Genomic DNA, 111811 nt, shown 5'->3' on the forward strand with positions numbered 1-111811 from the left:
CTCGGCCGCCGTGGTCACCCGGCGCGACCACTCCGCGATCGCGCCGACCATGGCCGTGGCGTCCTTCGTCTCGTGCAGGGTGCCCACGTCGGCGAACTCCGCGCCGAGCGGCACCCCGGGCGACAGCACGATCAGCGGACGCGACTCGCAGAACGCGGTGCCGATCGCGCTCAGGGCGTTCTGCAGCCCGGGGCCCGACGTGGTGATCACGACGCCGGGGAGCCCGGTCTGCTGCGCCCAGCCGTCGGCGCCGTAGCCGGAGCCCTGCTCGTGCCGGTTGGTGACGGCGCGGATGCCGAGGTCGGCCAGGGGGCGGTACAGCTCCAGGTTGTGGGTGCCGGGGATGCCGAACACCGCCGTCACCCCGTAGCCGCGGATGGTCTCCAGCACCGCGCGGCCCGCCGTGTCGGCGTACGGGGCGGTGGGGTTCGCGTCGGCGCTCATGCTCGTATCCTCGTTCAGACGGCGGCCGTGGTGCGGGCGGCGACGTGGCGGCGCACGCCGTCGACCCAGGTCTCGCGTACCTCGATGGCCGCGATCTCCTCGGCGGGCACGGCCAGCGGGTCGTCCGAGAGCACCGCGAAGTCGGCGAGCTTGCCCACTTCCAGCGAGCCCAGGTCGTCTTCCCGCCCGATCGACACGGCCCCCTCGATCGTGTGGGCGCGCAGTGCGGCGAGCGCGGAGATGCGCAGGTCGTCGGGCCCGAGTCGGTGGCCGCGGCGGGTGACGCGGGTGACCGCCGTCTGGATGGCCTCCAGCGGGATCGGCTCGGCGACCGGGGCGTCGGAGGAGATCGTCATGGGCACGCCCGCCCGCTCGAACTCGCCGAGCGGGTTGAACCGCTCGCCCGGGGTGCCGATGGCCTCCTCCACGCCCTCGCCCCAGTTGAAGTAGTGCTGGGTCTGGTTGACGGGACGGATGCCGGCGGTCGCCATGCGCGCGATCTGCTCGGGCGTGGGCAGGCCGCAGTGCTCGATGCGGTGCCGGGCGTCCGCATCTGGACGTTCGGCGAGCGCGGCCTCGATCGCCGACACGACCATCTCGATCGCGGTGGGCGACTGCGCGTGCGTCGCGGTCTGGAGCCCCGCGGCGTGCGCCTTGCGGATCAGCTCGGCGTAGTCGGCGGGCTCGTGGTACAGCTGGCCCGTGCGGCACGGGTCGCCCACGTAGCCGTCGGGGAAGTACGCGGTCCAGCCGCCGAGGGTGCCGTCGGCGTAGAACTTGATGCCGGCGAAGCTCAGGTGCGCGTTGCCGAACTGTCCGACGAGCCCCATCTCGAGCGCCTCGTCGAGCAGATGCGACAGCAGGTACATCGACACGCGCAGCTCCAGCCGCCCGGCCTCCGCGAGCCGCAGGTACATGTCGAACTCGCGGCGCGTGACCTGGCAGTCGCCGATCGAGGTGACACCGCCCGCAAGGAACCGCTGCGTCGCGGCGTCGAGCTGCCGCAGGTGCTCCTCCGGCTCATCGGCCAGGTGGAAGTTCGGGCCGTGGTGGCCGATCTTCACCCCGTGCACGCCCGTCAGGATGTTGCACGCCGCGTCGGACAGCTCCCCGGTGAGCTCGCCGTCGGCGTCGCGGAAGAACTCCCCGCCGTCCGGGTTCGGGGTGTCGCGGTCCACGCCGTTGATGTCGAGCGTGTACGAGTTCACGACGCCGCCGTGACCCGAGGCGTTCATGAGGTACACCTCCCGATCGGACGCGACCTCGTCGAGCTCGAACCGGGTGGGGTGGCGCTTCTCGGCGAGGTTGCGCTGCTCGTAGCCGTATCCGCGCACCGGGCGACCGGCGGGGAGCCCGGCCGCCGCGGCCTTCAGCAGGGCGACGATCTCGGGGATGCTGCCCGCCTTCTCCGGCCCGCAGTCCACCCACGTCATCATCTGCCCGAACATGAGCGGGTGCGCGTGCGCGTCGACGAACCCGGGCACCACGACCGCGTCGCCGAGCTCGACGCGCTCCGGGGTCAGCCCGGCCCTGGCCGCCACGTCCTCGCACTCCGCGACCGTGCCGAGGGCGACGATGCGCCCCCGGTCGGTGAGCATCGCGGTCGCGGTGGTGTCCGCCGCGTCCGCGGTGTGGATGGCGCGGGCGGTGACGAGGGCGGGGGCGGCCTGGGCCGAGCGGTCGAAGGGGGTGAGCTTGCGCATGAGGAGCCTGTTCGCGGTGGGGTCTTGCGGGTGGGGAGCGGAGCCGATCAGGGCAGGCGGTTCGCCGTGGTATCGGTCCGGGCGGTGAACGAGGCCGTGACCGGTGCCTCGTCGGAGTGCTGCGGCGCGAGGCGCGTGCAGATCCCGGCGATCACGGCCATGCCGACGAACATCGCGATCACCGACCAGACGCTGCCGGTCCAGGCGATCAGCTGCGTCGCGAACCAGGGCGAGAAGCCGGCCCAGATCGCGGCGCCCACGCCGTAGGAGAGGGCGATCGAGGTGTACCGCGCCTGCGGGCGGAACATCTGCGCGAGGATCGCGGCGATCGGGGCGTAGGTCGCGCTCATCGCGATGCGCACCAGCGAGGCGAGCAGGAAGATGAGCGGCTCGACCCGTCCCGGCATCACCAGCAGGAACGGCGCGAACGTCAGCACCGAGGTGATCAGGCCGATGTACATCACGTTCTTGCGGCCCCACTTGTCGCCGAGCCAGGCGACCGGCAGCGTGACCACGAACTCCACGAACGAGGCGATCGTCATGGCGTCGAGGATCACCTGCTCGCTGATCGCGATGGGCTCGCCGGTCGCGTAGGCGGTGGCGAATGTCGTGGCCAGGTAGTAGCCGCCCGTGGAGATGGGCAGGATGCCGATGCCGAGCAGGATCGGCTTCCAGTTGACGCGCAGCGCGAAGGCGAGGGGCATGGACTGCTTGCGGCCCTCGATCTTCTCCTCGAAGACCGGCGACTCCTCCACGCGGTAGCGGACCCACAGGCCGACGGCGATCAGCACGATCGACAGCAGGAACGGGATGCGCCAGCCGCCGTCGATGATGAACGTGTCGCCGCCGCGAGCCATGATCGCGAAGATGCCCGAGGCGAGCAGCGCACCGGCGGGGTTGCCGAGCTGGGTGAAGCCGCCGTAGAACGTCTTCGACTTCTCCGGGGCGTGCTCGACGCTCATGAGCACGGCGCCACCCCACTCGCCACCGACCGCGAGGCCCTGGATGGCGCGCAGCAGGATCAGGAGGATCGGCGCGAGGATGCCGATGTTCTCGTAGGTGGGGAGGCAGCCGACGAGGACGGTCGCGGCGCCCATCAGCAGCAGGGTGATGACGAGCGAGACGCGGCGGCCGAGCTTGTCGCCGATGTGGCCGAAGACGATGCCGCCGAGGGGACGGACGAGGAAGGCGACCGCGAACGTCGCGAACGCCGCGGCGGTCTCGGCGAGGGGGTCGTCGCTCGGGAAGAACAGCGGGCCGAAGACGAGGGCGGCGGCCGTGGCGTAGACGTAGAAGTCGTACCACTCGATCGTGGTGCCGACGAAGGCGGCGATGCCGGCGCGGCGTGCGCGGCTGTGGACGCCGCTTCGGGGGGTGGGGGTGGTGGTCATGGACCCGCTCCTTCGCGGATGGTGTCGGATAGCGAACGATGCTAGGGACGCGACGACCCGGCGGCAAGGGCAGAACTCCAGCGAGAACGGGGATTCACTGGACTTCTGGTCCCTTGGGCACGCAAAGCGGGCCTTCCCGCCGGTCGCACGCGGGGTTACGCTGAGGTTCTGCGCGCGTCGTCGTGCAGACCGGGGAAACTGACGGATCGGGACGCAGCCATGGATTTCGACGCCGAACTCATCCGCGCGCTCCAGGAGGACGGGCGCGCGAGCATCCGCGCCCTGGCCGAGCGCCTCGGGCAGTCCAGGGCCGCGGTGGCCGCACGACTGCGCACGCTGCTGGCCGACCGCACGGTGCGCGTGGTCGCCGCGGTGGACCCGGTCTTCCTCGGCCAGCACGTCCTCGCGCACGTGTCGATCCGCACCGACGGCGCCGTCGAGGTCGTGGCCGAGCACCTGCGCGACATGAGCGAGACCGTGCTCGTGTCGGCCGTCGGCGGCGCGCACGACATCGTGACCGAGGTGCGCGTCGGGTCGATGTCGGAACTGCACGACCTGCTCGCCCGCATCCGCGGCAGCGCAGGCGTGCTCGACATCAACACCATCATCTACTCGACCGTGATCAAGGGGTTCTTCGTGTCGGAGTACCACGGCGGGGTCACGCTCGACGCGATCGACGAAGCCCTCGTGGAGCACCTGCAGGCCGATGGCCGCATGAGCTTCCGCGCGCTCGGCGAAGAGGTGCGCCTCTCCCCCAGCGCCGTCGCGACCCGGGTGCAGCGGCTCATCGACGCGGGCGTCATCAAGATCAGCGCGGTCGAGGCACGCGGCCTCGCGCACCGGCAGCTGTCGATGGGCGTGGGCATGACCCTCGGCGACGACGACGAGGCCGTGATCGAGGAGCTGCGCCGCGGTCGCGGTGTCGACTTCGCCGCCCGCACGCTCGGCCGCTTCGACGCGGTCGCGACACTCGTTGAGCCCTCGGCCGGCGCCCTGTACGCGAGCCTGGAGCGCCTGCGCGCGCTGCCCGGAGTGACCCGGATCGAGGCCTGGCTCCACCTCGCGGTGCTCAAGGAGGACTACGCCCGCACGCTCCGCCCGCTCCGCACGGAGTGAGCGCGAGTCGCCCGGGTCGGGGTCACGCGGCATGCACCGCGTCGAGCCCGCGTCAGGCGGCGGGGCGGACCGCGTCGAGCAGGGCCGACAGCGCGGGCGGCATCCGGTCGAGCGGGAGCAGGCCGACGATGTCCGCGGCGAACCGCGCCTTGCGGCCCGCGGCCGTCCCCGCGAAGCGATGCAGCTGATCCTCCACGACCCTGCCCCGCTGCGCCGGCTGCCCCTGGAACACGCGGAACCGCCCGAGCTCGCCCCGCGCCGCCAGCGCCTGCTCCACCAACGGAACCCCGGCGGCACGGATGACCTCGTCTTCCAGGTCGCGCTCGCAGCCGAAGAACCCCGCATCGGCGGGCACGCCCGTGGCGCCGATCGCGCCGTCGTCGCGCAGGACCCGGGTCACGTACGCGCCCTCCGCCGCGTCGTAGAGGCCGAGCACCCGCACGGCAGGCTCGACCGCGCGGAGGGCCGCGAGCCGGGAACGGAGGTTCGTGATGCCGTCGAGGTCGACCAGGTCGAGGTCGTCGAGCGTCTCGCCGAGGCGCTGCGCCGCGGCGAGGAACGCGAGCCGGTCGCTCGCCCCCTCGAACAGCACGACCGTGCCGCCCCCTCGCCCCGCACTCGCCGCCATCCCTCGACCCTACGCACCCGGTGTCCGTCGCGCTTCGACCGCACCCGACGCGGAGGGCCGCGCGTCAAGGGTCTGCCGTTGGAGGGCCCGCCGCGGCACACTGCCGACATGGAGCAGCCCGACGAGCCGGACGCGGCCACGGCACCGGAGCGCACGCCCGATGGCCACCACATCGTCGTGAACGGACGCCGGTGGCGGGCGACCGACCCGGCGATCCCCGACAAGCTGCGCCAGGAGCTGGTCGACGAGCTGATGGCCGCGCGGCGCGCCGTCAAGGCGGCGGAGCCCGAGGCGCGGCGCCGCGTGCACGATGCGAAGACCGCCCTCGGCGAACGCGGCGCCCCGTGGTGGGAGCAGCCGACGCCCGAGGAGTCCGCGGAGCGCATCGCGGCCGCCATCCGCACCCTCACCCGCAAGAGGGAGGGGTCGTCGATCTGCCCGAGCGACGTCGCCAGAGCCGTCGGCGGGGAGGCCTGGCGCAACCGGATGGACGAGGTGCGCCGCGTGACCGCCGCGCTCGCCGACCGGGACGAGGTCGTGGTGACCCAGAAGGGCGAGCCGGTCGACATCGCCTCCGCGCGCGGCCCGGTACGCATCCGCCGCGGCCCCGCCCTCTGACCCGGGCGGAGTGGGTCGAGCCGGGGTGCCGCGCGGGACACGGCGCGCCGTCACCGGGCGTTCACCGGGCCCCGCCAGACTGCGAGCATGAGCGAACCCGATTCCCGCAGCGGCGCACCGGAGCCCGCAGCGACCGCGAACAGCGGAGCCGTCGCCGTGGTCGGCCTCGACCTGCGCGGCGAGACCCCCGCCCCGAAGAAGCAGGTGTACTCGTGGGCCCTGTGGGACTGGGCGACCCAGCCGTTCAACACGGTGATCCTCACGTTCGTGTTCACGGCGCTCTACCTCGTAAGCCCCTCGTTCCTGCCGCCCGAGGTCGCCGCGCTCGACGAGAACGACCCGGTACGGATCGCCGCGGAGGCCGACCTCGCGTCCGGCCTCGGTCTCGGCCTCACGGTCGCCGCCTTCGGCATCCTCCTGCTCGCCCCGGTGCTCGGTCAGCGGGCGGATGCCGCCGGACGCCAGAAGCTGTGGCTGGGCATCGGCACGGGCGCGCTGATCCTCTGCATGTTCGGGCTGTGGTTCGTCGAGCCGGTCCCCGCCCTGTTCTGGGTGGGCGTGGCGCTGATCTCCGCCGGGTCGGTGTTCGGCGAGATCGCAGCGGTCAACTCCAACGCCATGCTGATCGGCATCGCGAACCCCAAGAACGTCGGACGCATCTCAGGCCTCGGCTGGGGCTTCGGGTACCTCGGCGGCATCATCGCGCTCGTGATCGTGGTGGTGCTCGACACCTTCGACTGGTTCGGGATGCCGACCGACAACGGACTCGCGTACCGCCTGATCGCGGTCGGCTGCGCGGTCTGGGCGATCGTGTTCGCCATCCCGATCTTCCTCAACGTGCCGGAACCGTCGCTCGGCCGCCCGGAGCGGAAGGTCGGCTTCTTCCGGTCGTACGTGCTGCTGGTGCAGGACGTCGTGGGGCTGTACCGCGACCCGGAGACCCGCTCGACCTTCTGGTACCTGCTCGCCAGCGCGGTGTTCCGCGACGGCCTGGGCGGCGTCTTCGCGTTCGGCGCGATCATCGGCACGGCCGTGTTCCGGTTCGGCACGCAGGACATCATCGTGTTCGGCATCGCGGCGAACCTCGTCGCGGGGGTGTCGACGATCCTGGCCGGACGACTCGACGACCGCCTCGGCCCGAAGCGCATCATCCTCGGCTCGATCGCGGCCATGATCGTCGCGGGGCTCGCGGTCTTCCTGCTGCGCGACGCCGGCGCGATCGTGTTCTGGGTGGGCGGACTCATCCTGTGCGCGTTCGTCGGACCGGCGCAGGCCGCCGCGCGGTCCTTCCTGGCCCGCGTCACCCCGGCCGGCCGCGAGGGCGAGATCTTCGGCCTCTACGCGACGACGGGACGGGCGGCGAGCTGGATGGCCTCCGCCGCCTGGACGGTGCTGATCGCCCTGACCGCGCAGACGGCCTTCGGCATCCTCGGCATCGTGATCGTGCTGATCGCCGGGTTCCTCCTGCTGCTGCCGGTGAAGGCTCCGCGCTAGAGCAGCGACCGCCCCGCGGGGCAGGAGTAGCGTGACCGGGGTGACCGTGCTGCTCGCCTTCCTCGCCAACGTGCTCGTCGCGATCGCGAAGACGGTGGCCGCGGTCATCACCTCGTCCGCGTCGATGGTCGCCGAGGCCGCGCACTCCTGGGCGGACGCGGGCAACGAGGTGTTCCTGCTGATCGCCGACCGGCGCGGCGCGAAGACCAAAGACGCGCGGCATCCGCTCGGCTACGGCCGCAACGCCTTCGTGTGGTCGCTGATCGCCGCGTTCGGCATCTTCACCGCGGGCTCGATCGTGTCGATCATGCACGGCCTCCAGGAGCTGTCCGACACCGGCCCGGTGGAGAGCCCGGTCGTCGCCTACGTCGTCCTCGGTATCGCGTTCGTGCTCGAGGGGGCGTCGTTCACGCAGGCGATGATCCGCTCCCGCCGCCTGGCGCGCGAGCGCGGCAGCTCCACGTGGGACTTCGTGCTGGAGACGAGCGACACGACCCTCCGCGCCGTGTTCTTCGAGGACTCGGCAGCCCTCGTCGGCCTGGTCCTCGCGGGCGGCTCGATCCTGCTGCACCAGCTCACCGGCGTGGCCGCCTGGGACGCGATCGGCTCGATCCTGGTGGGCGTGCTGCTCGGGGTGGTCGCGGTGATCCTGATCGGACGCAACATCGCATTCCTCGTCGGCACGAGCGTCTCCCCCACCCTGCGCTCGCGGGTCGGCACGGCTCTGCTGGGGCTGGACGACATCGAACGGGTGACCTACCTGCACATCGAGTACGTGGGGCCGAACCGGCTGTTCCTCGTGGCCGAGGTCGACCTGTCGGGCGACGCGCGCGAGCACGACGTGGCGCGTCGGCTGCGCGAGGTGGAGCGGCGGATCGAGGCGCACGACGCGATCGAGGCGGTCGTGCTGTCCCTCTCGGTGGACGACGAGCCCTCGCTCGACTTCGCGCGCGCCTGAGTCGCGGAGCGAGACCCGCGGAGCGAGACCCGCGGAGCGAGGTCGGAGGCGCGAGGCCGGCGGAGCGAGACCGGCGGAGCAGGAATCGTCGCGGCGTCAGCGCGGCCAGTTGTCGGCGAGCTTGGTGAGCAGACGCGCGAGTTCGGTGCGCTCGTCGTCGGTGAAGGGCGCGAGCGCCTGGGTGAGCAGCTCCCTCCTCTCCCCGCGCAGACCGCGCGCGAGCCGGCGGCCCTCGTCGGTCAGCGCGATCCGGGTGCGGCGCGCGTCGTCCGGGTCGGCCTCACGACGCACGAAGCCGCCCTGCACGCCCTGCTGCACGAGGCGCGACGCGCGGGGCTGATCCACGCCGATCGCCTGGCCGAGCGCGCTCACGCTCAGCGGTTCGGGCGCCGAGGCCAGCGCCTCGAGCATCCGCATGCGGGCGGGGCCGCCGAGGCGTCCGGAGGGGTCGGCCATCCACGGCGGCATCCCGGGGTGCCCGCGGTGATGGCCGAAGTGCTCGTGGGCACCGTCGGCGTGCGGGCCGTCGTGACCTCCGCCGGGCCAGCCGTGGGGTCCACCGCGTCCGCGCGGTCCGTGCTCGCGCTGACCGGGCCGACGCCCGCGGAGACGAGACAGCGCCTGGGCGATCGCCTCGGCGGGGTCGTGCGGTTCGGAGTCGCGGGAACGGGTGGCCATACCTCGATTTTACATGCGACTTGACATGCTTTAGATCTGCATGTCACACTACATGTACATGCCGGATCACATGGATATGTCACCTGACATCCACCGGCCACCACCGCGGCCCACCAGCCGCCCCTGAACAGAGGACAACCCCATGAACACCACCACAGACACCACAGAGACTCCGCAGCCGCCGCGCCCCTTCGGCTACTGGCTCAAGGCCGTCGACCGCCTCATGGCGGCCGAGTTCGCCGCCGCGTTCGACGACGAGGGCATCACCCGGCGCGACTGGCGCCTGCTCAACGTCGTCGACGGCTCGGTCGAGCGCGAACGCCCGCTCCGTGCGCACAAGCTGCGCCGCCTGATCGACCGCGGGTGGGTCGTCACCGACGGCGAGGGCTGGTCCCTCACCGACGACGGCCGCGCCGCGAAGGAGCGCCTCGGCGCCCTGGTCGACGACATCCGCGCCAAGGTCGTCGACGCCGTCCCCACGGACGACCTCGCCACGACGCTCGCATCGCTCGAGGCCATCGCCCGCGCGTTCGGGTGGGAGGAGGGCACGCCCCTCCCCCGCACGCACCGCGGCCCGCGGGGCCACCGGCACGGTCACGGTTTCCGCGCCCCGTTCGGCCACCACGGCTTCGGTCTCCACGGCTTCGGTCCACGGGGCTTCGGTCCCCGTGGGTTCGAGCGCGGCAACGGCTTCGGCGAACGCGAACGCCACGCGTTCGACGACCGTCACGAGGCCGACGGCCGCCACGGCTTCCACAGCCGTGGGCACGGCCACGGCCACGACGGCCACGCGATGCCGGAGGGGCCGTGCGGTCACGGCCACCCGGGCGAGCGCCGCGCACGTCACGCGTTCGAGCGCGGCTACGACGCCGGGTTCCGCCGCGGTCGCGCCGCCTGACCGCCGCACCACAGGGCGCCCTCCCGTCTGGGAAGGCGCCCTGTGGTGCGGCGGGGCTCTACATCTCGAGGTCGAGGAGCGCCACGGCGTCGTCGGGGGCGCCGACAGCACGGAGGCGTCCGCGCATCGCCGCCGCGGCGAGGGCATAGGGCCGTTCGTCGTCGAGGAGCAGCGAGCGCGAGTTGGCTTCCTCGTTCAGCGCGACGAGTTCGAACGCCAGCACGTCCACGTCGTCGACCGCGATCTCTCCGACCGCGATGGCGTGACGCAGCTGGGCCTCGATGTACCCGTGCCAGTCGGTCAGGGCCGCGCGCACGGCGTCGGTCACCGGCCCGGTCTTGGAGTCGACGTCGGCGGAGGTCGCGGCGAAGAAGCAGCCTCCGGTGAACACGCGGTCCTTCGAATAGAGCAGCGAGTGGCGCAGCAGCGCCGCGAGGCGTCGCACGCCGCGGGGCTCGGCACGGGCGGGCTCGACGATCCGTGCGAGGAAGATCTCCCTGGCGGCTTCGATCGTGGCGAGCTGCAACCCCTCTTTGCTGCGGAAGAGCGTGGCGATGCTGCTCTTGCTCGATCCGGACGCCGCAGCGAGCCGACCGATCGTCAGGCCGTCGAGACCCTCGACCGACGCCAGGTTCGTGGCGCTGTGGAGCACGACGCGGCGGGAGGCATCACCCCGTACCCGTCGGCCGTCCAGGATCGGGCTCTCGGACATCCCCCTAGTATACGAACGATCGTTCGCCTAGTATACGTATGATCGTTCGTATTGTTCCGGCGAAGGAGTCACGATGCCGTCCCTGCCCGTCCTGCTCGCCCGTACCGTCCCCCTGCTCGCCCGCGTCTCGCCACGGCTGGCGGGCGCCGTGGCGCTCCGCCTGTTCTTCACCACCGGGCCCCGCATGCGCGTGCGCCCCGCCGATGCGCCGACCCACAGCGACGCCCGCCGCGGCACCGTCACGGTGCGCGGCATCGAGGTCACCACGTACGAGTGGGGTCGCGGGCCGCGCACCGTGCTGCTCCTGCACGGCTGGCGCGGCCGGGCGTCGCAGTTCGCGCCGCTCGTGCGCGAGCTGGTGGCCGAGGGGTTCCGCGTGCTCGCCTTCGACGGGCCGGCACACGGATCGTCCGGCGGCCGCGCGACCGACGTGCGCGACTGGGTGACGGTCGCCGAGCGACTGCAGGCCGAGCACGGCCCGTTCGAGGCGCTGATCAGCCACTCCTTCGGCGCGCTGGGCGCCCTCACCGCCGCCCGCACGACCGTGCCGGTGCCCGCGGTGGCCGTGCTCGCCGGCGCCGCGGCGCCCGAGGCCTTCCTCGCCCAGTTCGCCAGCGACCTGCGCCTCGACGAGCCCACCGCGCAGAACCTCCGCGAGCGGTTCCACCGCCGCCTCGCGATCGACGAGGCCGCGGCGGCCGAGCGCTTCGACGCCGGACGACACCCGTTGCCCGACGGCACCGCACTGCTCGTGGTGCACGACCGCGGCGACCGCCGCCTGCCCGACCGTGACGCCCTGCGCCTGCACGCCGCGCACCCCGGCCGCTCGCGGATGCTGCGCACGGTGGGCCTCGGTCACACGAAGGTGCTCTCGGCCGACCCCACCCTCGACGCGGTCGTGGCTCTCGTCACGGGCGGGCTGCCCGCGGTCGATGCCCTCGGCACCGCCACGGCAGCGACGCCGCCGACGCGGTCGCACGTGGCCGATGACGCAGAGCCCGCGCACGCCCCGGGCCCCACGGCGCAGTCCACGCACGCCGCACATCCCACCCCCGGGTCAGCTCACGCCGCACACCCGACCTCCGAGCCGTCGCACGCCGCACACTCGACCGCGGAGTCCGCCGCCCGCGCCTGAGTCCAGGCCCTCGACCGACACCGCGGGCGACCGCACGCAGACCGGGACACCGATCCGATGGCGCCGGAGTGCGGCGAGCCCGAAGATCCGGCGTCAGACCCGCAGCGGAGTCAGCGCGGCCGCCGCGTCGGCGAGGGTCGGGAACCCGGCATTCACCAGGACCACGAGCGCGACCACGGCGGCGACGAGCAGCAGGAACAGGAACACGAAGATGAGGCCGGCGAGCACGCGGTAGCTGCCGCCCTCCGGCACCTCCGGAGCGAGCGACGGCTGCGACCAGTCGTCGGCCGCCGCAGCGGGCGGCTCCCCCTCGAGGATCGCGGGCGTCGGGCGCTCGCGCTCCGAGCGGCGCGTGGGCGGCGGAGGCGGCGGGAGCACGGCGTTCGCGGGCGGGATGTCGGCGGGCGGCGGGTCGAGCAGGCCGTCCGGGATCGGGGTCTCCGGCGGGGCCGGGGGGATCACGTCGTCGGCCGGGCGGATCGCCGCGGACTCCGTCGGGACGGCCGCACCGGCGGCACCCGGGTCATCCGGGGCCACCGGCTCGTCCGGGGCCGCGGGCTCATGAGGCAGCAGGGGCTCGGGCGGCACCGGGCCGTCCGCGGCCACAGGTCCACCCGGGGTTCCGGGCTCCTCCGGGGTCCGCCCGTCGCCGTCGCTCATGTCAGCCTCCGATCGCTCCCACATCGGTCACGCCCACGTCGGTGCGGTGGAAGTTCTGGAACGACCGCGACGCGGTGGGCCCGCGCTGCCCCTGGTACCGGTTGCCGTAGGGGCCGGAGCCGTAGGGGTTCTCGGCGGGCGAGGTGAGCCGGAAGAAGCACAGCTGCCCGATCTTCATCCCCGGCCACAGCTTGATCGGCAGGGTCGCGACGTTCGCCAGCTCCAGCGTCACATGACCCGTGAACCCGGGGTCGATGAACCCGGCCGTGGAGTGCGTGATCAGGCCGAGGCGCCCGAGCGAGGACTTGCCCTCGAGACGCGCGGCGATGTCGTCCGGCAGCGTCACCTGCTCGAACGTCGCCCCGAGCGCGAACTCGCCGGGGTGGAGGATGAACGGCTCGTCGGGATCGACCTCGATGAGCCGGGTGAGCTCGGGCTGATCCACCGACGGATCGATGAAGGGGTACTTGTGGTTGTCGAAGAGGCGGAAGTAGCGGTCCAGGCGCACGTCGATGCTGGACGGCTGGATCATCTCCGGCTCGTGCGGAGCCAGGCCGACACGGCCCGACGCGAGTTCTGCCCTGATGTCGCGATCGCTGAGAAGCACGGCCTCAGCCTAGTCACCGCACGGGTCGCGCCTCACGCGACCTGCGGCATCCGCGTCACAGGGCCGGGGCACTGCGACGCGAGAGCAACGGGAGCAGCGCGGCCGCCGTCACGGTCACCGCCGCCGCGACCACCGCCACCGGGAAGCCGCCCGTCACGAGCACGGCCGCGATCGTGCCGAACACCGCGATGCCGAGTCCGCCGCCCAGGGCGAAGCCCACCTCCTGCACCGCCCCGACCTGTCCCGCCTGATCCTCGGTCGTCACCTCGAACAGCGTCGCGGCGGCGAGGGTCCCCGCGATGCCGAACCCGAGCCCGACCAGCACGAGGGGCAGCGCCACGATGCCGGGGTCGAACGCGAGCCACACGAGCCCGAGCGCCTGCAGCAGCAGCACCAGCACGGTGAGTGCGTTCGCCGACAGCCAGCGCAGCGCGAGCGGCGCCAGCACCCCGCCGATCGCGATCGCCGCGGCCTGCGGCAGCAGCGCGATGCCCGCCTCGGCGGCACTCTGTCCCCGCGCATCCTGCAGGTGCAGGCTCACCAGGAGCACCGACGCCGACGACGCCCCGCTGCTGACGATGATGCGCACGATCGCCGGGCTGAATCCCGGCACCCGGAACAGCGCCAGGTCGAGCAGCGGGAGGGGCAGCCGACGCTGCCGCCGCACGAAGAACACGAGGCTGGCGACCGACACGACCGCGGCCACCGCGGCCGACACGGGAGCGGCCAGCACCTCGTGCAGCGCGAAAACGAGGGCGCCGAGCGCGACGATCGACGACAGGATGCTCGGCACGTCCCACGACGGCGGCTGCGTGCTGCGCGAGTCCGGCACGAGCCACAGGGCGAGCAGGGCGGCGGCCACCGCGAGCGGCACACTGCCCAGCAGCAACCATCGCCAGCCGGGCCCCTCCGCGAGGAGCCCGCCGAGCACGGGTCCGAGGGCGCTGCCCGTGCCGAAGGTGGCAGTCCAGAGCCCGTACGCGAGCACGCGCTCCCTCGCCTGGAAGGTCGCACCGATCGTGGCCACGACACCCGCGACCACGAAGGCCTCCGCAACGCCGAGCAGAGCCCGGATCACGATGAGCAGCAGGCCACTGGTGGCGACGCCGCCGATGCCGTTGAGCACCGCGAATCCGACGAGCCCGATCACGACGATGGTCTTGCGCCCGAACGCGTCGCCGATCCGCGCCGCCAGGATCAGCGTCGCCGCGAGCGACAGCGCGTAGACGTCGACGAGCCAGAGACCCTCGGTGTCAGTCAGCGCGAGGTCGTCGCGGATCGCGGGCAGCGCCGTGGACACGCTGCTGATGGCGAGGGCGCCGATGAGCACGCCGAGCAGGAGCGGCACCATCGCCATCCAGAGCCGGAGAGAGGAGCGGACGGGGACGACGACGGGGCTGGTGGTCACGGACTCAGTCTGTAAAGTACAGGCAAAGGCCACAAGTACCGACATTGTCGTCACGTACTTACCGTTTGGATACTGTGGAGGCACGATGCGCGAGAAGACGGCCAGGATCGTCCGCGAGTGGACCGAGACCTGCGACGCGGAGGTTTCGATCGCCGTGCTCGGCGGCGCGTGGAAGCCGAGCATCCTGTCGCTGCTCGCCGAGCACGGCGTGCTGCGCTTCGGTGAGCTCGGGCGCCTGCTGCAGGACCCCACGTCGCGCGTGCTCACCCGGCAGCTGCGCGAGCTGGAGGCGGACGGCCTGATCACCCGCACGGTCTACCGCGAGGTCCCGCCCAAGGTGGAGTACCGGCTGAGCGAGCTGGGTGCGACCGCGACCCCGCTCGTCGACGCGCTCACGCGGTGGGGCACGATGTACGCGGGGCAGCAGCGCGACACCCCCGCGACGGCGGACGCCACGGCCTGACGCCGCGGTTCACGCTTTGGCCATCGCCCCGGAGACGGGTAGGCTTGCCCTCACCTGCTCTCGGGCGGGTTCGGGGCTGTAGTTCAATGGTAGAACTTCTGCTTCCCAAGCAGACAGCGCGGGTTCGATTCCCGTCAGCCCCTCTGTGACTTCCAAAGCTACTCCGGACATTCTTGAGCTACTCCAGACTGGAATTTTCGCAGTGCACCGCGCCAGATGCGTTTTCGAGGCCGGCACTCATTGACTCGAAGTGACGAACGCCCGCACGTCTCGTGTAGAAGCCCTCGGCTGCGCTAGCGTGGCTGCGAGTTGACGGCGAATCGCCATGTGACGCTTCGCGAACAGGAGGAGTGGGAACGGACAGACGCAGAACGGAGACAGCGGCTGTTGTCACGACCGCCCGCGGCCTCCAGATACACAACCGCTCGGCGTGAGCCCTGAAGGTGCGAGCGAATGTCGAGGCCTGGATCCCCCCCCTGCCCTCGACACCGAAGTCGCTCGATACACCGAAGACGGCGAGATCGACGATGCCTTCTCAGCCTGTATGGCAAAAGTGAAGCACTATCAGGATGTGAGACCGGCGGCTGTACTCGCGCGGCGGACACCCCGTGGAGTCAGCGGGAGGATCCCACCTTCAGCACTCCCGTTGGCATCGTCCAATTCCGACCGTCACGCAGCGTTGAGGCGACCACTCGCTCGAGCCGCGACTTCGTCGGCAGCGCTGGGTCTATTACCTCGATTAGCGGGCGACGGAAAACGAACCTCGCAGCCTCCTCGCTGGCCAGCGGCGTCTCCTCCTCGTCGGAGACGATCTCGAACCGCTCGGCGAATGCCGCGATGTTCGACCCGGCTAGCGCCGATGACAGTCGGGGATCGAGCAGCCAGCTTGTACAGGCGAATCGCCCGCTCCCGGTCAGCTCAGAGGCGCACGCCAGTGAGGCATCGACACCAGCTGGCAACAGTGGTCCGAGTTCAGGGACGTGCAGGTGGTGACCGTGCTCGCTCTCGCGCATTGAGACCTGAAGCCGCCCGGCGCTGAGCACGTCCGCTCGCATCAGCTCGAGCATCCATGGCGCAATCGCCGCGGCGCCGTACAGTCGATGCTTCCGTCCGACGTCGACCAGCGTCTCGCGTGTCACGTCGGCGGGGACTTTGGCTTCGCGGTGGCGCTCAAGTGCGACGGGTACGAGCTCGACCAGGGCGCGAGCCACAGCGACGTCCGAGGCCCCAGCATCGATGGGGTGGGGCACCCCTTCAGTGCGGCGGATCAGCGCTTCGAGCCTGTCGACGAGCTCCCATGGCACTGGCTCGTCGCGTTCGACGGCTTCGAGATCGAGCAGGGCCGCGTGCTGCGTCACGAGGCCGTCCTCGCGTCCGATACAGATCGACTCTGACCGCCCTCGAAGTACGCGACCAGCTCCGGTGAGAGGGGCGGCACGTTCTGCACGTGACCACCTGATCGAATCGACTCGGTCGCCGCGATCCCCGTAGCCACAGCGTCCCTCGCGGCGACGGGAGACGTGTCGGTACGGCCACCGTGCCGCACGAATCGGAGGAACTCGGCGATCAGGAGATCATCAGCTCCTCCGTGGATCACGCTGGCTCCCTCGGCGAGCTCGGTTACGCGGTGAACCTCATCGGGCTCTCCTGCACCGTGTGTGCGTCGACGCCAGATCCGCACCTCTGCACCGATCTCATCTCCGAAGTTCTCCAGCCGGCCCTCGGTGCCGATAACCGTGTAGTTGCGCCAGTAGTCGGGCGTGAAGTGGCACTGCTGGTACGAGGCGAGGACGCCGTTGGACAATGTCATATTCACCTGTGAGAGGTCTTCAACGTCGAGGATCGGCGCCATGCCGGTCTGCGCGGTCGGCGGCCAGTTGTTGAGGCTGAACCAGTCCTGCATTCGCTCACCGGCATGGTCACTGCGATCTGTGATGTCGCCGTAGACGGCCAGCGTCCCCATCGCATTCACGCTCATCGTGCGGGCGCCGCCCAGCCAGTGCAGGATGTCGATGTCATGCGCACCCTTCTGCAAGAGCAGTCCCGTGGTGCGTCGGCGGTCGGCGTGCCAGTCCTTGAAGTAGTAGTCGCCGCCGTGACCGACGAAGTGGCGACACCAGATCGCCTTGACCTCACCGATACGCCCGTCGAGGATCAACTGTCGCATCAGCACGATCACCGGCATGTGCCTCATGTTGTGGCCGACGTACAAACGGGTTCCGGTGCGGTGCGCTGCTTTAAGGATGGCATCCGCGTCCGAGATCTTCGTCGCCAACGGCTTCTCGCAGAACACCGGAACACCCGCCTCCAGCAGTGCCACGGTCACATCGGTGTGCTGATCATCGGGAGTGAGCACCAACGCGGCGTCCACACCGGCGCTGATGAAGTCGCGAAGCGAGTCGGTCACGAAGGCATTCGGCAGCTTCTCGCGAGCGTCTGCTCGGCCGCGCTCGGCTGTATCAAGCACGGCCGAGACAAACGAGCCCCCGCCCGGGCGTTGCACCTGGTCAGTCAGCTGAGCTCGGTGACCGAAGCCGACGATGCCGATACGAAGGTCAGTGGTCATCGGATGTCTCCTCGGTCACGCGGGTCAGCTCGATCAGGGCGGCAGTCTCGGGGCGCAGAGGGGGAAGCGAGAGTCCCGAGCGCGCGAGCATGGAGCCTGCCAAGCGGAGCGGTGCGTTCAACGCTGCGTCGAACCAGGCCGGCCCGGTGCTCATGCCCCGATCCGGCACTCCGAGCTCCGAGCGCACACGGACGTCATACCCCGCGCTCTCGTCGAGCCCGGGGATCTGGACTCGCGCGGGGCGCCCGGCGGTCATCCCGATCTGGACGACAGCGAAAAGCGCCCGGCTCCGATCTGGACTCACCACCCCGAAGAGACGGGCTGCTGGGTCGAACACGTCCGCGTTCACCAGACGCCCGGACGCAATCAGCGCACGCGTCTCTCGATAGAGTTCGGCGAACTGCGTTAGTGCGTCACGCTCCGCCTCATTCACCTTGAGCAGGTTCATCTCTATACCGGCGTGAGCGAACAGCGCGGTGATCAAAGGCAGGGTCCCGTTTATCCTCCGGCCGGTGGTATGCGCGGTCGCGGCGCCAATGTGCGAGCCGATGAGCTCCAGGGGAAGCAACAGCGATGTCCAACGTTGGATGCGCTCGCGCTCGAGCGGATCCAACGTGTCAGACGGCCACACCCGGTCTGTGCGCTGCAGAATGCCGAGGTCCACGCGCGCTCCACCCGAGGCGCACGACTCAATCTCCAGCTGAGGATGCCGCTGACGCAAGGCATCCATGAGGGCGTACACGGCTCGCGTCTGCGTGTGGCTGGGTGCCTCGAGCAGATCGCGATTGTGGTCCCACTTTAGGAAGTCGATCCGGTACTCGGATATCAGCGCGTCTAGTCGCTCGAGGAGGTAGTCGTAAACCGCGGGCTGCGCCACGTCGAGTACGTACTGTGCGCGAGATGGCCAGCCGTCAGCGGGTGTCAGCAACCACTCTGGATGTTTACGCGCGACGTCCGAATCGAGGTTGACCATTTCCGGCTCCACCCACAGCCCGAACTGCATACCGAGAGAGCGCACCAGGTCCACCAAGGGGTGCAAACCCTCCGGCCAGAAGCCTTCGTCGACATACCAGTCCCCGAGCCCTGCAGTGTCGGTAGTGCGGCCGCGAAACCAGCCGTCATCGAGCACGAACCGCTCGACTCCGACGTCAGCGGCGCGTTCTGCGAGCGACCGGAGCGTGCTGACGTCATGGTCGAGATACACCGCTTCCCAGGTACTCAGCACGAGAGGCCGTGGCGTCTGCGGGTGCTGTGGCCTGGCACGCAGACGGTCGTGGAACCGATCTGAAATGCCGTCGATGCCGGCATCGGACCACGTGAACAACACCGCTGGTGCCGAGTACGAGGTGCCCGGATCGAGTATCACTTCACCGCGCCTAAGCAGCTCTCCGCCGCTGAGAGCGACGGAGAGGTCACCGGCGCCGTCGGCTGAGCGCTCAACATAGCTGCCATGGTCGCCACTCCACGCGACGTGCATCGCCCACAGTTCGCCTCGGCGATTCGTGAACCCTGCGGTGCCGACCAGGGTAACGAAGGCGGCGTCATGGCCCGGACGTCCACGACGATGCTCTCGGGCATGGACCGCAAAGGAGACGGGATGCCGTTGCGGCATCCGTTCTCCGATCCATGCGCCGGTGAAATCGAGGATCTCGTCGGCGCGCACCGGCAGCGGGAGCACCGCATCCAGTCCGTCCACGGTGAGCGCTTCTTGGCCGATATTGCGCACGGTGCGCCGGTGCTCGAGGACGCCGTGCGGATCCAGTGCGAGCTCAAGGGTGATCTCGGCGAGCGACGCTTCATCTCGCAGAACCAGCCGGGCTGCCGCATCCTCTATGTTCGCCGAGATCAGTCGCGGCCGCGGGGTCGTCGCGATGCCGGACCGGGAGAGCACAACGGCGGGGCGACCGGTCCACGCGTCATCCTCGGTGGGAAGCACACCGAACAGCAGCGGGTCGTCGGGTGTCGCGTTCAGACGAGCTGGGACAGCAGCGTCACACAGCGCTAGGAGGGCACGATCATCGAGGGCGCCGAGATCCGGACCCCAGTGCACCACTCGAGCCCGCTGGTGTCGGCAGTCGACGATGAGCGCGACGCCAGCGCTGCGCAGCAGCAGCACCTGAGAGCTCACGAGCCGTACGGAATTGACTGTGGTGTCAGACGAATCGTGATCACCGTGTCGACGTCGTCGGGCAACGGATATGTCAGCGCCGGGTCGCCCTCGCCGAAGCTGACGAATGCCGTATCGGGATACGCCTCGATGAGCCAGGACTCCGCCCGCTCAACCCGCTTGCCGCTGATCTCGAGCGAGTCGATGCGGGACGCGTCGACACCGACAAGTGCAAGAGGCCCGACCGGCGGCTCGAACACGTGCGCATAGAGCACGTCTCCCTTGCGCGTGTAGTATCCCCACTCCGGCTTCGGCAGATCGGCAGCGCGTGCGCCATAGATGCTATCGCCGTTGCGGGAAAGCCATGCCCCCACCTCGGCGAGGATCCGCTGCTCTTCCGTGAGGATGTGGCCATCGGGGTGCGGCCCGACATTGAGCAACAGGTTGCCGCCCTTACTGACGATCTCGACGAGCTTCCTGATCAGCATCCGAGGCGACTTGTAGTCTTCGTCGCCGAAGAAATGCGTCCAATGGTTGTTGAGCGTGATGCACGCCTCCCACGGCACGGGCTGACCCTGAAGGTCGAGAATGCCCTCGGCGGGGATCAGCTGCTCGGGCGAGACGAAGTCGCCGGACCACGGCAGAGGCGAGTCAGTGATGATCGAGCCGAAGCTGCCGCCGTTGGCCTCGAGGCGGTTGTCGAGCAGGATCCCGGGCTGGAGTTCGCGGACCATCTCGACGAGTTCGCCGGCGCGCCACGCCTCACCGGTCAGGTCGTCGTACGAGAAGTCGAACCACATCAGGTCGATCTGGCCGTAGTTTGTGGCGAGCTCGCGCACCTGAGCGTGCATGAAATCGAGGTAGCGGTCGAAGTCGTGCTCGATGCCTTCGTACGCGGGGTCGTTACGGTGAGGATGATGCGCGTCGCCGAAGACCGGGAAGTCCGGATGCGACCAGTCGATCAACGAGAAGTACAGGCCGACCTTCAGCCCGTGACGGCGGAACGCCTCGACATACTCGGCAACCACGTCTCGCCCAAAGCCGTTGTGCATGGAGGTATAGGTGGAGTGCGCGCTGTCGAACAAGCAGAAGCCGTCGTGATGCTTCGCGGTCAGCACGGCGTACCTCATGCCAGCCGCGACTGCCGTGCGCGCCCACTCGTCGGCGTCGAACGCATCCGGGGTGAACGCGTCGATGAAGGGTTGGTACTCCTCCATCGAGATATTCTCCCAGGAGCGCAGCCATTCTCCCCGGCCATGGACGGAGAAGGCTCCCCAGTGGATGAACATGCCGAATCGGTCGGCCCGGAACCAGTTCGTTCGTGCGTGCCGGTCGTTTGCGACTGTGGACAATTGCGTTTCGAGCATGACTACTTTCGGTGTTGCACCCATCGTGGATCAGCCCTTGACCGCGCCCGCCACCATCCCCGAGAGGATGTAGCGCTGCGCGATCAGGTATACGACGAGGACGGGGATAATCGTGATCACGAGGTTCGCGCTGACCAGCGCGTAATCGTAGGTGTGCAGCCCCTGGAAGTTGTAGACGGTCATGGGCATCGTCCACGTCTTCGAGCTGGAGGTGAGAAACAGCACGTTCTGGAATTCGTTCCACGCATAGGTGAAGAGCAGCACCAACGCAGTGAACGTCACCGGCTTCATGAGCGGGAAAATCACAGTGAAGAACATGCGCAGCGAACCCGCGCCATCGATGATGGCCGCCTCGTCAATCTCCCGGGGGATCTGCCGGACGAAGCTGACGAAGATCAGCACCATGAACGGGATCTGGGTGGCGATGTCCGAGAGGATCAGACCGAGATGCGTGTTGTAGAGGCCGAGCCATTGCAGCACCCGGATGGCGGGGATGAACGAGAACGGGGCGATTAGACCAGCGATCAGGTACATGTACAGACTGGAGGTGACGCGGCTCGTGCGGCGGGCGATGAGGAAGCCAGCAAGCGCGCAGACCGTGATCGTGCCGCCTGTCACTCCAATGGTGATGATCGCGCTGTTGACCAGACCTAGAGCGACGCTGGGGTCGGAGAGCACAGTGACGTAGTTGTCGAAGCGCCATTCGGTCGGCAGTGTGAGGGTGAATCCGGATGCTTCGGTCTGTGACTTGAACGAGTTCAGCAGCACGAGCACCATGGGGACGACGAAGAGGATGCCGACGGCGAGGGCGACGACATAGGTCGCCGCATTCCGGCTCAGTCGCTCTTTCATGACATCCTCGCTTCAATCCGGCGGCTGATCAGGTGGATGATCATCGCGATGATGGTGATGACGGCGAACTGCACGAAGCTGATCGCGGAGGCGTAGCCGAGGTTGGTCGTACCCAGAGCCTTCGCCAGGAAGGTGGTCATCACCTCGGTGGCGTTTCCCGGTCCGCCGCCGGTGGTCGCATAGATGATCTCGAACGACTTCAAACCCGAGATAAGGGTGAGCAGCGCAGCCAGGCTGATGGTTGGCGCGACGGTGGGGAGGCTGACGTGGATCGCCCGTTTGAAGCGCCCCGCGCCGTCGACCTCTGCGGATTCGAGCAGCTCTGCAGGCACGCCCTGCAGAGCGGCGAGCACCAGTACCACGGTCCAGCCGACGCCCATCCAGATGTCGATTGCCGTCACGGAGAACAGGGCGAGGTCGAAATCACCGAGCCAGTCCTGGGCAATGAAGCCGAGCCCGATGTTGCGAAGGAACGAGTTGAGTAGACCTTCGTACGAGAGGATGAACCCGAACACGATGCCCACGACGATGGTCGAGAACATGATCGGCATGTAGACGACCGCGCGTAGCACGTTGCGTCCGAGGAAAGCACGGTTCAGGAAGAACGCGAGCAGGACACCGATGCCAGTCTTTCCGACGGTGGTGATCAGCGCGTAGACGAACTGGTTTCCCATCGCGCCGAGGAATGCTTCACCGTGCGTGCCGAACAGCAGCTGAAAGTTCGCCAGTCCGATGAAATCCTGGCGCTGCGACATGGTTGACGCGTTTGTGAAGCTCAGCCAGAGGCCGAGTGCGGCGGGGAGCACGAAGAAGACGCTGAAGATCAGAGTCGCGGGCGCCCCGAACCAGTACGGGTACGCCGTGGCCGCGGTTCTGCTCTTGGCACGTTTCTGCACTACTCCCCGCCCCATGGCTCAGAAGCCCTTGATGCCAGCGGTCTTGCCGGCGCCCTGCCAGGCTGCGTCAACCTTGTTGATGAAGCCGGCGGCGTCAACACGGCCACCAACGAGCTCCTGGTAGGCCGCGATCAGCTCGCTTTCAGGCGTGGGGAATCCCGTCGCCGTGTCGAACGCAGAGCCCGACTGGCCGTTCTCCACGTACGTCTGAATGTCTGCAATCGCGGCATCCGGGTTCTCGAGCTCGACATCGGTGAAGGCGGGGATCCCGGGCGCGGCAGCCAGGTGCGCTGCGACATTCTCGGGAGTGATCAGGAACTGCAGCAGATCCGCGGCGGCGTCTTCGACCTTGCTCGCCGCGGCGATGTGCAGGATGTTCGGACGCGACAGCGCAACCTGGTTCTCACCGGCCTCGGTGGGAAGCGCGAAGAAGCCGATGTTCGCGTCGGCGTTCGCCTTGCGGATCTCGCCGATAGCCCAGGAGCCGTTGATGATCGCACCAGCGCTTCCGTCGGCGACGGACTTGATCGCGGTCTCGTACTTGGCAGTGAGCACGTCACTGTTGGTGAGGCCCGCGGAGGCCCACTCAGCGAGTGCGGTGTACTGCGGCTCCATTTCGGAGACGTCACCCCAGGTGGTCTCGTTGGTAGCGAGCTTCTCTGCCAGTTCAGGATCCTGGCCGAGCAGGTTGGCGTTGACCGAGTTGCGATGCTGCAGCAGCGTCCATCCGTCAGCGCCTGAGAGGTATAGCGGGGTGGTCCCTTCGGCCTTGACCTTCTCGAGTGCGGAGGTGAACTCGTCCAGCGTCTTGGGCACTGCCGCGCCGGCCGATTCGAAGACATCCTTGTTGTAGATGACTCCGAAGGAGCTCAGGCCGTCGGCGGCCGGGTATCCGTAGATCTTGCCGTCTTCGGCGCGCATCGACTCGAGCACGCTCTCGGCCATTCGGTCAGCGAATTCGGACTCGTCCACTTCACGCATGATGGCGGACGGGTCGTCAACGTTATCCTGGCCGGCGTAGATGTCGATGCCTTCGCCGCCCTGCAGGCGGGCGCGGACAGTGTCGTCGTACTGCTCGTCGGGGATCGCCTGGATCTCGACGGTGTTGCCGCTCTCCTTCTCCCACGCCTTGACGTTGTCGGCGAATGCGCCGGTCTGCGCCCAGCTGGACGGAACGACGTACACGACCTTCTGCCCGTCCTTGCCGTCCGCGTTCGCGCCGTCGCCGGCGGCGCACCCGGTGAGCGCGAGTGCTCCGGTCGCGACGATGCCGGTCAGGCTCAGCGTCAGTGCCTTCCTGCGGTTCATGCTGATCTCCTCATTGAAATGTGATGCTCGGGTCGGGTCGGGTCGGGTCGCGTTATCGCACCCGAGCGGACCTGATTAAAGAAAGACTATTCGATAAGTCCGCTTGGAGCATTTCATCCGATGTCTGCCCCGTTGTCAAGCCCGACGATCCGGATGCATCGACAACGGGAGGAGGATCACCGTGTCGCGGGGGCGCCAGCCTCGATCAGCTGCTGGATCGGCGTGCCCGCTTCACCGAAGAACTGAGTGTGGGCCGACTCCAGAGCGGCGATGAGCACCCCCGTCGCAGCGGCGTCTGCTCCGAGCTGTGCTTGAAGCAGAGGAGTGTCCTCCGGCGGCGAGACAGCCGTATGCACGGCGTTCGCCACGAGCTCGGCGACATAGTCGTTGGCTGATGCCGGGCCGTACAAGACGACTACGTCGGGGTCGACGGCGATCAGCAGAGTGGCGATCTGTGCTCCTGCCGCGAGAGCGAACTCCTCGACCAGCTCGCGCGAGCGCTGGTCTCCCGCTTCGGCGGCGCTCAGCGTTTCGAGGAAGTCGGGCATTGATGGCCATCGCTGCAGCATCTGGTCATCCGCCGACGCGACCAGCTGACTCATCTCGCCCGCTCGGGCATGACGGCCGACGCGTACGTCACCGTCGATGATGAGTCCCGCGGACACCTGGTGCCATACGAGCGCAAGGACAACGTCGGACGCATCGGCGGCGGCCCCATGCCGGTGTTCTGCCAGTGCTGCGGCGTTCAGGTCGTTCTGGAGCACGACGGGCACGTCGAAGACGCTGGCGAAAGCGTCTGCGACGTTCTGCCCTGTCCACTCCTTGAAAATCGGTGAACGAGTCATGAGGCCGTCCGGGGCGAGTGCGCCCGGGACGGCCGCGCCGACTCTCAGCAGCGGACCCAGATCGGCATGCGCACTGCGGATGTCGGCTACCCGCGTGACGAGGGAGCGCATCCTGTCGGTTACGCTCGTCCTGTCATCAGCCGTGAACACGTAGCGGGCTCGGACGACGTTCGCCATGTCGGCGACCACGATGCGCTCGTGATGCTTTCCGAGTTCGAGCCCGATCACGTATCCCGCGCGCGGGCTTACTGCGAATCGTGATGCCGGCCGCCCAGAGCTCTGCCCGCGCCGGACCACCCGCCCGACTTCGGCGACAAGGCCAAGCGCGATGAGGTCCTGGAGGCGGTCTTTGATCGTCGGACGCGACAGGCCAGTCTCGGCGGCGATATCCGCAACGGTCGAGGGCCCGGAGTCTCGCAGCGAGATGAAGCAGCTTTCCAAGTTCTGCAGACGCACGAGCTCCAGACGATCCTCGTTCGACATCGGCTCAGCGAGGACCATCTCGGCTCCATTCTGTGATGACCGGCAAGTGTGGCAACGTTCGACGGAGCGCACGTGCGAGTTCCAGCATCTCTCATGTGAGCTCGCATCAGCACCACCGCGGGCGGCCGGGTGTCCGGCCGCCCGCGGCGATTTCGTCGCGCCGTTGGCTTAGCTCTTCGGCTCGAGCACGGTCAAGGCATCGACAGACGGAGCGTATCCACTCGACGAGCTGCCGAACCGCAACGTGTTGGCACCCTCAGCCAGCTGCACCTCAACCTCGACGACCTGCGGCTCGGTCCAGCTGCGACCCGGAACAGGGACCGTGATCGGTGCTGCGCCGTTGACCGAAAGCCCGAAGCTGCGGTTTTCGCCGGAGATTGCCGCGATGCGCAGCGTGACCGCTCCCGCAGCCTCAGCCGTAACTTCGTAAAGAAGCCATGGCGTGGCCAGGGCCCGGGCCGAGCTCGCCGACGAACTTGACGCCGGACGCTCCGGCGAGCGTACCCACTCGGGCGTTGCCCTGGAGGGTATTCGTCGCCGACTCGGCCTCGTACGTGCGCACGATGACCGGCGCTTGCTCGATGGTCAGTGCTTCCCCTTCAGTCGCGCGAACACGGAGGGACCCTGAGAGACACCGTCAAGCGAAGCGGAAGGCATCTCACCCTTTCGTGGGCGAGATGCCTTCCGACGTGGCCTAGGAGCCGAACACCTTCACTTCGGCGAGGGATAGATAGTTCGTCGCATTGAGTTGCACTCGGACCGCCTCCCCTTCGATATTCGGGGGGAGAGTGAGCACTAGACGGGGGTTGGGAGTTCCGGCCTGGGTCGTGGACCATGCCGTCGCGCCCGCTGCATCGATGACGCTGACAGTGAAATTGCTCAACCGCTCGCCGCAGCAATCAGTTCGATTCCACAGCTCCACGGACTCAATTCGACGCGTGGAGCCAAGATCCACCTGCCACCACGCCCCCGCCTGAGTATCCGTGTGGGTCACTGACCCTGCGGAGTAGTTCCCGTTAGTGTTCCCATCGATGGCGCGAGCGGCTTGAGCCCCGTAGAGCGTCGAACTCTGCGTGGCATTCCCTGCTTGAGCGAGATTTTTCCGGAATGGACGGACCTTCACCTCTGCCAGGCTGAGGAAGTTCGTTCCGTTTAGTTGCACCTGCACGTAGCGGCCGACGGCACCGCCCGCATTCAGAAGTGTGCTCGGCCAGGGTCGCTCGCCTTGCACGGACGACCACACGACGTTACCCGCAGCGTCCCGGACGCTGACGGTGTAGTTGGTCAGCCGATCCAAGTCAGAGCCGGTTGTGTCGGTGCGGTTCCAGACTTCGATGTCGCCAACAGCCACGTTGGCACCCAGGTCCACGCGCCACCAGGCGTTCGCATCCGAGAGCGTATGGGTGACGCTCCCCTGGGTGAAGTCACCGTTCGTGTTGCCATCCACAGCCTTCGAGGCGGGACCCGTCCCATCCCCACCTGTGTAGGTCGAGCTCTGGGTCGCACTCTTACCCGCAGCAAGATTCGACACACTCGCACCGGCACCATCCGTATCAACTGTGAAGTTCACCTGCCCGTTATGGGTAACCGCAATCGTCAACCGCTGGTTGGCTGCATCCCACGTCTGCGTTTGCGTATAGGGCCGTCCCGTCTGCGAATCCATCGCCTCGAACGTCACACGGGGAGCGCCACCTTGCCACGTGCCATCTACGGTTACCGTCGTCGTACGGATGTCACGGGCACTCCTGTCGTCCACTACCCGACCCGTACCAGTCAGGATGTTGCCCGCCGCGTTCTTAACGACGTTCCCCGCAGCATCCCGCTGCACGGTCAGGTACTCGTGAATGTACTGAAGCGTCTGAGCTCGATTGAAGTCCTGCGAGGCAGGAACTCCCAGCACAGTGTCGGTCCAGAGGTGGTTGCGATTACTCCGGTAGTTGTTCATCCGGATCGAAACACGGTTGCTGCTCTCGATCATCGTGGCGTACGTGTGTGGACCCGCAGCGATGCTGATTGCGCTCGCGCCCGACTGACGAGGTTTGAAACTGCTAGTTAGCGTCTGATTGACGTTTTCCTTGTAGTTGTTCCAGTACCAGGCGTTACCGGCGCGCGCCAGGAAGGTGTTGCTCGTGAGGAACTCCTGCGGATACCGGGAAGCGAAGTACGGAAAGCGAGCGCCCGCGGGGACGACCTCCGGGAACACCGACATCTCTGCGGTCGTCAGGTTGTTGGGAACGAGCGGGATAATTCCGAACTGACCCGTGTTTGGGTGAACGTTAGAGGCACTGAGGTCGTAAGTCGGTGGGTTGAAACCTGAGGCTCCCTTGTACACGACCTTTGTCGTTGCGAGCACATCCTGGCGCGTAGGCACAGGCACTGCACCACTATCGAGATCGCGGAACAGTGGAATGAGCCCGTACTGGAAGGGGGCGGTCCGAAGGCTGTTCGTCGAGAACATCAGGAACCCCGCCTCAGGTGCGTACGCAGTCGCTCCTTGGCTCGCGGCGCGCTGGATGCTTTGAGCCATCAGCGCCTCGGGGTTCTGCATGTTGTCTTTCCAGGTACGACTGCCGACGTTGGGGCCGTATACCTGACGATGGCGCTGCTCAGCCCAGTGCCACTGGTCTGTCGCCGAGCCCCAGTTGCCAGCGATGCCCGCGAGCCAGAGCCCATGGAAGAGGTTGTCAGTGCTGATGTTTGCTTCGGTCTCCTTATTCATCAGCACGACGTTGTCAGAGTGCGCGCGCATCGCGGCCAAGACGCCGGTAGTCGTGTTCTCCAAGTAGTTGACGATGTTGCCGTGATTTGAATCTGTCCAGCTGAAGATGAGTCCGTTGTCGCCGGCTGCGTTGATCAGCGTCGCAACACGCGGTCCATTGGAGCTGACGTTTCCCCAATACAGCTCGGCGATATTGATCCCTACGAAGGAGCTATACGTGGCCGCGGTCTGACTCCAGAACGAGGCGGGTGCCACTGAGCTCGATCCACCGTGCAAGGCTTGCACCGAGCATGGGATGCTGTTCGCCTGACAGATCTGGAGATTCGACGTCACGAAGTCCTTGAACCCCTGAGTGTCCCCGGGATAGACGTTGTCAGGAATGAGATTCACAACGACGTTGTCACGCAGGTCAGTGGGCACCTGAGCCCAGGTCTGCGCCATCGTTGTGCCGCCTTCAGTTTCGGCGGTCCCAGGGTAGTAACCCAGGATGATCAGCGGATCCTCGCGGGAGAAGGGGTGTCTCAGCGGCGGGTCGGCTGCGTATGCCGGCGCGGTGGGCGCCACGAATGCAGCGGCCAGTCCGACAGCGGAAACGGCTATCGCTAGCGCCTTCTTCCCGCGCCTAGCTAATGTCTCGGCCATAGGGTTCCTCCTCGAACGCCAGGGGCGATTAACAAACTACCCTTTAGTAAATGGTCGATTGATTCTTACCGCGAGCAGCGTCGCGTGTCAACCATTGAGCGGATCACAGCGCGCTCATGTCCGGCAGCCGGATTTCGATGATGGCGACCCTTGAAGCGTGCAGGAGGAGGTAGTCACGAGAAGGAGCATGGTTTCAGCGGCTTCAACGGGAAGTGGACAGCTTCGGCAGAGGGGCGGCCTGCCGCTTGCAGGACAGGATGAGCCCTAGCTCGTCAGTGCTTTGACAATCGCCGGCAAGTGGTCGAAGCAGCGGTTGATCGATAGCCACCCCATGCAAGCGCACCAGCGAGGGCACTGAGACCAGCGCGACACGCAACGCATCGTTTCGCCCCGACACTAAACCCGGTATACCTGGATCGGGAGGCATCATGCAAGCACGCGACCACACGAGAGACATCGACCTGCCCGACCAGCGAGTGGCGGTCTGCGGAGATTGGCACGGGAACCTGCGGTGGGCTCGGATGATCTCCCGGGCGCTGCCCTATCTGGCGCCTGACGTGACGACGCTGTTGCATCTCGGCGACTGGTGGATGCCACCCCATGCCGTCGACGAGATCTTCGCTGAGACTTCCATCGCCCGCTTCTACGTCACGCTTGGGAACCACGAGCAGTGGGACGAGATCACCCCGCTCCTTGAAGAGCACCCCGGCGAAGCCGTGCAGGTCTCCGAGCTCACCTGGATACTCCCGCGGCCGGCACGGCTCACCATCGGCGGGCGCTCCGTGCTGTCGCTCGGCGGCGCCTCATCCGTCGACCGCGAGTCCAGGCAAGAAGGAGTGACGTGGTGGCCGGACGAGGCCATCACCGACACCCAGCTCGCCGAAGCCATCGCCGGAGGCCCCGCGGTCCTGATGCTCACACACGAGTCTCCGGCAGACACACCTGTGCGCGCTGTCCGTGAGATCCTGCGGACCAACCCGCATCGGTTCACGAAGGCGGCGTTGGAGGCATCCGCGGCATCACGCGCGCGAGTCGGCAAAGCCTGGGGTGCCGTGCGCCCCGAGCTACTCGCGCACGGCCACATGCACGTCGGGGCAGGCGGACAGACCGCGGACGGCCGCCGTGTGGCGAGCCTCGGGCGCGATGACGACGAGGGGAACCTCGGGATCCTCGACATGAGCAACCTTCGGATGGTGACCCCAAGTCTGACACTCCTCCGCAGATACGGCAGCGATGACAACCGTCCTCCCTTGACACGCGAGCAGCGGATCAAGACCACTGCGGAAGCCATGCACTCCGCTGTCCTGGACGGCCTTCGACCAACGGCTCAAGCTCGACGTGACGCCCAGGACTACATCGACGGAACACGCACCCTCGAGGAGATCATCGAAGACGTCCGGCGCCGCCACACCCGCAACATGGAGGAGGAGTCATGACCGAGTTCGAGAACTCGGCAGGCTAGGGGATCGACGCCGTTCGCTCGATCCACGACGACATCCGCGCTCACCGAACAGCTGGGGGATGCTCGCCGCGCCCCCATGCCGGGAGAACGCCGTGGCGCGTTCTTTTACTTCAGCCGAGTATAAGAACGCGCCACGACACTTCCACGACGAGACATCCATCCCGAGGAGGGCTACCAGGCTGGCCACCTGCAGACCGGAGCCTTGTCAGCGTCCGCCGCTCGCGCCTGCAAAGCGCACGCTAAAGACGCGACTCCGCCATGAGCTGTTCGACCGACAACCCGAAAGCGTCAGCGATACCGACCAACGTCGTCATGCGAGGATTCGACGGCCCGGCGTCCTGCTTGCCGCTCGCCGACCGTCCGGCTTCGATGAGCTGAAGCTGGTTCTTCGTGATGCCCACCCGAGCGGCGAGCATCTCCTGCGTCAGGCCCGACTCCTGCCGAAGCGCACGGACCACACCGCCGAACCTTTCAGCCGCTTCAGGACCCCACATCGCACACCACGCCTTGACAGGGGGGGCGGTGCGGTCAGCCGCGAAAGCGCCCCGTTGGACGTGTCCAACGGTACAAGGTCTAATTCCGGATTCTGGGCTCGCCTCTAGTAATCCCGGTAAACCTGGATTATGGTGCTAGCCCATGACGGAAACCTGTCGACGGCACGTACGAGCTGGTCGCGCGCGATCACTAACCGTCGTGAGCCTCGCGCCATGCCGACTGCAGGTTCATCAAGATCCTGCATCCTTGCTCGAGTTCGTAAACACTGCCTCCGACGGCCAGATCCACGGCAACGACCGCAGTCGGCATCGTCGCCCGCTCGTATGCAGTCGGAAGCGTGTTCTCGAACAGCAGGTTCTTGCCTTCATAGTCTTCGAACAGCTGATTCCGTTCGGCGAACTCGGAGATCGTTCCGTCGCGAACGTAAGCCGCCCCGTAGTTGAACACTCGCTTGTATCTCACTCCGAGGCGTCGAGCAGCGGGTCGTCCAGTCTCGATGAGCGGACTCCAAGAAACCGGCGGGGCCCCATCTGCGCGTGTGTAGAAGTGCACGCGGGTGCGTCCTGATGTGGCTCGCACGATGTCCTCGGGAGATGACGTTGCGATCCGTTGACGCACGCGCGCCAACGTGCTGGTCGGAAGCCAGGTGGGGGTTCGCCCAGAGAGCTCCCACAGCAAGCCCCAGGCGGTTGAGGCACCGAGGACTCGTCCGGTCCCGCGCTGTGCCGTAGCTCGGTAGCGCTCGACGGACGCCTTGCTGGTGAGCCACACACCCGAGCGCAGCTGACGTCCGGCGATGAGCCTGTCCTTCAGCAGTGCCTCGGCATGCCTCTCACTCACCGCCAGCATGCTCGCCACTTCACCTGCGGTGATCTCCCGCTTCTCATATCGCATCGTGCAAACGATCTTATATGGGAGCATTTCGACCGCGTCGTCGAGTTCTTCTCCATTTTGAGCTGGGATTTTCTCGTGTGTCACGCCGACTGGTTCAACACGTCCTCAATGTCTGGATATGACAGAGATCACAACCCCCGAAACCGGCGCTGCGACCTGGATTCGAGACGGAGTCACCCAGTCCGCGCCGCTCGACGCGGGCTTTCTCGCGCAGGAGCTCTACGTCGCCGACCCGGTTCGAGTCGGAAACGCGTATCCGCACCAGCGGAACTACCACGGCTATTACTGGATGGCCGCGACTCAGAGGCATGTTTGGCATGAGTCGCTGCTGGAGCGTGACTCGCTGATGTGGCTCGACCACACGGCGGACGTCGTCGCCATCGCGTCGCAGCCGATGCTGCTCGTGAACGGAGACGGTGTCTACCATTACCCGGACTTCATCGCCCTCGACGCCCGCGGCGAGCAGACCGTCTACGACGTGAAGCCATACGGTCGGCTCAACGCCAAGGCGCTCGCCCAGTTCGAGTGGACCCGCACCGTCTGCGAGACCGTCGGCTGGAACTATCGCATCCTCACCGAGCTCCCGCACCAGCACCGGGTAAACCTCACCTGGCTCGCCCAGTTTCGCCACCCCGGACACCATCCCGGCGCGGACGCAGAAGGGGAGTTGCTCGCCGCGCTCGGCTCCGATTCGACGGTCGGCGACGCCATCAGGCTCATTGCCGCGAAGAGCACGCCCCTCGCCCGAAGCCACGTCTTCCACCTCATCTGGACCGGCGCCCTGTCCGTCGACATGAACGCCCTCCTCTCCAACGGCACCCGTCTCGTCGCCCCCGCATCTCACCGTCAGGAGTTCCCCCATGCCCACGCCTAACGTCCCCGTTGCCGTAGCTATCGACGGGGACGTTTACGAGCTCGAAGCCGCCACCACCAAGGGCGTGACCCTCATTCACCGGGTCACGGGCGACAGCCGCACCGTGACCCACGCCGAGCTCGCAAACATCGTCCCCAGCGAAGAACAGCGGTCGCCCCGCCTGCTCGACCACGTCCCCTCCCACGTCCTGCACGCGGCGAGCATCCTGGCCGCGGACATCGAAGAGGTTCTCACCGGTGAAGGCCGCAACGGCAAGTGTTGGCCGGAGTATGACCTGGAGACCACCAGCCAGGAGCAGCGCATCGCCCGCAAGCTCGTCGACCTGGAGCGCACCGGGCGCGGCATGGCTCGGTCCACGTTCTTCAACAAGCTCATGAAGTACCAGCGAGACGGACTCGTCGGCCTCATCGACGGGCGAGCTATTAGGAACTACATCCCGAACGAAAAGGTCGAGGCGGCCGTCATCAATCACCTCATCAAGACCATCAACGACCAGGTCACGTGGTCCACCGGCACGAAGAAGCGCATCATCGAGCAGACGACGAAGTCCGTTCAGGCGGTGCACCCGGGCATCAAGCTCCCGAGCAAGTCCGCGTGGTACCTGCTCATCGACCGAATCGGGCACGGCAAGCACGTCACCGGCAGCGCGAAGACCCGAAAGTCTCTCGCCAACCGACCGAAAGACCGCATGATGGGGAAGAGCGAGCCCTTCCTCCCCGGCTCGCTGGTTGAGGTGGACACCAACACGATGGACCTGGAGGTCCAGACCCCGAAGGGCGAGCGCAAGCGCCCGCGCTTGTCCCTCATGCTGGACGTGCACTCGCGCACCATCATGGCTTACACGTTCCGCCTGGAGGGTACCAAGGGCGTCGACCACACCATGCTGCTCGCCCAGGCCCTGACCCCGCGGGCCAACCGCCCCTCCCGCTCGGAGTACCGCGAGGCTCTTCGTCGGAAGCACCCGCGCCTGCCGCTCCTCTCCGACGAGGAGTACGGGCGTCACGCTGCGGAGCACCCTTACATCTACCCGGCCAACATCACTGTGGACCGCGGTACGGACTACATCTCCCCGACGTTCCGCAACGCGGTGGAGCAGCGCGGCGGGAGCGTAGTCCTGTCCGCACCGTACACGCCGACGAGCAAGCCCCACGTCGAGCGCCAGTTCCACACCATCAATACGATGTTCGTCCAGCACCTCGAGGGATACGTCGGCCGCAGCCCCGAGCACAAAGGCGGGAAAGTCCCGACCGAGAAGCTGCTCACCCTCGAGGCGCTTCGCGAGCTGTTCGAGGACTGGGTCATCAGCGTGTGGCAGAACGCACCTCACAGCAGCCTCCGCGACCGCCTGCACCCGACTCGACACCTCACCCCGAATAAGAAGGCCGGCCAGGCAGCACTGAGCGTCGCGCAACTCCACCTTCCACTCACCGAGGACAACTTCATCCTCATGCTGCCCAGCAAGTTCCGCCGTATCACGGCCACAGGCATCAAGGTCGACACGCGCGAATACGACTCTCCGGAACTCAACATGCTCCGCAACACGCTGTCAGACATGCCTCGCCACAAGGGCAAATGGGAAGTGAAGGTCGACCCCTACAACCCCGAAGCCGTGTGGGTCATCGGCGGAGAAGGCGAGCTCATCGAGTGCCTGGAGCGCGGTGCTGAAATGCGGCGGTTCGAGCCCGACTTCGCGCCGGTCGAGGATGACTACCGAATCCTCACCGCCCAGGCCGACGCGGAACTCACCGGCACGCCTTTTCCGCAGCCCAAGCGGCCGACGGCCCTTCCCGAGTTCACCGTCACCGAGGAGGACCTCGACGACGACGACATCCTCCCCACCTTCTGAAACGGAACACAATGCTCTCCTTCACCAGCCACGACTCCGACAAGACAGCGCTCAACCGCTGGGAGTCGCTGCTCCACTACCTGCAGCACCCGCTCACCGCGCCGGCGCCGCTCGACACCAACTCGACCGTCAGCCGCTACGAGCACGACCAGCAGCGGATGGACTATCTCTCCGGTGGCATCGTGCTCCTCACCTCGACCGTCGCCCAGGGAAGACTCCTGCTGACCCGCGCCTTCCAGGCGAACCGGTCGCGGAACTCCGGCCACGCCGGTGTCATGCTTTCCGGGGACTCCGCTCTCGGCAAGACCACGACCGCCAAGCGACTGATGCGGTGGGTGCTCGAGGAGTACACCAGGCAGGTCCCGCACTGGGAGCAGGACGAGCACATCCCGGTGATGTACGTCGAGGTGCCCTCCGGCAGCAACGCTAAGGACCTGCTCCGCGAGTTCTGCGACTTCTACGGCCTCTCCGTCCTGTCCCGCGACACAACCGCAGACCTGCGGACCAAGGTCGTCGCTGCCATCCGGCGTGCACGCACCCAGCTCATCGTCGTCGATGAACTCCACAACCTCTCCGGCCGCGCATCCGGGCTCGGAGAAGCCGTCGACCTCCTCAAGGGTCTCCACAACGACGTCTCCGCCACATTCCTCTACTGCGGGCTCGACGTAACCAACTCCACCCTCATGCACGGCGCCCGAGGACAGCAGCTAATGAGCCGGTTCGCGGTCGTCGAGCTCGAGTCATACAAGTGGTCCAGCGCCGACCACCGCAAGGAATGGAAGCAGCTCATCCGAACGTTCGAATCCCAGCTCCAGCTGCGTAACCATCCGGTGGGGACCCTCAATACGCTCGCCGAATACCTTTACCAGCGCACCGGCGGCTCCATCGGCTCCCTCAGCCGGCTACTCACCGGTGCCGCCATCGACCTCATCCAGAACAAGGCGAAGGTTGAGCTCCTCGACAAGAATCTGCTCGACGCCTACACGCTCGACCTCACCGCCGAGACGTTCTACCGCAGGGTCCTCGCCAAGAACGCGTCGAAGGGCAAGACCGCTATCGAGAAGGTGATGGCATGACCCCCACCGCCCTCTACCGCCGATTCCCATTCACCGTGCGACCCGGACACCGCGAGACCCTCGACTCGTTCACACGCCGCACCCTCATCGTCAACGGCGAAAGCACCTCGCTCCCGCGTCACCTCGTCACGCTCGCCAAGGCACACGACGCCGACGCAACCTGGGAGGCACTCCTCAGCACCAAGGTCCGGCGCCCGCTCGACAGGCTCATCGAGGCCCCGCCCCTCGACGACGCAGGGCTGGACGACTGCGAGTCGTGCCGGTCGCAGACCACCCAACGATGGGCGTGCCTGCTCTGCAGCCACGGTGAGCACATCCAGCAGCACCCTCACCTCGACGACCTCGTCTGCGAGCGCCACGAGCGATGGACTGGCCCGGGCACGACCGCGGAGACACAGACCGCGGTGACACCCGCCGAGGTCGCCGCCCACCGCCGGTTCCAGCGCCTCCGTCATGGTGGCGGTCTCGACCTCCACCTGTTCTTCGGAGTCCTCAGCGCACTCGAGGGTGACCTTGACCAGCCGACGGCCAACGTCTTCCGTCATGCCGTCGCCATCGTCGACTGGGTCCAGCGGGACGAGACGGTGCACCGCCTGTTCGACCCCACCGTCCCGTACGCCACCACATTCGCCTGGCTCCGAGAGGCCATGGCCAACATCGTCGCGCACTCGACCCCGGCCGTCGCGCGAGCGGTCTGGCTGCATCTGTGGCCCGCACAACTCGCGCTGAACACGGCGCTTCGTGGCTACGCCGGGTACCGCGCCGGCAACGCCCACGACTTCCAGCTGCCCGACGACATCACCAGCTGGTACCCCCACCCCTCGGCCCTGCAGAGCACACGGGAGTACCTCGCGTGCACCGGGGACGACAACCTCTCGGCGCTCGCACGCCTCGCCCGAGACAGCGACGAAGCACCGACGGTGACGGAACCGCAGTTCCGCACTATCCACTGTGCGCGGGGCCACCTCTACATCGAGGTCCGCACGGCGGACGAAGATGACGTTGAGACTCCGTGCCCGACCTGCACCGGGGTGCACGTAGAGCGGGGTGTGAACGACCTCGCGACCGTGTCGCCTCTCATCGGGGCACAACTCCACCCCACCCTGAACGGGAACCTGACCGCCGCAGGCATCACGGCACGGAGTCACACGGTGGTCTGGTGGATGTGCCCTGAGAAGGGTCACCCTTTTCGGGCGATGCCCTTCAACCGGACGCTCAACGACGCCGGCTGCGCCGTATGCCTCAACCGCGTGACGCTGGTCGGCGTGAACGACCTCGCGACCACGCATCCTCGTATCGCGCGAGAGCTGCACCCGAAGAACGGCTACGCCAAGACCGCCACGCAGCTGAACGCCGCGGACCCGAAGACGCGCGACTGGCTCTGCTCGAAGGACCACCCGTACCGGGCCTCGGTGAAGCAGCGCGTACGCGGCAAGAGCTGCCCTGAGTGCAAGAAGCAGCGCACCCGCATCTCCGGACGCGGCATCGTAGACACTCACCCGCACCTGGTCCCGAGCTGGCTGCCGGAACTCAACCAAGGACGCGAGCCCGCGGACTACACGAAGGGCTCGAAGCTCGAGGTCATCTGGCTGTGCAGCAAGAGCCGGCACACGCACACCTTTCCCATGCGGCTCGAAGCACGCACTCGAGGCTCCGACTGCCCGTACTGCGCCGGCCGCCTCATCCTCGCCGGTTTCAACGACTTCGCCACTACGGACCCGGAACTCACCAGCGACTGGCACTCCTACCGAAACCGCAAGTACCCGAACGAGGTGATGCGCGGGTCGAACGACAAGCACCACTGGAGGTGCAAGGACGGCCACGAGACCGAGCAGAGCATCCCAAACCGGCGCCTGTCCGGCGGCTGCGTGGACTGTCCGTGGCACGAACGGCCGGGGAACAAGAAGAAGCTGCAGGCCGTGGCAGGCTAGTCGCTGCACAGCGAAGGCGGTCCAGAAAACTGACCGCCCTTCGCCGCACTCGAACTACTCGATCTCGTCCTGACCCGGTTCATCCTCGATCTCGAAAGCGATGGCTCCGCGCGGCGCGATTGGTAAGAGCACACCCTCGCCGAGAACCTTGGCGGTCGCGGTACTGACTCCCTCGCGGAGGTATGGGTAGATCGTCATCGCGGCGACCTCGTTCGCGAACATCATGACGTCGCGTCGCGTGGGCTTGAAACCGCCGGTGAGGTTGTATTCGCCAGAGACGACCACTGTGGCGATGCCAATGGTGTTCTGGATCTCCGCCATCAGCCGGACCCCAAAGTCTTCGTCAGAGAGCCTGAACTGGATACCGACCTCCGCGTTCGAGAAGTCAGTCGGCATGCCCTCAGGCGTCTCTTCATGCCGACGCACGCTCTGCTCGTGGAAGAAGATTCCGCCGAGCTCCGAGTTCGAGATTAGATCGTGAACGCGGGTACGGTCAGCATCGCTGAGCTCACCGGCCACTAGGCACCCAGCGCGAACTCGGACCGCTTGGTCTCGGACCACTCTGCCGTACTCGTCGGCGCGTGCGCTGGCACTCCAGCTGTGGCAAACCGCCAAGTCGTAACCTGCACACCAGGCACAGCATTGGACTCCCACCTGGAGGAACTGGCCATATATATGGACTGCCCGCAGTCAGCGGTGACTCGGTGCTCGACAATCGCTCCGACGGCATTGGCGTACCGTCGCAACGTCGAAAGCTTGGGGTCGGCGTCGTACCGCTCAATCTTGGCAACTGCCTGGGCGGTGATTCCGAGCTGCTCCGCGACCTTCTTCTGCGTGAGATTCGCCTTGCGGCGGATGCGGACAAGCTCGGCGCGCATGTCACGATCTTCGCGTGCGAGAACCTTCGCACGCGAGCGCACCAGCTTCATGGGCGAGACGGACTTGGCGAGCATGGGGAAAATGTTGCTCATGTCGACATCATACGCACACAACCTGGAGGTTGAGTAGGGGCGTTACGCCCAGTTTATCGACTCACCCAGCTCATGGATGGAGATCGCCTGGGCGAGTCCGTCCGTCTGCGCGTCCCCGCTCGACTTGATGTGTCGGTGAAGCGCGATGAGGTTCTTCGGCCTGACCGCGGGCTCAGAGTGGTAGAAGCGAAGATACGTGTAAGGGCGCTTCAGACCTGACTTGAGGCGAAGTTCATAGATCTCGGGTTTGTGCGTGACGGGCTTGATCTTGGTGTGGTTGTCGCCGGTGTCTTCGAGCTTGCCTTCGGAAGCCGCCTCGAAGAGTTCGTCGATCTCGCCCTCTTCGTGGGCCCGGGAGAACGCGTTGAGGCCGGCGAGCCATTCTTCCACTTCAACCATCTGCACATGCGTTGGATCCTCAGCGTGGATCCATTCGTACGGAGCCCCGCTCTCAATACAACAGCGCGAATCGCTACCGGTGCGGTTCGCGAGCGTCATACCGAGATGCTACTGGGCAACACCGACACGTCGCGCTCGACGCGCGCCAGCGGCCATCAGGCGACCATCCCCTCCGGCATATCGGCACATCGTCCGCCCGATAGGGTAATCGCAAGTCACAGATCGAGTGGGGGCAATGGATGGCGACAATCGGCTCATGGAGCGTTGCGGACTTCAAGTCACTCGGCGCCGCCACGCTTAGGCTCCCGCGTCTGACTGTTCTTGCTGGAGCTAACAGCTCCGGGAAGTCGTCAGTGCTGCAATCCATGCTGCTCCTCGCGCAGTCGATGACTCGAGGCGGACGAATTGTGATGAACGGGCAATTGGTCCGTCTCGGTGAACCGTCGCACGTCATCAGAGAGGGCCAGTCCGCGGTCGAGTTCCGGTTCGAAGTCGCGCACGGAGGACTCGCGGCAACCGCCGAACCGCCCCGCGCCGCGAAGTTCAACGTGGCGGTCTCCCTCGTCCCCGCCGACGACGGCACCTCAATGTCGCCCTCGTCATTCGAGGTCATCGACGCTTACGGCAAACTCATCGTGTCTGCCACGTCTGAGCGCATGCGAGCAGCTGACATCGAAGCGTTCTCCCACTCCTTCTCCAATCAGGACCTGTCGTTTCTGAAGCTCAAGATCATCGACGGCCGCAAGGCACCCAACCGCATGTACGTCGGCTTCGTCGGACTGGTCCCGATGCTTCTCGCCCGTCATATCGACCCCGGCGTGATTCGTCGACAGATGGGAGCACTACTCGACAACATCCTTGCGACAGACCGTCTCAACATCGACGTGGCCTCCGAGTTGACGCAGCTAGTGTCAAAGAAGAAGTTCTTCAAAGAGTTCGGCATCGAGAAGACCCCGCCGGGAAACTCAAGCCGTCAGGCGCAGAGCATGTCGGCCCTCTGGACGATGCGGGACTTCAACGCGCTGGAGCCGGAGGTGCTCAAGACTCTCGTCCGACGATTGGTCGAACGTAGAGCCGAGCATGAGTGGGCCGTCATCGGTCCTGGTTTGTCTTTTTTCGGCCATCCTCAGCGCATGCGGCACTACTACTTCGATGGTGGAGCAATCGAAACAACTCTCGCCGAGGAACACGCGACGAGCCTCACGTATATGGGCGCTTTCGCATCGGCGTTGGAGATCTTCGGGAATCGGATTCAGTACCTAGGTCCTCTCCGCGACGAGCCACGGGTGGTGCAAGGCGCATGGGATGAGCGGGTTCCTGCGCTACCGGTCGGCATCCGAGGCGAGCTCACCGCAGAGATTCTCACGCGCGAGAGAAACAGCAAGATCAACTTCCAAGACTGGGACGGGACACCCCGCGTCGCGGCACTTCCGGATGCAGTCGCGCTCTGGTGCGAGTACTTTGGGATCGGCGACAAGATCGAAGTCCACGACCACGGAAAGCTCGGTCGGGGCGTCGAACTGCAGGTGGACGGGTTCTCACGGGACCTAACGCAGATTGGTGTGGGCGCGAGCCAGCTGCTCCCAATCCTTGTCGCGAGTCTCGCCGCTGAAGCTGGCACCATCATCTTGATTGAACAGCCCGAGCTACATCTCCATCCGTCCGTCCAATCGAGGCTTGCAGACTTCTTCCTCTTCGCTCGCCCCGACGTCCGCTTCATTGTGGAGACGCACAGCGAGTACCTCGTGACTCGAATTCGGCGTCGTATCGCAGAAGAGGTGACAACCCCCTCCCACGTGGAGGTGATGTTCGCAGAGCGAGTCGGGGGAGCGACTCAGGTGCGCTCTCTCTCCTTGACCGCGGGTGGAGATTTTGACGAGTGGCCAGATGGGTTCTTCGATGCGCAGGAGGTTGACACCCGATTCATCATTCGGGCCCTAGCCGCGCGGGTTGCGAAGGAAGAGAGTTGACCGCCACGGTTCTCCTCGATCCCGCGATTGCCCTCGAAGCCAAAGATGAGCAGAGCTTGTCCAGGCTTCTTACGTGGACAGCGGACCATCGAGTGAAGCTCGGGTCTCGGGCCTGGAATCATCTAGTGGAAATCTACTCAACTGGCTCCCTCGATGTGCCACGAGTGCTCGCGAAGATGGCGCACGAAGGCATCGGTACGCTGCTGTCTAGGTCACCAATCAAGCATGCCGTTCATGGATCGACAGCTTTAGCAGCCCCCGAATACCGCGGGGCGCCGCTGACCCACCGGTTACTCGTCGACGACCTTGTAGGCACCTCGGCACGTGACGGTGAGTTTTTCCTCGGGACGCACGAAAGCCTCTGGGGCGAAACGCCAACGACGGTAGCCTGCGTTCCACCGCCGCCAGCAGACGTCGCAGTGCACCTCGAACCTAACTTGCCGTCTCTTGAGGAACGAAGGACGGCGACTGCTCGTCACTTCAAAGATCGCCGCATCCTTATCGTCGGAGGCCAGATCGAACTCAGGGTTGTCGAGGCTATGACCGAACAGCTCGGGATTCCGGCTGGTCACATCCATTGGATAGCGAGCGAGAAGAACAAACGCGCCCGCAACCTCAAAGCGACTATCAACGGTCTGCCGAAGGGTTCAATCGTGGTGTGCGTGGTAGGGAAGGTTGGTCACGATGTCAGCGGCGACGTTGAGAAGCACTCGAGCCGCGACGGCATCACTCTTCGCGAGCCACGCTTTGCTTCTCACATCGTCGATGATCTGATTGCGTTGTCAGATGAGGCAGCCCCTGCCGACAGTCGGGGAGCCGAAGGGACTTCGACAACCGACTCGTAGGACGATGACGTCCCACCTGCTCGAGGGCGATCTCGGTCGTTCCAACTCGACGCCTAGCAACGAACGTATGCAACCTCCAGCAATGAATGGCGGGAATGTCGCTGGGACCGGCCCGAACCCACTGGCCTTCAACACCCGTGGGCCCGGCAGCCGCAACTGAAACGAGTGACCCGGGGGCGGCTGACCGCCCCAGTCGACCCGCTCGCATCCGACGCCGATTACCGCTCCGGCTGAGAACGGTCGAAACAAACGTCACGACCTTGCCTCGGCCAAGAGAAAGAACCAGTGAACTGGGCGTTAGCGTCATCGTCGACGACACCGCTTCCCACCGGTTCCTGCGTGACACCTGGCGCGAGGTCGCGGCCCAGGGCAAGGTGCGGTTCCAGATCATCTGGTTGGACATCGACCCGGTCACCCAGCGACATCGGCTGCAAGCGAACCGGTCCGCTGCCGCCCGGCCCGATGTCGTGGACAGGGTGATGGCCGAGCACCGAGCGAGCTTCGAGCCACCGCTGGAGGAGAACGCGATCCGCGTCGAAGCCCGGAACGCGCGTGAGCTGGAGACCATCGCCGATCTGTTTCACTCGCTGAGCACTCACGCGGGCCCCCAGGCGTAAGACAGCGCCAGTCCGGCGGCCGCCGCGAGGAGAGCGGCGCTCAGCATGCCTCCGGCATAGGAGACCCCGAGAAGCGTTCGACGACGAGCGAACAGCTCTGCCGCCTGCACGCTGGCCGTGCTGAACGTGGTGTACCCGCCGAGGAAGCCGGCGCCCAGGATCAGCGCGCCCGATGCATCGAGGACGTGAGCGTCAGCGAGCCCGGTGACGAGACCGAGAGCGAAGGATCCGCTCACGTTGATGATGACCGTGCCCCACGGGAACGGGCCGCCCACACGACGCGTGACTCGCGTGTCGAGAGCGTACCGTGCGACTGCGCCCAGACCGCCGGCCAAGGACGCAAGAACGACGACGAGCCCCGTCATGCTCGTACCTTCCTCGGAGCGGTGAGGCGCTGGGCTGCGAACCCGCCGGCGATCCCGAGGACGACGGTCGGCACCACGTAGAGGACACCGAGGAGCAGGTGGTCCGTCAGGATCAGCCCGTCGGAGCCGACCGCGAACGTGCTGTACGTCGTATACCCGCCGAGAACTCCGGTGTCGAGCAGCAAGCGCATCCGACCCGTCGCCGCCCCGCGAGATGCGCCGTAGAGCGCGCCGAGCAAGATTGCGCCCGACACGTTGATGATGAACGTCGGCCAGGGGAACGAGGAGCTGCTCGCCCACCATGTACCGAGGAGAATCCGGATACTCGTGCCTGCTGCTCCTCCGGCGAAGACGAGCATGTACGGCACGGCCGCTGCACTCCGCGTCGAGGTCATCTCCAACTCCATGCTGTTGAACGTAGAAGAGCGCCTGTCGAACGGCGCACGACGACTGTCGAATGTCCTATCGACACCCGTCGGTCTACGCGGTGTCGATGCGGGACTCGACAACGGTCTGACTGGCACCCGGCTTCGCGAACCTACGGTGGTGTTTACCGAGACCACCGAAAGTAGGCCGACATGTCCTCGCACCTGGGTGAGAACCACCGCAATACACTCCGCCAGATCTCCGAGCACCCGACGAGCAGCAACGTCCAGTGGCACGACGTCCTGTCACTGCTCCGAGCCGTTGGGGAGGTCACCGTCGAGCACAACAGCAAAGTGAAGGTCACGGTCGGCACCGAGACCATCATCGTGTCGCCTCCTCGGGAGAAGACCGTCGACGAGGACCTCCTCATTAAACTCCGCCGCCTTCTCCACGCCGCCGACTACACACCCGTCCGCAACTGACGTCAAGAACCGGGGACACCATGAAGACATCACCCGCCGCCAATCTCACCGGCTCCGTCGACCAGCGCCTCTGGCAGCTGTCGGTCACCCCGAAGACCGAACAGACCCGCGACTGGTTGCGGCAGCAACTTGACTCCGCGCTCGAGGAGTGGGCGAAAGACTGCACAGCTCTGGACATCGACCGCGAGGGCCGCGTCGACTTCTAATGGGGACCGTCCTCTTGGGCGCCGATCTGACTCGTGTGTTCACTGGGTAGATCTCAGGGCGCATCAGCCAGGATGGGACCGCCGTCGCTCGCGGTTCACCACGGAAAGCATCGAGCGGAACAGCCCGCAACGCATCATCCAGAATGTTGCCGGGCTCATCGAGCAAGGTCGGCCAATGCTCGCCGATGAGGGCGACGGCCGACCGCCAGTTCCGTTCCTCGGGCGCCCGGGATAGCGCCGTGACCACATCGGCATGAGAAGAAGGAGTGGTCGTCGTTCAGCTCTTCCCCTACAGATGGGATTCTTGCAGGAGCCAACGTATCGCCGACCAGGTGTGCTTACCGGCCGGGTTCGGCTTGGCCTCCACCAAGGCGCAGCGTTCCTTGCGCATGAATAGAATCAGGGAGGTTGTCGAGAGAGGCTGAACTATGGGGTTCAAGGTCCGCAAGTCCATCAAGATCGCGCCCGGCGTGCGACTGAGTGTATCCAGCAAGAACATCGGTGTATCGGCGGGTGTCCGGGGCGCCCGCGTCAGCGTGAACACCAACGGGCGCATGACGCGTACGGTCGGGATCCCGGGCACCGGCATCTCGCACACACAGTCGTCGAGTATCAGCGCGAAGCGTCCTGCATCCCGTCCGCGGCAGCAACCACAACCGACAGCTCCACCGAAGCCGAAGAAGATCAAGCCGGGTCTCACTGCCCCGGCGTGGGAGAAGCAACTGTTCAAGCAGCTCAGCGGACCCGGTGACGCATCGGTAATCCATGCGGTTGGTCAGCAGACCCCCGCGGCCGCGCCAACGGCCGCAATGGTCGAGGTGCTGCGGGTGGCTGCTCCGAACCGCGATGACGCACGGGCTCGCGTACTGCTTGGGTGGCTTTTCGACTCTGGATACGACCCCACCAGCGACCCGTTCATCACCAAGTACGTGGATACAGCCGAAGTCAGCATCCCGGTTGCGACCGGCGTGACGGCGATGATGAAGTGGGACCGTCAGGCCCTCGGCCTGCTGGCCGCCGAGCTAGAGCAGGCCGCCGGCGATCCCGAGCGAGCCATATCCATCGTCGAAGCACTGGAGCCGACAACAGTTGCTGCCGTGTCCCTCGCCGAGCTCTACGCGGAGCAGGAAAGATGGGCAGACATCATCGACCTGACCAACGGTCTCACCAACGAGGACGTCGCAGCGACGTTCCTCCTCATCCAGCGCGGCACGGCGCTGCGTGAACAGGGGTACTTCGAGGCCGCTCGCGAAGCGCTGAAGGAAGCGCTACGCGTGCGTTCGCGCCCCGTCGAGCTGCGACACCTCGCGCTTGTCGCACGAGGGCACACCTATCTCGCCGAAGGGAAGAAGGCCATGGCCCGCAAGGACTACGAGCGGGTACTGGCGGACAACGCCGCCTATCCCGGACTCACCGAGATGCTCGCCGCGGTGAGCGCGTGAGCACCCCTCCCGCCGGCTGGTTCCCCGACCCTGAGAATCCCAAGCAGACCCGCTGGTGGGACGGACAGCAATGGAGCGCGCAGACCGCGCCGCCCCCACCGACCGGCATGCTTCCTCCGCCCGCGACAACCTTCGCGACCGCAGCAGCGAAGCGAAAGATACCCACTTGGCTGTGGATTATCGGCGGGCTAGCCGCCGTGCTCGTAACAGTCTTCCTCTCCCCGCTCGTCGCGCTGATCGCGCTGATCGTCACGATCACCGGTGTGGTCGCCCTTGTCCGCAACACCCCGACTTGGCTGCGCTTCACCTCGCGCCGACGAGCAGTGATCTGGACCATCGCGTCCGCCGTGGTCTTCTTCGTCGTCGGAAGCATCAGCACCGCGCTCTACCCGACGGACGAGAGCACCGCTGTTGAGGCGCCTGCTGATGTCGTCTCGACAACGACCGCGAGTCCAACGCCCACTCCATCCGCGACGCCGTTCGCGGATGACGCGTCAGAGGTGCAGGCCTTCGCGGGTCTGGCCGGCACTGCGAAGGATGCATCGGCGACGGCTAACCAAACTGCTCTCGCAGTTCTCGCCACCCTCGAGGTGAAGGGTCGCGCCCCGAAAACCGGATACGACCGAGACGAGTTCGGCCAGCGATGGCTCGACATCGACCGCAACGGCTGTGACACCCGGAACGACATCCTCGCCCGCGACCTCGCCGACGCCACACGGTCGGGTCCGTGCCGCGTGATCTCCGGGTCGCTCGCCGATCCCTTTACCGGAACCGAGATTGCGTTCTCCCGCGGACAGGGCACGTCCGAGCTGGTGCAGATCGACCACGTCGTGTCACTGTCCGACGCCTGGCAGAAGGGCGCTCAACAGCTCACTGCAGATCAGCGCGCGACCTTCGCAAACGATCCGCTGAACCTCCTCGCGGTCGATGGCTCGGCTAACGCGCAGAAGGGCGACGGCGACGCGGCGACATGGTTGCCCTCGAACCGAGACTTTCGCTGTGCCTACGTCGCGCGGCAGGTAGCGGTGAAGGCCACCTACGGTCTGTGGGTGACGCAGGCCGAGTACGACGCTATGGATCGCGTGCTGGTGACCTGCCCGGACGAGCCCGCACCTAGCTCAGCTTTCGCTGCACCCGCTCCGCAGCCGACATCGGAACCAGCGCCCGTCGAGCCAGATCCAGCGCCGGTCCCGGCACCAGCACCCATCCAGCCCGCACCCGCTCCGGTAGAGCCGGTACCCGCTCCGGCGCCACCCGCGAACACGTTCTACGCGAACTGCGATGCGGTGCGCGCGGCAGGCGCTTCGCCCCTCTACGCCGGCTCGCCTGGATACAGCCGGAAGCTTGACCGAGACGGAGACGGCGTCGCTTGCGAATGAGCGATGCGCAAGCACGCTCTGAAGTGGCACGACCATCTACAACATCTGCCTCAACGGCCAACTCCTGCAGACAGCGACATCGACCGTCGCTACGCGGTCGTCAGCCGCGGATGATGGATGTGGCGACCGTGAGGAAGGTCGCAGCAGCTAGGCAGGCTCTCACCTCGAGCTCCGCCGGATCTCGAACGTGCTCGGGCGGCAGGCGTGCCGCGGTTCGCTGTGGACTTGTCAGATGTCGAACACAGGCCCCGGCGCGAGGACTCCTCCCCCTGCTACGGTCGCGGCCGCTCGGCAGCCCAATGGGTTGCTTCGACCGGGGATATGTTCTCCGCGACTCTCTCTCACCGACTACCCTGCGGCGAGTCCGGGGCGATTGCTGCAGATCCGCCAGAAAATCTTGATGTCACGGTCAGTCCAAGGACTCTGCCAAGGCCGGAATGAGCCGTTTCGCCAGTCGAGAGTAGGGGACCACCTCGATCTGCCAAGGTGACCGAGTGCATAACGTAGCCCTGTAGGGATTTCAGAGGGTAGCTAGGGCCCCCTTTACTACTTACTTACTCTTGATCTCTCATATGAACTACCTACTACTTGGCAACCTTGCTAACAGCCCCCGATCCCTTGGAATCACTGGGGAAACTCCAGCCAAGGTGCCCTTGGTCAGCAGTTGTCGTTTTCGTCTACCACAGGTCCACCCGCACTAGATCTGCCGAAATATTTTTGGCAGATCCGGTGCGGGTGCATCAACGGTGGAGCCATGGGCGACGCGAACTTGATGCTGTGGAACGTTCGCGTCAGTCAGCACGTGGGCCAAGTGGAGCTCGCCGAACGATCCAACGTTTCTCAAGCTGTCATCTCGGGGATCGAGAGAGGCCGCCTCACTCCCTCCGCCGACGCTGACGCTCGCCGGGCAGGAGATCAACCCGCAGTCGTACGCGATCTGCAAGGCCGACATGACCGTCAAAGGCCAGTCGGTCGATGCCCCATCTTCTTCGGCGACACCCTCATCAAGGACAGCCACGCTGGCGCGACGTTCAGTTACGGTCTCTCTAATCCGCCGTTCGGCGTCGATTGGAAGTAGCAGCAGAAGGCCGTCACGGACGAACATACTCAGCGCGGATTCGCGGGACGGTTCGGACCTGGCCTGCCGCGCGTCTCGGATGGATCGATGTTGTTCCTCATGCACCTCATCTCGAAAATGCGCTCCGCCTCGGATGAAGGCGGGCGGGCTGCCATCGTCCTCAATGGCAGCCCGCTGTTCACCGGTGGAGCAGGGTCAGGCGAGTCCAACATTCGCACGTGGGTGCTCGAGTGCGATCTGCTCGAAGCAATCATCGCGCTACCCACCGACATGTTCTACAACACCGGCATCGCCACCTACGTCTGGGTGCTCTCGGCCAAGAAAAGCGCCGAGCGCACGGGCCGGGTACAGCTCATAGACGGCACGAAGCTCTTCCGCAAGATGCGCAAGGGGCTTGGCTCGAAGCGCAACGAGCTCGGTCCCGACGACTCGCCCTCCCTGCATCGGCCGCGGCACGCTCGGCAACCGTGGGCTGCTCGACCGGGGGGTGCTTCCCGCGACTCTCTCTCGCCTACTACCCTGCGGCGAATCGAGCAGACTGCGGGGAAACTGCGCACATTTGGTGCATTGCCCACCCCCTGCCCAGGCGGGGAGGGGCCTCGATCCCTGCCGGGAGAAGGGATCGGCGCGATCTGCCCAGGTTGCCAAGTGCGGAACGTACCCCTGTAGGGGGATGAGAGCGAAGTTGGCCCCTTTTACTACTTACTTACTTTTCCCTTATGAATACTCACTACAACTTGGCAACCTGGGCAGAGCCCTCGGATCCCAGTCGGGAGTATGGCAAACTCCAGCCCAGGTGACCTTGGCAGCACTGGCCACACCTGGCAGAATCCAGACCTCAGCACCTCTGCGGGCGCCGTGCGGTGCGGTCGTCGGTGATGGCGACGAGGACGAGGATCCCCGCCATGGTGGTGCTGATGGTCAGGCCGGGCAGGCTCGCGCCCAGAACTGCGACCGCAGCGCATATGAGGATCGCGAGCGGTCGCGCCGGTGTCATGCGGCCGGTGGCCCTGAGCTCGATGAGCAGTTGCGCAAGGAGGAAGAGGATCGGGCCTGCGGTCACGGCGACCCGCTCGGCGGTGGCGAGAGGGTGGAGGGGGCGGGCGATGACGAGTTCGTCTCCGACAGCAGAGAGGATGATGCCGGCGATCACTAGGATGTGACCGTAGGTGTAGACGTCTCGGGCCCGCCGCGTTCGGGTGTCGTCGCCTCGCAGGGCATGTTCGCCGATCTTGCTGGTCGTGAGGAAGTACAGCCACCACATCGCCGCGGTGCTGATGAACGCGATGATCAGCGCCGCCACCGTCGCCGCGTTAAGGTCGTGTGATGTTGCCGTGACGCCGGTGAGGATGACGGTCTCGCCGAGAGCGGCGATCACGAACAGTCCGAACCTCTCGGAGAAGTGCGTGGTTGCGATGTGCCACGTGGTGGGCATCAGTCGCGGGCGTCCGGGTATCGGGTACAGGAGGATTGGCGCGAGGTAGTCCACGCAGAGCGCGACGGTCCACCACCACATTCGGACGGAGGGATCGGTGAGGCCCCCTGCGATCCAGAACACACCGGCGAGGAGGAACCAGGTCATGATTCGGCCGGCCTGTTGCCGTTCGACGCTTCCGCGTCGGGCGGCGACGACGGTGAGGAACCCGTGACGTAGTAGCTGTATCGCCACATATGCAGCGGCGAAGAGCAGCCCCCGCTCCTCGAACGCGTGCGGCAGGGCGATGGCCATCAGCAGGCTGCCCAGCATCAGAACGATCAGCAGAAGCCTGACGGGATTCGTCTCGGAGTTGAGTTCGTTGGTCGCCCAGGTGGTGTAGTTCCATGACCACCACACGGCGAGCAGCACGATCACGGCGCGCCCGGCCCCCGCCCAGGTGAGCTCGTCGAGGAGGAGATGGGAGATCTGTGTGATCGAGAAGACGAACACGAGATCGTAGAACAGCTCCAGCGTCGCCGCACGCTGGAGCGCAGCGCCCTCACGACGCCGGAGCTGCTCATTCACCACGGTAGGGTGCCGTCCTTATCGGTGACGGTTCCGGTGGGCGTCGCGGAGCCCATTGTGGCGATCCGGACCGCCGCTTCGGCTCCTTCCACCACGGTCTGCCCGACGTTGCCGGTGAAGTCCGTGGCGGTCTGCCCGGGGTCCACCGCGTTGAAGCGCACCTCGGGGATTGTCTTCGCATATTGCGTGGTCAACATCGTCACGGCGCTCTTGGAGGACCCGTAGGCGGCGAGCACGTACTGCGACTCGACACGGTTCGGATCCTGGGTGAGGGTGAACGACCCCATACCGCTGGTCACGTTGATCACCGACGGGTCCGTTCCCTCGCGGAGCAGCGGCAGGAACGCGCGGGTGACACGCACGACCCCGAAGACATTCGTCTCGTATACGTCACGCACCTGGTCGGCGGTCATCACGTCGGGTGCGGCGACCTCACCGAGGATCCCGGCATTGTTGATGAGGATGTCCAGATGCCCCACCTGGTCCCGGATGGTAGCCGCCGCCTCCTCCACCGACGCGTCATCGGTCACGTTCATGCGGACGTAACGGGCACGGAGTCGCTCCGCGGCCTCACGGCCGGAGGTGGAGTCTCGCGCGCTGATCCACACGTTCTGCCCGGCCGCGATCAGGCGACGGGCCACCTCGTAGCCGAGCCCCCTGTTGCCACCGGTGATGAGTGTCGTCGTCATCCGAGAACCTCCCTCCTGCACCGTCCTCACGCCGCCGGCCGGAACGGACGCAGGATGCGGATCCCGTCTTCGATGGAACCATCGATGAGTTCGAGCATCTCCGGCACCAGAGCCACCATCCGGGGTGCGGAGAGATGCGCATCCAGCAGCTCCCGAGTCTCCCACCGCTCATAGATGACGAACGCTCCAGGCGCTCCCTCCACTTCATGGGCTTCGTAGTCGATGTTGCCGGCGTCGTTGCGCGAGGGCGTGACGGCGGCGGTGATGAACGCTCGCAGCTCGCTCTCCCGTCCCGGCTTCGCCGTCGCGTCCCACAGCACGGTCACGTAGCCATCGGATGTTGCGGTCATGATGAGTTCCTTCGATAGGCGCGGTATACGATTCACCGCAATATTTACAGTAAGTGGCTGTAACGAAACAACCTGAACGGGACGCTAGCGGCATCTTTGGGTTACAGTCAAGTTGTGTAACCGAAAGGAAACAGCATGTCCCCGAAGACGCCGCGGCGAACCGGCGAGTCAGAACGACCGACATCAGCGCACGGCGGGCGTCCACGAGACCCCGCCATCGAAGAGGCAATCATCGACGCCACCCGACTGTTGCTGGCCACCAAGGGCTACTCAGCCCTGACCATCGGGGACATCGTGGCCCAGGCCGGCGTCACCCGCCCCACCCTCTACCGGCGGTGGCCGAACAAGTACGAACTGGCCGTCGAAGCGCTGCAGTACGGGCTGCGCAAACAGCGGGAGGCATACCCGCCGTTCGATCTCGACACGCTCACCCCCCGGGACGCGTTCGTCGAAGCCATCCACCGCCTCGATCCGCGCTACCACAACCCCCGAGCGATGACGCTGCACGGGAACTTCATGGCCGAGGCCGAACGGGAGCCGGGCCTGCTCGAGCAGATGAGAGCGCAAGGAAACCAACCCCGCTGCCAGGAACTCACCGACGTACTCCAGGACCTGCAGCAGCGCGGAGCTGTGCGTGCGGACATCGATGTCGACACCATCGTCAGCCTGTGTTTCGGCAGCTACTTCGCCGACTTCAACCGATTCGGCGGCGACGTCCCCGCCGACCTCCCCGAACGAGTGGCGTCCGCCCTGTGGCCGGCCATCGCCGCCCTTCCGGAGTCACCGGATCAGGAAGCAGTTACGAACTGACGGGCTCCGCGACCGGGACGTCAGCCGGTTCGGGGACGAGGTACAGGCCCCCGGGAGAGTTCGCGGTGAAAGCGAGCGCCTCAGCCCAGGCGCGGTTGATGGCGGGTGACGGCTGCCGTGGTACTTGAAGACCATCGCGCTGCCGCCGTGCATCTGATGGGACGGTCGTCTCGAAGGACCAGGTAGACACTGCGAGGAGCCTTCTCGAGCGAAGTGCATTGACGCCGCCCGTCGGGGCATCCAACTGGGGGGACGCCTCGGATCGTGAGATCGCCGAGATTCTAGAGCGGGTCAAGGCCGGCGTTGCGCCCCACGCTTTTTCTGAGGCTCTTCAAGCTCTCGGCGACCTCTATGGGCATCGGCGCCCCAACTTTGAATGGATGACGAGCACCCGTCCCGGGGAACGTAGCGACAACTCTCCTTCATTCTCCGAGTGGTTTCGAACGACAGACTGACCGGGACCTGCATGTTGAGCGGCGGCTGGCGGTACATCGGCCGGACTGAGTAGGAGGATAGCCTCGCGGCGCCGCACGAAGCGCGTACTCCCGTCCCCCTCGAGGGCAGAGAGCTCTCTCCGACGCCACTGGGCGATTCGCCGAGCCAACGACACAGAGCGGATCTCAAGCTCAAGAACCCCCGACTTAAATCTCGATTGAACTGGGATTTAAGCTAACCGTTTGTCTGAAGTAGCTATGGAAAGCGCCTCTCCGCGACCTTCAGGATTCGGCAAAAACACCAGTCCGAGAAGCACTACCAGGGCGGCTCGGCAGTCCGGAGTAGTTTTGGAAGTGACACCCTCCACCACCCTTCGCACGATCGGCACCGGCACGGTGTCGCCCTCCGGTGCGATCTCGTCGATGCCACTCTGATGCTCCGCGACGACTCCGCCCTCGTCCACGGGCCCAGGCGGCGCAACGACATCGGGAGCCTGCGCAGCAGGAATTCCGGCACGGAGGATTTGACGCCTCCCCGAACGGCAACGTAGGTTACGGGACGGTAACGGTCCTCCCGAAGGGGCCGTGACCCGAGATCATCTGCTCGCGGAAGGACCCCGTCACGACTGCTCTGCCCTCCGGACGTTCGCTCGAGAACGCCCCGCTCGACCCCGCAGCATCCGCGATCGACCCCCGGCCCCTGCTGCGCCGCGACCGACGTCGCACGTCCGCTCCGACCCCGCCGGAGGAGCCGACCCCCGCGGCGACCGTGACGCCGACCCCGTCCCCGCCCGCCACTCGGGCCGCCATCCGCTCCCGGGCCCTCCGTCCCGAGCCGCAGGGTGCACCGACCGTTGCCACCGCCGCCGCGCGGACCGTTGCTGCCGCAGACCCCACCCGCGCCGCAGCAGCGACTCCGGTCGCCGCCGGAGCAGAGCCGACCCTCGCCGCAGCCGACGCGCCCGCCTCCCCCGCAGAGACTTCCGTCGCCAGCGAGCCGACCACCGCCGCCGAGCCGACCGCTACCACCGAGCCTGCCATCGCCGCCGAGCCGACCGCCGCCGCCGCCGCCGCCGCCGAGCCTGACACGACCGCCGAGCCTGACACGGCCGCCGAGCCTGACACCACCGCCGAGCCTGACACCACCGCCGAGCCGACCACCCCCGCACCGACCGGATCCCGCACCGCCCGCACCCCACGGATCCCGCGGGTCTCGCGGCGTCCGCGGCGGACGGACCGCCCGCGGGGCCGGGGCGCATCGAAGATCAAGGCGCTCGGTGCCGTCCTCGCCGTCGGCGTCATGGTCACCGGGGCCGCCCTTCCGGTGCTCGCCCCCGGGGGCGACCACGCCGTGGCGACCGTCGCCGGTGCGGCAGCGCTGAAGGACGCCGCCCAGTCGTACACGGCCACCGATGCCATCCGCGCCACCATCTCCGCGCGCGGCTCCTTCGCGGCGACCACGCCGGAGGAGATCAAGGAGACCCACGCCCGCGCGGCCGCAGCCGCCATCGCCGCGGGCATGCCGCTCAGCAGCGCGATGGACATCCCGATCGCCGACCGGGTCGTGATGCCGATGGCCGATGGCTCGTACTCGTTCACCGATGGCTTCGGGGCCGCCCGACCGGGCCGGTCGCATCTGGGTCAGGACTTCGCCGCCGGCATCGGCACCCCCATCAACGCCGCCATGAAGGGCTGCGTCTCGCGCTCCACGGAGAGCTATCAGGGCTACGGCGTCACGATCCAGGTCGAGAGCATCGTGAACGGCCAGGCGGTCAGCACCGTGTACTCGCACATGAAGAACGGCACGCGCGCCGTCGAGGTCGGTGACTGCGTCGAGGCCGGCCAGTACCTCGGCGACGTCGGCTCGACCGGCTACGTGTTCGGCTCGTGCCTGCACTTCGAGGTGCACATCAACACGGTCGCGATCGACCCGCTGCCGTGGCTCAGGGACAACGTGAGCTGACCGCGGCGCGCACGCTCCCGCGGTCCGGCGTCCCTACGATGGGATCATGCCGCCCGTCGACACCCTCGCCCTCGTCGGCGAGGTGCTGTCCTGGATCGGGCTCGGCGTGGGGGTGCCGCTGCTGCTGATCGCCCTGCTCATGCGGCTGGCCGAGGGCCCGTGGCTCCCGGTCGACATCGCGATCATCGAGCGCGACGGCGCCACGATCGCCCGGTGGTTCGCGGGCGGCGACTTCCACGAGCGACCACTGCGCCACGGCGAATCCTCGACCGCGGACGACGGCTTCACCACGGGCGTCGTCAGCAGCCACAACCCCGCCAGGGCACGGGTGGGCGAACCGCCGCACGCCCGGCGCGTCGTGCGCACGCTCGGGATCGTGTTCACCGCGGTCGGGGTGCTCGGGCTGATCGGCTCGTTCGTGCCGCTGTTCCTCGGCTGACGCGGGCGCGGTCTATGCCCCGTCGTACCGCTCCCCCACCGGAACGGCCACGGGCAGCACGTTCCCCGGAGGTGCGAGCGGGCAGGCCCACGCCGGGTCGTACGCGCACGAGGGGTTGTACGCGAAGTTGAAGTCGAGCACGATCGTGCCGCGCGCGGCATCCCCGCCCAGGTCGGCACCCTTGATCGTGTCGAGCAGGTAGCGCCCACCGCCGTACGTGCCGCCCGGATGCCCGGCTGATGCATCGCGCACCGGCACGAACAGCCCGCCGCCGTACGAGCGCAGCCGCCACACGTCGAGGGTTCCGGCGTCGGGGACCTCGACCACACCGACGCGCTCGAACGGCACCAGGCCGTCGGTACCCGTCGCGAACTCGAACGCCGCCGGCTCCGCCTCCAGGATCGGCAGTGCGAACCGCCACTGCGGGTCGTACGGCGCGATGGGCAGCCCCTCGAACAGCACCCGATCCTCCGGCAGCAGCGGGGTGGCCAGGTGGTGCAGCATGAGCTCATCGCGTTCGATGCGCCACAGCTCGTGCGCCTCCTCCGGGGAGTCCGCGCGGCGCACGGCCTCGTACAGGGCGAACACCCGCCGCCGCCAGTCGACCACGTCCACCGCCGCACGGGCGCTCGAGCTCGTCATCACCCCAGGCTAGTTCGCCTCGCGCGGGCGGGATCAGGTCTGCGCGGTCAGGCGGCGATACTCGGTCGGGGTGACCCGCAGCACCTCGCGGAAACTGCGGGAGAAGTAGTTGGCGTCGGGCAGGCCGACGTCTTCCGCGACGCGCGCGATGGGGTCGTCGCCGAACGCGAGCCGCCGCGCGGCGATCGAGATGCGCGCCTCGCGCAGGAACGCGACGATCGTCTTCCCCGTCTGCTCCTTGAACGTGCGGCGCAGCGTGGACTCGCTCATGTGGGCCAGCGCGCACAGGGTCGCGACGTCGGGCGTGCGGCGCACGTCCAGCAGCAGGTGGTCGACCACGCGGGCGATGCGCGGATCCCTGGCGCGGACGGGCGCCCGCACCCCGCGGCGACGCGACGGGGGCGCGACCGTCACGCCCCGGTCGGCCATCAGCTCCGCCGTGGTGCCGAGCACGACGGCCAGGTGACCCGAGGCGAGCAGCGCCCGGCCCGCGGACGCCCCCTCCCACGCGTCGATCACGGCGTCGAAGTTCGCGCGCACGACGGGGTGCGCCCCCGCGTCCGACACCGCCGGCACCGCGATGCCGACCGCGACGCTGCCCTGCGCGTCGAGCGAGGCGGAGAACCGGATCGAGCCGAACGCGAAGTCCGACGACGTGGCACGGCAGCTCAGCACGGCACCCTCGTGGATGAACACCAGGTCACCGGCGGACACGCTGTGCCGCGCCCCGTCGAACGCGATCTCCCCCGTGCCGGAGTGGACCAGCCGCAGGATCGAGTACGGCAGCTCCGACGGCGGGAACGTCCAGGGAGCGGGGAAACGGAACGCCTCGGCGTGCAGCACGCTGAGCCGGATCGCTCCCACCGTCACCCTTTCCGCGGCAGCCGCTCCGAGCGACGACCAGGCCGACTCCGTCACGCCGCCGACCCCACCTCGATGTCGCGATCGTATCGGGCCGGCAGGTCACGCGTGCGCACGGGCGCCCTCCAGGATCTCGGCGATGCGCACCTTGCGGTCCTGGGCGAGCGACAGCGTGAGGGCGTCGGCGGTGGCGATCGACGACCGCGCCGCGGAGCCGTCGGTGAGCGCGGCGAACTCGGGCTCCGGTGCGGCACCGGTGAGCAGCCCGTGGAAGTATGCGGTCTCCTCCTCGACGATGCCGCTCAACCACAGCGGCGGCGTGGTCTCCGGGTTGCCGTACATGATGCCGCCGTCGGTCGAGCTGGAGGCGTAGATCGCCGTGCGCTGTGCGTCCTCCTCCTCGCTGCGGTGCAGCAGGAAGCGCTCCTCCCGGCCGGAGTGCCGCACCGTCACACCCGTGTCGGTCATGTCGATGCGGGCGGCGCCGAGCGTGCCCTGCACCAGCAGGTAGTGCTCGGGCCAGCGGAACGCGGAGCCGTACTCCAGCGTGGCGAACGCGCCGCCGGGGAACTCGAGCGTGATGAGGAGCAGATCGTCCTCGTCGCCGAACTGCTCGCCGCGGTGCGCCACGTTGCCGCCCACCATGGTCGCCGTCTCGGGGACGCCCAGGAGGAACTGCACCACGTCGAGCTCGTGGATGTGGTGGTAGAGGTGTCCGCCCGACAGCTCGCGCCGCTTCTTCCACGAGATGGACGGCTGCGGCTCCTCCCACCCGTTGCGCGCGGCGCGGCAGTACACGATGTCCCCCAGCACCCCGTCGGCGACGAGCCGCTTGACCCGGCGCACGCCGTTCATGAAGTTCATCACGTGGCCCGACATGAGCAGCACGCCGGCCGCGTCCGCCGCGTCGACCATCGCCGAGCAGTCCTCGAACGACAGCGCCATCGGCTTCTCGCAGAAGATCGGCTTGCCGGCCTCCGCCGCCGCGACCACGGCCTCGCGGTGCGCCCAGTTCGGCGACGCGACGATCACCGCGTCCACGTCGTCGCTGCGGCACAGCTCCTCGATGCTCGCGGTGGCGACCGCGCCGAACGCCCGCACGGCCCCGGCGGCGTTCTCCGGGTCGAAGACGCGGGTGATCGAGGCGCCCGGGAGGCGGTCGAAGCCACGGCCGAGCGCGAGCCCGAAGTAGCCGGAGCCGACCAGGCCGTAGCGCACCTCCTCGCGGGGCTCGGGGCGGGCGGTGGACGATGCGACGGATGTGTTCATTTGACGGACCCCTCCGAGAGCCCGGCGGCGATGTGGCGTTGGATGACGAGGAAGAAGACGACGGACGGCACGACCACGACCACGGACGCCGCGAGCATGGCGCCCCAGTCGAGCACCTCGGAGCCGCTGAGGGAGTACAGGGCGACCGTGATGGGCATGCGGTCGCTGCTGTTGATGAACAGCAGCGCGAACAGGAACTCGTTGAACGAGTTGATGAACGTGTAGATCGCGGTGGCGACGATGCCGGGCGCGACGATGGGCGTGGCGATGGTCGCGAACACGCGGAACCTTCCGGCACCGTCGACCTGCGCGGCCTCCTCGATCTCGACCGGGACGGTCTGGTAGAACGCGGTCAGCATCCACACCGCGTACGGGATCGAGAAGGAGAGGTAGGCGAGCACGAGCCCGGCATACGTGTTGATCAGGCCGAGCGAGATCATGATCAGCGTGTACGGCACCGCCAGCAGGATCGGCGGGAACATGTAGGTGCTGATGAGGATCTGCGTGAGCTTCTGCCCGACGCGCGGGAAGAAGCGCACGATGCCGTAGGCGCACGTCGAGCTCACCGCGATCGTGACGACGGTGGTCGACAGGGCGATGAACAGGCTGTTGCCGAGGTTGTTCAGGATGCCCAGGTCGAACAGCACGCGGGTGTAGTGGTCGATCGTGAACGAGTCGGGCCAGAAGCCGATCGGGTCGGTGGCCAGCTCCCCCGAGCTCTTGAAGCTCGATGTGATGATCCACACGAGCGGGAACACCGACACGACCGCGAGCACGGTGAGGAACAGATAGGCGGGGGCGGCGGACAGGCGCCGCAGGGTTCTCGTCGACATCAGGCGTCCTTCCGGTCCCAGCGGTTGAGCAGTCGGAAGGCCAGGCCTCCGAGGAGCAGCAGGAACACGAGCAGCAGCACGGTGATGGCGGAGGCGACGCCGAGCTGCTGCAGCCCCCAGCCGGTGCGGTACGCGAAGATCGGCAGGGTCTCGGTGAGCCCGGCGGGGCCGCCGCCGGTGAGCAGGAACAGCAGCTCGAAGTTGTTGAACACCCAGATGCTGCGGAGGATCACGAGCAGTCCGACCACCTTCTTCACGTGCGGGAGGGTGATGAACGCGAACCGCTGCCAGGCGTTCGCGCCGTCGACGGTGGCGGCCTCGAACTGCTCCGCCGGCACGGTCTTGAGCGCCGCGAGGATGTTCACCATGAACAGGGGCGCCCCGAACCAGATGTTGATGGCGAGCACGGTCAGCATCACCGCGTCGGGGTTGGACAGGAAGCTCACGTTCTGCGCGGTGAGGCCGAGCCGCGTGAGCAGGTTGGGCAGGAAGCCGTACACGTCGTTGAGGATCCAGCGCCAGCCGAACGCGATCACGATGGCCGGGAACGCCCACGGGATGATCAGCAGCGTGCGGAACAGGCCGGTGAGGTGGCGGATGCGGTTGAGGGCGATCGCGGCGACGAACCCCACGAGGAGTTGCCCGGCGATCGACGCGACGGTCCACAGCAACGACACCCGGAAGGCGTTCCAGAACTGCTCGCTCTGCAGCACGGCGACGAAGTTGTCGATGCCGACGAAGTCGACGGCGGGGCGCAGCAGGTGGCGGTTGGTGAAGCTGTAGACGACGCTCGACACCACCGGGTAGAAGAGCAGCAGGACGACGATCAGCAGCGACGGCGCGACGAACAGCACGCCGGTGAGATGGACGGTGCGGCGGGAGCGCATGATCACGGAGGACCCGGGGTCCGGTCGCGCGGGGCGACCGGACCCGGGGCGGGGCTCAGAACGAAACACCGGACGAGACGAACAGCTGGTTGAGCTGATCCTCCGCCGCCTTCGCCGCGGTCTCGACGTCGGTGCCGTTGAGGACGATGTCCTGCAGCATCTTCTCGATGACGGCCTGGCTGGTGAGGATGCCGGACTGCACGAGCGGACCCGTCTCCATGCCGATGGCGGTCCCGGCCGGCACGGCCTCGCTGATCACGGCGACGCTGTCGGCGTGCCGCTGCAGGGTCTCGTCGTCGAGGTAGCCCTCGTTCTCCGCGATGTCCTGCAGGGACGGCAGCATGCCGCCCGGCACCGAGTGGAGGAAGTCGATGTAGTCCTCGTCGCGGTAGAGGAACTCCAGGAACGCCTTCGCCTCCTCCTGCACGTCGCTCTTCTCCCAGACGACGGTGGCGATGTTGGAGGTCTCTCCGCCGTACACCTCGTCACCGGCCTTCAGGCGCGGCAGGGGGGCGGCCTTGATCACCGACTCCAGCTGCGGCGAGGTGCCGACGACGCCGGAGATCTGGAACCCGGAGTTGAAGTCGAAGGCGGTCTTGCCCTGGTAGAACAGCGTCGCCTGGTCGAGCACGTTGTAGTTGACGCTGCCCTCCGGCGAGGTCTTCTCGTACATGTCGACCCAGTACTCGATGCCGTCGATGGCCGCGTCGGAGGTGAGGTTGGCGCGGCCGTCCTCGTTCAGCAGGCTCTCGCCCGCCGACTGCAGGTAGAAGTTGAGGAAGCGCGTGCCCATCAGGTCGTTCGTGCCCATCGGGACCGCGAGCCCGTACTGGTCGGGACCGGTGGTGAGCGCGACGGCCGCCTCCTTCAGCTCGTCCCAGGTCTCCGGGACGTCGAGGCCGGCCGCTTCGAGCAGGTCGGCGCGGTACCACATGACCTGGGCGTGCGAGTAGATCGGCAGCGAGTAGGAGACACCGTCGAGGGTGCCTTCGCCGAGCGCCGCCTCGGTGAACCGGTCGCGCCCGATCGCGTCGATCACGTCGTCGACCGGGGCGAGAGCGCCCACGTCGATCATCTGCACGACCTGGTTGGGCTGGGCGGTCGACAGGTCGGGCACCTGCCCGGCGGCGAGGCCGGTGGTCCACTTGGTCTGGAACTCGCCCCAGCTGAAGGTCTCGATGGTGATGTCGACGTCGGGGTGCTCGGCCTCGAACTCCTCGGCCATCCGCTCCATGTACTCGGCGCGCGGGCCCTGCGTGAAGCTGTGCCAGAAGACCACGTCGCCGCTGAGCTCGCCGTCTCCTGCTGATGTATCGGAGTCGGGGCTCGTGCCGGCGCAGGAGGCGAGAGTCATGACGCTCACCGCGGTGGCCGCGGCGAGGGTCATGGTGCGCAGGCGGGCGCGCGTTCCCTTATCGGGGTAGGGGAAAGCCATGAGGAACTCCTTTGTTGCTGGTGCATAGCTCGGACACTCCGACGCTAGATATCAGACGTCAGACAAGTCAATCCGAGCGCACGGAGATCGCTCGATCACGGCGGGTGGTGACCGTTCTGTGCTAGCACCAGACGGTCACCCTGGCGCGTCCTGGGGTCGGCCTCCCGGCCGGTCCACACCCCAGAGCCCCGATGTGGCGGGGGTCAGGCGCCGCGCTCGAGCATGTCGGCGTAGCCGTCCTCGAACGACGGGTAGTCCAGGTGGCCGAGCAGCGAACGAAGCAGAGCGCCGTCGTAGACGAAGCCGCTCACGCTGCCGCCGTCGTCGGGCGGCACCGGCAGCCCGAGGCGCGCGGCGAGGAACGCCACGACGTCGCCCAGCGGGGCGGGAGCCGCGTCCACCGCGTGCACGAGCGACGGCGGCTCGGGCATCCGCAGCAGCAGGTCGAGCGTGCGCACGAGGTCGGTCTCGTGGATGCGGTTCGTGCGGCGCCGGGGGTTCACGGGTGCCTGCTCACGCACGCGGCGCACCAGGAAGTCGCGCCCCGGACCGTAGATGCCCGCGGGCCGCACGACCACGGCGCCGAAGAGGTCGACCGCAGCGCGCTCACCCTCCCGCAGCCCGCGACCGCGGTCGGTGACCGGCTCCGGGGCATCGCGCTCGGTGAGCGGGGTCGGGCTGCCCGCACCGTCGAACACCCCGGTGGACGAGACGAAGACCGTGCGGGCGGGCCGGGAGGGCAGGGCCGCGGCGAGGTGCGCGAGCACGGACGGGTACGCGGAGGCGCCCGTGCCCGGCGGCAGCGTGACCACCACGGCATCGACCGCGGGCAGGGGCTCGGGCAGCGGGGCGGCGAGATCACCCACGACGCCGGTCACCCCCTGGGGCAGGGGCCCGTCGCTGCGGCGGAGGGCGACGACCTCTCCCCCGTCCGCCACCAGCCGCGGGGCGAGCCGCGCGCCGAGCTTGCCGAAACCGACGAGCAGCGTGCGGTGAGGAGGCGGGGCGGCGGTCACCCGTCCAGCCTCCCACGGCGCGGGGGCCGCGGGCGCGGACGTAGGCTGGATCGGTGGCGGAATCGCAGGGGCGGGTGTGGACGGGGGTCCTGCGCGTCGGCCCGCACCGCGGCGACCACCGCGTCGCGATCCGAGCCGCCGTGAGCGTCGCCGTCCCGCTGCTCGTGCTCTGGGCGCTCGGCCGGCTCGACCTCAGCATCTACGCGAGCTTCGGCGCCTTCGCCGCGCTCTACGGCCGCCACGACGGGTTCCGCGACCGCATCCGCATGCAGGCCAGCGCGGGCGGGGTGCTGCTCGCGGCGATGCTGATCGGCACGGCGCTGTCGGTCCTGGCCGCCCCGACGGTCGTCAGCGTGGTCGTGGTCGCGCTCGTCGCCGCCGCCGTCACCCTGCTGGCGTACACGATGCAGTGGCACCCACCAGGGCCGCTGTTCACGGTGTTCGCGACCGGGGCGTGCGCGACCATCCCCGCCACCGCCGGCTCGTTCGGCTCCGTGCTGCTGGTGGGCGGGGCGAGCGTGCTGTTCGGCCTGGCTCTCACCGCGCTCGTCGCCGTCGCCACGCGGACCACGGGAGAGGGAGCGCCGAAGGTGCGCCCCACCGTGGGTCCCGTCGCGGTCGAGATGGCGGTCTCGGTCGCCGTCGCCATCGTGGGCGCCGGGATCGCGGGGCTTCTGCTCGGCGGCACGCACTGGTACTGGGCGGCGGTCGGTGCGGTCGCGGCCGTGAGCGGCGCACAGCTCAACGCCCGGATCATCCGCGGCATCCAGCGCCTGGTCGGCACACTGCTCGGGGTGCTCGTCGCCGCCGGGGTGCTGGCGCTCGACCTTCCGCCGATCGCCGTGATCGCCCTGGTCGTGGTGCTGCAGGGAGTCGCGGAGCTGTTCATCGGCCGCAACTACGGCATCGCGATGGTGTTCGTCACCCCGCTCGCGCTGCTGATGGTGCACCTCGCGGCCCCGACCCCGGTCGACGCGCTGTTGACCGACCGCGTGCTCGAGACCCTCATCGGCGTTGCGGTCGGCACCGTGGTCGCCGTGGTGTCCGCCGCGCTGCGCCGCCGCCTCACCCGCGACGCGGCCTCCGGCTGACCACGCACACCCGGCCTCGGCGGCACGACGGTGGTACAAAGAGGAAGACGTCCGGCCGGATGCGAACGGGAAAGGTCAGTAAACCGCTCACGAGGACATCGGGGAATCGCCTCCACAGCGCTCTCGATGACCCCGGCCGGACGCCACTGCAAGTTTAGGAATCGGCCCGTGTTGCGCAGAGGCTCCGCGCACGACTTGCACACACGTGCAGGGAGCCGGCCACCGGTTCTCCGTGTCCCTGTGGCTGAATGGGAAGGTAGGCCGAAGGAGAGTCCGATGAGCACCATCCGATCCGAGTCGATCCTGATCGACGGCACCTGGCGCGCCGCTTCCGACGGCGGCACGCTCACGGTGGAGAACCCCGCCGATCTGTCGATCGTCGCGACGGCCCCCATGGTGACGGCCGACGACCTCGACGCGGCCCTCGCGGCGGCGGACCGTACGCGCGAAGCGTGGGCGGACACCCCGGCCTGGGAGCGTTCGGCGCTGTTGCGCACCGCCGCCCGCACCATCGTCGACCGCGTGGACGACATCGCCGCGCTCCTGACGGCCGAACAGGGGAAACCGCTGCGCGAGTCGCGCGCGGAAGTGCTCTCCGCAGCGGAGCAGTTCGAGTGGTACGCCGACGAAGCGCGGCGCATCTACGGCCGGACCGTGGACGGCACGTCCGCCGCCATCCGCATCGAGGTACGCAAGGAGGCGATCGGCCCCGTGGCGGCCTTCACCCCCTGGAACTTCCCGGTGATGCTCGCCGCACGCAAGCTCGCTCCGGCGCTGGCGGCCGGGTGCCCGATCATCCTGAAGCCCGCCGAAGAGGCGCCCTCCGCCTGTCTCGCGATGGTGCGGGCCGTGCAGGACGCGGGCTTCCCCGCCGGAGTCATCGCCGCGGTCACCGGCGATCCGGCGACCATCAGCGCGCACCTGATCGCCTCGCCGATCATCCGCAAGGTCTCGCTCACCGGGTCCGTGCGCGTCGGTCAGCACCTGATGACCCTCGCTGCCCAGAACATGGCCGCCGTCTCCCTCGAACTCGGCGGCCACGGTCCGGTCGTCGTCTGCGACGACGTCGATGTGCCCGCCGTTGCCCGCCTCTGCGCGCAGACCAAGTTCCGCAACGCCGGCCAGGTGTGCATCTCCCCCACCCGCTTCCTGGTGGCGCGGAGCATCCACGACGAGTTCGTCGATGCGTTCACGGCTGCCACGCGGGAGCTCGCCCTCGGCGACGGCACGCACGAGCGCACCGACGTCGGGCCGCTGTGCAGTGGTCGACGTCACGACGACTTCGCGGCCCTGATCGACGATGCGCTCGCTCGCGGCGCTGTCGCCGAGACGGGCGGGCGCTCGGCCCCGGAGCTGGGCGGACACTTCTACGAGCCCACCGTGCTCCGCGACGTTCCGCAGGACGCCCGGGTCCGCACCGAGGAGCCGTTCGGGCCGGTCGCCGTGGTCATCGCCTACGACGACCTCGACGAGGCGGTGCGCGTGGCGAACTCCACCGACTATGGGCTGGCCGGCTACATCTTCACGACGCGGCTCGACCGCGCCCGGCTGCTCAGCGAGCGGGTGCGGGCCGGGATGCTCGGCATCAACAGCTTCCTCGTCAGCACGGCCGTCGCGCCGTTCTCCGGGGTGGGGCTCAGCGGGCTCGGCGCCGAGAACGGCACGGAAGGCATCGAGCACTACCTGCACCCGAAGACGGTCGTGACGGGCTTCCCGGCGGAGCTGTCATGACGGTGGCACGCGGAGCGTCCTCCGCGGACCATCACCTCCCGCGTACGACCGTCCCGAAGGCCAGCAGCATCCTCGCGAACGAACTGCGCACGTCGATCGTGCGCGGAAAGCTCACCGCCGGCACGCCTTTCCCGTCCGAGGCCGAGATCATCGAGACGTCCGGCCTGAGCCGCGCGACCGTGCGGGAGGCGCTGCGGCTGCTCGAAGCCGAGGGCCTCATCGTGTCGCGCCGCGGACCCGGAGGCGGGCTGCGCGTCGGCCAGCTCGACCTGCAGTCGACCGTGCGCACCATCGCCGTACACCTCGCGATGAGCGAGGCGACGCTCGGCGACGCGTTCGCGTTCCGCCGCCTGATCGAACGGGAGTGCGCGCGACTCGCCGCGGCCAACGCCACGGACGCGCAACGCGAGAGGCTGCGCGAAGCGGTGGCGGAGCAACCGCATCCGCTCTCCGAGGTCATCGACTTCCACGACCTCATCGCCGAATGCACCGGCAACGAGTTCTTCCGCGTCGCGCAGAAGATCGTGGTCTCGATCGCGGGCTGGCACACGCCGGACGAGGGTCTGGACGACCACGACCTCGTGTTCGCGAAGGCGGCGCACACCAAGGTGGTGCAGCGCATCCTCGCCCGCGACGGGGAGGGCGCCGCGCGCGCGATGGACCGCCACCTCGAGGCGTTCGAGCGCATCGTCGAAGAGCGCGGCAACCTCGACAAGCCGGTGATCCGCGCGTCCTCCTGGACCTGACCGTTCCAATACGACTCCTCGCCGCGAGGTGTCACCAGCGGCGCTGGACCTCCTCCGCCCACCCGAACACGTTCTCGACACGGTAGACGCTTCCCGACGAGAGCCGGATCTCCCCGTCCCAGCGGCCGAAGCACTGATCCTCGCGGCTGAGGAACAGCAGCTTCTTCGTGAGCGAGTGACGGTGGTGCGCCGGCGTGAAGACGAGGTCGACCTGCGGGCCGCGGAAGGTCCACGGCTTCAGGAAGTCCTCCGTGTCGTACGTCCACTCGACGTCGTGGCTGAGCTTCTCGATCACGCCGTCCACGCGCAGCGCGTTCTCGGTCGACGGCGAGCCGTTCGTCCACTTCGCACCGAGCTGGATGCCGATCTCATGGCCGTCGGTGTACCCGGCACCGCTCCCCCAGTTCCACAGCACCTTCGCCGGCCACTTCCCGCGACCGTGATCGAGCGCCGCCCACGCCTCGGACGGGTTGACCGTGCGTCGCACGCCGTCGACCTCGACCCAGCCGCTCGCGCGCAGACAGTTGTCCTTGCGGGTGTACTGGAATCGGCGCGAGGTCCACGGCACGACCACGCCCATGGACTCGTGCCCCTTCTCCTCGAGCACCTGGATCCGGGCGGTGACGCGGGTGCCGCGCACCTCGAGGAGGGTCCCTTCGGCAGTGGGGGTGATGGCGACGGCGGTGCTGGCGGTGCGCCTCCCCATCGGGGTGTCCCCGCTCGTCTCGGGGAGGTCCGCCCGGCCGGGGAACCACACGGCCTCGCCGTCGACGACCTCGGCGCCCGACGCGAGGTCGAGGGCGTAGATCGCGAGCCCGGCACGGTAGTCGGCGTGCGAGAAGCTGAACGCGAAGACGAGTTCGGGCGTCGAGATCGCCCAGTACTCGAACCGCTTCCGGCGGCCCCACCACCGCAGATTGGCACGCAGATGCGGGTACCGCGACCACCCGACCGCCGCCGGGTTCAGCCGACCGCCCGGCAGGCACAGGTCGACCCTCCTGGTCAGCTCGCGTTCGGACTTGGGCACGTCTCGCTGGAACACCGTCACCGTCTCAGCCCTTCGTCGCGCCGTCGGCGAGACCCTTGATCAGGTACTTCTGCAGGAGCAGCGTGAAGATCACGACCGGGACGACGGTCACCGTCCCCGCCGCGGTGAGCAGGCCCCACATGCCCCCGCTCTCGGTATCCACGGCCATGCCCTGGATCGCGACCGGGATCGTCGAGGCGTTCCGGTTGGTGAGCACCAGAGCGAACAGCAGCTCCTCGTACGCCATCATCACGCTGAAGATGAGCGATGACACGAGCGCAGGGGTCAGGATCGGCAGGATGATGCGGAAGTACGCGCCGAGTCGGGAGGTGCCGTCGATCATCGCCGACTCCTCCAGCTCCTTCGGGATGGCGAGGAAGAACGAGCGCATGAGCCACATGACGTACGGGATGAGGAACGTCGAGTAGGCCAGGATGAGCGTCAGGTGCTGGTCGGTCATCCCCAGGTTCCGCGCGACGAGGAACAGCGGAACGGCCAGGGCGATCGGCGGCACTCCGCGGGTGGCGAGGATCAGGGCGCCGATCATCCCGCCGCCGGCGAGCTTCATCCGGGCGATGCCGTATCCGGCCATGGAGCCGACGAACACCGCGAGCAGCCCGGCGCCGAGCGACACGATCACCGTGTTCAGCATCCGCCGCGGGATGTCGTAGTTGGCGAGGTTGAGGTAGTTGTCCAGCGTCGGCTCGGTGAAGAGGGTCGGCGGCGTGGTGAAGATATCGCGCGGAAGCTTGAACGACGTGAGGATCATCCAGATCACCGGCAGCAGGAAGAGCAGGCAGATGACGATGCCGGCGATGATGCGAATGCGGTGGCCCAGGCGGCGTCGCGACCGGCGTGCGGGTGTCGGCCGCACGGCGCCGATCGCGGTCGCCGTGTCGAGCGGGGCGGGGGTGAGGGTCGACGAGCTCAAAACTTCTCCTCCAGCTTGCGGGTCCCTCGGAGGAACACGAACATCAGGATCATGGTGATCACCAGCACGATCACGGCCATGGCCGCGGACTCGCCGAAGTGCAGCGAGCGGAACGCCTGCTCGTAGATGTAGAGGTTCACCACGTTGGTCGCCTGGCCGGGGCCGCCGCGGGTGGCCACGAGCGCGATGTCGAACATCTTCATCGCTCCGAGCCAGCGCACGACGAAGGTCGCGGCGATGATCGGCGCCAGCAGCGGGAGCGACACGTGCCACAGCTTGTGCCACCAGTTCGCGCCGTCGACCGAGGCGGCCTCCAGCACGTCGTTCGGGAGCGTGAGCAGCGCGGCCGACGCCACCAGGATGATGAACGGCGTCCAGCGCCAGGTGTCGATGATGATGACCGTGGCCATCGCCATCGTCGGGTCACCCAGCCAGTCCACCGCCGGCAGACCGAACAGGCCGCCGATCCAGTTGAAGACGCCCCAAAGCGGGTCGAGCAGCATCTTCCACACGCCGCCCGCGACGACCGGTGCGACGGCGAGCGGCACGAGGAAGAGGGCGCGAATGAGGCCGCGCCCTCTCCACTCGGCGTTGACGAGGAAGGCGATGCCGAAGCCCAGGATCATCTGGATGGGAAGAGCGAACACCAGATAGATCCCCGTCACGACGAGGGAGTTGTGGAACTTCTCGTCCGTGAACGCCTCGACGTAGTGCTCCCACCCGACCCACTCGCGGGGAGTGAAGGTGGCGAGATCGAGCTCCGAGAAGCTGATCTGCAGCGTGTAGAGGATGGGGTAGCCGAGCAGGGCAGCCATCAGGATCACGGCGGGCAGGACGAACGTCCACCTGTTCGCGAGATCGATGAGACCGTACCGGCTCATACGTCGTCGGGCGCTTGTCATCACCAGTCGTCTTCCCGTCTTACTCGAGGAGATCGTCGATGCCGTCGTTCATCCGCTTCACGGCGTCTTTCGCCGTGATGTTGCCGGGGATGAACTCGCCGGTCTCCGTTGCCAGGACTTGCTGCACGGCGTCGGACTCGACGATGTGCGGGCGCCACATCTGTCCGGCCTCGATCGCGGGCCACGCCACCTCGAGGGCCTCGTAGACGGGCGACAGCCACTCCTGCTCCGGCGTGGTCTCCAGGGTGCTGGCACGCGCCGGGAAGACGCCGAGCGTGTTGGTCTGCCACTGCTCACCCTTCTTCGAGGTCAGCCACTGCACGAAGGTCCAGGCGGCCTCCGGGACGTCGGTCTTGGAGTTGACGCCCATCGACCACACCCCGCGGTGCGCGCCGGGGCCCTCGCTGCCCGCGGGCAGGGTCTGGATGCCGACCTGCTCGGGTGTGAGCGTGGTCGTGGCCGGGTCGACCGCCGAACCGCGGTAGACCGAGCCCCAGGTGAACAGGGTCGCCAGGCGCCCCTGTCGGAACGCCTCGAGCGGCTCGTTGAACTGCCAGCTCACCGCCCCGGGAGGGGCGACGTCGAGCAGCTGGCGGTGGATGTCCATGGCCTCGACGGCGTCGTCGCCGAGCACGGCCTCCGTGTTGTCCTCGTTCAGGATCTGGCCGCCGTTGGAGTTCATGATCGTCTGCCAGATGGTCGGCGTGAGCCCATCGCGCACGAAGTACGTGCCGACGGCCCAGGCGTCGTCGGTGCCGTCGCCGTCGGTGTCCTGCACCAGGTCGGGCGCCTGATCCAGGTACTCGTCCCAGGTCAGGTCCGGGGTCGGGAGCGGAACGCCGGCCGACTCGTAGAGGCTCTTGTTGTAGAGCATCATGAGGATGTTCGACCGCGCGGGTACCGCGTACTGCTTGCCGTCGAACTCGCCGGCCGCCAGGGCCGCCGGGTAGAAGTCGTCCCAGTCGTAGTCGTCGGCGGTCCACTGCTCCAGCTCGTCGCCGCGCAGGTCCATGAGCCCGCCCGTCGAGGCGAGCTGCGGCGTCCAGTTGTCGTCCGCCATCACGATGTCGTACGTGGCATCGGTGTTGGTCAGTTCGAGCATCGTCTTGGCCAGCTGATCGTTGTACGGCACACCGTCGATCGTGACGTCGATGTTCGGGTAGTCCTTGGCGAACTCGGGGATCAGGTTGTCCTGCCACTGGCTGGCGTAGGCGTCGTTGACGAGGATCTTGAGATCGATCCGCTCGTCATCGGTACCGAGCCCACCACCGTCGGCGGAAGGCTCCTCCCCCGAGCCACCGGCGGCGCAGCCGGCGAGGAGGACCGTGGTGATGATCATCGCCCCGCCGGCCAGGGTGATCGGGCGGCGCGAACGCAGCCTGCGTCGTTGCATCATTGCATTCTCTTTCTCTCGGGTTCCGCCTTCGGGGGGCGGCACCTGTGGGGTGTGGTCACAGGCCTGGTCATGCTCGCGGCGGCCGCTTCCGACCGTCAAGCGCCCTGCACATATGTGCTGGCGACCTCTCTGGCGGAGTGCTCGTCGATGATCAGATCGGTCACGAGGCCGGCGGCCAGCGCGCCGCGCAGAGCGGGGATGCGGCTGGGGTCGCTGACCACGCACACGCGACGGGGGGCGCGACGGAGGGTGTCGAGGTCGGGGCCGCTCGAGCGCTCGTTGAGGCGGATGCCCGCGTGCGTGCCGTCGCCGCGGAGGAACACGGTCGCGACGTCCCCGACGACCTCGGCGGCCTCGAGCTCCTCGCGGTCGGCGTCACTCAGGTAGCCGTTGCGGTACACGTGACCGGGGATCGTGGAGTGCGGGTCGCCGACGCCGAACACGGCGATGTCGATCCGCTGCTGCAGAGCGAGGATCCGTGCCACGCTCCGCTCGCGCCAGAGGACGGTCTTCGTCAGCGGGTCGTCGAAGAACGCCGGTACGGGGAGGGGTTCGACGTGCGCGTTGAACGCCTCGGCGAAGCGCTGGAGAATGTCGCCGACGTACCCGAGCCCGAAATTCTCGCCGTAGGCGGCGCCGTTCAACTGCACGACGGTCACGTCGGTGAGCGGGCGGTCGACGAGGTGATGGCTGACGGCCGCCATGGTGTTCCCCCAGGCGACCCCGATAGTCGACGACGACTCCACCATCGCCGACAGGATGCGTCCGGCGTGGCGGGCGACCTGGGCGCTGCGTTCGCGCACGCTCATCCCGGTCGATGCGGGGATGATGTAGGCGGTGACGCCGTCGTGCAGGCGGATCTCGTGCTGGAGCCGGGAGATGCCGTCGGTCGGGTGCTTGATGCGGATGTCGACCAGCCCGGTGTCCCTGGCGTAGGACAGCAGTCGCGACACCGAGGACCGGCTCATGTGGAGCGAGTCCGCGATGGCCTTCATCTTCAGGTCGCGCAGGTAGTAGAGCTGGGCGGCGCGCAGCGCCAGCTTGGTGCGATCGGCGATCTCGACCATGGCCCCTCCTAGAAGGCGGAGACGCCCGTGAGCGCCCGCCCGATCGAGAGGGCGTGGATGTCGTCGGTGCCCTCGTACGTGCGCACGGCCTCGAGGTTGGCCATGTGCCGCATCACGGGGTAGTCGGCCGTGACGCCGTCCCCGCCGAGGAGCTCGCGTGCCGACCGGGCGATCGCGATCGCCGAGCGCACGTTGCCGAGCTTCGCGATGCTGACCTGTGCGGGCTGCATCCGCCCCTCCGACTTCAGCGACGCCAGGTGCAGCGCGGTGAGCATTCCGCCCTGGTAGGCCAGCATCATCTCGGCCAGTCGCGCCTGCACGAGCTGCTTGCCGGCGAGCACCCCGCCGAACGAGGTCCGTCGGCCGGCGTAGTCGACGCTGAGGGCGAGGCACTCCCGTGCGATGCCGAGGACGCCCCACGCGATTCCGAACCGCGCCTCGTTGAGGCAGGTCAGCGGCGCGCCGAGTCCTGTCGCCCGCTCGAGGATCGCGTCGCCCGGCAGTCGGACCTCGTCCAGGGTCACGTCGCACTGGATCGAGGCGCGCATGGCGTGCTTGTGCAGGATCGGTGTCGCGGTGAAGCCGGGAGCGTCAGTGGGGACCACGAATCCGCGCACCCCGTCCGACGTGCGGGCCCACACGATCGCGATGTCGGCGACGGTGGCCAGGCCGATCCAGCGCTTCGCCCCCGAGAGCACCCACCCGTCGCCGTCGCGCTCGGCGACGGTCGTCATCGCTCCGGGGTCGCTCCCGCCCTGCGGCTCGGTCAGCGCGAAGCATCCGAGCAGGCGGCCGGCGGCCATCTCCGGGAGCAGGGACGCGCGCTGCCGGTCGGAGCCGAACCGCGCGATCGCCGTCATCGTGAGGGAGCCCTGGACGGAGACGAGTGTCCGCCATCCACTGTCGGCCGCCTCGATCGCCGCGCACGCCAGGCCGTAGGCGGTGGGGCTCGCTCCGGCGCACCCCGGTGCCTCCAGGTGCATGCCGAACAGCCCGGCGTCCGCGAAGGCGGGCACGATCTCGGCGCGGAACCGCGCCTCCTCGAAGTCCGCGTCGATCGTCGGCAGGACGACGTCTGCGGCGACGGCGGCCGCGCGCGAACCCCAGGCGCGGTCCTCGGGGCTCAGACGCTCCTCGAGGCCGAGCAGTGTGTCGACGGCCGCGTAGGCGGATGGGTTCATGGGGTCTTCTCCCTCGTGACGGCGGACAGCCGCTCCCGCAGCTCGCTTCCCCCTTCGTCGAGTGACGGAGGGGCCAGCGGGTAGTCCACGGGTGTGTGCGAGAACGTGAGCGGGTTGCGCACGATCGGCAGGGCGTCTCCCGCGAGGCCCACGGGTTCGAGTCCGATCCGCTCGGCGAAGCGGATGCCGTCTTCGATCGTCTGGATCGGCGCGCTGGGCACACCGACCCCGGTCAGCAGGTCGAACCACTCGGCGGCACCGCGGTCGGCAAGCGCGGCCACGATCTCGGGGCGCAGTGCGTCGCGGTGGGCGTTGCGCAGCTGGGGTGCGGCGAAGCGCGGGTCGGTCGCCAGGTCGTCGCGCCCGATCACGGCGCACAGGCGCTCGAACTGCGCGTCGTTGCCCACGGCGATCACGAGCGGCAGGTCAGCGGTCGGAAACGGCTCGTACGGGTAGAGGCTGGGGTGCTGGTTGCCCATGCGGCGGGGCACGTGGCCCGCCGCGGCGTACGCCTGGGTCTGGTTCACCATCGACGACAGCGCCGCCGACAGGAGGTTCGTCTCCACGAGCTGCCCGAGTCCCGTTCGCTCGCGATGCCGCAGCGCCGCGAGGATGCCGACGGCCGTGTGGAGTCCGGTCAGCACGTCGAACAGTGCGAAACCACCTCGGAACGGCTCGCCGTGCTGCGCGCCAGTGGTGTCCATGAACCCGCTCAGCGCCTGGACCATGAGGTCGTAGCCGGCGAGGTGCGCCCCGGCCCCGGTGCCGAATCCGGTGATCGAGGCGTAGACGAGGTCGGGTCGATCGACGGCGAGCGTCGCGTAGTCGAGCCCGAAGCGCCGCAACCCGCCGGCCTTGAAGTTCTCGACGACCACGTCGGCCTGGGCGATGACGTCCCGGGCGATCGCGAGGTCGCCGTCGTCGGCGAGATCGAGTACGAGGGAGCGCTTGTTGCGGTTCGCCGACTGGTAGTAGGTGGCGACACCCTCGTGCACCGGCGGCGCGAACCGGCGGGTGTCGTCGCCGTCCGGGCTCTCGATCTTCACGACGGTCGCGCCCATGTCGGCGAGGAGCATGGTGCAGTAGGGGCCGGCGAGGATGCGAGAGAGGTCTGCGACGACGATGCCCTGCAGCGGCCCGGGGCGTTCGTCGGCGAGGGGGTTCGTCATCGCGCACCGCCGAGGACGAGGTGGGTGATGGCGCGGGCGACGCAGGCGGGACGGTCGCCATCGTCGTCGATCTCCACGGTGTGCGTGGTGTGCACGCGGACCGCGCCGTCGAGGGCGGTCACGGCGTCGAGCACGATCCTGTCGCGCACGCGACTGCCGGCCGCGACCGGCGCCGGGAAGCGCACGCGCTCGTATCCGTAGTTGACCCGACCGACCGCCCCGGAGAAGGTGTAGGCCTGTGCGGCGAGCGCGGGAAGCAGGGACAGCGTCAGGAGGCCGTGGGCGACCGTGCGTCCGAACGGTCCTCGCGCCGCACGCGCCGGGTCTGTGTGCAGCCACTGCTCGTCGCCGGTCGCGCTGGCAAAGCGTTGGATGCGGTCCTGGTCGATGGTGGTCCACGCGCTGACGCCGAGCTCCGTGCCGACGAGACCCGGGAGGGCCGTCACGTCGTAGGTGGTGGTCATGCGCATCCTCGTCGAAGTCGTCAGGTCCGCGCACATTTGTCCGGATGGGAATCGTGCGGCGTATTTAGTGTAAGGATTACACCGAACTACTGAAAAGGCAAGCTCGAAGGAACCACCGATGACCCTCCTGACCACCGCTCCCCCCGAAACCGACTTCCTCCGCCTGTACGACCGGCTCGATACGGACGAGCGCGCGATCGTGGCTCGTGTGCGGGATTTCGTGCGCGAGCGCGTGCTCCCCACGATCAACGAGCACTGGGAGCGGGCCGAGTTCCCCGCCGACCTCATCCCCGGCATCGCCGAGCTCGGCGTGATCGGCACCACCATCCGGGGGTACGGCTGCCCAGGGCTCAGTCCGCTCGCGGCGGGTCTCGTCGCGCTCGAGATGTCACGCGGTGACGGAAGCATCAACACCTTCCTCGGTGTGCAGTCGGGACTGAGCATGGGCACGATCGACCTGCTCGGCTCCGAGGAGCAGAAGCAGCGGTGGCTGCCCGCGATGGCGCGCCTGGAGAAGATCGGGGCCTTCGCCCTCACCGAGCCAGGACACGGCTCCGACTCCGTCGCGCTCGAGACGAGCGCGACGAGGGACGGCGACAGCTTCGTGCTCACCGGAGCCAAGCGCTGGATCGGCAACGGCCACAGCGCCGACGTCGTCGTGCTGTGGGCGCGGGACACCGCGGACGGCCAGGTCAAGGCGTTCGTCATCGAGAAGGGCGCGGACGGACGGCACCCGGCCGGGTATCGCGCCGAGGTGATCACCGGCAAGATCGGCAAGCGGGCGATCCTGCAGCCCGACATCACCCTCGATGCGGTCCGCGTGCCCGCCGCGAACCTCCTCGCCGGCTCCACCTCGTTCCGCGACGCCGGAGCGGTCCTCGCCCGCACCCGCTCCGGGGCATCGTGGGAGGCGACGGGACATGCGATGGCGGCGTACGACATCGCCGTCGACTACGCGCGGTCCCGGGTGCAGTTCGGCAAGCCGCTGGCCGCCCACCAGATCATCCAGCAGCGACTGGCCAAGATGCTCGCCGAGGTCACGGCCATGCAGCTCATGTGCTTCCGCCTCGCCGAGCTGTCCGCGGAGTCCGCTCTGACCGGGCCGATGGCGTCGATCGCCAAGATGTTCACCGCGGATCGCGGGCGCTGGGTGTGCTCCGAGGCCCGCGACATCCTCGGCGGAAACGGACTGCTGCTGGAGAACCACGTCGCCCGCCATCTGACAGACATGGAGGTCGTCTACACCTACGAGGGCACCGACACCGTGCAGTCGCTGCTCATCGGACGCGAGATCACGGGCATCTCCGCCTTCCGCTGACGCGCGACCGCCCCCATCCCCCACAACAGAACGACGACAGGAAGCAGGTTCCGCATGCGGTTCATCGGACGTACGGCGATCGTGACGGGAGGCGCCAGAGGCATCGGTCACGCCACCGCTCTTCGGCTCGCGCGGGAGGGGGCGCGCGTGGGCGTGCTCGATCTCGTGCACAGCGACGCCCTCCACGCGGCCGCCGCCATCTCCGACGACGGGGCGACGAGGGACTCCGGCGGGAGCGCCGTGGCCCTCGCCGCGGACATGACCGACGCCGAGCTCGTCGCCCGTGCGGTCGACGGGTTCGTCGATGCCGAGGGACGCCTGGACGTGTTCGTCAACAACGCGGGTGCCACGCGCGACGACCTGCTGTTCCGGATGTCGGTCGACGATTGGGACTTCGTCCTCCGCACGAACCTCACGACGGCCTTTCTCGGCCTCCGCGCCGCGCAGCGGAAGATGGTCCCCGCGCGCGCGGGAGCCATCGTGAACCTGTCGAGCCGGTCGGCCCTGGGCAACCGGGGACAGGCGAACTACTCCGCAGCGAAGGCGGGGATCCAGGGGCTCACCGCGACCGCGGCGATCGAGCTCGGCCCGCTGGGCATCCGCGTGAATGCGGTCGCGCCCGGCTACATCGCGACGCCGATGACGGCGCGAACCGCCGAACGGGTGGGGATGGACGCGGCTGCTCATCAGGAGCAGGCCGCATCCGTGACCCCGCTGCGCCGAGTGGGGCGCCCCGACGACGTCGCCGCCGTGGTGGCCTTCCTCGCGAGCGACGACGCCGCCTATGTCTCCGGCCAGACCGTGTACGTCAACGGTGGTGCGCGATGACCGCCGTCTACATCGTCGATGGCGTCCGCACGCCGGTCGGCCGCTACGGGGGGAGCCTGTCATCCGTGCGCCCCGACGATCTCGCCGCCCTGACGGTGGGCGCGGTGGTCGAGCGGTCCGGCGTGGACCCCTCCGCGATCGACGAGGTGGTGCTGGGAGCGGCGAACCAGTCCGGCGAGGACAACCGCAATGTGGCGCGGATGGCCGTCCTGCTCGCTGGCCTCCCCGTCTCCCTCCCCGCCTTCACGGTCAACCGGCTCTGCGCGTCGGGGATGACGGCGATCACCACCGCGCATGCCCTGATCGCTTCCGGGGCGGCCGAGGTGATGGTCGCCGGAGGGGTCGAGTCGATGTCGCGGGCGCCGTGGGTCCAGGCGAAGCCGCACCGGGCGTTCGCCGGCCCGGGTGCGCAGTTCGACACGTCGATCGGTTGGCGGTTCGTGAATCCGCACCTCGAACGCGACGACGACGACATCACCCTGAGCATGCCCGAGACGGCGGAGCTCGTCGCCGAGCGCTTCGGGATCGGACGCGAACGGGCCGATGACTTCGCCCTGGAAAGCCACCGTCGGGCGATCGCAGCGGTCGACGCCGGGCGGTTCGACGGGGAGATCGTCGCCGTCGACACCGCGACCGGCCCCGTCATGGCCGATGAAGGACCGCGGCGGGACACCGACGCCGCCGCCCTCGCGCGCCTGCGCCCCGTGGTCGCCGGTGGACGGATCGTGACGGCCGGCAACGCCAGCACCCTGAACGACGGGGCATCGGCCGTACTGCTCGCGAGCGAGGCCGCGGTGCGGACGCACGGATTGACCCCGCGGGCTCGGATCGTCGCGCACGCCGCGTCGGCCCTCCACCCGTCGATCATGGGGATGGGCCCGGTCGATGCGGCGACCGCGGCACTGCGCCGAGCAGGCTGGCGCTCGGAGGATCTGGGCGCGATGGAGCTGAACGAGGCGTTCGCCGCACAGGCGCTCGCCTGCCGCGACCGACTCGAGTGGGACCCGGCCCTCGTGAACGCGTGGGGCGGCGCGATCGCTCTCGGGCATCCGCTCGGCTCGTCGGGAGCCCGGATTGTGGTCACGCTGCTGTCGCGGATGGTGGCGGACGACGTCCGCCGAGGCGCCGCGGCCATGTGTGTGGGCGTCGGTCAGGGCACGGCGCTGCTCCTCGAACGCTGAGCGGAGCAGCCTCACCACCGGTTCCGCACGTCCTCGGCCCACCCTTCGGTCCCGTCGACGACCACGCGCTCCCCGCGGTCGTCGAGCACCCACCCCGACCAGACCCCGAACAGCTGATCGGTGCGGCTCGAGATGAGCAGCGCGCGGGTCCGGGAGCGCTTCGCGTACGACGGGGTGAAGGTCAGGTCGGCGTTCTCGCCCCCGATGCGCCAGGGCCGTCGATCGGAGGTGCGGTCGTACTCCCACACGAGCTCCTCGCTGATCTTGGACAGGTGCCCGTCGACCACCACCGCGTTCTCGGTGGCCCCGGAGCCGTCGGTCCACTGGGAGCCGAGCTGCAGGCCGACGACCCGGCCGTCCACCGTGCCGCTCCCGGCCGCCCAGTTCCAGCTGACGTCGTACGGCCATCGTCCGCGCCCGTGGTCGAGCACCGCCCACGCGTTCTCGGCGATCGCGTGGGTCGCCCCATCCACCGTGAGGGACCCGTGCGCTGGTCGGGCGACGTCCTTCACCGTGTACTGGAAGCGCCGGATGCCCTTCGCGGAGTGCCAGGGAACCACGACGCCGAGCGACTCATGCCCGTCCGGCCGGGAGGCCGTGATGTCGAACTCGACACCGGGTGCTGTGCCGCGCAGGCGCGTCCCCGCCGCGCCCAGGTCGTCGATGTCGAGCGACAGTCTTCTCGTGCGGGCGCGTGCAGGCCCTTCGCCATGCGACGGTGGCAGTGTCGCGCTCCGGGCGCCGGGTACGACCACCGTCATGTCGGACGACACGCCCGTCGTCCGGTCGAGCACCCAGATCGAATGCAGCGACAGGTAGTCGATGCAGGACACGGTCAGGGCGAGGATGTGCTGCGGAGTCATCACGTTCCAGTACTCCCAGCGCTTGTTCCGGCCCCAGGCGCGCCTGCCGAGTGCGGACGTGTCGTGCAGCGGGGTGCGCGACCATCCGAGGGCGGCGGGGTGGAAGCGGCCGTCCGGGGTCGTCAGGGCGACACGCTCGGTGATCTCGCGCTCGATCATTCGGGGCTCCGTTCTCGAGTCGCGGCGTCGAAGACGCGCCGGAACTCGGTGTTGAGGGCGCGCACGGTCGCGGCGTCCGGTTTCAGCGATGTGCGATCGGCCGTCAGGAGGCCGTTCGATTCGTCCTCCACGTCGGCGAGCTGGGTGTACACGGTGGCCGACAGCCCCCGCGGGATCGCCGGGAGCACTTCGCGCCGGTGCAGTCGTTCGTACGCGCGGGTGAGGTCTTCCCGAGAGCTCAGGCGTCGGTAGCCGAACTCACGTGCGGGGTAGCGGTGGCCGGGGAGCCTCAGGCTGTACCCCCCGAACTCGGACACGACGAGGGCACGGCCGTCGCGACCCCACCACCGCGCCGGCCGGATCGGCTGAAAGTAGACGTGCAGGCTGCGCAGGTCGCCCGAGCGCTGATCGTGCCACCCGCTCGCGTGGTCGATCACCCGGTCGGGGTCACGGCGCCGCAGGTGCTCGACGACCCGGGCGGCGTCGAACTGCCCCCAGCCCTCGTTGAACGGCACCCAGGTGACCACGGAGGGCGAGTTGCGCAGCAGGTCCACCATCTCGTCGAGCTCGTCGAGGAACTCCTCCCGCCCCGCGGCCTCGGCGCGTCCGAAGATCCGGTGCCATCGATCGGCGAGGCGGATGTGCGGGGAGGCTACCGGGGCGGTGATCACCCAGGGGCGGTAGGTCGACCCGCCGTTGACCGCGTCCTGCCAGACCAGCATGCCGAGCCGGTCGCAGTGGTGATACCAGCGGAGCGACTCCACCTTGATGTGCTTGCGGAGCATCGTGAAGCCGAGCTCCTTCATCGCGACGATGTCGGCCACGAGGGCGTCATCGTCGGGCGCGGTGTACAGGTCGTCTCCCCAGTACCCCTGGTCGAGCACGCCGATGTGCGGGTACGGCTCGCCGTTGAGGCGCAGCCGCGGCATCCCCCTGGCGTCACGGTCGACGTCGACGCTGCGCACCCCGACGTAGCTCGCCACCCGGTCGTCGCCGACGGCGATGTCGAGGTCGTACAGGAACGGATCCTCCGGACTCCACAGCCGCGGTCGAGGGAGGCGAAGGGGCAGTGCGGTGCCGGCGACCCCCTCCGCGGACGCGACGACCGTCTCTCCGGCGCGCACGGCCACGGTCACCGGAGCTCCGGGCGCCGACGCCTCGACCGTCACCTCCAGCGTCGCTGTCGCCATCCCGACCCGCACGTCCGGAGTCCTCAGCCGCAACCCCGTCACGTACGTCGGTGGGACCTCCTCCATCCAGACCGTCTGCCAGATGCCGGACTGCGCGGTGTACCAGATGCCTCCGCGCTTCAGGCGCTGCTTGCCGACGGAGTGGTGCGAGCCGTCGCTCACATCACGCACCTCGACCTCGATCTCGTGGTCGTCGTCGGCGCGCAGGGCCTCGGTGACATCGACCGCGAACGGCAGGTAGCCGCCCACGTGCGTCGTGACCTCGACGCCGTCGATCCGCACCCGGCACGACTGGTCGACCGCCCCGAAGTGGAGGATCGTGCGGTAGCCGGGCCTCGCGGCGTGGGTGAAGCGGCGTCGGTACCAGAGCGACTCGTGCGACTGAAGCTGGCGGCCGACTCCCGAGCGCGGGGTCTCCGGCGAGAACGGCACGAGGATGCGGCGATCCCACCGTGTCGGCGCCGCGCCCGCATCGGTGAAGGCGCACTCCCACCAGCCGTTGAGGATCCGGTGGCCGTCGCGCCGGAGCTGCGGCCGCGGATACGCGGCGAGCGGGGCGTCCGAGGTCACCGGGGCGTCCTCTCGCGCCGCGTCCGCCAGGCGACCAGGGCGGGGACGAGGGCCAGGATCGCGGCGGCCGCGAGGAACATCGCGGGCCCCGGCACGGGCCGCTCGACGCCGAGGTCGAGGTAGGTGCGCCCGTCGCCGACGATCACCCAGGCGCCGATGAACGGTCCGACGATCATCGGGATCATCGTGCCCGTCACCATCCGGAGACCTTGGACCATCCCGGCCTGCCCGTCGGGGGTCTCGTCTCGAGCCGTGGCAGAGGCCGAGGCGGTCGCCAGCATCATCCCGCCGAGCGCGAGCGCCGCCGCCACGATCACGCTCACCGTGTCCCGCGCGAAGAACATCAGGAGGAGCCCGACCGCGAAGAGCAGCGTCGCTGGCAGGAGCAGGCGGCGCTTGCCGAGCCGATCCATGAGCATCCCGCCGACCACGCTGATGGTCGCGGCCGCCAGCAGGGACACTCCGAGGATCAGCGCGTAGGACTCCACGCGCAGCCCGTACTGCAGGTAGATGATGACGTAGGGCAGGAACACCTGCGCCGCCGTGCCGATCACAGCGAGCATGGCGAGCGACAGGTAGAGCGGCGCGTGCGCGCGGACCGTCGAGGGGTGGAATCCGCGCAGTAGCCGCACGGCCACGGGTGCGACATCGAGGGTCGCGGCGGGTGCCGCATCGCGCAGGAGCATCCAGGCGAGGAGCCCCGAGACCGCCGTCACTCCCCCGACGACGGCGAAGAAGGTCCGCCACTCGCCAGCGCGAGTGAGTCCGTCGAGAGCACCGAACACGACCAGCATGGCGAGGAGGGGCAGGGCTGCGAGCACGGCGTCCGCGCGTCCGCGGGTGCGGGGCGTGGTGACATCCGTGACCCAGGCACCGAAGGCCGCATTGTTGGCTCCGGAGCCGATCATGCTCATGACGCAGTCGAGGGCGATGATCCCGACCACGGCGAGGAGCACGAAGGGCGCGGCGACGGCGCCTTCCGAGGGTGAGAGCAGACCGAAGGCCGCGGTGCAGGCCCCCCAGGCGACGTATCCGACGGCGACGAAGAGGCGACGACGACCCGTGCGATCCGACCACGCTCCGATCAGAAGGGTGGCGACGGTCGCGGCCACGGCGCTCAGCGCGACCATCATCGCGATCACGGTCGGGTCCTGGGTGATGCGCTCGTACACGAAGACGTTGAGATACATGTTCTCCACCGTCCACGCGACCTGGCCGACCAGGCCGACGACCACGAGGGCGGTCCAGACGCGGACGCCGAGGCGCTGGGGGCGCGGGCTCGACGGGCGCGGGGCGGAGAGGGGTCGGGGTGACGTCATCGTCAGTCCTCTCGAAGCAGGAGTTGGTATTGCCACGTGGCAATACGGTGCCACGATAGCGGTTTCCGTGGTCGGCGTGCGACTTGCTACTGTCGGCGGCGGAGGAGGTGCCGTGGTCACTCAAATGGACGTCGCCCGCCGCGCGGGCGTGGCGAGGCGAACCGTCTCGAACGTCGTCACCGGGTTCCCGTACGTCAGCGACGACGTGCGCGCGCGTGTGCAGCAAGCGATCGCGGAGCTCGGATACGTGCCCAATCGCGCCGCGCAGCAGCTGCGGACCGGACACAGCGGCGTGGTGGCGCTTGTCGTCCCGGAGATGGGGGTCGGCTACTTCGGGGAACTCTGCACGCTCATCGTCGAGGAGGCGGCGGCGCACGGCATCGGCACCGTCGTGGCGCAGACGCACGGCATCCGCGAGCGCGAAATGGCCGAGATCGAACGCCTCATCGCGCTCCAACCCGACGGGCTGATCGTGAGCCCGCTCGAACTCACTTCCGCCGACATCGGGAGCATCGGCGGCCGCGTGGGCCTCGCGTTGATCGGAGAGCACTTCGCCGGCTCGGGCGTCGGCTCGATCGCGGTGGACAACATCGCCGCCTCCGAGGCCGTGGTCGGCCACCTCATCCACTCGGGATGCGCGAGGATCGCCTACGTCGGCGTCGCCGGCCCCGCACCGCGATTCAACGAGCTGCGCAGGACCGGGTACACCGCCGCCCTGCGCGCCGCGGGACTCCCCGCGGTGCGCGAGGCCCACGCCGCCGACTTCACGGCGCGGGACGGGTACGACGCCGGGCGGGCTCTCGCCGATCGCATCGCCGGGGGCGAGGAGATCGATGCCGTCTTCTGCGTGACCGACGAGGTCGCCATCGGCGTGCTCCGCGCGCTGCACGACGCCGGGCTGCGGGTGCCGGCCGACATCGCGCTCGCCGGATTCGACGACATCACTGAAGGCCAGTACTCCATTCCTCGTCTGACGACCATCGCGCCCGACAAGCGCGGCATCGCGCAGCGAGCGGTCGCTCTCGTGCGCGGCGAGAACGCCCGTACCGACCCCGTCGACTTCCGCCTCGTGGAGCGGGAGAGCACCCAGCGCGCGTCCGCCTGACACACAGAAGCGCCGCACCCCGAGGGGATGCGGCGCTCCGGTGTCGGTGCCGTCAGGTGCCGGGGTAGGCCCGCAGGCGAGCGGATCCGTCGGGGGCGATCGTCACCGAGCCCCCCGAGCACGGCGGGTTGGACCTGCCCGACGTGTACGGCACGAGCAGGCCATCGAGCCTCAGCGGTGCATACACGGCGTCGCTGTTCTCCTGATCGAGACACTGGGCTGTGGAATCGTTCCAGTTCCAGTACTCGACCCACGACGCCTGGGGTGAGATGAGCGCACCCTGCTGCGGCACGAACAGGTTGCCGATCGAGAAGCTCGTGCCGTCGGCCGTGTCGGTCACCGTCGAGTTCCACCAGCCGGGGCGTCCGGGGATCTCCGCGACTCGGAAGACATAGGTCCGACCGGTGGTCCACGGACGGAACACCCGGACGGATCGGCCGGGCGCACCGTCGGTGTCGCCGGCCATCACCCCGTGCAGGCTCGGATTGACCTCGGCGTCGGTCGCCCCCCAGAGGGAGAACAGCCACTGCCTTCCGTTCGTGTTCCCGTAGGTCTGCACGCCGGTGTAGCCGCCCGACGTTCCAGAGATCCCGAACTGGTGGCTCCAGAAGATGTTCGCGGTCATCGTCGGCATCACCCGCAGCAGCGTGCTGAACTCGGCGACTCGGCCCGCGGCCGTCGCGCGGGGGTACGCGTAGAGCCCGGGCACTCCGGTTCCGTTCGTGTCGGCCTTCGGGTCCGGGGGCACGTCCACGATCCGGAAGGGCGATGAGAGCGCCCGGTGATGCGCGGCACCGGCGCTGAACGAGCTGGCCGACATCAGGTCGGCCACGAGCACGGTCTGCGCGTTCCATCCCGTCGGGACGGCGGCGTTGCTCACCCCCGCCACCGAGAACGTCAGGTCCGCCGGCGCTGCGAGGTCGCGCGTGAGGCGGTAGACCGCGTACCCGAACTTCCGCGAGCCGGTGTTCGGGTTGTAGTTCTCCGTGTAGTACTCGTCGGGGTCTCGCACCCAGAGGCCGTCCGAGGTGCTCGCTCCGACGGCCGGACCGCGGAAGAAGGCGAAGCCCGACGGGAAGATCCCGGCGTCCGCGCCGATGAACAGGCGGGATCCCGCAGGAAGAGAGACCCCGGGCGCCAGCTGCAGACGGAAGCGCGCCTCCAGCAGGTAGTTCTCCGGCCATGTCGGATCGCCGGTGTCGCGATCGCTCCCCGCCGGAGGCGAGTCGAAGCCGACGAACGACACGGTCACTCCATCCGGGACGGAGTCCGCGGCCGCGGACACCGGTGCGGCGGTGGAGGCGAGCGCCGCCATGGCCACCCAGGCCGCGCTCTTGGCGAAAGTCCGTCTGCTGATTCCTTCGGTTCCCATGCGAGGGTCCCCCTATCTCGGGTCGATCTTCGCCGGTCGCGTTCGACCGGCCCCCGCTCGGCCTCCGCAGGATGCCACGGCGTCAGAGAGCCCACCTGATCGCTCGCTGATTATTCTCCGGACGGTCGCCCCCCTGACCCCTGACCCCTGACACACAGAAGCGCCGCACCCCCGAGGGGATGCGGCGCTCCGGTGTCACGGTGTCACTCGGCGGCGGCGATCTTCTTCGCGTCGTCGGTGTTGAGCACGCGGAACAGGACCGCGGCGATGATCGCGCCGACGGCCGGGGCCACGATGTAGAGCCACAGCGAGCTCCACGCGAAGTGGCCGCTGACCGAGAGGCCGAGGGCCACGGCGGGGTTGAAGCCGCCGCCCGAGATGGAGCCGACGGTCGCGGCGCCGATGAACACGGTGGCGCCGATCGCGAGGCCGTAGAACGAGTTGCCCGCGGTGTCCTTCGACGTGGCGGAGTTCAGCACGACCCACACGAGGATGAGCGTGAACAGCGCCTCGACCAGGAACGCCGGGCCGACCTCGATCACCATGGCCTTGTCGCCCGCGGGCCAGACGGCGAGCGCGGCGAGGGCGGCGAGCGCGGCACCCACGAACTGGGCGATCAGGTAGGCGATGAAGTCGGCGACGCTGAGGCCGCCGCGGAGGAAGACGCCGAGCGAGACGGCGGGGTTCAGGTGAGCGCCGGAGATGTGGCCCGTGGAGTACACGAGCACCATCAGTGTGAAGCCGATCGCGAGCGGCGTCAGCGGGCTGCCGCTGTTGATGGCCGCGATGATCGCGAGGACGAAGAGGAAGGTGGCGATCGCTTCGGCGATGGCCTTCCGCGGTGTACCGGTCATGAGTGTGCCCTTTTCTGTGGAACCGAAGGCGGCCACCCCGTCCGCTCGGCAATTCGTAGCCGACGACCCGCCTTGCGGCACTGAGGATAGCGGCCGCGGTGGGCCGGGAGGCGGAGCCGCGCGGTCTTTTCTGGGAAAACGCTGAACGGGGCGCTGTCGCACCTGAGGACGGTGCAAGGCCGAAGGCTTCGCGCATGCCCCGCGCCCCTGTCAAGCCCGTCGCCCGTGGCCGTCCGCTCCCCCTAGCGTGCGAGCATGACCTCCCAGACTGCGCCCGCGACCGAGGCGCCCACCAAGCTGCGGCGCGCCATCACCGGCCCCCTGCTCTACGCCTTCATCCTCGGCGACGTGCTGGGCGCGGGCATCTACGCGCTCATGGGCGTGCTGTCGGGCAAGGTCGGCGGCCTGCTGTGGGCACCCCTGGTGCTGGCGCTGCTGCTGGCGCTGCTCACGGCGGGCTCCTACGCCGAGCTCGTCACCAAATACCCGCGCGCGGGCGGGGCCGCGGTGTTCGCGGAGCGCGCCTTCCACAGCCCGCTGGTGTCGTTCCTGGTGGGCTTCAGCATGCTCGCGGCCGGGGTGACCAGTGCCGCGGGGCTGGCTATCGCCTTCGCCGGTGATTACCTCAGCACCTTCGTCGACCTGCCGACCATCCCCGTCGCGATCGCCTTCCTCGCACTCGTCGGCCTGCTGAACGCCCGGGGGATCCGCGAGTCGATGGGCGCGAACCTCGTGATGACCGCGATCGAGCTCAGCGGTCTGGTGATCGTGATCGTCGTCGTCGCGATCTTCGTGGGCGGCGGCGGTGGCGACGTGTCGCGCGCGATGGCCGCGCCCGAGGGGTCGAACGTGGCGATCGCCGTGCTCTCCGGAGCCGTGATCGCGTACTACTCGTTCGTCGGGTTCGAGACCTCGGCGAACATGATCGAAGAGGTGAAGGACCCGCGCCGCACGTACCCGCGGGCGCTCTTCGCCGCCCTGATCACCGCCGGCGTCGTGTACGTGCTCGTGGGGCTCGCGAGCGCGATCGCCCTCCCGTCGTCCGAACTGCAGGAGTCCAGCGGCCCGCTGCTCGCCGTGGTGGAGGCCACCGGGATGAACGTGCCGTCGTGGCTGTTCAGCCTGATCGCCCTCATCGCCGTGGCCAACGGCGCCCTGTTGACCATGATCATGGTCAGCCGCCTCACGTACGGCATGGCCGAGCAGAACCTGTTGCCGTCCGTGCTCGGACGCGTGCTGCCGAAGCGGAAGACCCCGTGGGTCGCGATCCTCACCACGACCCTCGTCGCGATGGGCCTCACGCTCGTCGGCGACCTGGCCACTCTGGCCGAGACCGTGGTGCTGCTGCTGCTCGTCGTGTTCCTCAGCGTGAACGTGTCGGTGCTGGTGCTGCGGCGCGACCGCGTGGAGCACGACCACTTCCGCGTATGGACCTTCGTGCCGGTGCTGGGCGTCGGGTCGTGCATCCTGCTGCTCACCCAGCAGCGTGCGCAGGTGTGGCTGTTCGGCGCGATCCTGCTCGCGGTGGGCGGGGTGCTGTACGCCGTGGCACGCTGGACGCGTTCCCGTTCGACGACCGACGACCAGAAGGAGCATCATGAGCACGCCTGACCACGACCGCACCGGCGACGACCGCGAGAGCTTCGAGGAGAACCGGCACGACCAGCTCACCTCGGCTCCCGATGCGACCGAGGCCGACGCCGCCCCCCGCATCGACGTGAGCGAGCACGACGGCACCACGCGCGTCGACATCCGCGACGACGCCGAGGTGCGCCCGGGCCCCGGCCCCGGCATGCCCGAGGCCGACGGCGAGGACTGACCCCGAACGTACGAACGCCCGCTCTCCTCCCCCGGGAGCGGGCGTTCGCGTGTGCGCCGCGATCAGAACAGCGTGTAGCCGCCGTCGACCACGAGCACGGTGCCCGACATGAAGCTCGCCGCGTCGGAGGCGAGGAACACGACGGACGGGCTGACCTCGCTCGGCGTGGCGTAGCGCTGCTGAGCCGAGTCCTCGATCCAGAAGCGGCGGAAGCGCGGCTCGTCCACCGGCGACATGTCGGTCTTGATGTATCCGGGCGCGACGGCGTTGACCCGCACGCCGGACGGGGCCCACTCCGCCGCGAGCGACTTGGTGAGGTGGTGCACCGCGGCCTTGGAGGCGTTGTACGCCGGCTGGAACTGCGGACGGTTCACGATCTGCGCCGAGATCGAGCCCACGTTCACGATCGACCCGGAGCCGCGGGCGACCATGTGCGCGCCGACGGTCTGCGACATCCGCCACAGGGCCGTGAGGTTCGTGTCGATCACGTGCGACCACTCGTCGTCGGTCACCTCGAGCGCCGGACGGTGGATGCACGCCCCGGCGTTGTTGATGAGGATGTCGAGGCGTCCGCCCGCGGCGTCGATGGCCTCGGCGGCGATGCGGTCGACCGACGCACGGTCGGTCAGGTCGCCCAGCACCACCCAGGCCCGGCGCCCCACGGCCTCGATCTCCGCCGCGGTCTCGCGTGCCGCCGCTTCGTCGCGGCCGTGCACGACCACGTCGGCTCCGGCCTCGGCGAGCGCGCGGGCGAACTCCCGTCCGAGGCCGCGCGTGGCGCCGGTGACGAGGGCGGTGCGGTCGGTGAGGGCGAATGTGTCCATGACGCTCATGCGTCGTCTCCTTCGGTCGGGGTGAGGATCGCGTCGGCCCGGTGGCGGGTCGCGCGGATGAGGTCGGCGTTGGGGCCGTCGACGTGGGTCGCCCAGGCGACGGCGTCGTCGTGGGAGCGGCCGTGGGCCTCGTGACGGGCGACGAGGCGGCGCACGCGCAGTCCGTCGGGCACGTCGAGGTACCAGACCTCGTCGAGCAGCGGGCGCACGCGCTCCCAGCCGCCCGCGTCGTGCAGCAGGTAGTTGCCCTCCACCACGATCACGCGGTCGGAGGCGGAGAGCGGGAGGGCGCCGGCGACCGCGGCGTCGAGGTCGCGGTCGAAACGCGGGGCGAGTACGGCCTCGCCCGCGCGGAGTCGGGTGAGCAGGGCGGCGAAGCCGTGCACGTCGAAGGTCTCCGGGGCGCCCTTGCGGTCGCGCAGTCCGAGACGGTCGAGGTGCTCGTTGGCGAGGTGGAACCCGTCCATCGGCAGCACCGGTTCCCCCAGGGCGGCGGCGAGCGTGGACTTGCCGGCGCCGGGCGGCCCGACGACGCCGAGTAGGAACGGACGTGCGTCGCGGGAGAGCTCGCGCACCCGGACGGGGGCGTCGGCGGCGGTCAGTGCGCGCATCGGGTTCTTTCGGGGAAGGGACGGGTGGGGGGCACGGGCCGGGGGAACGGGCGGCCGCCCGCTCCCCCGACGCGGTGTCACTGGTCCAGCAGACCGGCCTCCTTGTACAGGTCGATGTACTCCTGCACGTTGTCCTTCGTGATCAGCGGGTTGCCGATGTCGACGTTGACCTCGTCCTCGGCGCCCGTGAGCAGGTCATGCACGGCCTTGAGGTTCAGCTGCGCCAGCTCGCGGGCGTTCTGCAGCGAGGTCGCCGTCATGGTCCCCGCCTCGATGAGCAGCGTGGCCTCGGGGGTGCCGTCCACGCCGAACGCGAGGATGCCGTCGAAGCCGCTCTTGCCCTTCACGGCCTCGAGCGCGCCCGACGCCATGTTGTCGTTCATCGAGATGATCGCGTCGATCTGCGGGTTCGCGAGCGACCAGTCCTCCATGAGGGTCATGGCCTCGTCCTTGTTCCAGTTCGCGATGTCCTCCGCGACGATGTTCACGTCGCTGCGCTTCTCGAAGAACTCCTTCTGCCACGCGTCACGGCGGGCCGTGCTGTGGAAGTTGCCCGCCGGGCCGTTCAGCACCACGACGTTGGCGCCGTCGGGGATCTGCTCGACCGCGAGCTCGGCGACCACGGCGCCCTGCTTGTACGGGTCGGCGTCGACCGAGTTGCCGCCGCTCAGGCCCTCGACGCGCGGGTTCGTGGTGATGGTCACGATGCCCGCGTCGATGGACTGCTGGATGTACGGCAGCTGCGCGTCGGCGTTGTTCGCCTGGATGATGATCGCGTCGAACCGGTTGGCGATCGCGTTCTCGATCATCTTGTTCTCGATCTCGTCGTCGGCCTGGCCGTCGAACACCTCGAGAGTGATGTCGTCGTAGTTGCCGGCTTCCTGCTTCATCTCGTTCGCGAGCCACGCGGCGAACGAGTCGGCCTGGGCGCGGGCGATGTACGCGACGCGGTACTCGTCCTTGTCCTCGGAGGCGCCTCCGCCGCCGTTCCCGGCCGGGTTCCCGGTGGTGACGGCGCAGCCGGCGAGGCTGATCGCCGCGGCGGCAGCGGCGCCGAGCGCGATGATCCTGCGGGTAAGACTCTTCATTGTCTTCTCCTGTTTTCTGTGGGTGGGTGAAGCGATGGACGGAGGGGTCAGGACGAGGTCCTGCCGCCTCCCGGATCGGATGCGGACGAGGAGGCTCCGACGGGGAAGGGGTCACCCTTCGCGTCGGACTTGAGGATGGTGGTCTTCGCCTTGCCGCGCTTGCTGAAGACGTCGTAGGCGACGGCGACGACGATGATGGCGCCCATCACGATCTGCTGGATGTACGAGCCGATCCCGATGAGGTTCATGATGTTGCCGAGGATGCCGACGATCAGCGCGCCCGCGAGGGTGCCCATGACCGTGCCGACGCCGCCCGAGAAGCTGGTGCCGCCGATGATCGGGGCGGTGATGGCCTGCAGCTCGTAGCCGACGCCCGCGTTGGGGAGCCCGGCGTTGACGCGCGACATGAAGATCACGCCCGCGATGCCGACCAGGGCGCCGTTGACGAGGAACGCCTGGTACTTCACCCGCTCGACCGAGATGCCGGCAGCGCGAGCCGCCTCCTCGTTGCCGCCGACCGCGTAGACGGAGCGGCCGTAGCGGGTCTGGTTCATCAGGTACCAGATCACGATGGTGACGCCGATGAGCACCAGCACCGGGATGGGCAGCCAGCCGAGGTTGCCCTGGCCGATGAGGATGAAGTCGCCCAGCTGCAGCACGTTCTGCCCCTGCGTGAGCTCGAGCACCGCGCCGCGCGCCATCAGCATCATGCCGAGGGTCACGATGAACGCGGGGGTCTTCAGCGTCGCCACGAGGAACGCGTTGACGAGGTTGCAGAGCATGCCGATGAGGATGCCGGCGAGGATCGCGAGCAGCAGGTTGCCCGTCGACTTGTAGACCAGCACCGACACGACGCCCGCGAACGCCATGACGGCACCGGCCGACAGGTCGATCATGCCGCCGATGATGAGCGTCATCGCGCCGAACGCGAGGATCGTGATCACGGCGACCTGGCGGAGCACGTTGAAGATGTTGTCGGAGCTCAGGAAGTTCGGGCTCAGGAAGCTCGCCGCGACGATCACCACCAGCAGGATGATGTAGATCGAGAAGCGGTTCACCTCGAGTCTCTTCAGGTTCTGGAGCATTGTCATGCCACCTCGATTTCATTCATGGCGTAGGTGAGGATGGTTTCCTGCGAGAACTGATCGGGCGTCAGCTCCGCGGTGAGGCGTCCGGCCGACATCACGTAGATGCGGTCGCACATCCCGATGAGCTCGGGCAGCTCGGAGGAGATCATGAGGATGCCGCGGCCCTGGCGGGCGAGCTCGGTCATGATCTTGTAGATCTCGAACTTGGCGCCGACGTCGATGCCGCGGGTGGGCTCGTCGAGCAGCAGCACCTTCGGGTCGGCGATCAGCCAGCGGGCGAGGAGCACCTTCTGCTGGTTGCCGCCGCTGAGGTTCGCGATGCGCGTCTGCAGGCTGGGCGCCTTGACGTTCATCTTCTGGAAGTACTCGGTGACGAGCTTCTCCTCCTCGCGGCGCCGCGCGAAGCCCCCGCGGATGACCTTGCGCAGGCTCGCCAGCGTGGCGTTCTTCATGATGCTCAGCTGCGGGACGATGCCGACCAGGCGGCGGTCCTCCGAGAGCATCGCGACGCCGGCCTTGATCGCGTGGGTGGGGTTCTTGATCTTCACGGTCTTCGTGTCGACCTCGATCTCGCCCGCGTCGAGCTTGTCGAGCCCGAACACCGCACGGATGACCTCGCTGCGTCCGGCGCCGATGAGCCCCGCGAGCCCGACGATCTCGCCCGCGCGGATGTGCAGGTCGATGTCCTCGAACATGTGCGCGGCGGAGAGCCCGGTGGCGCGGAACACGGTGTCGCCGATCTCGACCCGCTCCTTGGGGTAGGACTGGTGGTCGAGGTCGCGGCCCACCATCTGCGCGATCACCTGACTGGAGGTGATGTCCGCGGCGGGCTGCGAGCGGACGACGGTGCCGTCGCGCAGCACGCTGATGTCGTCGGCGAGCTCGAAGACCTCGTCCATCTTGTGCGAGATGTAGATGATCGACTTGCCCTGGGCGCGCAGGTCGCGGATCTTCGCGAACAGCGACTCGACCTCCTTGTGCGCAATGGCCGAGGTCGGCTCGTCCATGATCAGCACGTCGGCGCTGTGGTAGACCGCGCGCAGGATCTCCAGGGTCTGGATCTCCGACACGGTGAGGGTGCCCAGGCGCCGGTTGATCGAGAACTCCAGGCCCTCCTCGGCGAGGATGCGGCGGGCCTCGCTGCGGATGAACCGCCAGTCGACCTTGCCGTACTTCATCGGCAGCCGGCCGAGGAAGAAGCTCTCCGCGATCGTCATGCCCGGCACGTAGTTGAGCTCCTGCGAGATCATCGCGATGCCGCGGGCGCGGGCGTCGATGGGGTTCTTGATCCGCACCTCCTCGCCGCGCACCCGGATCGTCCCGGCGTCGGGCTGGTAGATGCCGTTGATGATCTTCATGAGCGTCGACTTGCCGGCGCCGTTCTCGCCGCACAGGGCGTGCACGGTGCCGGGGCGCACGTCGAAGGAGACGTCGTCGAGGGCCTTCACCCCGGGGAACGACTTCGACACCCCCTCGACCGACAGCAGCGTCTCGCTCATGACGCCGCCTTGACCGACGGCTCGTCCACGCGCCGGGTGCGGGGCAGGACGATGCGCTTGAGCGAGTCGATCGACCCCTCGCCCGACAGCGCCTCCTCGACCTGCTCGATGCCGTACACGTGGGTGACGAGCGAGTCGAGCTCGACCTGGCCGGACTCGAGCAGGGCGCGGGCGATGGGCCAGGTGCCGGTGTAGCGGAAGATGCCGGTGACGTTCAGCTCGCGCATCGCGACCTCGGGCACCGAGAGCGGGAACTCGTCGGCGCTGCCCACCAGCACCACGGTGCCGCCCGCGCGGGTGGATCGGATGCCGTTGACGATCGCGGGGGTGGCGCCCGAGGCGTCGATGAAGACGTTCGCCGCCAGCTCGACGGTGGACTCCGCGGCGGGGTCGACCACGCGGGCGCCGTAGGAGGCGGCGAGCTCGCGGCGGGCCGGGTTGATGTCGGCGACCACGACGTCGACCGCGCCGAACGCCTTCGCGACCTGCGCGGCGATGATGCCGATGGGGCCGCCGCCGGCGATCAGCACGGTGTCGCCCACCTTGATGCCGCCCTTCTGCGCGGCGGCGATGCCCACCGACAGCGGCTCCATGAGCGCGGCGGCGTTGTCGCTGATGGCGTCGGGCACCTCGTAGGCGAAGTCGTCCTGGATCAGCACGTAGTCGCAGAAGGCGCCGTCGATCGGCGGGGTGGCGTAGAACTCCATCTGCGGGCAGAGGTTGTAGTCGCCGGCGCGGCAGAAGTCGCACCGGCGGCAGGGGCGCTGCGGCTCGATGGCGACGCGCTGCCCGACGCGGGCGGGGTCGACGTCGGCGCCGACCGCGACGATCCGGCCGCTCACCTCGTGGCCGAGGATCAGCGGGGTCTCGACGATGTAGGGTCCGATGCGTCCGTGCTCGTAGTAGTGCACGTCGGATCCGCAGACGCCGACGCTCGCGACCTCCACGAGCACCTCGTCCGCGGCGGGCGTGGGGACGGGGCGCTCCTCGAGCACCAGGTCCTTCACCCCCCGCAGCACGCTGGCGGTCATCGTGGACGGGATCTCAGACATGAGTGTCCTCTCTCTTGGGGGAAAGCGGGTGGGCCGCGGCTGGCTCGGCCTGCAGGTCGGCGAGGTGCAGGTAGCGGTCCCACACGTCGCTGCGGTCGGCGGCGGGCTCGGTCACCGAGGTGGTGGCGGGGCGCCAGGCCGCGGTCACGGCGGCGACCGTCTCGCCGCGGTGCACGGCGGCGGCCTGGATCGCGGCGCCGCGCGCGGTGCCCTCCGGCGCGTCGACGCTGTGCACGGGCCGCTGCGTGAGGTCGGCGATCACCTGCCGGTACGCGAGCGAGCGGGCGCCGCCGCCGATCGCGATGGTGAGGCCCGTGGTGGGGATGCCGAGCGCCGCGAGGGCCCGCTCCCCGCGGACGAGTCCGAGCGCGACGCCCTCGAACGCGGCGAGGGCGAGCTGCTCGCGTCCGGTCGCGGTGGTGAGTCCGGCGAGCATGCCCCGGGCGGACGGGAGCCGGGGCGAGCGCTCCCCGTCGAGGTAGGCGGCCAGCACGGGTCGTTCCGGGTCGAGCGGGGCGGCGAGGGCGAGGTCGGTGAGCTCGCGGTGGTCGACGCCGAGCAGCCGCGCGATCGTGTCGGTCACCTTGGTGGCGTTGAGCGTGCAGACGAGCGGCAGGTAGCCGCCGGTCACGTTGGCGACACCGTCGACGGCCCCGGTCACGTCGGCGACCGGGTCGGGCGTGGTCGCGAACACGACGCCCGAGGTGCCGAGGCTGTACGCCACGTCGCCCTCGCCGAGGCCGATGCCCTGGGCGGCGAGGTGCTGGTCGCCGCCACCCGCGCTGACCTGCGCGTCGCGGTCGATGCCGAGCGCGTCGGCCGCGGCGGGGAGGATGCGCCCGGCGGCCTCGTCGGGTCCGAGCACCTCGGGCAGCAGCGGCGCCCAGTCGCGCTCGCCCACCGCCTCGTCGAGGATGTCGGTGCGCCACCGTCCCGTCGCGGCGGAGTAGTAGCCGGTGCCCGAGGCGTCGGAGCGGTCGGTCACGCGGCGCCCGGTGAGGCGGTACGTGAGCCAGTCGTGCGGCACGGAGAGGTGACGCGCGCGGGCGAGGGTCTCCGGCTCGGTCTCGGCCAGCAGCGCGAGCTTCGACACGGTGATGGCCGCCGACGGCACGATCCCGATCTGCTGCGCCCACCAGGCGGCGGGGTGACGCGCGAGCAGCGCCGCGGCCTGCGGGGCGGAGGTGGTGTCGTTCCACAGTCGCGCGGGGCGCAGGACGCGTCCGTCGGCATCCGACACGACGAGGCCGTGGCACTGCGCACCGACGCCGACCGCGACGATCCGCACGTCGGCGCCGCGGCGGGCCTCGGCCATCGCGGCGACCAGGGCCGCCCACCACGCCTCGGGGTCCTGCTCGCTGACGGGCGGGTGGGTCACGGGGTGGGGGGCGCGCCCGGTGGCGACGAGCGCCCCGGTGGCGGCGTCGCGCAGCTCGACCGTGCACGACTGGGTGGAGCTGTCGACTCCGGCGACCACGTCGATCATCGCGCGACCTTCTCGAACGGGGGGACGGTGAGGCGGGAGGGGTCGGCGGGGAGGTCTTCGAGGCGTCCGACGGCGCCCGCGGGGTGCGTGGTCATGAACTCCGCCCACGTGTAGCCGCGACCGCGCATGAGCACCTCGGCGAGCGCGTCGCCCCACGCGGACTGCGCGATCGTGATGCCGGTGGCCACGATGCCGCCGATGTCGGCCGAGGGCTGCACGGCCACGGCGACGCTGTGGTCGGCGAGCCGCGCGAGGGGGGTGTCGTGGCTGCGGGTGAGGGCGATCACGCGGGCGCCGCGGCCGCGGGCGATGCGGGCGAGCTGCACGACCTCGTCGGAGGCGCCGCCGTTGGAGATCAGCAGCACGAGGTCGTCGGCGGTGATGGCGCCGGAGGCCCCGTGCAGCCCGTCCATCGGGGAGAACGGCAGCGACGGCGTACCGGTGACGGACAGGATGTGCGCCATGCGCCGGGCGACCGTGCCGGAGGTGCCCGAGCCGCCGATGAACAGCTTGCCCGTGGCGGACAGGATCATCGAGGCCGCGGTGACCAGGGTGCCGTCGATCGTGTCGATCAGTGCGCGCACGGCCTCGGCCTCGGCCTGGAGCCGCCCGCGCGCTACCGCCAGGATGTCGTCATCGACGTTCAACACGTTCTCCCTCGATCGCGCCTCGCACATGCTGCGCTCATCTGTGATGCTTGGATGTACGTTTGAGCATAGGAACCGTCGCAAGCCGGAGGAAAGGCAGCCGTCACATATGTCACAGTTTCGTGATTTCAACGCTCAAATGAGCGATGCGACGAAGAGCGTGGATCAGGATCGCGCCCTCATGGCGGCCGTCGCCCGGGCGCACTACCTGGAGGACCGCTCCCGCGTCGACATCTCCGACGCCCTCGGCATCTCGCGCTTCAAGGTCGCCCGCCTGCTCAGCCGCGCCAAGGAGGAGGGCATCGTCACGATCGAGATCCACGACTGGGGTCTCCCCGACGTGGAGCTGAGCCAGCGCCTGCAGGACAAGCTCGGCCTGGAGCGCTGCCTCGTCGTGCGCTCACACGGAGACGACGATGACGTGCGCCGCCAGATCGGCGCCGCCGCCGCCCGCGCGCTCAGCGAGACGCTGCAGGAGGACGAGGTGCTCGGCGTCACCTGGGGCCGCACGCTCACCGCCACCGCGAGCCAGTTCGCGCACCTGCCGCGCCTGTCGATCGTGCAGCTCACCGGTGTCGTGGCGGGCGACCTCGCCTCCTCCCCGATCGAGGTGGTGCGACAGACCTCGCGTCGCGCGGGAGGCGCGGTGTACCCGATCTTCTCGCCGCTCATCGTGGACGACCGCGAGACCGCGATGAGCCTGCGCCGGCACCCCGACATCCGCTCGGCGATCGACCTTTTCCCCTCGGTCACCACGGCGCTGCTGTCGGTCGGAGCATGGGACCCGCCCGTGTCGCAGGTGCGCGACGTGCTGCCCATCGACGACCTCGCCAACGCGCTCAGCAAGGGGTGCGTCGCCGACATCGCCGGCATCCTCATCCGCAGCGACGGGACCCCCGTCGACACGGAGTTCCAGGACCGCTGCATCAACATCTCGTACGAGCAGCTCCAGAAAGTGCCGCGCGTGGTCGCCGTCGCGGGAGGAGCAGCGAAGGCCGACGCGATCCGCACCGTGTCGCGGGTGGGACTGATCAGCGAACTGTTCACCGACCACGCCCTCGCCCAGGCCGTGCTGGCGGACGACGAGTGATGCGGATCGCCGGATCGCTGTGGTCCGTGGCCCCGGACGACCGCCTCGACACCGCGCTGCGACTGCGCGACGCGGGCCTGAGCCGGCTGCACTGGGACACCACCGACGGACGGTTCGCCGCGGCCGGGGGCTTCACGCCGGACGCCGCCGCCGCGCTGGCCGCGCAGACGGGCATGGCGGCCGAGGCGCACGTGATGGCGCACCGCTCCGCGCGCGAGGTCGACGCGTGGGCCGACTTCTGCGACCTCGTGATCGTGCACGTCGAGAGCGACGACTGGAAGGATGCGGTCGCGCGGATCGAACGCCGGGGCATGCGCGCCGGGCTCGCCGTCTCCCCGCAGACGCCCGCGACGGCCGTGCCGCTCGACCTGCCCGTGCTGTGCATGTCGATCGTGCCGGGGCAGGCAGGGAGCGCGTTCGACGAGCGGGTGCTGGCGAAGCTCTCGGCCCTCCGCGATGCCGCGCCCGCACGACCCCTCGGCGTGGACGGCGGCGTGCGCCGTGAGCACGCGGAGGCCCTGTCCGCGGCCGGCGCCGACTGGGCCGTGGTGGGCACCGACCTCGTGTTCGACGGCACCGCGGCGTGGTCCGACCTGCTGCGGCCCGCCGCCGACGTCTGAGCCGCGCGGGTCAGGCCGCGGGCGGCAGCTCGTGCCCGAGCGTGCGAGCGGCCTGACGCGCCATGCCCCAGGCGACGAACTCACCCGCGGGCGGTGCCGTCATCGGGATGTCGAGGATGAGCGGCGCGATCTCCCTGACCGCCGCCGACCGGGCGCCGCCGCCGATCAGGATGCCCCGCGCCGTCGGCACCCCGAGCGCGCGGATCGCGTCGAGGCCGTAGCGCAGGCCGCCCAGCACGCCCTCGAACGCGGAACGCGCCAGGTTCTCGCGCGTGGTGGCCGCGAGGGTCATGCCGAACAGGGTGCCCGTGGCGTCGGGCAGGTTCGGCGTGCGCTCCCCCTCGAAGTACGGCTCCAGCACCAGTCCCCCGGCACCCGGGTCGGCGGCGAGCGCGAGCCGCCCGAGCTCCACGTGGTCCACCGCGAGCAGCGTGGCCAGCGTGTCGAGCACGCGCGCCGCGTTCACGGTCGCGACGAGAGGCAGGTGGCCCCCGGCCGCGTCGGCGAAGCCCGCGACCATGCCCGACGGGTCGATCGTGCGGTGGGCACTCGTGGCGAACACCGTGCCGCTCGTGCCGATCGACACCACCACGTCGCCCACGGCCGCGCCGAGCCCCAGCGCCGCACCGGCGTTGTCGCCCGACCCCGGGCCGACGCGGCGCCCGTCCGCATCGGTCACGGCCGCGTCGTGCGCGAGCACGCGGGGCAGGATCGCGTCGCGGCCGAGCGCGGCGCCGAACAGCTCGCGGTCGTAGCCCGCGTCGGTCCAGTAGCCGGTGCCCGAGGCCTCGGAGCGGTCGGTGACCAGCTCGTCGAGGGCGGCTCCGCGCGGCGCGTCCGGTCCGAAGCCGCGCAACCGCCAGGTGAGCCAGTCGTGGGGCAGGGCGACCGCTCGCACCTGCGCGGCGTGCTCCGGCTCGTGCTCGCGCAGCCACCGCACCTTGGTGAGCGTGAACGACGGCACGGGCACCAGGCCCGTGCGCTCGGCGAGGGCGGCGGCGCCGTGCTCCGCGATCAGGGCGGCCGCCGCGTCTGCCGAGCGCAGGTCGTTCCACAGCAGGGCCGGTCGCACGACCCGTCCCCGGCCGTCGAGCGCGACCATGCCGTGCTGCTGTCCGCTGATCGCCCAGGCCCGCACGTCGTCGAGCCCGCCCGCCGCGGCGATCGCGGCCTGCAGCGCCCGCCACCACTCCTCCGGGTCGACCTCGGTGCCCGGCGGGTGCGGCGCACGCCCCTCGCGGATCACCCGACCGGAGAGGGCGTCGGCGATGACGACCTTGCAGGACTGGGTCGAGGAGTCGATTCCCGCCACGAGTTCCATCCTGCGATCATCCCACGGCGTCAGAGCCATCCCTTGTTCTTGAACGCCGCGTAGAGTCCGAGGCCCATCGCGACCATGAGCGCGAGCGCCATCGGATAACCGAGCAGCCAGTGCAGCTCGGGCATGTGGTCGAAGTTCATGCCGTAGATCGTGCCGACCAGGGTCGGGGCGAACAGGATCGCCGCCCAGCCGGAGATCTTCTTCACCTCTTCGTTCTGCCGGATGCTGAGCTCGGTCATGCGCCGCATCTCCTCGTTCTGGCGGCGCGCGACGATGGTCGACTCGACCGTGAGCGCGTTGTCGAGCACGGTGCGGAACGTGGTCGCCCTGTCGCTCACGCGCAGGGTGTGGTCGAGCACGTCGCGCAGGTACCGCTGCAGCTCCTCGCTCACCCGGTACTTGTCGGAACCGCGCAGGAGCGCCTCGAGCATGCCGACGAGCGGCTGGGTGGCGCGCTGGAAGTCGATCACCTCGCGGCCCAGGTCGTAGATGCGCTGCGTGGCGTCCACATCCTCCTCGAAGAGCTGGCTCTCGATCTCGTCGATGTCGTTCTCGAGGCCGGCGAGCACGGGGGCGTACTCGTCGACCACCTCGTCGAGGATCGCGTACAGCACGGCCTCCGGCCCGTGGGAGAGCAGCGCGGGGTCGGCCTCGAGGCGGCGGCGCACCCGCGCCAGATCCGGAGCCTCCGCGTGGCGGATGGTCACCACGAAGTCCGGCCCGACGAGCACGTGCACCTCGCCGAACTCGACCTCCTCCAGGTCGTCGAGGTAGCGGGCGGGTCGCAGCACCATGAACAGCACGTCACCGTAGCGCTCGAGCTTGGAGCGCTGGTGGCCGGACAGCGCGTCCTCCACCACGAGCTCGTGGAGGGCGAACTCGTCGGCCACGGCGCGGATCTCCTCCGGACTCGGCCGGTACAGCCCGATCCAGCTCATGCCGCGTCGCTCGCGCATGCGCTCGAACGTCTCGCTGAGGGTCCGCGGGTTCTCCGTGCGGACGCCGTCCACGTAGATCGCGTTGTCGACGATCGCCACGACGACCCCTTCCGATCAGCCGGTGCTCACTCCTCCGCGGGCGCGACGCACGGGAGCGCGGCGTCCGTGGTGGCCTGGTGGTACTGCTCCGCGGTGAACGGCAGCCCGAAGTCGGGGGCGGTCTGCCCGGACGCGGCGGGGGCCTTCGACGCGATGGCCGCGAGCTCCCACGACAGCTGCTGGGCGAACAGCGCCCCGGCGGTGGAGTCGTTCAGCACCACGGCGACCGTGAACCCGGTGGCCGGGTCGGAGTAGGCGGCGGTCGCATAGCCGGGGGTCCAGCCGTGCTGGCCGACCATCGAGCCGACGAGGTAGGCACCGCCGGTGGCCTGGAACCACGACGCGGCCGTGTCGGACACGGGCAGCGGCGAGCCGAAGCGCGCGGGCTCCTCCTTCGTGCGCAGCGCCTGCGCGGCCTCCGCCTGGGCGTAGCGGCCGAGGTCGGTGATGGTCGACACGACGCCGGAGTCGGTGAAGCCGGAGCTGGACGAGAGGGTGGTGATGTCGACCGGGGCCGCGCAGTTGAATCCGCCCTCGACAGCCGACATGTAGTGGCCGTTCATGGCGGGCTCGGGCACCGGCGGGGCGGCCTGCGGCGTGGGCAGCTCGGTCTGCGTGAGGCCGAGGGGCTCGGTGACGTACTCCGCGATGAGCTCGCGCGCGGTCATGCCGGTGGCGCGCTCGAGCGCCAGGCCGAGCAGCAGGTAGCCCGCGTCGGAGTCGCGGAAGGTCGTGTGCGGGGCCACCCTGGCGCGGCCGAGGCCGTAGCCGGCGAGCTCGAGCGGAGCCCACACGCGCTCGGGGGTGTTGATCCAGGCGGCCTTGGCGGTCTCCTCGGACGACCCGGCGCCGCTCGTGCCGTTGCAGAGGTCGAGCAGGGTCACGTCGGTCATGTCCGCGACGCCGGAGACGTAGGTGGGCACCTTCGCGTCGAGCTCCACGGTGCCCTCGTCGGCGAGCGCGTACAGCACGTCGCACGTCATGAGGCGCGTGACGTCGGCGATGCGGAACGACATGTCCGTCGTCAGCTCGGCCCCGCCCTCCTTGTCCTGCGTGCCGGCCGCCGCGACCCAGCTGCCGCTCCACGGCACCCAGACGCCGACGATGGCTCCGGACGCACCCGACGCGGTGAGCGCGTTGTCGACCGCGGTCTGCATCGCCGCGACGGTGTCGTCGGGCAGGGAGGCGTCGACCTGGTCGGGCGGCGTGTAGCTGAAGGAGTCCTCGGACGAACAACCGGTGAGGACGAGCCCGAGCACGACGGCCGTGGCCGCTGCGGCGCGCCACCGGCGCGACGAGAGAAGCTGCATGTGAAGGAACCCCCGAGGACGTATCTCCCGAGTCTAGAGCGAGGATGCTGGAAGTCCGCCTCGCGGGACCGCGCCGATCGCGGCCCGTAGGGTGTGAGGGTGCCCCACGACTTCGCTCCCGACGTGATCGCCGCCGTGCTCCGCCACATGAACGGCGACCACACCGACGACAACCTGCTGATCGCCCGCGCCTTCGCCGAGCCCGCCGACCAGGAGCCGACGGCGTCCGTCATGACCGGCTTCGACGGCGAGGCCGGCGTGTGGGAGGTCACCCGCGGCGGCTCCACCTCGACGCTGCGCGTGCCGTGGCCCGGCGGCCCGATCACGGAGCGCCCCGAGGTGCGGCGCGAGGTCGTGGCGCTGTACGACGCGGCGTGCGCGCGCCTGGGCGTCGAGCCGCGGCCGCACGACTGACTCCGCACCGACCCGGACTTCCGTCCAAGGTTAGGCTGCCCTTACACTGGGGCCATGCCCGAGATCCTCTCCTTCTCCGCCGCCCTCCGCGAGCGCTCCTCCGGGTCGCACTCGCGCAGCGAGACGGCCGGCTTCATGTCCGACCTGCTCAAGGGCGAGGGCTCCCGCGAGGACTACATCGCGCTCGTCGCGCAGCACTACTTCATCTACGAGGCCCTCGAGAGCGCGGGCGACCGCATGCGCACCGACCCCGTCGCCTCCGTGTTCCTCAGCGACAAGCTCACCCGCCTCCCCGCGCTCGAGGCCGACCTCGAGTTCCTGCTCGGCGCGGACTGGCGCGACCGGATCACGCCGCTGCCCACCACGCAGCGCTACGTGGAGCGCATCCGCCAGGTGGGCGCGACCTGGGCCGGGGGCTTCGTCGCCCACCACTACACGCGCTACCTCGGCGACCTCTCCGGCGGCATCTTCATCGGCCGCGTCATGTCCCGCCGCTTCGGCTTCGAGACCAACGGCGTCGGCTTCTACCTGTTCGACGACATCGCCGACCCGTCCGCCTTCAAGGACGTGTACCGCGAACAGCTCGACGCCGCCCCGTGGGACGAGGCGGAGCGCGAGCGCGTGATCGACGAGGTGCTGCTCGCCTACCGGTTCAACACAGAGCTGTTCGAAGACCTCGACCGCGCCCGCGCCGCCGCCTGAGCGCCCTCACCGGTCCCTGAGCGAGCGACCACGAGACGAAGGGCGTCCACCGCGGTTCAGCCCGTGGGAAGCTCCGGCGTCGACGCCGCCAGCCACGCGTCGCGCATGAAGCGCCGCACGTCCTCGTCGACCCGGATGTCGCTCGGCCGCAACGGTCGCGACAGGTACAGCCCGTCGAGCGAGGTCAGACGGCTCAGCGCCACATAGGTCTGCCCCGGCGCGAACGCCCCGGAGCCGAGGTCGATGATCGCGCGGTCATAGGTCTTGCCCTGCGACTTGTGGATCGTCACGGCCCACGCGAGCCGCAGCGGGAACTGCGTGAACTCCGCCACCACGTCGCGGGACAGCTTCTTCGTGTTCGGGTCGTAGGCGTAACGGAATCGTTCCCACACGGCCGGCTCGACCTCCACCTCCTCGCCGTCGATCTCCACCCGCACGGCCCCGCCGAGAATGCGGGTGACGGTGCCGATGGTGCCGTTGACCCAGCGCGGCGGCTCGCCCGACATGGCGGTGTCGTTGCGGAGGAACATCACCTGCGCGCCGACCTTGAGCTTGAGCTCCGACTCGGCAGGCAGGGCGGCCTCGCCGCGTCCGAAGTCGCCGTTGATCTCGGCGCGCGCGGTCTGCTCCTTGCCGGGGAGGGCGGCGAGGTGACGGCCGTTGATGCCGTTCACGATGTCGTTGCGCGTCGCGAGGGTGATCATCGGCACCTCGCCCGGCTCGGGGTCGGGCGGCGTGCGGGCACCCTGCGCGTTCAGCACCCCGGCGATCTCCGCGGTCACCCGGCCGTAGCGCACGGCGTTGAGCATCGCCTTGAACCCGTCGTCGGACTGCCGGTGGATCTGCACCAGCTCCCGCACGTGCAGCTCGGCCCTGGTGTCGACCTGGAACAGGCCCTCCTGGTCGGAGAGCCCGGAGCCGCCCGACCACACCTTCGCGTCGAAGAACCAGAAGGAGCGGTAGTGGTCCTTCACGTAGCGGGCCTCGTCGCCGCGCGGCGGGACCGGCGCGAGCTGGTATGGGTCGCCGAACATCACCACCTGCACACCGCCGAACGGTTCGCCCCTGTGCCCGCGGGCCTGCCGCAGCGAGCGGTCGATCGCGTCCATGAGGTCGGCGTTGACCATCGAGATCTCGTCGATCACGAGGGTCTCGATCGCGTTCAGGATGCGCCGGGTGGCATCGTTCTGGTCGATGTCCGCGTCGCCGATCAGCCCGATCGGGAGCCGGAACAGCGAGTGGATCGTCTGCCCCTCGACGTTCAGCGCGGCGACGCCGGTGGGCGCGCAGATCGCGATCTGCTTCTTCGTGTTCCAGGCGAAGTGCTGCAGGAGCGTCGACTTGCCGGTGCCGGCGCGGCCGGTGATGAACACGTGCTCCCCGGTGTCCTCGATGAGGCGGAACAGCTCCTGCTGCTCCTCGGACAGGGCGGGAAGGGACACGGTTCTCTCAGGGCTGCAGGGGCGGACGGGGGCGCCCACCCATGCTACGTCGCGCCGGGAGTCGCGGGGCGCCGACGCTCGGCGTCCCCCCAGGACTCCCTCCTAGACTGACGCCATGGAGCGGGCCGGGAGGAGCACGCCCCGGCGTGCGCGCCTGGGCGTGGATCTGACCATGCTCGCCGTCGTCGGCGTGATGCTGTTCGCCGCGATCGGGGCGGGCGGCGCGACCCTCTACCAGCAGTTCTACGGCCCCTCGGCGTTCGTGGTGCGCTACCTCGACCTGCTCGCATCCGGCCGCGCGGCCGATGCGCTCCGGGTGCCCGGTGTCGCCATCGACCGCGAGACGCTCGAGAAGGCCGGCATCGACCCCCGCGCCTCGGAGGCGATGCTGCGGCGCTCCGCGCTCGGCCCCCTCACCGACATCGAGGTGAAGTCCGAACGGCCCTCCGGCGACGGCACTGCCGTCACCGTCGGCTATACGGCCGGTGGCCATCACGGCACCACGACCTTCCAGGTGCAGCAGGACGGCTGGGCCGGCGTCACCCCCGACTGGCGGTTCACGACGAGCCCTCTTGCGGTGGTCCAGCTCACCGTGCGCGGCTCCGACCGCTTCGCCGTGAACGGGTTCGAGGTCGATCGTCGGCAGGTGTCCGTCGCGGGGGCCGAGGCCCAGCCGCTCGACCCCCTGCCGCTGCTCGTGTTCACCCCCGGCGTCTACTCCGTCACGGTCGACACCGCGATCTCGACGTCGTCCGGCCACGGAGTGCTCGCCGACAAGCCGCTCGCCGTCACGCCGCTCGACGTGCAGACCGAGCCGACTCCCGAGTTCGTGTCGGTGGTGCAGCAGCGCGTCGAGGAGTTCCTCACGCAGTGCACGACCCAGGAGGTGCTGCAGCCCACCGCGTGCCCGTTCGGCCTGCGCGTGACGAACCGCATCTCCGCGCCGCCCACCTGGTCGATCACGAGTCAGCCCCAGATCGCGGTCGTCCCCGCCGAGGACGGTCAGTGGCAGATCCCGCCGGCCGATGCGGTGGCCCACGTCGAGGTCGAGATCCAGTCGCTGTTCGACGGCTCGGTCGAGCCGGTGTCGGAAGACGTGCCGTTCCGCGTGAACGGCACCATCGCGATCCTCCCCGACGGCTCCGCGTCGATCAGGGTCGGCTCTCCCGACGAGCCCGCCGAGGACTGACGCCGGGGATCAGCGCCGGTCGCGCTGGGCCTGGCGCTCCGCCGCGCGCTGGTCCCGCGCCGCGAGCTCGGCGAGGCGCGCGTTGTACTCCTCCAGCTCGGCGTCGCCCGTGCGGTCGGCGTGCCGGTCGCGACGCTTCTGCAGCTTGGTGTCGCTGCGGCTCCACTGGATCGCGACCGTGATGGCGAGGATCAACGTGGGGATCTCCCCGATCGACCAGGCGATGCCGCCGCCCACGTACTGATCGGTCATGGGATCGGCGCCCCAGTCGCGGCCCATCGCGCCGAACCAGTCGGCGACCATCAGCCCCTCCTGCATCATGATCGCCATGCCGAAGAACGCGTGCATGGCCATCACGGCGATGAGGGTGATGAGCCGGCCGGGGTACGGCAGCCGGTACGGCACGGGGTCGGCACCGATCAGGCTCATCACGAACAGGTAGCCCGAGATCAGGAAGTGGATGACCATCCACTCGTGCCCGAGGTGCTCGTACATCGACCAGCGCACCAGGTCGGTGAAGTAGAACGCCCACAGCGAGACGATGAAGATCGCGGCCGCGACGAACGGGTGGGTCACCACGCGCGCGAACGGCGAGTGCACGGCCCACATGATCCACTCGCGGCCGCCGCGGGTGCCGTCGTCGCGCTTGTGGATCGCGCGCAACGCCAGGGTGATGGGTGCACCCGAGACGAGCAGCAGCGGGATCGCCATCGAGAGCATCATGTGCCCGAGCATGTGCACGCTGAACAGGTACTCCTGATACGCGTTGATGGGCCCGCCCGTCACCCACACCAGCATCAGCATGCCCAGCACCCAGAAGACGGTGCGGTGGATCGGCCAGCGGTCGCCGCGCAGCCGCAGCCGCCGCACGCCCGCGAGGTAGAGGAAGAGCCCGAACCCGGCAGCCACCAGCCACAGCACGTCGATGTCCCACGCCGTGAACCACCGCGCCAGGGTGAGCTCGGGGGGAAGCAGGGAGCCGGTGAGGATCTGCGCCGGGGTCTGCGCGAACGCGGCGGTCTCGCCCGTGGGCGGAGGCGTGCGCGCGAGGGCCGCCGCGGCGCCCGAGGCGAGCCCCATCAGCGCGACCTCGCCCAGCACCAGCAGCCAGAACCAGCGGTTGGCGCGGTCACCGTCGAGCTTCGGGATGAGTCGGGCGCGGTACCAGGCGCCGAGCAGGCCCATGCCGATCAGCAGCACGGCCTTGACGATCACGATCGTGCCGTATGGCGTCGACCACACCGCCTCCCAGGACCCCACCGCGACGATCGACCGGGTGAAGCCGGAGAGCGCCACGACCGCGAAGGCCGCGATGGCGAGCGAGGAGTAGCGCGACACCAGGCGGGCGCGGTCGATGCCGGGCTCTCCGCGCAGCAGCACTAGCAGCAGCAGGCCGCCCAGCCACACCGCGGCCCCGATGGTGTGCAGCAGGATCGAGTTGACCGCCATGTTGTGGCCGTCGAGGTCGCCCGCATGGCCCTGGGTCGCCAGCGGCAGGAACGACACCGCGGCGAGCAGGGCCGTGATCAGGGTGGGCGTCCAGGACCGCCAGGCGAACGCGAGCACCGTGATCACGGCGCCGAGGATCGTGGTGATGAGCCACGACTGTCCGAGCGGCAGCTCCAGCAGGAACCGTCCGAGCTGTGCACCGAACTCCCGCTCGATGCTGAGCTTCGGGTTGAACGCCGCCATGAACGCGAGGAAGCCGGCGAGACCGGCCGAGACCGTGAACACCGCGGCGCCGATCGACGCGATGTTCAGGGCCCTGTCGAACGATCGCTCGCCCGCGCGGAGTGCGAACAGAGCGAGCACGAGCGACCCGAGCATGAGCGCGCCCGAGATGTTCATCACGAGCTTGGCGATCGGTGTGCCCCACAGCACCACGGGCCCCGGGTCCTGCAGCAGGGGCGGCTTGGCACCGCCGCCGATGAGCAGCGCCCACACGAGGGCGACGAGACCCGCCGCCAGCAGGATGACGACGCCGGCGACGCGATACGCCGACGTCGTGCTCGGCGTCTCGGTGCGGGAACTCACCCCTCCAGCCTAGGCGCGCTGGACGGGGGGAAAGCACGAAGGCCGCTCCCGGATCGGGAGCGGCCTTCGAACGGGTGCGGTCTTACTTGACGGCAGCCTTGAGCTTGGAGCCGGCGGTCACCTTGACGCGCTTGCCAGCGGGGATCTTGATCTCGGCGCCGGTCTGCGGGTTGCGGCCCGTGCGAGCAGCGGTGTCGACCTGCTCGAAGGAGATCCAGCCCGGGATCGAGACCTTGCTGCCCTTGGCGACAGCGTCGGAGACCGTGGCGAACAGCGAGTCGAGGACACCGGAGACGGTGGCCTGGCTCTGGCCGGTGGCGGAAGCGATGCTCGCGACGAGCTCGGTCTTGGTGATGGACTTGTCAGCCATGTCATCCTCCAGCGACGAAGGACCGTCGCATCGTTGTGGGTGCGAGAGGCGGGTGCCTCCCGTTGGTCGAGTGACCGCCTTGAATGTACCAACCACCACCCGGATTTCCGCGTCATTTCGCGGGTTTTGACCAATTACCCGGCGTGTCGCGCCACTTTGGTCACACGTGTCACAGAATTCGGGAGGCTCATGCCCTCGCGCGGGACGGCGCCGACGATCACGGGATCGGCGTCCGCGAGCGCCACCCACCCCTGCCGGCCTGCCCCGATCTCGCGGCACTCTCGCGATCACCGGAGCGCGTCGGCGCTCACCCGGGCCGCGAGACGACGGAGACGCGGGGGTACGCGAAAGGGGCGAGGATCCGAAGATCCTCGCCCCTTTCGACGGCGGTGATTTACCAGCTCGACTTGGTCACGCCGGGCAGCTCGCCACGGTGTGCCATGTCACGGAAGCGGACACGCGAGATGCCGAACTTCGTGAGGACACCGCGGGGGCGACCGTCGATGACGTCGCGCGAACGCACGCGAGCCGGCGACGCGTTGCGCGGCAGCTTCTGCAGGCCGACGCGAGCGGCCTCGCGGGCCTCGTCGGTGGCGTTCGGGTCGACCAGGGTCTTCTTCAGCTCGGCACGACGCTCGGCGTAGCGCTCGACGATGACCTTACGCTGCTCGTTGCGCGCGATCTTGCTCTTCTTAGCCATGGATCAACGCTCCTCTCGGAATTCGACGTGCTGACGGATGACCGGGTCGTACTTCTTCAGCACGAGGCGGTCGGGGGTGTTGCGGCGGTTCTTCTTGGTCACGTACGTGTAACCCGTACCCGCCGTGGAACGCAGCTTGATGATCGGACGGACGTCCTGAGCCTTCTTGGCCATTAGAGCTTCACACCCTTCGCCTGGAGGTCCTTGACGACGTTCTCGATGCCGCGCGCGTCGATCACCTTGATGCCCTTGGCGGACACGTTGAGCGTGATCTTACGACCGAGCGAGGGCACGAAATAGGTCTTCTTCTGCACGTTCGGGTCGAAGCGGCGCTTCGTCCGGCGGTGCGAGTGCGAGACGTTGTGACCGAAGCCGGGAACAGCTCCGGTCACCTGGCACACTGCTGCCATGATGATGACTCCTTCATTACCGTGAGGCCGGACGGCCCCACCCAAGATCCCTTGTCTGCACGCAACCTCGACCCGCCGATCTCTCGGCCGCGGAAGGGGAAGCATGCGAACTACGCACAGGAGCGTGCGCAGACAAAGAGTCAGTCTAGCACGGGCAGGGTCGCCCCCAGTGCCGCGGCCTCGGCGGCACCGCGCCCCCACCGGAACGCCGACACGGTCGGGTCGTCCGGGATCCAGAACCGCCACGGAAAGGCGTCCGTCCCCGCGACCCCCGCGACCCCGACCCTCGGCCCCTGCGACACATCCGCGACCGGCGCGCCGAGCCACAGCTCCGCGCGGGCGCCGTTGTGCTCCGCGCCCGTGACCGCGTCGATCCCGTCGTGCAGCGCGTGGCGCAGGCCGACCGCCTGGCCCAGTCGCCCCGGCCCCCTGGCGAGGTCGCGTCGGGCCGTTCGCCCCAGCGGGAGCGGGGCACCGCGGCGGACGGCCGCAGCGTCCTCACCGGCCACCACCTCTCCGGCGCGCAGCAGCACCCCGTCGCCCTGCCCCTCCGGACCGCACGCCACGTTCACGCACGAGTGGATCCCGTGGCTCAGGTAGACGTACAGGTGGCCCGGCTCGCCCCACATCGTGGCGTTGCGGGCGGTGCGACCCATGCGCGCGTGCGAGCCGGGGTCGACGCGGTCGCCCGTGCCCTGCCCGTGATACGCCTCGACCTCGGTGACGCGCACGCGGACCTCCACCGGCACACCGCCCTCGATCACCACGGTGCGCAGTTCCGCGCCGAGCAGGGTGGGCGCCACCTCGACGGCGGAGCGCATCACGTCGTCGCGGGTCACGCGTCGCAGCGGAACGGCCGACACGTCAGAACCGCGGCGCCGTCTGGCACCAGGAGGCGTCGAAGCCGGTGAGGGCCACGAGCTCCTTCCCGGAGTCCAGGTCGATCAGGTGGGTCTCCAGCCGCCCCGGAAGCGGCAGCAGCATGCCGTCGTAGGGGTTGTTCGCCATGTCGGGGGCGACCACGACGGCCGCGTACTGCCCGCTCGGCGACGCGCACGCCTGGAGGATGGCGTCGCTCGACCCCACCTCGACCAGGGGTTCTGCGACCCCGTCGTCGTCCACGCGGACCACCGCCTGCCCGATCGGCAGTCCCGAGTCGTCGCGCGACACCACGTGCCGCAGCGTGCCGCCGGGGAACGGCGTGATCGTCGTGGCCGTGCCGTAGTCGGGCGTCGAGGCCGCGAGCGGCTGCTCCGAGCCGTCGGTGAGGTTCAGCTCGACCACGGTGCCGTCGAGTCGCTCCACGATCGCGGTGTAGGTGCCGCGCGAGATGCCCTGAATGGTGGTGGCGAGCCCGAGCGACTGCACTCCCGTGTCGGCGGAACGGTCGACGAGGGCGAGCGCGCCGTCGAAGTCGATGAAGAGCACGGCGGCGCTGTCCGGCACGAACTGCCACACGAAGACGCTCGCCTCCTCCCCTGCGACCTCGATGATCTGCGGCTCGTCGTCGCCGCTCAGCGACTGGGTCACGAGCACGCTCGCGCGGCCCTCGCTGTCGCCGAGCTCGCGGTCGGAGTAGCTGTAGCCGACGAGGTTGCCGCGCTCGGAGACCTGGATCTCTCGGACATAGCCGTCGCCGGGCAGCGTCAGCTCGCGCTGGTCCTCACCGTCGCGGTCCATCACCAGCAGGTGCGAGCCGTCGTCCTCCTCGACCGAGGCCACGAGGCGCGTGGAGGTGGCGCGGAAGTCGTTGATCCGCGGATGCGAGAACACCGGCACCGCCTTCTCGCCGCTGAGGTCGGTGCGGAAGATCGTGTCGTCGCCGTCGACGTCGCGCCGCAGCAGGAACATCGTCGAAGCGGGCGTGGTGAAGCTCGTCGTGAGCTCGGCGGACGGACCACCGCTCGCACCGACGGCATCGGACACCGTCACGGTGTACGTCGTGTCGTCGTCGAGCGGCACCGTGAAGCGCACCCCGATCCCGCGGCCGGCCGCGTCGACCGTGAACGGCACAACCGGCTCGACCGACACCTGGTCCGCCTCGATCGCGGCGAGGGGCTGGTTCGCGGTGAGGATCAGGCGACTGCCGGACGATTCGATCGCCTGGGCCGCGTCGACCTGCACCTCTGAGATGCGCGGACCCTGCAGCAGGCTCACGACGCCGAAGCCGGTGCCGACCAGCACCAGCACACCCAGCACGGCACCGATCGTCAGCAGGAACCGACGTGACATCCGCGGCCCGGCCGCCGCACCGGCGCGGTCGCTCGCCGCGGGCGGGCCATCGGCGGGACGCCAGCCCGGCGCGGCACCCTCTGACGACTCGGCCGCGGGCGGCGTCGGGGTCGCGGGCGGCGCGGCGGCGGCGGACACGGGTTCGGGGGCGAGCGGCACCGCGGGCACAGACGATCCGGCGGACGGGATCGCGGAGGCGGACGCGGAGGATCGCGTCGACGGGACCGCGGCGGCGGGCGCATCCGGCTCGGCGGAAGGAGCGGCGGGCGTATCCGGCACGGCGGGGGAAGTCGCGGGCACCATCGAAGACGGCTCCGTCGACGCAGGCGACGCGAGCGCATCCGGCTCGGCGGAAGGGGCCTCGGGGGCGGGGGCGGGGCCCTCCCCCTCGACCAGGGAGACCGACTCGGCGGCCGCGCGCTCCGCCGCCTCCCGCGCGGCGCGCAGCTCGGCGCGCGTGCGCGGGACGGCGGGCGTCTCGCGGCGCTCGTCGTCAGTACTCATAGGGGTCCTTCGGCTCGTCGATCGCGACGACGTCCGTCGGCTCGATGCGCAGCGTGCCGTCGGCGTCGGCACGCACCGTGCCCGTCACCTCGACCCACTGCCCCGTCTCATACTCACCGGGGTCGACGTCGGTCGGCAGGGCCGCGGTCTGCGCGTCGATCACGCAGTGCGTGATGACGAGCCGGGTGAGATTCACGCCGTCGCCCTTCCCCGCCGGGGTGACGAAGCCGGTGAGCGTGACCGGGGCCCCGTCGTACGCCGCGGTGTTCGTGGCCCCCGCGAAGACACTGGCCCAGTCGCCGATGCCGAACGTCGAGGTGTCCGCGACGCCGAGGGCCACGGTGTCCGCACCGGCGAACAGCGTGGCCTGCTCCCCCGCACGCGACATCGCGAGCTCGACCGACAGCGAGGCGGGCGGCAGCACGAGCGCTGCGGCCACGACCCCGGTGGCGACCACACCGCCCGCGACCGCGCCGACTCCGGCCAGGGTCCGCCGGGGAGTCACGGTCGTGCGCGACGCCTCGTCGTCCGCGTGCTCGGGCTCCGCGGTGGCGTCGCCGTGGTCGTGGCCGTGGTCGTCCTCGGCCCCGAGCGGCAGGGTGCACGACCACACCGCCCCGGCGAGCGTGACCACGGCGGCCGCACTCGCGAACCAGACCGACTCGGGGCTGATGTAGAGCGTCAGGCGCCCGGTGACCGCGAGCCCGAGCGTCACGACCGCGACCGCGGAGGCCAGTCCGACGCCCAGCCATCGAGTCGCGACGGCTCGAGCGCGCGGTGTCTGCTGCTCAGACAAAGACGTTCACCCCGATCCCGATCGCGAAGGCCGCGGCCAGCACGACCGCGGTGATCCCGACGAGCGTGCGCGCCGTGAAGGTCGTACGCATGAGTGCCAGCATCTTGATGTCGACGAGCGGTCCGACCAGCAGGAACGCCACGATCGCCCCGCTCGAGAAGGTGGACGCGAACGACAGCGCGAAGAACGCGTCGACGTTGGAGCAGATGGCGACCACGATCGCGAGCAGCATCATCGCCACGATCGACAGCACCGGGTTCGACCCGATCGCCAGCAGCACGTCGCGCGGGATCAGCACCTGCACGGCTCCCGCGAGCGCTGAGCCGATCACGAGCGCCGGCATCACCGCCCGCAGCTCGACCAGGAACTGCGTGAGGCTGCGGCGGATCGGGGTGCCCGGCTCGTGCGTCACGCGCTCGCACGTGTCGACGAAGCGCTGGGTGAGCAGCGAGTCCGGCGACGGGTGCAGGCTGTAGATCCAGCCGATCAGGTTCGCGATCAGGTAGCCGCCGACCAGGCGCGCGACGAGGATGCCGCCGTCCCAACCGAAGGCCGCGTGCGTGGTGAGGATGACGATCGGGTTGACGATGGGCGCGGCGATCAGGAAGGTGAGGGCCTCCGCCGGGGCGAGGCCGCGCATCATCAGACCGCGCGCGAAGGGGACGTTGCCGCACTCGCACACCGGGATGAGCATCCCGAGGAGGGACAGCACCGCGCGCCGGGCCCACGCGCGGCGTGGCAGCCAGCGGTGGATGACGTCGGCGGGCAGCCACACCTGCACGACGATCGACAGCAGCACGCCGAGGATCACGAACGGCAGTGCTTCGATCAGCACGCTGAGCGCCAGGGTGAGGCCGTCCTGCGCCCTGGTCGGCAGCGATGCCGGGTACAGCGACGGGAGCAGCAGGTCGATCAGGAACAGCGCCGCCACGATCGCGGCGCCGAGACCGAGGCCGATCCAGGGCGACCGCGGCGGTGTCGCGTGTCGGTGCGTGTGGCCCGGACGGGAGGCCGTTCGTGCCGGGGAACTCACGCTGTCGCTGTCCTGCCGGCCTCGCGCTTGTTGGCGCACGGGGTGCACAGCCCGAAGATGTCGACGACGTGCGCGGCGTCGGTGAACCCGTGCAGAGCGGCGGTGCGGTGCGCCCACTGCTCGACGTCCTTCGCCTCGATCTCGACCGTGAGCCCGCACGACCGGCAGATCAGGTGGTGGTGGTGCCCCTGCGTGGAGCAGGCACGGTACAGCGCCTCGCCCTCGGGGCTCTGCAGCGAGTCGGCGTCACCGGAGGCGGCGAGCCCTGCCAGTGCGCGGTAGACCGTGGCGAGGCCGATGCCGGTGTTGTCGTCGCGGAGGGAGGCGTGCAGGCTCTGTGCGCTGACGAAACCGCGGGCGTCGGCGAGTGCTTCGCGCACGCGTTCGCGCTGCCAGGTGTTCCGCTGAGCCATGCCTTCGATTCTAGGCCGGAGGGGGTTGGCGAGGGCTGGGAGCGCCCGCGCACCGAGGCTCCCGGCGAGTGAACGAGAGCGTGGTCCGCGTCGGCGTGCCCTGTATCGGCATATGTGTTCTCTCTCGAGGCGCATCTGGGGTCATATGACTACGCTTGAGGCGAGCGGGGTACAAGAGGAGAAGCAATGAAGACACCTATTGTGCTGACCGCCGCACTCGCCACGGCGCTGATCGCATCACCGGCCGCGGCAATCGCCTCGGCACCGCCGACCTCGATCATGAGCACGATGAACGTGCCCGCTCGCGACCTCGGCCCGTGCTGGGCTCAGGCTGGGCGGGTCGTAGGCGGCGGCATCGGAGTGATCGGTTCGAGCGTCACTGCGCCGTGGGCCTTCCCCGGCCTGCTCTGGGCATACCTCGGCGCCATGAGTCAAGAGACGTACACGAGTGATGGGCAGTTCGCATGCTGACGAAACAGAGCGTGGACACGCACCCCAAGGCCGCTTCCGGCCGCCCGTCCGGGCGCTCCATCGCGGGGTGGGTGTTCGTCGCCATCGGCATGTGGATGGCCTTCAGCACC

Annotated in this window: 110 protein-coding genes and 1 tRNA gene (2 of these 111 cut by a window edge); 41 read left to right on the top strand and 70 right to left on the bottom strand. The window is 68.8% G+C overall.

What is annotated here, in order from left to right; all coding sequences use genetic code 11:
• The 3 genes in view from ACFWCH_RS03890 to ACFWCH_RS03900 are tightly spaced (at most 47 nt apart) and all read right to left on the bottom strand, a layout consistent with a single transcriptional unit that may run on beyond the window.
• Positions 1-444, bottom strand: the 5' portion of a protein-coding gene (locus tag ACFWCH_RS03890) for a thiamine pyrophosphate-binding protein (protein WP_378802959.1). Its footprint begins 1173 nt before the window's first position; only the first 444 of its 1617 coding nucleotides appear in the window; the start codon lies at positions 442-444; the stop codon falls past the left edge of the window.
• A gap of 14 nt (positions 445-458) precedes the next feature.
• Positions 459-2147 carry an amidohydrolase gene (locus ACFWCH_RS03895; RefSeq protein WP_136028717.1) on the bottom strand — a complete coding sequence of 563 codons (1689 nt, stop codon included), beginning with the start codon at positions 2145-2147 and terminating at the stop codon, positions 459-461.
• Positions 2148-2194: 47 nt separating this feature from the next.
• Positions 2195-3538: an MFS transporter gene (locus ACFWCH_RS03900; RefSeq protein ID WP_136028718.1), complete on the bottom strand. Its 1344-nt coding sequence runs from the start codon at positions 3536-3538 to the stop codon at positions 2195-2197.
• A 219-nt stretch (positions 3539-3757) separates the two neighbouring features.
• Between ACFWCH_RS03900 and ACFWCH_RS03905 the strand changes: the two genes are divergently transcribed.
• The gene (locus ACFWCH_RS03905) at positions 3758-4654 is read left to right on the top strand and encodes an Lrp/AsnC family transcriptional regulator (RefSeq protein ID WP_136028719.1); all 897 of its coding nucleotides are present in this window, start codon (positions 3758-3760) and stop codon (positions 4652-4654) included.
• A 52-nt stretch (positions 4655-4706) separates the two neighbouring features.
• On the opposite strand, the gene ACFWCH_RS03910 is transcribed toward ACFWCH_RS03905, so the two are convergent.
• Entirely contained in the window at positions 4707-5282 is a 576-nt protein-coding gene (locus tag ACFWCH_RS03910; protein WP_378802960.1) for an ATP-dependent endonuclease, read from the bottom strand.
• 108 nt (positions 5283-5390) lie between these two features.
• Between ACFWCH_RS03910 and ACFWCH_RS03915 the strand changes: the two genes are divergently transcribed.
• The 3 genes from ACFWCH_RS03915 (at position 5391) to ACFWCH_RS03925 (ending at position 8352) form a co-directional block, all read left to right on the top strand.
• Entirely contained in the window at positions 5391-5900 is a 510-nt protein-coding gene (locus tag ACFWCH_RS03915; RefSeq protein ID WP_136028721.1) for a DUF3253 domain-containing protein, read from the top strand.
• Between the two features lie 87 nt (positions 5901-5987).
• Positions 5988-7394, top strand: coding sequence for an MFS transporter (locus tag ACFWCH_RS03920; protein ID WP_378802961.1), 1407 nt, complete (start codon positions 5988-5990; stop codon positions 7392-7394).
• Between the two features lie 40 nt (positions 7395-7434).
• Entirely contained in the window at positions 7435-8352 is a 918-nt protein-coding gene (locus tag ACFWCH_RS03925; protein ID WP_378803838.1) for a cation diffusion facilitator family transporter, read from the top strand.
• A gap of 96 nt (positions 8353-8448) precedes the next feature.
• On the opposite strand, the gene ACFWCH_RS03930 is transcribed toward ACFWCH_RS03925, so the two are convergent.
• Positions 8449-9030, bottom strand: coding sequence for a MarR family winged helix-turn-helix transcriptional regulator (locus tag ACFWCH_RS03930; protein WP_240745364.1), 582 nt, complete (start codon positions 9028-9030; stop codon positions 8449-8451).
• 142 nt (positions 9031-9172) lie between these two features.
• Here ACFWCH_RS03930 and ACFWCH_RS03935 point away from each other — a divergent pair, with 142 nt between their 5' ends.
• On the top strand, positions 9173-9928 hold the full coding sequence (locus ACFWCH_RS03935) for a hypothetical protein (protein ID WP_378802962.1): 756 nt from the start codon (positions 9173-9175) through the stop codon (positions 9926-9928).
• Positions 9929-9986: 58 nt separating this feature from the next.
• Here the strand turns inward: ACFWCH_RS03935 and ACFWCH_RS03940 are convergent, their stop codons facing one another.
• Entirely contained in the window at positions 9987-10640 is a 654-nt protein-coding gene (locus tag ACFWCH_RS03940) for a TetR family transcriptional regulator C-terminal domain-containing protein (RefSeq protein ID WP_136036424.1), read from the bottom strand.
• A gap of 73 nt (positions 10641-10713) precedes the next feature.
• Between ACFWCH_RS03940 and ACFWCH_RS03945 the strand changes: the two genes are divergently transcribed.
• The gene (locus ACFWCH_RS03945; protein WP_378802963.1) at positions 10714-11775 is read left to right on the top strand and encodes an alpha/beta fold hydrolase; all 1062 of its coding nucleotides are present in this window, start codon (positions 10714-10716) and stop codon (positions 11773-11775) included.
• Between the two features lie 93 nt (positions 11776-11868).
• On the opposite strand, the gene ACFWCH_RS03950 is transcribed toward ACFWCH_RS03945, so the two are convergent.
• From ACFWCH_RS03950 to ACFWCH_RS03960, 3 genes are read right to left on the bottom strand one after another with little or no spacing between them, the layout of a single operon-like run.
• Positions 11869-12435 carry a hypothetical protein gene (locus tag ACFWCH_RS03950; RefSeq protein WP_247637933.1) on the bottom strand — a complete coding sequence of 189 codons (567 nt, stop codon included), beginning with the start codon at positions 12433-12435 and terminating at the stop codon, positions 11869-11871.
• Position 12436: 1 nt separating this feature from the next.
• On the bottom strand, positions 12437-13042 hold the full coding sequence (gene dcd / locus ACFWCH_RS03955) for a dCTP deaminase (RefSeq protein WP_136028727.1): 606 nt from the start codon (positions 13040-13042) through the stop codon (positions 12437-12439).
• A 55-nt stretch (positions 13043-13097) separates the two neighbouring features.
• Positions 13098-14450 (bottom strand): MFS transporter, encoded by a 1353-nt coding sequence (locus tag ACFWCH_RS03960; protein ID WP_247637934.1) that lies wholly within the window; start codon positions 14448-14450, stop codon positions 13098-13100.
• A gap of 85 nt (positions 14451-14535) precedes the next feature.
• Here ACFWCH_RS03960 and ACFWCH_RS03965 point away from each other — a divergent pair, with 85 nt between their 5' ends.
• Together ACFWCH_RS03965 and ACFWCH_RS03970 are read left to right on the top strand one after the other, a co-directional pair.
• Entirely contained in the window at positions 14536-14913 is a 378-nt protein-coding gene (locus ACFWCH_RS03965) for a helix-turn-helix domain-containing protein (RefSeq protein WP_136037273.1), read from the top strand.
• A 72-nt stretch (positions 14914-14985) separates the two neighbouring features.
• Positions 14986-15056 (top strand) — tRNA-Gly (locus ACFWCH_RS03970).
• 471 nt (positions 15057-15527) lie between these two features.
• Here ACFWCH_RS03970 and ACFWCH_RS03975 read toward each other — a convergent pair.
• The 9 genes from ACFWCH_RS03975 to ACFWCH_RS04015 form a co-directional block, all read right to left on the bottom strand.
• The gene (locus ACFWCH_RS03975; protein WP_136028730.1) at positions 15528-16271 is read right to left on the bottom strand and encodes an acyltransferase domain-containing protein; all 744 of its coding nucleotides are present in this window, start codon (positions 16269-16271) and stop codon (positions 15528-15530) included.
• Positions 16268-17479, bottom strand: coding sequence for a Gfo/Idh/MocA family protein (locus ACFWCH_RS03980; RefSeq protein ID WP_378802964.1), 1212 nt, complete (start codon positions 17477-17479; stop codon positions 16268-16270). Before ACFWCH_RS03980 ends, ACFWCH_RS03975 begins: the two co-directional genes overlap by 4 nt.
• Complete coding sequence (locus ACFWCH_RS03985) at positions 17469-19607, bottom strand: alpha-galactosidase (RefSeq protein WP_136029852.1); 2139 nt, start codon at positions 19605-19607, stop codon at positions 17469-17471. Before ACFWCH_RS03985 ends, ACFWCH_RS03980 begins: the two co-directional genes overlap by 11 nt.
• Positions 19604-20953 carry an alpha-L-fucosidase gene (locus ACFWCH_RS03990; RefSeq protein WP_136029850.1) on the bottom strand — a complete coding sequence of 450 codons (1350 nt, stop codon included), beginning with the start codon at positions 20951-20953 and terminating at the stop codon, positions 19604-19606. Before ACFWCH_RS03990 ends, ACFWCH_RS03985 begins: the two co-directional genes overlap by 4 nt.
• Before the next feature lie 30 nt (positions 20954-20983).
• Positions 20984-21805 carry a carbohydrate ABC transporter permease gene (locus tag ACFWCH_RS03995; protein WP_136029848.1) on the bottom strand — a complete coding sequence of 274 codons (822 nt, stop codon included), beginning with the start codon at positions 21803-21805 and terminating at the stop codon, positions 20984-20986.
• Complete coding sequence (locus ACFWCH_RS04000; protein WP_168442795.1) at positions 21802-22701, bottom strand: carbohydrate ABC transporter permease; 900 nt, start codon at positions 22699-22701, stop codon at positions 21802-21804. The genes ACFWCH_RS03995 and ACFWCH_RS04000 overlap by 4 nt, the downstream gene beginning before the upstream one ends.
• Before the next feature lie 18 nt (positions 22702-22719).
• Positions 22720-24009, bottom strand: a complete 1290-nt coding sequence (locus tag ACFWCH_RS04005; RefSeq protein ID WP_136029844.1) for an ABC transporter substrate-binding protein — start codon at positions 24007-24009, stop codon at positions 22720-22722.
• Positions 24010-24185: 176 nt separating this feature from the next.
• Positions 24186-25355, bottom strand: coding sequence for an ROK family transcriptional regulator (locus ACFWCH_RS04010; RefSeq protein WP_136029841.1), 1170 nt, complete (start codon positions 25353-25355; stop codon positions 24186-24188).
• Between the two features lie 676 nt (positions 25356-26031).
• The gene (locus ACFWCH_RS04015; protein WP_136029838.1) at positions 26032-28698 is read right to left on the bottom strand and encodes a glycoside hydrolase family 98 domain-containing protein; all 2667 of its coding nucleotides are present in this window, start codon (positions 28696-28698) and stop codon (positions 26032-26034) included.
• A 428-nt stretch (positions 28699-29126) separates the two neighbouring features.
• Between ACFWCH_RS04015 and ACFWCH_RS04020 the strand changes: the two genes are divergently transcribed.
• Positions 29127-30134 carry a metallophosphoesterase gene (locus ACFWCH_RS04020; protein WP_136029837.1) on the top strand — a complete coding sequence of 336 codons (1008 nt, stop codon included), beginning with the start codon at positions 29127-29129 and terminating at the stop codon, positions 30132-30134.
• Between the two features lie 265 nt (positions 30135-30399).
• Here the strand turns inward: ACFWCH_RS04020 and ACFWCH_RS04025 are convergent, their stop codons facing one another.
• Together ACFWCH_RS04025 and ACFWCH_RS04030 are read right to left on the bottom strand one after the other, a co-directional pair.
• Complete coding sequence (locus ACFWCH_RS04025; RefSeq protein WP_205828228.1) at positions 30400-30618, bottom strand: helix-turn-helix domain-containing protein; 219 nt, start codon at positions 30616-30618, stop codon at positions 30400-30402.
• 226 nt (positions 30619-30844) lie between these two features.
• Positions 30845-31633 carry a hypothetical protein gene (locus ACFWCH_RS04030; protein WP_136029833.1) on the bottom strand — a complete coding sequence of 263 codons (789 nt, stop codon included), beginning with the start codon at positions 31631-31633 and terminating at the stop codon, positions 30845-30847.
• Between the two features lie 34 nt (positions 31634-31667).
• Here ACFWCH_RS04030 and ACFWCH_RS04035 point away from each other — a divergent pair, with 34 nt between their 5' ends.
• The 4 genes from ACFWCH_RS04035 to ACFWCH_RS04050 are packed head-to-tail and all read left to right on the top strand — an operon-like array spanning position 31668 to position 37276.
• Positions 31668-32423 carry a TnsA-like heteromeric transposase endonuclease subunit gene (locus ACFWCH_RS04035; protein ID WP_378802965.1) on the top strand — a complete coding sequence of 252 codons (756 nt, stop codon included), beginning with the start codon at positions 31668-31670 and terminating at the stop codon, positions 32421-32423.
• Positions 32410-34269: a Mu transposase C-terminal domain-containing protein gene (locus tag ACFWCH_RS04040; RefSeq protein ID WP_136029828.1), complete on the top strand. Its 1860-nt coding sequence runs from the start codon at positions 32410-32412 to the stop codon at positions 34267-34269. Before ACFWCH_RS04035 ends, ACFWCH_RS04040 begins: the two co-directional genes overlap by 14 nt.
• An 11-nt stretch (positions 34270-34280) precedes the next feature.
• Positions 34281-35345, top strand: coding sequence for a TniB family NTP-binding protein (locus ACFWCH_RS04045; RefSeq protein WP_136029827.1), 1065 nt, complete (start codon positions 34281-34283; stop codon positions 35343-35345).
• A complete protein-coding gene (locus ACFWCH_RS04050) occupies positions 35342-37276 on the top strand; it encodes a zinc-ribbon domain-containing protein (RefSeq protein WP_378802966.1) in 1935 nt (644 codons plus the stop codon). The genes ACFWCH_RS04045 and ACFWCH_RS04050 overlap by 4 nt, the downstream gene beginning before the upstream one ends.
• A gap of 54 nt (positions 37277-37330) precedes the next feature.
• On the opposite strand, the gene ACFWCH_RS04055 is transcribed toward ACFWCH_RS04050, so the two are convergent.
• The 3 genes from ACFWCH_RS04055 to ACFWCH_RS04065 are packed head-to-tail and all read right to left on the bottom strand — an operon-like array spanning position 37331 to position 38745.
• Positions 37331-37795, bottom strand: a complete 465-nt coding sequence (locus tag ACFWCH_RS04055) for a hypothetical protein (protein ID WP_136029822.1) — start codon at positions 37793-37795, stop codon at positions 37331-37333.
• On the bottom strand, positions 37795-38247 hold the full coding sequence (locus tag ACFWCH_RS04060) for a helix-turn-helix domain-containing protein (RefSeq protein ID WP_240744519.1): 453 nt from the start codon (positions 38245-38247) through the stop codon (positions 37795-37797). The genes ACFWCH_RS04055 and ACFWCH_RS04060 overlap by 1 nt, the downstream gene beginning before the upstream one ends.
• A 42-nt stretch (positions 38248-38289) precedes the next feature.
• A complete protein-coding gene (locus ACFWCH_RS04065) occupies positions 38290-38745 on the bottom strand; it encodes a hypothetical protein (protein ID WP_136029820.1) in 456 nt (151 codons plus the stop codon).
• 140 nt (positions 38746-38885) lie between these two features.
• On the opposite strand from ACFWCH_RS04065, the gene ACFWCH_RS04070 reads away from it, so the two are divergent.
• The 3 genes from ACFWCH_RS04070 (at position 38886) to ACFWCH_RS04080 (ending at position 42078) form a co-directional block, all read left to right on the top strand.
• Entirely contained in the window at positions 38886-40616 is a 1731-nt protein-coding gene (locus tag ACFWCH_RS04070; protein ID WP_136029818.1) for a DUF3696 domain-containing protein, read from the top strand.
• Positions 40613-41461 (top strand): hypothetical protein, encoded by an 849-nt coding sequence (locus ACFWCH_RS04075; RefSeq protein WP_136029817.1) that lies wholly within the window; start codon positions 40613-40615, stop codon positions 41459-41461. The genes ACFWCH_RS04070 and ACFWCH_RS04075 overlap by 4 nt, the downstream gene beginning before the upstream one ends.
• A gap of 260 nt (positions 41462-41721) precedes the next feature.
• On the top strand, positions 41722-42078 hold the full coding sequence (locus ACFWCH_RS04080) for an AAA family ATPase (RefSeq protein WP_168442794.1): 357 nt from the start codon (positions 41722-41724) through the stop codon (positions 42076-42078).
• Here the strand turns inward: ACFWCH_RS04080 and ACFWCH_RS04085 are convergent.
• Together ACFWCH_RS04085 and ACFWCH_RS04090 are read right to left on the bottom strand one after the other, a co-directional pair.
• Positions 42057-42443 carry a CrcB family protein gene (locus ACFWCH_RS04085; protein WP_136029812.1) on the bottom strand — a complete coding sequence of 129 codons (387 nt, stop codon included), beginning with the start codon at positions 42441-42443 and terminating at the stop codon, positions 42057-42059. The two genes, ACFWCH_RS04080 and ACFWCH_RS04085, sit on opposite strands and share 22 nt — an antisense overlap.
• Positions 42440-42850 carry a fluoride efflux transporter FluC gene (locus ACFWCH_RS04090; RefSeq protein ID WP_378802968.1) on the bottom strand — a complete coding sequence of 137 codons (411 nt, stop codon included), beginning with the start codon at positions 42848-42850 and terminating at the stop codon, positions 42440-42442. The genes ACFWCH_RS04085 and ACFWCH_RS04090 overlap by 4 nt, the downstream gene beginning before the upstream one ends.
• 171 nt (positions 42851-43021) lie before the next feature.
• On the opposite strand from ACFWCH_RS04090, the gene ACFWCH_RS04095 reads away from it, so the two are divergent.
• The 6 genes from ACFWCH_RS04095 (at position 43022) to ACFWCH_RS04120 (ending at position 48065) form a co-directional block, all read left to right on the top strand.
• The gene (locus tag ACFWCH_RS04095; protein WP_136029808.1) at positions 43022-43291 is read left to right on the top strand and encodes a hypothetical protein; all 270 of its coding nucleotides are present in this window, start codon (positions 43022-43024) and stop codon (positions 43289-43291) included.
• A gap of 20 nt (positions 43292-43311) precedes the next feature.
• Positions 43312-43497 (top strand): hypothetical protein, encoded by a 186-nt coding sequence (locus ACFWCH_RS04100; protein WP_136029806.1) that lies wholly within the window; start codon positions 43312-43314, stop codon positions 43495-43497.
• A gap of 428 nt (positions 43498-43925) precedes the next feature.
• Positions 43926-44939: a DUF4236 domain-containing protein gene (locus ACFWCH_RS04105; protein ID WP_378802969.1), complete on the top strand. Its 1014-nt coding sequence runs from the start codon at positions 43926-43928 to the stop codon at positions 44937-44939.
• Positions 44936-46318, top strand: coding sequence for a DUF1524 domain-containing protein (locus ACFWCH_RS04110; protein ID WP_136029803.1), 1383 nt, complete (start codon positions 44936-44938; stop codon positions 46316-46318). Before ACFWCH_RS04105 ends, ACFWCH_RS04110 begins: the two co-directional genes overlap by 4 nt.
• A 772-nt stretch (positions 46319-47090) precedes the next feature.
• Positions 47091-47396: a helix-turn-helix domain-containing protein gene (locus ACFWCH_RS04115; RefSeq protein ID WP_378803839.1), complete on the top strand. Its 306-nt coding sequence runs from the start codon at positions 47091-47093 to the stop codon at positions 47394-47396.
• A gap of 87 nt (positions 47397-47483) precedes the next feature.
• Positions 47484-48065 carry an N-6 DNA methylase gene (locus ACFWCH_RS04120; RefSeq protein WP_342589021.1) on the top strand — a complete coding sequence of 194 codons (582 nt, stop codon included), beginning with the start codon at positions 47484-47486 and terminating at the stop codon, positions 48063-48065.
• Positions 48066-48234: 169 nt separating this feature from the next.
• Here ACFWCH_RS04120 and ACFWCH_RS04125 read toward each other — a convergent pair whose 3' ends face one another.
• The 3 genes from ACFWCH_RS04125 to ACFWCH_RS04135 are packed head-to-tail and all read right to left on the bottom strand — an operon-like array spanning position 48235 to position 50437.
• On the bottom strand, positions 48235-49398 hold the full coding sequence (locus tag ACFWCH_RS04125; RefSeq protein WP_378802970.1) for a low temperature requirement protein A: 1164 nt from the start codon (positions 49396-49398) through the stop codon (positions 48235-48237).
• Complete coding sequence (locus ACFWCH_RS04130) at positions 49395-50087, bottom strand: SDR family NAD(P)-dependent oxidoreductase (RefSeq protein ID WP_136029798.1); 693 nt, start codon at positions 50085-50087, stop codon at positions 49395-49397. Before ACFWCH_RS04130 ends, ACFWCH_RS04125 begins: the two co-directional genes overlap by 4 nt.
• Positions 50088-50113: 26 nt before the next feature.
• Entirely contained in the window at positions 50114-50437 is a 324-nt protein-coding gene (locus tag ACFWCH_RS04135) for a putative quinol monooxygenase (protein WP_115364453.1), read from the bottom strand.
• Positions 50438-50572: 135 nt separating this feature from the next.
• On the opposite strand from ACFWCH_RS04135, the gene ACFWCH_RS04140 reads away from it, so the two are divergent.
• The 3 genes from ACFWCH_RS04140 to ACFWCH_RS04150 all read left to right on the top strand — a co-directional run bounded on the left by ACFWCH_RS04140 (position 50573) and on the right by ACFWCH_RS04150 (position 54083).
• On the top strand, positions 50573-51247 hold the full coding sequence (locus tag ACFWCH_RS04140) for a TetR/AcrR family transcriptional regulator (protein WP_136029796.1): 675 nt from the start codon (positions 50573-50575) through the stop codon (positions 51245-51247).
• A gap of 1203 nt (positions 51248-52450) precedes the next feature.
• Complete coding sequence (locus ACFWCH_RS04145; protein ID WP_378802971.1) at positions 52451-53644, top strand: M23 family metallopeptidase; 1194 nt, start codon at positions 52451-52453, stop codon at positions 53642-53644.
• Positions 53645-53690: 46 nt separating this feature from the next.
• A complete protein-coding gene (locus ACFWCH_RS04150) occupies positions 53691-54083 on the top strand; it encodes a hypothetical protein (RefSeq protein ID WP_136036557.1) in 393 nt (130 codons plus the stop codon).
• A gap of 12 nt (positions 54084-54095) precedes the next feature.
• Here ACFWCH_RS04150 and ACFWCH_RS04155 read toward each other — a convergent pair whose 3' ends face one another.
• The 7 genes from ACFWCH_RS04155 to ACFWCH_RS04185 form a co-directional block, all read right to left on the bottom strand.
• A complete protein-coding gene (locus tag ACFWCH_RS04155) occupies positions 54096-54725 on the bottom strand; it encodes a DUF1684 domain-containing protein (RefSeq protein ID WP_378802972.1) in 630 nt (209 codons plus the stop codon).
• A 33-nt stretch (positions 54726-54758) separates the two neighbouring features.
• Positions 54759-55643 carry an AraC family transcriptional regulator gene (locus tag ACFWCH_RS04160; RefSeq protein ID WP_378802973.1) on the bottom strand — a complete coding sequence of 295 codons (885 nt, stop codon included), beginning with the start codon at positions 55641-55643 and terminating at the stop codon, positions 54759-54761.
• Positions 55644-55688: 45 nt separating this feature from the next.
• Entirely contained in the window at positions 55689-56855 is a 1167-nt protein-coding gene (locus ACFWCH_RS04165) for a Gfo/Idh/MocA family protein (protein ID WP_247637938.1), read from the bottom strand.
• Complete coding sequence (locus ACFWCH_RS04170; RefSeq protein WP_136036554.1) at positions 56852-57688, bottom strand: carbohydrate ABC transporter permease; 837 nt, start codon at positions 57686-57688, stop codon at positions 56852-56854. The genes ACFWCH_RS04165 and ACFWCH_RS04170 overlap by 4 nt, the downstream gene beginning before the upstream one ends.
• Positions 57688-58575, bottom strand: a complete 888-nt coding sequence (locus tag ACFWCH_RS04175; RefSeq protein ID WP_136036553.1) for a carbohydrate ABC transporter permease — start codon at positions 58573-58575, stop codon at positions 57688-57690. The genes ACFWCH_RS04170 and ACFWCH_RS04175 overlap by 1 nt, the downstream gene beginning before the upstream one ends.
• Positions 58576-58630: 55 nt before the next feature.
• Positions 58631-60010: an ABC transporter substrate-binding protein gene (locus ACFWCH_RS04180; RefSeq protein ID WP_378802974.1), complete on the bottom strand. Its 1380-nt coding sequence runs from the start codon at positions 60008-60010 to the stop codon at positions 58631-58633.
• A 203-nt stretch (positions 60011-60213) separates the two neighbouring features.
• Positions 60214-61026 carry a sugar nucleotide-binding protein gene (locus tag ACFWCH_RS04185; RefSeq protein WP_378802975.1) on the bottom strand — a complete coding sequence of 271 codons (813 nt, stop codon included), beginning with the start codon at positions 61024-61026 and terminating at the stop codon, positions 60214-60216.
• Positions 61027-61079: 53 nt separating this feature from the next.
• Here ACFWCH_RS04185 and ACFWCH_RS04190 point away from each other — a divergent pair, with 53 nt between their 5' ends.
• The 3 genes from ACFWCH_RS04190 to ACFWCH_RS04200 all read left to right on the top strand — a co-directional run bounded on the left by ACFWCH_RS04190 (position 61080) and on the right by ACFWCH_RS04200 (position 64594).
• A complete protein-coding gene (locus ACFWCH_RS04190) occupies positions 61080-62117 on the top strand; it encodes an FUSC family protein (protein ID WP_378802976.1) in 1038 nt (345 codons plus the stop codon).
• A gap of 276 nt (positions 62118-62393) precedes the next feature.
• A complete protein-coding gene (locus ACFWCH_RS04195; protein ID WP_136028768.1) occupies positions 62394-63848 on the top strand; it encodes an NAD-dependent succinate-semialdehyde dehydrogenase in 1455 nt (484 codons plus the stop codon).
• Complete coding sequence (locus ACFWCH_RS04200) at positions 63845-64594, top strand: FadR/GntR family transcriptional regulator (protein ID WP_378802977.1); 750 nt, start codon at positions 63845-63847, stop codon at positions 64592-64594. Before ACFWCH_RS04195 ends, ACFWCH_RS04200 begins: the two co-directional genes overlap by 4 nt.
• Before the next feature lie 31 nt (positions 64595-64625).
• Here ACFWCH_RS04200 and ACFWCH_RS04205 read toward each other — a convergent pair whose 3' ends face one another.
• From ACFWCH_RS04205 to ACFWCH_RS04240, 8 genes are all read right to left on the bottom strand, one after another.
• Positions 64626-65642, bottom strand: coding sequence for a DUF2804 domain-containing protein (locus ACFWCH_RS04205; protein WP_378802978.1), 1017 nt, complete (start codon positions 65640-65642; stop codon positions 64626-64628).
• A gap of 4 nt (positions 65643-65646) precedes the next feature.
• Entirely contained in the window at positions 65647-66552 is a 906-nt protein-coding gene (locus ACFWCH_RS04210; protein ID WP_205828201.1) for a carbohydrate ABC transporter permease, read from the bottom strand.
• Complete coding sequence (locus tag ACFWCH_RS04215) at positions 66549-67454, bottom strand: carbohydrate ABC transporter permease (protein WP_378802979.1); 906 nt, start codon at positions 67452-67454, stop codon at positions 66549-66551. Before ACFWCH_RS04215 ends, ACFWCH_RS04210 begins: the two co-directional genes overlap by 4 nt.
• 19 nt (positions 67455-67473) lie before the next feature.
• On the bottom strand, positions 67474-68847 hold the full coding sequence (locus ACFWCH_RS04220; RefSeq protein WP_168442770.1) for an ABC transporter substrate-binding protein: 1374 nt from the start codon (positions 68845-68847) through the stop codon (positions 67474-67476).
• Positions 68848-68945: 98 nt separating this feature from the next.
• Positions 68946-69917 carry a sugar-binding transcriptional regulator gene (locus tag ACFWCH_RS04225; protein WP_136028773.1) on the bottom strand — a complete coding sequence of 324 codons (972 nt, stop codon included), beginning with the start codon at positions 69915-69917 and terminating at the stop codon, positions 68946-68948.
• 8 nt (positions 69918-69925) lie between these two features.
• A complete protein-coding gene (locus ACFWCH_RS04230; protein WP_378802980.1) occupies positions 69926-71098 on the bottom strand; it encodes an acyl-CoA dehydrogenase family protein in 1173 nt (390 codons plus the stop codon).
• The gene (locus ACFWCH_RS04235; RefSeq protein ID WP_378802981.1) at positions 71095-72267 is read right to left on the bottom strand and encodes a CaiB/BaiF CoA transferase family protein; all 1173 of its coding nucleotides are present in this window, start codon (positions 72265-72267) and stop codon (positions 71095-71097) included. The genes ACFWCH_RS04230 and ACFWCH_RS04235 overlap by 4 nt, the downstream gene beginning before the upstream one ends.
• Entirely contained in the window at positions 72264-72731 is a 468-nt protein-coding gene (locus ACFWCH_RS04240; RefSeq protein WP_378802982.1) for a MaoC family dehydratase, read from the bottom strand. Before ACFWCH_RS04240 ends, ACFWCH_RS04235 begins: the two co-directional genes overlap by 4 nt.
• Positions 72732-72849: 118 nt before the next feature.
• Here ACFWCH_RS04240 and ACFWCH_RS04245 point away from each other — a divergent pair, with 118 nt between their 5' ends.
• Genes ACFWCH_RS04245 through ACFWCH_RS04255 form a run of 3 tightly spaced genes read left to right on the top strand, consistent with a single transcriptional unit; the run spans position 72850 to position 76058 of the window.
• Positions 72850-74049 (top strand): acyl-CoA dehydrogenase family protein, encoded by a 1200-nt coding sequence (locus ACFWCH_RS04245; RefSeq protein WP_136028777.1) that lies wholly within the window; start codon positions 72850-72852, stop codon positions 74047-74049.
• Between the two features lie 54 nt (positions 74050-74103).
• Positions 74104-74877, top strand: a complete 774-nt coding sequence (locus ACFWCH_RS04250; protein ID WP_136028778.1) for an SDR family oxidoreductase — start codon at positions 74104-74106, stop codon at positions 74875-74877.
• The gene (locus tag ACFWCH_RS04255; RefSeq protein ID WP_378802983.1) at positions 74874-76058 is read left to right on the top strand and encodes a thiolase family protein; all 1185 of its coding nucleotides are present in this window, start codon (positions 74874-74876) and stop codon (positions 76056-76058) included. The genes ACFWCH_RS04250 and ACFWCH_RS04255 overlap by 4 nt, the downstream gene beginning before the upstream one ends.
• Positions 76059-76069: 11 nt before the next feature.
• Here the strand turns inward: ACFWCH_RS04255 and ACFWCH_RS04260 are convergent, their stop codons facing one another.
• Genes ACFWCH_RS04260 through ACFWCH_RS04270 form a run of 3 tightly spaced genes read right to left on the bottom strand, consistent with a single transcriptional unit; the run spans position 76070 to position 80159 of the window.
• Positions 76070-77080: a DUF2804 domain-containing protein gene (locus tag ACFWCH_RS04260; protein WP_378802984.1), complete on the bottom strand. Its 1011-nt coding sequence runs from the start codon at positions 77078-77080 to the stop codon at positions 76070-76072.
• Entirely contained in the window at positions 77077-78840 is a 1764-nt protein-coding gene (locus ACFWCH_RS04265; RefSeq protein ID WP_240744489.1) for a glycoside hydrolase family 2 protein, read from the bottom strand. The genes ACFWCH_RS04260 and ACFWCH_RS04265 overlap by 4 nt, the downstream gene beginning before the upstream one ends.
• On the bottom strand, positions 78837-80159 hold the full coding sequence (locus ACFWCH_RS04270) for an MFS transporter (RefSeq protein ID WP_378802985.1): 1323 nt from the start codon (positions 80157-80159) through the stop codon (positions 78837-78839). The genes ACFWCH_RS04265 and ACFWCH_RS04270 overlap by 4 nt, the downstream gene beginning before the upstream one ends.
• A 112-nt stretch (positions 80160-80271) precedes the next feature.
• Between ACFWCH_RS04270 and ACFWCH_RS04275 the strand changes: the two genes are divergently transcribed.
• Positions 80272-81264, top strand: coding sequence for a LacI family DNA-binding transcriptional regulator (locus ACFWCH_RS04275; protein WP_378802986.1), 993 nt, complete (start codon positions 80272-80274; stop codon positions 81262-81264).
• Positions 81265-81316: 52 nt separating this feature from the next.
• On the opposite strand, the gene ACFWCH_RS04280 is transcribed toward ACFWCH_RS04275, so the two are convergent.
• Positions 81317-82636: a hypothetical protein gene (locus ACFWCH_RS04280; protein WP_378802987.1), complete on the bottom strand. Its 1320-nt coding sequence runs from the start codon at positions 82634-82636 to the stop codon at positions 81317-81319.
• A 203-nt stretch (positions 82637-82839) separates the two neighbouring features.
• Positions 82840-83490 (bottom strand): MIP/aquaporin family protein, encoded by a 651-nt coding sequence (locus tag ACFWCH_RS04285; RefSeq protein WP_378802989.1) that lies wholly within the window; start codon positions 83488-83490, stop codon positions 82840-82842.
• Positions 83491-83745: 255 nt separating this feature from the next.
• Here ACFWCH_RS04285 and ACFWCH_RS04290 point away from each other — a divergent pair, with 255 nt between their 5' ends.
• On the top strand, positions 83746-85101 hold the full coding sequence (locus ACFWCH_RS04290) for an APC family permease (RefSeq protein WP_136044350.1): 1356 nt from the start codon (positions 83746-83748) through the stop codon (positions 85099-85101).
• On the top strand, positions 85088-85309 hold the full coding sequence (locus tag ACFWCH_RS04295) for a multidrug transporter (protein WP_136029719.1): 222 nt from the start codon (positions 85088-85090) through the stop codon (positions 85307-85309). Before ACFWCH_RS04290 ends, ACFWCH_RS04295 begins: the two co-directional genes overlap by 14 nt.
• A gap of 62 nt (positions 85310-85371) precedes the next feature.
• On the opposite strand, the gene ACFWCH_RS04300 is transcribed toward ACFWCH_RS04295, so the two are convergent.
• From ACFWCH_RS04300 to ACFWCH_RS04335, 8 genes are all read right to left on the bottom strand, one after another.
• Positions 85372-86142 (bottom strand): SDR family NAD(P)-dependent oxidoreductase, encoded by a 771-nt coding sequence (locus tag ACFWCH_RS04300; RefSeq protein ID WP_136037150.1) that lies wholly within the window; start codon positions 86140-86142, stop codon positions 85372-85374.
• Complete coding sequence (locus ACFWCH_RS04305; protein WP_136044351.1) at positions 86139-86753, bottom strand: nucleoside/nucleotide kinase family protein; 615 nt, start codon at positions 86751-86753, stop codon at positions 86139-86141. Before ACFWCH_RS04305 ends, ACFWCH_RS04300 begins: the two co-directional genes overlap by 4 nt.
• A gap of 77 nt (positions 86754-86830) precedes the next feature.
• Complete coding sequence (locus ACFWCH_RS04310; RefSeq protein WP_136044352.1) at positions 86831-87841, bottom strand: sugar ABC transporter substrate-binding protein; 1011 nt, start codon at positions 87839-87841, stop codon at positions 86831-86833.
• A 47-nt stretch (positions 87842-87888) separates the two neighbouring features.
• Complete coding sequence (locus ACFWCH_RS04315) at positions 87889-88932, bottom strand: ABC transporter permease (RefSeq protein WP_240744513.1); 1044 nt, start codon at positions 88930-88932, stop codon at positions 87889-87891.
• Complete coding sequence (locus ACFWCH_RS04320) at positions 88929-90428, bottom strand: sugar ABC transporter ATP-binding protein (protein ID WP_378802990.1); 1500 nt, start codon at positions 90426-90428, stop codon at positions 88929-88931. The genes ACFWCH_RS04315 and ACFWCH_RS04320 overlap by 4 nt, the downstream gene beginning before the upstream one ends.
• On the bottom strand, positions 90425-91480 hold the full coding sequence (locus tag ACFWCH_RS04325) for an NAD(P)-dependent alcohol dehydrogenase (RefSeq protein WP_136044354.1): 1056 nt from the start codon (positions 91478-91480) through the stop codon (positions 90425-90427). Before ACFWCH_RS04325 ends, ACFWCH_RS04320 begins: the two co-directional genes overlap by 4 nt.
• The gene (xylB, locus tag ACFWCH_RS04330; RefSeq protein ID WP_378802991.1) at positions 91473-92966 is read right to left on the bottom strand and encodes a xylulokinase; all 1494 of its coding nucleotides are present in this window, start codon (positions 92964-92966) and stop codon (positions 91473-91475) included. Before xylB ends, ACFWCH_RS04325 begins: the two co-directional genes overlap by 8 nt.
• The gene (locus tag ACFWCH_RS04335) at positions 92963-93616 is read right to left on the bottom strand and encodes an SIS domain-containing protein (RefSeq protein WP_378802992.1); all 654 of its coding nucleotides are present in this window, start codon (positions 93614-93616) and stop codon (positions 92963-92965) included. The genes xylB and ACFWCH_RS04335 overlap by 4 nt, the downstream gene beginning before the upstream one ends.
• 136 nt (positions 93617-93752) lie before the next feature.
• On the opposite strand from ACFWCH_RS04335, the gene ACFWCH_RS04340 reads away from it, so the two are divergent.
• Both ACFWCH_RS04340 and ACFWCH_RS04345 read left to right on the top strand, forming a co-directional pair.
• On the top strand, positions 93753-94703 hold the full coding sequence (locus ACFWCH_RS04340) for a sugar-binding transcriptional regulator (protein ID WP_168387142.1): 951 nt from the start codon (positions 93753-93755) through the stop codon (positions 94701-94703).
• The gene (locus ACFWCH_RS04345) at positions 94703-95323 is read left to right on the top strand and encodes a hypothetical protein (protein WP_366628152.1); all 621 of its coding nucleotides are present in this window, start codon (positions 94703-94705) and stop codon (positions 95321-95323) included. Before ACFWCH_RS04340 ends, ACFWCH_RS04345 begins: the two co-directional genes overlap by 1 nt.
• A 10-nt stretch (positions 95324-95333) precedes the next feature.
• On the opposite strand, the gene ACFWCH_RS04350 is transcribed toward ACFWCH_RS04345, so the two are convergent.
• The 3 genes from ACFWCH_RS04350 to ACFWCH_RS04360 are packed head-to-tail and all read right to left on the bottom strand — an operon-like array spanning position 95334 to position 98991.
• A complete protein-coding gene (locus ACFWCH_RS04350; RefSeq protein WP_378802993.1) occupies positions 95334-96644 on the bottom strand; it encodes an FGGY family carbohydrate kinase in 1311 nt (436 codons plus the stop codon).
• A 20-nt stretch (positions 96645-96664) separates the two neighbouring features.
• Positions 96665-97681: a magnesium/cobalt transporter CorA gene (gene corA / locus ACFWCH_RS04355; RefSeq protein ID WP_206252316.1), complete on the bottom strand. Its 1017-nt coding sequence runs from the start codon at positions 97679-97681 to the stop codon at positions 96665-96667.
• A 26-nt stretch (positions 97682-97707) separates the two neighbouring features.
• Positions 97708-98991, bottom strand: coding sequence for a serine hydrolase (locus ACFWCH_RS04360; protein ID WP_136029698.1), 1284 nt, complete (start codon positions 98989-98991; stop codon positions 97708-97710).
• Between the two features lie 99 nt (positions 98992-99090).
• On the opposite strand from ACFWCH_RS04360, the gene ACFWCH_RS04365 reads away from it, so the two are divergent.
• Both ACFWCH_RS04365 and ACFWCH_RS04370 read left to right on the top strand, forming a co-directional pair.
• Positions 99091-99405 (top strand): DUF2470 domain-containing protein, encoded by a 315-nt coding sequence (locus ACFWCH_RS04365; RefSeq protein ID WP_136044268.1) that lies wholly within the window; start codon positions 99091-99093, stop codon positions 99403-99405.
• Positions 99406-99459: 54 nt separating this feature from the next.
• Complete coding sequence (locus ACFWCH_RS04370; RefSeq protein WP_240744512.1) at positions 99460-100107, top strand: heme oxygenase (biliverdin-producing); 648 nt, start codon at positions 99460-99462, stop codon at positions 100105-100107.
• A 56-nt stretch (positions 100108-100163) separates the two neighbouring features.
• Here ACFWCH_RS04370 and ACFWCH_RS04375 read toward each other — a convergent pair whose 3' ends face one another.
• The gene (locus ACFWCH_RS04375; protein WP_378802994.1) at positions 100164-101549 is read right to left on the bottom strand and encodes an ATP-dependent RecD-like DNA helicase; all 1386 of its coding nucleotides are present in this window, start codon (positions 101547-101549) and stop codon (positions 100164-100166) included.
• Positions 101550-101664: 115 nt separating this feature from the next.
• On the opposite strand from ACFWCH_RS04375, the gene ACFWCH_RS04380 reads away from it, so the two are divergent.
• Positions 101665-102738 carry a hypothetical protein gene (locus tag ACFWCH_RS04380; RefSeq protein WP_136044270.1) on the top strand — a complete coding sequence of 358 codons (1074 nt, stop codon included), beginning with the start codon at positions 101665-101667 and terminating at the stop codon, positions 102736-102738.
• Between the two features lie 9 nt (positions 102739-102747).
• On the opposite strand, the gene ACFWCH_RS04385 is transcribed toward ACFWCH_RS04380, so the two are convergent.
• The 10 genes from ACFWCH_RS04385 to ACFWCH_RS04430 all read right to left on the bottom strand — a co-directional run bounded on the left by ACFWCH_RS04385 (position 102748) and on the right by ACFWCH_RS04430 (position 111230).
• Complete coding sequence (locus ACFWCH_RS04385; RefSeq protein ID WP_378802995.1) at positions 102748-104772, bottom strand: cytochrome c oxidase assembly protein; 2025 nt, start codon at positions 104770-104772, stop codon at positions 102748-102750.
• A gap of 82 nt (positions 104773-104854) precedes the next feature.
• Positions 104855-105142, bottom strand: coding sequence for an HU family DNA-binding protein (locus ACFWCH_RS04390; RefSeq protein WP_017203554.1), 288 nt, complete (start codon positions 105140-105142; stop codon positions 104855-104857).
• 394 nt (positions 105143-105536) lie between these two features.
• The gene (gene rpsN, locus ACFWCH_RS04395) at positions 105537-105842 is read right to left on the bottom strand and encodes a 30S ribosomal protein S14 (RefSeq protein ID WP_017829734.1); all 306 of its coding nucleotides are present in this window, start codon (positions 105840-105842) and stop codon (positions 105537-105539) included.
• Positions 105843-105845: 3 nt separating this feature from the next.
• Positions 105846-106016, bottom strand: a complete 171-nt coding sequence (rpmG, locus tag ACFWCH_RS04400; protein WP_017203558.1) for a 50S ribosomal protein L33 — start codon at positions 106014-106016, stop codon at positions 105846-105848.
• Positions 106016-106252, bottom strand: coding sequence for a 50S ribosomal protein L28 (rpmB, locus tag ACFWCH_RS04405; RefSeq protein WP_025102729.1), 237 nt, complete (start codon positions 106250-106252; stop codon positions 106016-106018). The genes rpmG and rpmB overlap by 1 nt, the downstream gene beginning before the upstream one ends.
• Before the next feature lie 140 nt (positions 106253-106392).
• Positions 106393-107100, bottom strand: coding sequence for a DNA-3-methyladenine glycosylase (locus ACFWCH_RS04410; RefSeq protein ID WP_136044272.1), 708 nt, complete (start codon positions 107098-107100; stop codon positions 106393-106395).
• 16 nt (positions 107101-107116) lie between these two features.
• Positions 107117-108988, bottom strand: coding sequence for a hypothetical protein (locus tag ACFWCH_RS04415; RefSeq protein WP_378802996.1), 1872 nt, complete (start codon positions 108986-108988; stop codon positions 107117-107119).
• Positions 108978-109784, bottom strand: coding sequence for a TIGR03943 family putative permease subunit (locus tag ACFWCH_RS04420; protein WP_136032086.1), 807 nt, complete (start codon positions 109782-109784; stop codon positions 108978-108980). The genes ACFWCH_RS04415 and ACFWCH_RS04420 overlap by 11 nt, the downstream gene beginning before the upstream one ends.
• A complete protein-coding gene (locus tag ACFWCH_RS04425) occupies positions 109777-110817 on the bottom strand; it encodes a permease (protein ID WP_136032084.1) in 1041 nt (346 codons plus the stop codon). The genes ACFWCH_RS04420 and ACFWCH_RS04425 overlap by 8 nt, the downstream gene beginning before the upstream one ends.
• Entirely contained in the window at positions 110814-111230 is a 417-nt protein-coding gene (locus ACFWCH_RS04430; protein ID WP_136032082.1) for a Fur family transcriptional regulator, read from the bottom strand. The genes ACFWCH_RS04425 and ACFWCH_RS04430 overlap by 4 nt, the downstream gene beginning before the upstream one ends.
• A 186-nt stretch (positions 111231-111416) precedes the next feature.
• Here ACFWCH_RS04430 and ACFWCH_RS04435 point away from each other — a divergent pair, with 186 nt between their 5' ends.
• Entirely contained in the window at positions 111417-111701 is a 285-nt protein-coding gene (locus ACFWCH_RS04435; RefSeq protein WP_136032079.1) for a hypothetical protein, read from the top strand.
• Positions 111695-111811: the beginning of a hypothetical protein gene (locus ACFWCH_RS04440; RefSeq protein ID WP_136032077.1), read on the top strand. 129 nt of this gene lie beyond the right edge of the window; only the first 117 of its 246 coding nucleotides appear in the window; its start codon is at positions 111695-111697; its stop codon lies off the right edge, out of view. The genes ACFWCH_RS04435 and ACFWCH_RS04440 overlap by 7 nt, the downstream gene beginning before the upstream one ends.

The organism is Microbacterium sp. NPDC060132, assembly GCF_042729675.1.
Taxonomy (GTDB): domain Bacteria; phylum Actinomycetota; class Actinomycetes; order Actinomycetales; family Microbacteriaceae; genus Microbacterium; species Microbacterium sufflavum.

Bases quoted from the DNA above. Each gene is read 5' to 3' on its own strand.
- ACFWCH_RS04340 (WP_168387142.1), top strand. From the start codon at position 93,753: ATGAGCGATGCGACGAAGAGCGTGGATCAGGATCGCGCCCTCATGGCG.
- ACFWCH_RS04380 (WP_136044270.1), top strand. From the start codon at position 101,665: ATGGAGCGGGCCGGGAGGAGCACGCCCCGGCGTGCGCGCCTGGGCGTG.
- ACFWCH_RS03940 (WP_136036424.1), bottom strand. From the start codon at position 10,640: ATGTCCGAGAGCCCGATCCTGGACGGCCGACGGGTACGGGGTGATGCC.
- ACFWCH_RS04005 (WP_136029844.1), bottom strand. From the start codon at position 24,009: ATGAACCGCAGGAAGGCACTGACGCTGAGCCTGACCGGCATCGTCGCG.
- ACFWCH_RS03900 (WP_136028718.1), bottom strand. From the start codon at position 3,538: ATGACCACCACCCCCACCCCCCGAAGCGGCGTCCACAGCCGCGCACGC.
- ACFWCH_RS04280 (WP_378802987.1), bottom strand. From the start codon at position 82,636: ATGGGAACCGAAGGAATCAGCAGACGGACTTTCGCCAAGAGCGCGGCC.
- ACFWCH_RS04100 (WP_136029806.1), top strand. From the start codon at position 43,312: ATGAAGACATCACCCGCCGCCAATCTCACCGGCTCCGTCGACCAGCGC.
- ACFWCH_RS04120 (WP_342589021.1), top strand. From the start codon at position 47,484: ATGTTGTTCCTCATGCACCTCATCTCGAAAATGCGCTCCGCCTCGGAT.
- ACFWCH_RS04130 (WP_136029798.1), bottom strand. From the start codon at position 50,087: ATGACGACGACACTCATCACCGGTGGCAACAGGGGGCTCGGCTACGAG.
- ACFWCH_RS04045 (WP_136029827.1), top strand. From the start codon at position 34,281: ATGCTCTCCTTCACCAGCCACGACTCCGACAAGACAGCGCTCAACCGC.
- ACFWCH_RS04250 (WP_136028778.1), top strand. From the start codon at position 74,104: ATGCGGTTCATCGGACGTACGGCGATCGTGACGGGAGGCGCCAGAGGC.
- ACFWCH_RS03945 (WP_378802963.1), top strand. From the start codon at position 10,714: ATGCCGTCCCTGCCCGTCCTGCTCGCCCGTACCGTCCCCCTGCTCGCC.
- ACFWCH_RS03990 (WP_136029850.1), bottom strand. From the start codon at position 20,953: ATGCTCGAAACGCAATTGTCCACAGTCGCAAACGACCGGCACGCACGA.
- ACFWCH_RS04155 (WP_378802972.1), bottom strand. From the start codon at position 54,725: ATGACGAGCTCGAGCGCCCGTGCGGCGGTGGACGTGGTCGACTGGCGG.
- xylB (WP_378802991.1), bottom strand. From the start codon at position 92,966: ATGATCGACGTGGTCGCCGGAGTCGACAGCTCCACCCAGTCGTGCACG.
- ACFWCH_RS04305 (WP_136044351.1), bottom strand. From the start codon at position 86,753: ATGCGCGCACTGACCGCCGCCGACGCCCCCGTCCGGGTGCGCGAGCTC.
- ACFWCH_RS04035 (WP_378802965.1), top strand. From the start codon at position 31,668: ATGACAGAGATCACAACCCCCGAAACCGGCGCTGCGACCTGGATTCGA.
- ACFWCH_RS04240 (WP_378802982.1), bottom strand. From the start codon at position 72,731: ATGACCACCACCTACGACGTGACGGCCCTCCCGGGTCTCGTCGGCACG.
- ACFWCH_RS04215 (WP_378802979.1), bottom strand. From the start codon at position 67,454: ATGACAAGCGCCCGACGACGTATGAGCCGGTACGGTCTCATCGATCTC.
- ACFWCH_RS04260 (WP_378802984.1), bottom strand. From the start codon at position 77,080: ATGATCGAGCGCGAGATCACCGAGCGTGTCGCCCTGACGACCCCGGAC.
- ACFWCH_RS03965 (WP_136037273.1), top strand. From the start codon at position 14,536: ATGCGCGAGAAGACGGCCAGGATCGTCCGCGAGTGGACCGAGACCTGC.
- ACFWCH_RS04140 (WP_136029796.1), top strand. From the start codon at position 50,573: ATGTCCCCGAAGACGCCGCGGCGAACCGGCGAGTCAGAACGACCGACA.
- ACFWCH_RS03910 (WP_378802960.1), bottom strand. From the start codon at position 5,282: ATGGCGGCGAGTGCGGGGCGAGGGGGCGGCACGGTCGTGCTGTTCGAG.
- ACFWCH_RS04115 (WP_378803839.1), top strand. From the start codon at position 47,091: ATGCTGTGGAACGTTCGCGTCAGTCAGCACGTGGGCCAAGTGGAGCTC.
- rpmG (WP_017203558.1), bottom strand. From the start codon at position 106,016: ATGGCCAAGAAGGCTCAGGACGTCCGTCCGATCATCAAGCTGCGTTCC.
- ACFWCH_RS04060 (WP_240744519.1), bottom strand. From the start codon at position 38,247: ATGAGCAACATTTTCCCCATGCTCGCCAAGTCCGTCTCGCCCATGAAG.
- rpmB (WP_025102729.1), bottom strand. From the start codon at position 106,252: ATGGCAGCAGTGTGCCAGGTGACCGGAGCTGTTCCCGGCTTCGGTCAC.
- ACFWCH_RS04105 (WP_378802969.1), top strand. From the start codon at position 43,926: ATGGGGTTCAAGGTCCGCAAGTCCATCAAGATCGCGCCCGGCGTGCGA.
- ACFWCH_RS04350 (WP_378802993.1), bottom strand. From the start codon at position 96,644: ATGGAACTCGTGGCGGGAATCGACTCCTCGACCCAGTCCTGCAAGGTC.
- ACFWCH_RS04150 (WP_136036557.1), top strand. From the start codon at position 53,691: ATGCCGCCCGTCGACACCCTCGCCCTCGTCGGCGAGGTGCTGTCCTGG.
- ACFWCH_RS04370 (WP_240744512.1), top strand. From the start codon at position 99,460: ATGCCCGAGATCCTCTCCTTCTCCGCCGCCCTCCGCGAGCGCTCCTCC.
- ACFWCH_RS04270 (WP_378802985.1), bottom strand. From the start codon at position 80,159: ATGACGTCACCCCGACCCCTCTCCGCCCCGCGCCCGTCGAGCCCGCGC.
- ACFWCH_RS03920 (WP_378802961.1), top strand. From the start codon at position 5,988: ATGAGCGAACCCGATTCCCGCAGCGGCGCACCGGAGCCCGCAGCGACC.
- ACFWCH_RS04360 (WP_136029698.1), bottom strand. From the start codon at position 98,991: ATGCAGCTTCTCTCGTCGCGCCGGTGGCGCGCCGCAGCGGCCACGGCC.
- ACFWCH_RS04235 (WP_378802981.1), bottom strand. From the start codon at position 72,267: ATGACGAACCCCCTCGCCGACGAACGCCCCGGGCCGCTGCAGGGCATC.
- ACFWCH_RS03935 (WP_378802962.1), top strand. From the start codon at position 9,173: ATGAACACCACCACAGACACCACAGAGACTCCGCAGCCGCCGCGCCCC.
- ACFWCH_RS03905 (WP_136028719.1), top strand. From the start codon at position 3,758: ATGGATTTCGACGCCGAACTCATCCGCGCGCTCCAGGAGGACGGGCGC.
- ACFWCH_RS04165 (WP_247637938.1), bottom strand. From the start codon at position 56,855: ATGAACACATCCGTCGCATCGTCCACCGCCCGCCCCGAGCCCCGCGAG.
- rpsN (WP_017829734.1), bottom strand. From the start codon at position 105,842: ATGGCTAAGAAGAGCAAGATCGCGCGCAACGAGCAGCGTAAGGTCATC.
- ACFWCH_RS04285 (WP_378802989.1), bottom strand. From the start codon at position 83,490: ATGACCGGTACACCGCGGAAGGCCATCGCCGAAGCGATCGCCACCTTC.
- ACFWCH_RS04010 (WP_136029841.1), bottom strand. From the start codon at position 25,355: ATGGTCCTCGCTGAGCCGATGTCGAACGAGGATCGTCTGGAGCTCGTG.
- ACFWCH_RS04415 (WP_378802996.1), bottom strand. From the start codon at position 108,988: ATGAGTACTGACGACGAGCGCCGCGAGACGCCCGCCGTCCCGCGCACG.
- ACFWCH_RS04295 (WP_136029719.1), top strand. From the start codon at position 85,088: ATGAGCACGCCTGACCACGACCGCACCGGCGACGACCGCGAGAGCTTC.
- ACFWCH_RS04435 (WP_136032079.1), top strand. From the start codon at position 111,417: ATGAAGACACCTATTGTGCTGACCGCCGCACTCGCCACGGCGCTGATC.
- ACFWCH_RS04390 (WP_017203554.1), bottom strand. From the start codon at position 105,142: ATGGCTGACAAGTCCATCACCAAGACCGAGCTCGTCGCGAGCATCGCT.
- ACFWCH_RS04300 (WP_136037150.1), bottom strand. From the start codon at position 86,142: ATGAGCGTCATGGACACATTCGCCCTCACCGACCGCACCGCCCTCGTC.
- ACFWCH_RS03995 (WP_136029848.1), bottom strand. From the start codon at position 21,805: ATGAAAGAGCGACTGAGCCGGAATGCGGCGACCTATGTCGTCGCCCTC.
- ACFWCH_RS03980 (WP_378802964.1), bottom strand. From the start codon at position 17,479: ATGACCACTGACCTTCGTATCGGCATCGTCGGCTTCGGTCACCGAGCT.
- ACFWCH_RS04225 (WP_136028773.1), bottom strand. From the start codon at position 69,917: ATGGTCGAGATCGCCGATCGCACCAAGCTGGCGCTGCGCGCCGCCCAG.
- ACFWCH_RS04040 (WP_136029828.1), top strand. From the start codon at position 32,410: ATGCCCACGCCTAACGTCCCCGTTGCCGTAGCTATCGACGGGGACGTT.
- ACFWCH_RS04065 (WP_136029820.1), bottom strand. From the start codon at position 38,745: ATGACGCTCGCGAACCGCACCGGTAGCGATTCGCGCTGTTGTATTGAG.
- ACFWCH_RS04050 (WP_378802966.1), top strand. From the start codon at position 35,342: ATGACCCCCACCGCCCTCTACCGCCGATTCCCATTCACCGTGCGACCC.
- ACFWCH_RS04175 (WP_136036553.1), bottom strand. From the start codon at position 58,575: ATGCGCTCCCGCCGCACCGTCCATCTCACCGGCGTGCTGTTCGTCGCG.
- ACFWCH_RS04220 (WP_168442770.1), bottom strand. From the start codon at position 68,847: ATGCAACGACGCAGGCTGCGTTCGCGCCGCCCGATCACCCTGGCCGGC.
- ACFWCH_RS04290 (WP_136044350.1), top strand. From the start codon at position 83,746: ATGACCTCCCAGACTGCGCCCGCGACCGAGGCGCCCACCAAGCTGCGG.
- ACFWCH_RS04245 (WP_136028777.1), top strand. From the start codon at position 72,850: ATGACCCTCCTGACCACCGCTCCCCCCGAAACCGACTTCCTCCGCCTG.
- ACFWCH_RS04230 (WP_378802980.1), bottom strand. From the start codon at position 71,098: ATGAACCCATCCGCCTACGCGGCCGTCGACACACTGCTCGGCCTCGAG.
- ACFWCH_RS04015 (WP_136029838.1), bottom strand. From the start codon at position 28,698: ATGGCCGAGACATTAGCTAGGCGCGGGAAGAAGGCGCTAGCGATAGCC.
- ACFWCH_RS04430 (WP_136032082.1), bottom strand. From the start codon at position 111,230: ATGGCTCAGCGGAACACCTGGCAGCGCGAACGCGTGCGCGAAGCACTC.
- ACFWCH_RS03915 (WP_136028721.1), top strand. From the start codon at position 5,391: ATGGAGCAGCCCGACGAGCCGGACGCGGCCACGGCACCGGAGCGCACG.
- ACFWCH_RS04255 (WP_378802983.1), top strand. From the start codon at position 74,874: ATGACCGCCGTCTACATCGTCGATGGCGTCCGCACGCCGGTCGGCCGC.
- ACFWCH_RS04070 (WP_136029818.1), top strand. From the start codon at position 38,886: ATGGCGACAATCGGCTCATGGAGCGTTGCGGACTTCAAGTCACTCGGC.
- ACFWCH_RS03930 (WP_240745364.1), bottom strand. From the start codon at position 9,030: ATGGCCACCCGTTCCCGCGACTCCGAACCGCACGACCCCGCCGAGGCG.
- ACFWCH_RS04320 (WP_378802990.1), bottom strand. From the start codon at position 90,428: ATGAGCGAGACGCTGCTGTCGGTCGAGGGGGTGTCGAAGTCGTTCCCC.
- ACFWCH_RS03950 (WP_247637933.1), bottom strand. From the start codon at position 12,435: ATGAGCGACGGCGACGGGCGGACCCCGGAGGAGCCCGGAACCCCGGGT.
- ACFWCH_RS04325 (WP_136044354.1), bottom strand. From the start codon at position 91,480: ATGTCTGAGATCCCGTCCACGATGACCGCCAGCGTGCTGCGGGGGGTG.
- ACFWCH_RS04085 (WP_136029812.1), bottom strand. From the start codon at position 42,443: ATGACGGGGCTCGTCGTCGTTCTTGCGTCCTTGGCCGGCGGTCTGGGC.
- ACFWCH_RS04195 (WP_136028768.1), top strand. From the start codon at position 62,394: ATGAGCACCATCCGATCCGAGTCGATCCTGATCGACGGCACCTGGCGC.
- ACFWCH_RS04020 (WP_136029837.1), top strand. From the start codon at position 29,127: ATGCAAGCACGCGACCACACGAGAGACATCGACCTGCCCGACCAGCGA.
- ACFWCH_RS04180 (WP_378802974.1), bottom strand. From the start codon at position 60,010: ATGGCTTTCCCCTACCCCGATAAGGGAACGCGCGCCCGCCTGCGCACC.
- ACFWCH_RS04345 (WP_366628152.1), top strand. From the start codon at position 94,703: ATGCGGATCGCCGGATCGCTGTGGTCCGTGGCCCCGGACGACCGCCTC.
- ACFWCH_RS04090 (WP_378802968.1), bottom strand. From the start codon at position 42,850: ATGGAGTTGGAGATGACCTCGACGCGGAGTGCAGCGGCCGTGCCGTAC.
- ACFWCH_RS03895 (WP_136028717.1), bottom strand. From the start codon at position 2,147: ATGCGCAAGCTCACCCCCTTCGACCGCTCGGCCCAGGCCGCCCCCGCC.
- ACFWCH_RS04315 (WP_240744513.1), bottom strand. From the start codon at position 88,932: ATGACAATGCTCCAGAACCTGAAGAGACTCGAGGTGAACCGCTTCTCG.
- ACFWCH_RS04200 (WP_378802977.1), top strand. From the start codon at position 63,845: ATGACGGTGGCACGCGGAGCGTCCTCCGCGGACCATCACCTCCCGCGT.
- ACFWCH_RS04310 (WP_136044352.1), bottom strand. From the start codon at position 87,841: ATGAAGAGTCTTACCCGCAGGATCATCGCGCTCGGCGCCGCTGCCGCC.
- ACFWCH_RS04095 (WP_136029808.1), top strand. From the start codon at position 43,022: ATGTCCTCGCACCTGGGTGAGAACCACCGCAATACACTCCGCCAGATC.
- ACFWCH_RS04170 (WP_136036554.1), bottom strand. From the start codon at position 57,688: ATGTCGACGAGAACCCTGCGGCGCCTGTCCGCCGCCCCCGCCTATCTG.
- ACFWCH_RS04135 (WP_115364453.1), bottom strand. From the start codon at position 50,437: ATGACCGCAACATCCGATGGCTACGTGACCGTGCTGTGGGACGCGACG.